This is a genomic window from Clostridium sp. 1001283B150210_160208_E6 (assembly GCF_015669365.1).
Lineage (GTDB): Bacteria > Bacillota > Clostridia > Clostridiales > Clostridiaceae > Clostridium > Clostridium paraputrificum.
Genome location: NZ_JADPAA010000011.1, coordinates 1 through 112,825, shown reverse-complemented (window position 1 = coordinate 112,825; position 112,825 = coordinate 1). Strand labels below are relative to the sequence as shown.

Annotated in this window: 111 protein-coding genes, 1 tRNA gene, 1 rRNA gene, 2 riboswitches and 1 other annotated feature; of the genes, 19 read left to right on the top strand and 94 right to left on the bottom strand. The window is 29.5% G+C overall.

Features of this window, described 5'->3' with window-relative positions; all coding sequences use genetic code 11:
* Positions 1-120 precede the first annotated feature (120 nt).
* The 10 genes from I4V16_RS12550 to hemC all read right to left on the bottom strand — a co-directional run bounded on the left by I4V16_RS12550 (position 121) and on the right by hemC (position 9,765).
* Positions 121-690: a DUF3867 domain-containing protein gene (locus tag I4V16_RS12550; protein WP_049179538.1), complete on the bottom strand. Its 570-nt coding sequence runs from the start codon at positions 688-690 to the stop codon at positions 121-123.
* Between the two features lie 103 nt (positions 691-793).
* Positions 794-1,849, bottom strand: a complete 1,056-nt coding sequence (locus tag I4V16_RS12545; protein WP_111918440.1) for a spermidine/putrescine ABC transporter substrate-binding protein — start codon at positions 1,847-1,849, stop codon at positions 794-796.
* A 163-nt stretch (positions 1,850-2,012) separates the two neighbouring features.
* On the bottom strand, positions 2,013-2,561 hold the full coding sequence (locus I4V16_RS12540; RefSeq protein ID WP_049179540.1) for a hypothetical protein: 549 nt from the start codon (positions 2,559-2,561) through the stop codon (positions 2,013-2,015).
* Between the two features lie 70 nt (positions 2,562-2,631).
* Entirely contained in the window at positions 2,632-3,174 is a 543-nt protein-coding gene (locus I4V16_RS12535; RefSeq protein WP_049179541.1) for a nitroreductase family protein, read from the bottom strand.
* A gap of 312 nt (positions 3,175-3,486) precedes the next feature.
* Positions 3,487-4,257 (bottom strand): formate/nitrite transporter family protein, encoded by a 771-nt coding sequence (locus I4V16_RS12530; protein WP_049177066.1) that lies wholly within the window; start codon positions 4,255-4,257, stop codon positions 3,487-3,489.
* A gap of 64 nt (positions 4,258-4,321) precedes the next feature.
* A complete protein-coding gene (locus tag I4V16_RS12525; protein ID WP_049177067.1) occupies positions 4,322-5,107 on the bottom strand; it encodes a sirohydrochlorin cobaltochelatase in 786 nt (261 codons plus the stop codon).
* A 1-nt stretch (position 5,108) separates the two neighbouring features.
* Complete coding sequence (hemL, locus tag I4V16_RS12520; protein ID WP_049177068.1) at positions 5,109-6,392, bottom strand: glutamate-1-semialdehyde 2,1-aminomutase; 1,284 nt, start codon at positions 6,390-6,392, stop codon at positions 5,109-5,111.
* A 48-nt stretch (positions 6,393-6,440) separates the two neighbouring features.
* Positions 6,441-7,406, bottom strand: coding sequence for a porphobilinogen synthase (hemB, locus tag I4V16_RS12515; RefSeq protein ID WP_027099382.1), 966 nt, complete (start codon positions 7,404-7,406; stop codon positions 6,441-6,443).
* A gap of 3 nt (positions 7,407-7,409) precedes the next feature.
* Positions 7,410-8,882 carry a uroporphyrinogen-III C-methyltransferase gene (gene cobA / locus I4V16_RS12510; protein ID WP_049177069.1) on the bottom strand — a complete coding sequence of 491 codons (1,473 nt, stop codon included), beginning with the start codon at positions 8,880-8,882 and terminating at the stop codon, positions 7,410-7,412.
* A gap of 4 nt (positions 8,883-8,886) precedes the next feature.
* Positions 8,887-9,765, bottom strand: a complete 879-nt coding sequence (gene hemC / locus I4V16_RS12505; RefSeq protein WP_027099380.1) for a hydroxymethylbilane synthase — start codon at positions 9,763-9,765, stop codon at positions 8,887-8,889.
* A gap of 210 nt (positions 9,766-9,975) precedes the next feature.
* Here hemC and I4V16_RS12500 point away from each other — a divergent pair, with 210 nt between their 5' ends.
* Positions 9,976-10,494: a hypothetical protein gene (locus I4V16_RS12500; protein WP_049177070.1), complete on the top strand. Its 519-nt coding sequence runs from the start codon at positions 9,976-9,978 to the stop codon at positions 10,492-10,494.
* Between the two features lie 46 nt (positions 10,495-10,540).
* Here the strand turns inward: I4V16_RS12500 and asrC are convergent, their stop codons facing one another.
* The 7 genes from asrC to I4V16_RS12465 all read right to left on the bottom strand — a co-directional run bounded on the left by asrC (position 10,541) and on the right by I4V16_RS12465 (position 16,931).
* Positions 10,541-11,509 carry a sulfite reductase subunit C gene (gene asrC / locus I4V16_RS12495; RefSeq protein ID WP_027099378.1) on the bottom strand — a complete coding sequence of 323 codons (969 nt, stop codon included), beginning with the start codon at positions 11,507-11,509 and terminating at the stop codon, positions 10,541-10,543.
* A 13-nt stretch (positions 11,510-11,522) separates the two neighbouring features.
* The gene (gene asrB / locus I4V16_RS12490; RefSeq protein ID WP_027099377.1) at positions 11,523-12,314 is read right to left on the bottom strand and encodes an anaerobic sulfite reductase subunit AsrB; all 792 of its coding nucleotides are present in this window, start codon (positions 12,312-12,314) and stop codon (positions 11,523-11,525) included.
* A 1-nt stretch (position 12,315) separates the two neighbouring features.
* Complete coding sequence (gene asrA, locus I4V16_RS12485) at positions 12,316-13,323, bottom strand: anaerobic sulfite reductase subunit AsrA (protein ID WP_195966881.1); 1,008 nt, start codon at positions 13,321-13,323, stop codon at positions 12,316-12,318.
* A gap of 92 nt (positions 13,324-13,415) precedes the next feature.
* Entirely contained in the window at positions 13,416-14,093 is a 678-nt protein-coding gene (locus tag I4V16_RS12480) for a Crp/Fnr family transcriptional regulator (RefSeq protein WP_027099375.1), read from the bottom strand.
* Positions 14,086-14,745, bottom strand: coding sequence for an NAD(P)-dependent oxidoreductase (locus tag I4V16_RS12475; RefSeq protein WP_027099374.1), 660 nt, complete (start codon positions 14,743-14,745; stop codon positions 14,086-14,088). The genes I4V16_RS12480 and I4V16_RS12475 overlap by 8 nt, the downstream gene beginning before the upstream one ends.
* Positions 14,703-15,908, bottom strand: coding sequence for a glutamyl-tRNA reductase (gene hemA, locus I4V16_RS12470; protein ID WP_049177071.1), 1,206 nt, complete (start codon positions 15,906-15,908; stop codon positions 14,703-14,705). Before hemA ends, I4V16_RS12475 begins: the two co-directional genes overlap by 43 nt.
* Positions 15,909-16,070: 162 nt before the next feature.
* On the bottom strand, positions 16,071-16,931 hold the full coding sequence (locus tag I4V16_RS12465; protein ID WP_027099372.1) for a 4Fe-4S binding protein: 861 nt from the start codon (positions 16,929-16,931) through the stop codon (positions 16,071-16,073).
* Between the two features lie 161 nt (positions 16,932-17,092).
* Here I4V16_RS12465 and I4V16_RS12460 point away from each other — a divergent pair, with 161 nt between their 5' ends.
* Entirely contained in the window at positions 17,093-17,734 is a 642-nt protein-coding gene (locus I4V16_RS12460) for an undecaprenyl diphosphate synthase family protein (RefSeq protein WP_049177073.1), read from the top strand.
* Between the two features lie 92 nt (positions 17,735-17,826).
* On the opposite strand, the gene I4V16_RS12455 is transcribed toward I4V16_RS12460, so the two are convergent.
* The 5 genes from I4V16_RS12455 to metA all read right to left on the bottom strand — a co-directional run bounded on the left by I4V16_RS12455 (position 17,827) and on the right by metA (position 23,442).
* Positions 17,827-19,125, bottom strand: coding sequence for a HAMP domain-containing sensor histidine kinase (locus I4V16_RS12455; RefSeq protein ID WP_161799068.1), 1,299 nt, complete (start codon positions 19,123-19,125; stop codon positions 17,827-17,829).
* A gap of 129 nt (positions 19,126-19,254) precedes the next feature.
* Complete coding sequence (locus I4V16_RS12450) at positions 19,255-19,950, bottom strand: response regulator transcription factor (RefSeq protein WP_049177075.1); 696 nt, start codon at positions 19,948-19,950, stop codon at positions 19,255-19,257.
* A gap of 88 nt (positions 19,951-20,038) precedes the next feature.
* Positions 20,039-21,391, bottom strand: coding sequence for a sodium-dependent transporter (locus I4V16_RS12445; protein ID WP_195963393.1), 1,353 nt, complete (start codon positions 21,389-21,391; stop codon positions 20,039-20,041).
* Positions 21,392-21,504: 113 nt separating this feature from the next.
* A complete protein-coding gene (locus I4V16_RS12440) occupies positions 21,505-22,506 on the bottom strand; it encodes a tyrosine-protein phosphatase (protein ID WP_195542156.1) in 1,002 nt (333 codons plus the stop codon).
* A 12-nt stretch (positions 22,507-22,518) separates the two neighbouring features.
* Positions 22,519-23,442 carry a homoserine O-succinyltransferase gene (metA, locus tag I4V16_RS12435; protein WP_195542155.1) on the bottom strand — a complete coding sequence of 308 codons (924 nt, stop codon included), beginning with the start codon at positions 23,440-23,442 and terminating at the stop codon, positions 22,519-22,521.
* A 131-nt stretch (positions 23,443-23,573) separates the two neighbouring features.
* Here metA and I4V16_RS12430 point away from each other — a divergent pair, with 131 nt between their 5' ends.
* From I4V16_RS12430 to I4V16_RS12415, 4 genes are all read left to right on the top strand, one after another.
* Complete coding sequence (locus I4V16_RS12430; protein WP_195542154.1) at positions 23,574-24,596, top strand: lactonase family protein; 1,023 nt, start codon at positions 23,574-23,576, stop codon at positions 24,594-24,596.
* Positions 24,597-24,633: 37 nt separating this feature from the next.
* A riboswitch (purine riboswitch) is annotated at positions 24,634-24,735 on the top strand.
* Positions 24,736-24,771: 36 nt separating this feature from the next.
* Complete coding sequence (gene ade, locus I4V16_RS12425) at positions 24,772-26,499, top strand: adenine deaminase (RefSeq protein WP_195542153.1); 1,728 nt, start codon at positions 24,772-24,774, stop codon at positions 26,497-26,499.
* 185 nt (positions 26,500-26,684) lie between these two features.
* A complete protein-coding gene (locus tag I4V16_RS12420; RefSeq protein ID WP_195542152.1) occupies positions 26,685-27,323 on the top strand; it encodes a carbohydrate-binding family 9-like protein in 639 nt (212 codons plus the stop codon).
* Positions 27,324-27,436: 113 nt separating this feature from the next.
* Positions 27,437-28,279: a patatin family protein gene (locus I4V16_RS12415; RefSeq protein ID WP_049177082.1), complete on the top strand. Its 843-nt coding sequence runs from the start codon at positions 27,437-27,439 to the stop codon at positions 28,277-28,279.
* Here the strand turns inward: I4V16_RS12415 and I4V16_RS12410 are convergent.
* The 5 genes from I4V16_RS12410 to yidA form a co-directional block, all read right to left on the bottom strand.
* On the bottom strand, positions 28,276-28,998 hold the full coding sequence (locus I4V16_RS12410; protein ID WP_049177083.1) for a hypothetical protein: 723 nt from the start codon (positions 28,996-28,998) through the stop codon (positions 28,276-28,278). The two genes, I4V16_RS12415 and I4V16_RS12410, sit on opposite strands and share 4 nt — an antisense overlap.
* Before the next feature lie 167 nt (positions 28,999-29,165).
* Positions 29,166-30,293, bottom strand: coding sequence for an AI-2E family transporter (locus I4V16_RS12405; RefSeq protein WP_195542158.1), 1,128 nt, complete (start codon positions 30,291-30,293; stop codon positions 29,166-29,168).
* 23 nt (positions 30,294-30,316) lie between these two features.
* The gene (locus I4V16_RS12400; protein WP_049177085.1) at positions 30,317-30,871 is read right to left on the bottom strand and encodes a GNAT family N-acetyltransferase; all 555 of its coding nucleotides are present in this window, start codon (positions 30,869-30,871) and stop codon (positions 30,317-30,319) included.
* A gap of 14 nt (positions 30,872-30,885) precedes the next feature.
* A complete protein-coding gene (locus I4V16_RS12395; RefSeq protein WP_049177086.1) occupies positions 30,886-31,539 on the bottom strand; it encodes a nitrite reductase in 654 nt (217 codons plus the stop codon).
* A 19-nt stretch (positions 31,540-31,558) separates the two neighbouring features.
* Entirely contained in the window at positions 31,559-32,365 is an 807-nt protein-coding gene (gene yidA, locus I4V16_RS12390; RefSeq protein WP_049177087.1) for a sugar-phosphatase, read from the bottom strand.
* Between the two features lie 117 nt (positions 32,366-32,482).
* Here yidA and I4V16_RS12385 point away from each other — a divergent pair, with 117 nt between their 5' ends.
* Together I4V16_RS12385 and ytaF are read left to right on the top strand one after the other, a co-directional pair.
* A complete protein-coding gene (locus I4V16_RS12385) occupies positions 32,483-33,394 on the top strand; it encodes a hypothetical protein (protein ID WP_053089702.1) in 912 nt (303 codons plus the stop codon).
* A 75-nt stretch (positions 33,395-33,469) separates the two neighbouring features.
* Entirely contained in the window at positions 33,470-34,093 is a 624-nt protein-coding gene (gene ytaF, locus I4V16_RS12380; protein ID WP_049177088.1) for a sporulation membrane protein YtaF, read from the top strand.
* Positions 34,094-34,147: 54 nt separating this feature from the next.
* Here ytaF and I4V16_RS12375 read toward each other — a convergent pair whose 3' ends face one another.
* The 10 genes from I4V16_RS12375 to I4V16_RS12330 form a co-directional block, all read right to left on the bottom strand.
* Entirely contained in the window at positions 34,148-34,285 is a 138-nt protein-coding gene (locus I4V16_RS12375) for a clostri-philic family protein (RefSeq protein WP_165438815.1), read from the bottom strand.
* 59 nt (positions 34,286-34,344) lie between these two features.
* Positions 34,345-34,968 carry a peptidylprolyl isomerase gene (locus I4V16_RS12370; protein WP_049177089.1) on the bottom strand — a complete coding sequence of 208 codons (624 nt, stop codon included), beginning with the start codon at positions 34,966-34,968 and terminating at the stop codon, positions 34,345-34,347.
* 10 nt (positions 34,969-34,978) lie between these two features.
* A complete protein-coding gene (locus I4V16_RS12365; RefSeq protein ID WP_049177090.1) occupies positions 34,979-35,362 on the bottom strand; it encodes a DUF3785 family protein in 384 nt (127 codons plus the stop codon).
* Positions 35,363-35,419: 57 nt separating this feature from the next.
* Positions 35,420-36,940, bottom strand: coding sequence for an FAD-dependent oxidoreductase (locus I4V16_RS12360; protein WP_195573100.1), 1,521 nt, complete (start codon positions 36,938-36,940; stop codon positions 35,420-35,422).
* Positions 36,941-36,959: 19 nt separating this feature from the next.
* Complete coding sequence (gene rbr / locus I4V16_RS12355) at positions 36,960-37,547, bottom strand: rubrerythrin (RefSeq protein ID WP_049177092.1); 588 nt, start codon at positions 37,545-37,547, stop codon at positions 36,960-36,962.
* A 94-nt stretch (positions 37,548-37,641) separates the two neighbouring features.
* The gene (locus I4V16_RS12350) at positions 37,642-38,421 is read right to left on the bottom strand and encodes an ABC transporter ATP-binding protein (protein WP_049177093.1); all 780 of its coding nucleotides are present in this window, start codon (positions 38,419-38,421) and stop codon (positions 37,642-37,644) included.
* 2 nt (positions 38,422-38,423) lie between these two features.
* Positions 38,424-39,755, bottom strand: coding sequence for an FtsX-like permease family protein (locus tag I4V16_RS12345; RefSeq protein WP_195542150.1), 1,332 nt, complete (start codon positions 39,753-39,755; stop codon positions 38,424-38,426).
* Between the two features lie 131 nt (positions 39,756-39,886).
* Positions 39,887-41,482: a hypothetical protein gene (locus I4V16_RS12340; protein WP_049177095.1), complete on the bottom strand. Its 1,596-nt coding sequence runs from the start codon at positions 41,480-41,482 to the stop codon at positions 39,887-39,889.
* On the bottom strand, positions 41,475-42,188 hold the full coding sequence (locus tag I4V16_RS12335) for an ABC transporter ATP-binding protein (RefSeq protein ID WP_049177096.1): 714 nt from the start codon (positions 42,186-42,188) through the stop codon (positions 41,475-41,477). The genes I4V16_RS12340 and I4V16_RS12335 overlap by 8 nt, the downstream gene beginning before the upstream one ends.
* 167 nt (positions 42,189-42,355) lie before the next feature.
* The gene (locus I4V16_RS12330) at positions 42,356-43,198 is read right to left on the bottom strand and encodes a DegV family protein (protein WP_049177097.1); all 843 of its coding nucleotides are present in this window, start codon (positions 43,196-43,198) and stop codon (positions 42,356-42,358) included.
* A gap of 134 nt (positions 43,199-43,332) precedes the next feature.
* On the opposite strand from I4V16_RS12330, the gene I4V16_RS12325 reads away from it, so the two are divergent.
* On the top strand, positions 43,333-44,010 hold the full coding sequence (locus tag I4V16_RS12325; RefSeq protein WP_049177098.1) for a L,D-transpeptidase family protein: 678 nt from the start codon (positions 43,333-43,335) through the stop codon (positions 44,008-44,010).
* Between the two features lie 118 nt (positions 44,011-44,128).
* On the opposite strand, the gene I4V16_RS12320 is transcribed toward I4V16_RS12325, so the two are convergent.
* Positions 44,129-44,641 carry a PaaI family thioesterase gene (locus I4V16_RS12320; RefSeq protein ID WP_049177099.1) on the bottom strand — a complete coding sequence of 171 codons (513 nt, stop codon included), beginning with the start codon at positions 44,639-44,641 and terminating at the stop codon, positions 44,129-44,131.
* 130 nt (positions 44,642-44,771) lie between these two features.
* Here I4V16_RS12320 and I4V16_RS12315 point away from each other — a divergent pair, with 130 nt between their 5' ends.
* Positions 44,772-45,425, top strand: a complete 654-nt coding sequence (locus tag I4V16_RS12315; RefSeq protein ID WP_111937749.1) for a hypothetical protein — start codon at positions 44,772-44,774, stop codon at positions 45,423-45,425.
* A 17-nt stretch (positions 45,426-45,442) separates the two neighbouring features.
* Here the strand turns inward: I4V16_RS12315 and I4V16_RS12310 are convergent, their stop codons facing one another.
* The 10 genes from I4V16_RS12310 to I4V16_RS12265 all read right to left on the bottom strand — a co-directional run bounded on the left by I4V16_RS12310 (position 45,443) and on the right by I4V16_RS12265 (position 55,723).
* Entirely contained in the window at positions 45,443-45,622 is a 180-nt protein-coding gene (locus I4V16_RS12310; RefSeq protein ID WP_195619070.1) for a hypothetical protein, read from the bottom strand.
* Between the two features lie 151 nt (positions 45,623-45,773).
* Positions 45,774-47,282, bottom strand: coding sequence for a DUF1846 domain-containing protein (locus I4V16_RS12305; RefSeq protein ID WP_049177877.1), 1,509 nt, complete (start codon positions 47,280-47,282; stop codon positions 45,774-45,776).
* A gap of 282 nt (positions 47,283-47,564) precedes the next feature.
* Positions 47,565-48,926, bottom strand: coding sequence for an MATE family efflux transporter (locus I4V16_RS12300; protein ID WP_049177874.1), 1,362 nt, complete (start codon positions 48,924-48,926; stop codon positions 47,565-47,567).
* Between the two features lie 133 nt (positions 48,927-49,059).
* Positions 49,060-49,431: an ACT domain-containing protein gene (locus I4V16_RS12295; RefSeq protein ID WP_027099302.1), complete on the bottom strand. Its 372-nt coding sequence runs from the start codon at positions 49,429-49,431 to the stop codon at positions 49,060-49,062.
* Positions 49,432-49,655: 224 nt separating this feature from the next.
* A complete protein-coding gene (locus I4V16_RS12290) occupies positions 49,656-50,225 on the bottom strand; it encodes a xanthine phosphoribosyltransferase (protein ID WP_195966880.1) in 570 nt (189 codons plus the stop codon).
* Positions 50,209-51,558 (bottom strand): nucleobase:cation symporter-2 family protein, encoded by a 1,350-nt coding sequence (locus tag I4V16_RS12285; RefSeq protein ID WP_195966879.1) that lies wholly within the window; start codon positions 51,556-51,558, stop codon positions 50,209-50,211. Before I4V16_RS12285 ends, I4V16_RS12290 begins: the two co-directional genes overlap by 17 nt.
* Before the next feature lie 133 nt (positions 51,559-51,691).
* A riboswitch (purine riboswitch) is annotated at positions 51,692-51,793 on the bottom strand.
* A gap of 181 nt (positions 51,794-51,974) precedes the next feature.
* Positions 51,975-53,255, bottom strand: a complete 1,281-nt coding sequence (locus I4V16_RS12280) for a PTS sugar transporter subunit IIC (protein ID WP_111937747.1) — start codon at positions 53,253-53,255, stop codon at positions 51,975-51,977.
* A gap of 108 nt (positions 53,256-53,363) precedes the next feature.
* Positions 53,364-54,101, bottom strand: a complete 738-nt coding sequence (locus I4V16_RS12275) for an ABC transporter permease (RefSeq protein ID WP_049177865.1) — start codon at positions 54,099-54,101, stop codon at positions 53,364-53,366.
* Complete coding sequence (locus I4V16_RS12270) at positions 54,094-54,792, bottom strand: ABC transporter ATP-binding protein (protein ID WP_195966878.1); 699 nt, start codon at positions 54,790-54,792, stop codon at positions 54,094-54,096. Before I4V16_RS12270 ends, I4V16_RS12275 begins: the two co-directional genes overlap by 8 nt.
* Position 54,793: 1 nt before the next feature.
* Positions 54,794-55,723: an ABC transporter substrate-binding protein gene (locus I4V16_RS12265; protein ID WP_195966877.1), complete on the bottom strand. Its 930-nt coding sequence runs from the start codon at positions 55,721-55,723 to the stop codon at positions 54,794-54,796.
* 151 nt (positions 55,724-55,874) lie between these two features.
* Between I4V16_RS12265 and I4V16_RS12260 the strand changes: the two genes are divergently transcribed.
* Positions 55,875-56,789, top strand: coding sequence for a prenyltransferase (locus I4V16_RS12260; RefSeq protein ID WP_195966876.1), 915 nt, complete (start codon positions 55,875-55,877; stop codon positions 56,787-56,789).
* Between the two features lie 31 nt (positions 56,790-56,820).
* On the opposite strand, the gene I4V16_RS12255 is transcribed toward I4V16_RS12260, so the two are convergent.
* The 16 genes from I4V16_RS12255 to I4V16_RS12180 all read right to left on the bottom strand — a co-directional run bounded on the left by I4V16_RS12255 (position 56,821) and on the right by I4V16_RS12180 (position 74,151).
* Positions 56,821-59,157 (bottom strand): FtsX-like permease family protein, encoded by a 2,337-nt coding sequence (locus I4V16_RS12255; RefSeq protein ID WP_195966875.1) that lies wholly within the window; start codon positions 59,155-59,157, stop codon positions 56,821-56,823.
* On the bottom strand, positions 59,157-59,822 hold the full coding sequence (locus tag I4V16_RS12250) for an ABC transporter ATP-binding protein (protein WP_049177858.1): 666 nt from the start codon (positions 59,820-59,822) through the stop codon (positions 59,157-59,159). The genes I4V16_RS12255 and I4V16_RS12250 overlap by 1 nt, the downstream gene beginning before the upstream one ends.
* Before the next feature lie 85 nt (positions 59,823-59,907).
* Complete coding sequence (locus I4V16_RS12245; RefSeq protein ID WP_049177857.1) at positions 59,908-61,179, bottom strand: HAMP domain-containing sensor histidine kinase; 1,272 nt, start codon at positions 61,177-61,179, stop codon at positions 59,908-59,910.
* Positions 61,152-61,850, bottom strand: a complete 699-nt coding sequence (locus I4V16_RS12240) for a response regulator transcription factor (RefSeq protein ID WP_242974226.1) — start codon at positions 61,848-61,850, stop codon at positions 61,152-61,154. The genes I4V16_RS12245 and I4V16_RS12240 overlap by 28 nt, the downstream gene beginning before the upstream one ends.
* 404 nt (positions 61,851-62,254) lie before the next feature.
* The gene (locus I4V16_RS12235) at positions 62,255-63,424 is read right to left on the bottom strand and encodes an aminotransferase class I/II-fold pyridoxal phosphate-dependent enzyme (RefSeq protein WP_049177853.1); all 1,170 of its coding nucleotides are present in this window, start codon (positions 63,422-63,424) and stop codon (positions 62,255-62,257) included.
* Entirely contained in the window at positions 63,421-63,903 is a 483-nt protein-coding gene (locus I4V16_RS12230; protein WP_049177851.1) for an Lrp/AsnC family transcriptional regulator, read from the bottom strand. The genes I4V16_RS12235 and I4V16_RS12230 overlap by 4 nt, the downstream gene beginning before the upstream one ends.
* Before the next feature lie 50 nt (positions 63,904-63,953).
* Positions 63,954-64,204: a binding site (T-box leader), on the bottom strand.
* 124 nt (positions 64,205-64,328) lie between these two features.
* Positions 64,329-65,513, bottom strand: a complete 1,185-nt coding sequence (locus I4V16_RS12225; RefSeq protein WP_049177850.1) for a pyridoxal phosphate-dependent aminotransferase — start codon at positions 65,511-65,513, stop codon at positions 64,329-64,331.
* A 20-nt stretch (positions 65,514-65,533) separates the two neighbouring features.
* A complete protein-coding gene (locus I4V16_RS12220) occupies positions 65,534-66,349 on the bottom strand; it encodes a helix-turn-helix domain-containing protein (protein WP_049177849.1) in 816 nt (271 codons plus the stop codon).
* Positions 66,350-66,362: 13 nt separating this feature from the next.
* Complete coding sequence (locus I4V16_RS12215; protein ID WP_027099291.1) at positions 66,363-66,668, bottom strand: AzlD domain-containing protein; 306 nt, start codon at positions 66,666-66,668, stop codon at positions 66,363-66,365.
* On the bottom strand, positions 66,661-67,383 hold the full coding sequence (locus I4V16_RS12210) for an AzlC family ABC transporter permease (RefSeq protein WP_049177847.1): 723 nt from the start codon (positions 67,381-67,383) through the stop codon (positions 66,661-66,663). Before I4V16_RS12210 ends, I4V16_RS12215 begins: the two co-directional genes overlap by 8 nt.
* A gap of 217 nt (positions 67,384-67,600) precedes the next feature.
* Positions 67,601-68,056 (bottom strand): hypothetical protein, encoded by a 456-nt coding sequence (locus tag I4V16_RS12205; RefSeq protein WP_049177845.1) that lies wholly within the window; start codon positions 68,054-68,056, stop codon positions 67,601-67,603.
* 69 nt (positions 68,057-68,125) lie between these two features.
* Positions 68,126-69,295, bottom strand: a complete 1,170-nt coding sequence (locus I4V16_RS12200) for an SAM-dependent methyltransferase (RefSeq protein WP_195573091.1) — start codon at positions 69,293-69,295, stop codon at positions 68,126-68,128.
* Positions 69,296-69,412: 117 nt separating this feature from the next.
* The gene (locus tag I4V16_RS12195; protein WP_195966874.1) at positions 69,413-71,350 is read right to left on the bottom strand and encodes an FAD-dependent oxidoreductase; all 1,938 of its coding nucleotides are present in this window, start codon (positions 71,348-71,350) and stop codon (positions 69,413-69,415) included.
* Between the two features lie 188 nt (positions 71,351-71,538).
* Positions 71,539-72,117 carry a TetR/AcrR family transcriptional regulator gene (locus I4V16_RS12190; RefSeq protein WP_195573089.1) on the bottom strand — a complete coding sequence of 193 codons (579 nt, stop codon included), beginning with the start codon at positions 72,115-72,117 and terminating at the stop codon, positions 71,539-71,541.
* 89 nt (positions 72,118-72,206) lie between these two features.
* Positions 72,207-73,265 carry a GHKL domain-containing protein gene (locus I4V16_RS12185; protein WP_161799079.1) on the bottom strand — a complete coding sequence of 353 codons (1,059 nt, stop codon included), beginning with the start codon at positions 73,263-73,265 and terminating at the stop codon, positions 72,207-72,209.
* A gap of 151 nt (positions 73,266-73,416) precedes the next feature.
* Positions 73,417-74,151 (bottom strand): LytTR family DNA-binding domain-containing protein, encoded by a 735-nt coding sequence (locus I4V16_RS12180; RefSeq protein WP_195966873.1) that lies wholly within the window; start codon positions 74,149-74,151, stop codon positions 73,417-73,419.
* Positions 74,152-74,340: 189 nt separating this feature from the next.
* Between I4V16_RS12180 and I4V16_RS12175 the strand changes: the two genes are divergently transcribed.
* The gene (locus I4V16_RS12175) at positions 74,341-74,514 is read left to right on the top strand and encodes a hypothetical protein (protein WP_153246617.1); all 174 of its coding nucleotides are present in this window, start codon (positions 74,341-74,343) and stop codon (positions 74,512-74,514) included.
* 143 nt (positions 74,515-74,657) lie between these two features.
* Here the strand turns inward: I4V16_RS12175 and I4V16_RS12170 are convergent, their stop codons facing one another.
* The 8 genes from I4V16_RS12170 to I4V16_RS12135 all read right to left on the bottom strand — a co-directional run bounded on the left by I4V16_RS12170 (position 74,658) and on the right by I4V16_RS12135 (position 83,851).
* A complete protein-coding gene (locus I4V16_RS12170) occupies positions 74,658-75,083 on the bottom strand; it encodes a GNAT family N-acetyltransferase (RefSeq protein WP_242983093.1) in 426 nt (141 codons plus the stop codon).
* 343 nt (positions 75,084-75,426) lie between these two features.
* Positions 75,427-76,566 (bottom strand): DHHW family protein, encoded by a 1,140-nt coding sequence (locus tag I4V16_RS12165; RefSeq protein ID WP_195966872.1) that lies wholly within the window; start codon positions 76,564-76,566, stop codon positions 75,427-75,429.
* Positions 76,567-76,586: 20 nt separating this feature from the next.
* Positions 76,587-77,963, bottom strand: coding sequence for an MBOAT family O-acyltransferase (locus tag I4V16_RS12160; protein WP_347708001.1), 1,377 nt, complete (start codon positions 77,961-77,963; stop codon positions 76,587-76,589).
* A 38-nt stretch (positions 77,964-78,001) separates the two neighbouring features.
* The gene (locus tag I4V16_RS12155) at positions 78,002-78,436 is read right to left on the bottom strand and encodes a DUF4358 domain-containing protein (RefSeq protein WP_207745433.1); all 435 of its coding nucleotides are present in this window, start codon (positions 78,434-78,436) and stop codon (positions 78,002-78,004) included.
* A 22-nt stretch (positions 78,437-78,458) separates the two neighbouring features.
* The gene (locus tag I4V16_RS12150; protein ID WP_161954457.1) at positions 78,459-79,250 is read right to left on the bottom strand and encodes a GDSL-type esterase/lipase family protein; all 792 of its coding nucleotides are present in this window, start codon (positions 79,248-79,250) and stop codon (positions 78,459-78,461) included.
* Positions 79,251-79,385: 135 nt separating this feature from the next.
* Complete coding sequence (locus I4V16_RS12145) at positions 79,386-80,711, bottom strand: APC family permease (RefSeq protein ID WP_099329060.1); 1,326 nt, start codon at positions 80,709-80,711, stop codon at positions 79,386-79,388.
* A 90-nt stretch (positions 80,712-80,801) separates the two neighbouring features.
* The gene (locus I4V16_RS12140) at positions 80,802-82,055 is read right to left on the bottom strand and encodes a YeeE/YedE family protein (RefSeq protein ID WP_195966869.1); all 1,254 of its coding nucleotides are present in this window, start codon (positions 82,053-82,055) and stop codon (positions 80,802-80,804) included.
* Between the two features lie 95 nt (positions 82,056-82,150).
* Positions 82,151-83,851: an FAD-dependent oxidoreductase gene (locus tag I4V16_RS12135; protein ID WP_027099278.1), complete on the bottom strand. Its 1,701-nt coding sequence runs from the start codon at positions 83,849-83,851 to the stop codon at positions 82,151-82,153.
* A gap of 226 nt (positions 83,852-84,077) precedes the next feature.
* On the opposite strand from I4V16_RS12135, the gene I4V16_RS12130 reads away from it, so the two are divergent.
* Positions 84,078-84,974 carry a LysR family transcriptional regulator gene (locus tag I4V16_RS12130; protein WP_027099277.1) on the top strand — a complete coding sequence of 299 codons (897 nt, stop codon included), beginning with the start codon at positions 84,078-84,080 and terminating at the stop codon, positions 84,972-84,974.
* 120 nt (positions 84,975-85,094) lie between these two features.
* Here I4V16_RS12130 and I4V16_RS12125 read toward each other — a convergent pair whose 3' ends face one another.
* From I4V16_RS12125 to I4V16_RS12045, 17 genes are all read right to left on the bottom strand, one after another.
* Complete coding sequence (locus tag I4V16_RS12125) at positions 85,095-86,078, bottom strand: ABC transporter permease (RefSeq protein WP_027099276.1); 984 nt, start codon at positions 86,076-86,078, stop codon at positions 85,095-85,097.
* Positions 86,079-86,091: 13 nt separating this feature from the next.
* The gene (locus tag I4V16_RS12120; RefSeq protein WP_027099275.1) at positions 86,092-86,829 is read right to left on the bottom strand and encodes an ABC transporter permease; all 738 of its coding nucleotides are present in this window, start codon (positions 86,827-86,829) and stop codon (positions 86,092-86,094) included.
* A 9-nt stretch (positions 86,830-86,838) separates the two neighbouring features.
* Positions 86,839-87,771 carry an ABC transporter ATP-binding protein gene (locus I4V16_RS12115; protein ID WP_027099274.1) on the bottom strand — a complete coding sequence of 311 codons (933 nt, stop codon included), beginning with the start codon at positions 87,769-87,771 and terminating at the stop codon, positions 86,839-86,841.
* A 119-nt stretch (positions 87,772-87,890) separates the two neighbouring features.
* A complete protein-coding gene (locus I4V16_RS12110) occupies positions 87,891-88,691 on the bottom strand; it encodes a MerR family transcriptional regulator (RefSeq protein WP_027099273.1) in 801 nt (266 codons plus the stop codon).
* 155 nt (positions 88,692-88,846) lie between these two features.
* Positions 88,847-89,572 carry a DUF421 domain-containing protein gene (locus I4V16_RS12105; RefSeq protein ID WP_027099272.1) on the bottom strand — a complete coding sequence of 242 codons (726 nt, stop codon included), beginning with the start codon at positions 89,570-89,572 and terminating at the stop codon, positions 88,847-88,849.
* Positions 89,573-89,675: 103 nt separating this feature from the next.
* Positions 89,676-90,530, bottom strand: coding sequence for a protein phosphatase 2C domain-containing protein (locus I4V16_RS12100; RefSeq protein WP_027099271.1), 855 nt, complete (start codon positions 90,528-90,530; stop codon positions 89,676-89,678).
* A gap of 279 nt (positions 90,531-90,809) precedes the next feature.
* Positions 90,810-92,225, bottom strand: coding sequence for an aminotransferase class I/II-fold pyridoxal phosphate-dependent enzyme (locus tag I4V16_RS12095; protein WP_055185119.1), 1,416 nt, complete (start codon positions 92,223-92,225; stop codon positions 90,810-90,812).
* On the bottom strand, positions 92,218-93,444 hold the full coding sequence (locus tag I4V16_RS12090) for a pitrilysin family protein (RefSeq protein WP_027099269.1): 1,227 nt from the start codon (positions 93,442-93,444) through the stop codon (positions 92,218-92,220). The genes I4V16_RS12095 and I4V16_RS12090 overlap by 8 nt, the downstream gene beginning before the upstream one ends.
* A 10-nt stretch (positions 93,445-93,454) precedes the next feature.
* On the bottom strand, positions 93,455-94,819 hold the full coding sequence (scfB, locus tag I4V16_RS12085) for a thioether cross-link-forming SCIFF peptide maturase (protein ID WP_055185122.1): 1,365 nt from the start codon (positions 94,817-94,819) through the stop codon (positions 93,455-93,457).
* Between the two features lie 67 nt (positions 94,820-94,886).
* Positions 94,887-95,024, bottom strand: coding sequence for a six-cysteine ranthipeptide SCIFF (gene scfA / locus I4V16_RS12080; protein ID WP_003371542.1), 138 nt, complete (start codon positions 95,022-95,024; stop codon positions 94,887-94,889).
* Between the two features lie 114 nt (positions 95,025-95,138).
* A complete protein-coding gene (locus tag I4V16_RS12075) occupies positions 95,139-95,900 on the bottom strand; it encodes a GNAT family N-acetyltransferase (protein WP_055185123.1) in 762 nt (253 codons plus the stop codon).
* A gap of 280 nt (positions 95,901-96,180) precedes the next feature.
* Complete coding sequence (locus I4V16_RS12070) at positions 96,181-96,990, bottom strand: DUF368 domain-containing protein (protein WP_055185125.1); 810 nt, start codon at positions 96,988-96,990, stop codon at positions 96,181-96,183.
* A 222-nt stretch (positions 96,991-97,212) separates the two neighbouring features.
* Entirely contained in the window at positions 97,213-98,436 is a 1,224-nt protein-coding gene (locus I4V16_RS12065; RefSeq protein WP_055185127.1) for a HAMP domain-containing sensor histidine kinase, read from the bottom strand.
* A 2-nt stretch (positions 98,437-98,438) separates the two neighbouring features.
* Complete coding sequence (locus tag I4V16_RS12060) at positions 98,439-99,122, bottom strand: response regulator transcription factor (protein WP_055185129.1); 684 nt, start codon at positions 99,120-99,122, stop codon at positions 98,439-98,441.
* 135 nt (positions 99,123-99,257) lie between these two features.
* Positions 99,258-100,688, bottom strand: a complete 1,431-nt coding sequence (locus tag I4V16_RS12055; RefSeq protein WP_141668644.1) for a 6-phospho-beta-glucosidase — start codon at positions 100,686-100,688, stop codon at positions 99,258-99,260.
* Positions 100,689-100,706: 18 nt separating this feature from the next.
* A complete protein-coding gene (locus I4V16_RS12050) occupies positions 100,707-102,563 on the bottom strand; it encodes a beta-glucoside-specific PTS transporter subunit IIABC (protein ID WP_055185133.1) in 1,857 nt (618 codons plus the stop codon).
* A 197-nt stretch (positions 102,564-102,760) separates the two neighbouring features.
* Positions 102,761-103,594 carry a PRD domain-containing protein gene (locus I4V16_RS12045; RefSeq protein ID WP_027099262.1) on the bottom strand — a complete coding sequence of 278 codons (834 nt, stop codon included), beginning with the start codon at positions 103,592-103,594 and terminating at the stop codon, positions 102,761-102,763.
* Between the two features lie 239 nt (positions 103,595-103,833).
* Between I4V16_RS12045 and I4V16_RS12040 the strand changes: the two genes are divergently transcribed.
* The 6 genes from I4V16_RS12040 (at position 103,834) to I4V16_RS12015 (ending at position 110,388) form a co-directional block, all read left to right on the top strand.
* Complete coding sequence (locus I4V16_RS12040; RefSeq protein WP_055185135.1) at positions 103,834-104,517, top strand: polyphosphate polymerase domain-containing protein; 684 nt, start codon at positions 103,834-103,836, stop codon at positions 104,515-104,517.
* Positions 104,518-104,531: 14 nt separating this feature from the next.
* A complete protein-coding gene (locus I4V16_RS12035; RefSeq protein ID WP_055185138.1) occupies positions 104,532-105,218 on the top strand; it encodes a DUF4956 domain-containing protein in 687 nt (228 codons plus the stop codon).
* Positions 105,219-105,239: 21 nt separating this feature from the next.
* Positions 105,240-107,087, top strand: a complete 1,848-nt coding sequence (locus tag I4V16_RS12030; RefSeq protein ID WP_207745432.1) for a CotH kinase family protein — start codon at positions 105,240-105,242, stop codon at positions 107,085-107,087.
* A gap of 238 nt (positions 107,088-107,325) precedes the next feature.
* Positions 107,326-108,816: a PTS transporter subunit EIIC gene (locus I4V16_RS12025; RefSeq protein WP_027099259.1), complete on the top strand. Its 1,491-nt coding sequence runs from the start codon at positions 107,326-107,328 to the stop codon at positions 108,814-108,816.
* Between the two features lie 19 nt (positions 108,817-108,835).
* Positions 108,836-109,480, top strand: a complete 645-nt coding sequence (locus tag I4V16_RS12020; protein WP_049177786.1) for an N-acetylmannosamine-6-phosphate 2-epimerase — start codon at positions 108,836-108,838, stop codon at positions 109,478-109,480.
* Between the two features lie 107 nt (positions 109,481-109,587).
* Positions 109,588-110,388, top strand: coding sequence for a MurR/RpiR family transcriptional regulator (locus I4V16_RS12015; RefSeq protein ID WP_195617374.1), 801 nt, complete (start codon positions 109,588-109,590; stop codon positions 110,386-110,388).
* A gap of 59 nt (positions 110,389-110,447) precedes the next feature.
* Here I4V16_RS12015 and I4V16_RS12010 read toward each other — a convergent pair whose 3' ends face one another.
* The 5 genes from I4V16_RS12010 to rrf all read right to left on the bottom strand — a co-directional run bounded on the left by I4V16_RS12010 (position 110,448) and on the right by rrf (position 112,695).
* Positions 110,448-110,834 (bottom strand): DUF3783 domain-containing protein, encoded by a 387-nt coding sequence (locus I4V16_RS12010; protein WP_049177784.1) that lies wholly within the window; start codon positions 110,832-110,834, stop codon positions 110,448-110,450.
* Between the two features lie 12 nt (positions 110,835-110,846).
* On the bottom strand, positions 110,847-111,614 hold the full coding sequence (yaaA, locus tag I4V16_RS12005) for a peroxide stress protein YaaA (protein ID WP_099330251.1): 768 nt from the start codon (positions 111,612-111,614) through the stop codon (positions 110,847-110,849).
* A gap of 8 nt (positions 111,615-111,622) precedes the next feature.
* Entirely contained in the window at positions 111,623-111,976 is a 354-nt protein-coding gene (locus tag I4V16_RS12000) for an arsenate reductase family protein (RefSeq protein ID WP_049177781.1), read from the bottom strand.
* 518 nt (positions 111,977-112,494) lie between these two features.
* Positions 112,495-112,570: transfer RNA gene (locus I4V16_RS11995), tRNA-Ala, on the bottom strand.
* 8 nt (positions 112,571-112,578) lie between these two features.
* A 5S ribosomal RNA gene (gene rrf / locus I4V16_RS11990) occupies positions 112,579-112,695 on the bottom strand.
* Between the last annotated feature and the right edge of the window lie 130 nt (positions 112,696-112,825).

Genomic DNA, 112,825 nt, shown 5'->3' with positions numbered 1-112,825 from the left:
TAAGCTATACGGTTGGCACTATCAGCCCCCGTTACGGACTTTCACCGATTAGTGTACGCCCATGCTGGGCGCACTTAAAAAAGAGAAGTTGCTATTGCAATTTCTCTTTTCAATCATTTATTAATATTGGTAGTCTTTTGTATTTTCACAAAGTTTAATTTCTAATATTCCATTATCTCTTAATTTCTTATATGAACACAGGAAGTCACTAAGTTCTAAATCAGCTAAGTCTATTTTTCCTTCGCTATAAATAAGAACTTTTTCTTCATCTAAGATTATAGTTACACTATTTTTATCATTATTTATTCTGTATCTTGATATAGCTTTAGTTTCTATTTGAGAATTATACTTTTCGTTAAAACTCATATTTTTTCTTACCTTTTCATAATCACTACTAATCTCTGATACATTTATTCCTGCTGACTTTAATTGTTCATCTATCATTGATGAATCAAAACCATATCTCTCCATAAGCTTCTTTTGTATATTAAAGAATTGCTCTTGAGTTATATTATTTTCTTCCATGTATTTATATATATTTTTAGTAAAGTCAGCCATTGTGATTTTACCTTGTGCCATATCATAATATAAAGAGTACATATAATTTTCAAGTTTATCTACAAGCTTATCTTCGTCTTTTTCTTTTGCCCTATTCTTAAGCTCGTTAAAATCAATGATTCTATCGTCCATAATATCACTCCTTTTTGTATATTATATAATAAAAGCTTACATTTAACTACAATGTTAATAAAAAAGTAAGGAAAAGCTATAATTAGCTTTCCCTTATAAATCATTAATTAACAGATTTTATTTCTGTCCAAGCATCATCATATATTTTCTTAACATCGCTTGGGAAGTCTGTATATATTTCGCATCTATCCATTATTTCTTTAGGCATATATGCATTAGGGTTATTTCTAACCTCTTCTGGTTGTTCTAGTCTTGCTTCTCTATTTGGTGTTGTATATCCAATTTCATCAGCAATTCTTAAAGCACTTTCCTTATCACTTACAAAGTTTATGAACTTTTCAGCCCCTTCAACATTTGATGCATTATGAGGTATGCATAAGCTATCAATCCAGAAATTTGCTCCTTCCTTAGGCACAACATATACTAAGTTTGGATACTCATCTTGTAAATTTAATCCTTCTCCAGACCAAATCATATTTATATCAGATTCACCTGCTGGAATCATTGTTGTTCCATTATCAACCCCATATAATGGGCTAACTAACTTTCTTTGATCTAGTAATAATTGTTTTGCCTCTTCAATTTCTTTTGGATTGGTTGTATTTAAAGAGTAATTTAACTTCTTTAAAGCAGCTCCCATTGTATCTCTATATGTATCAAACATAAAGATTTTTCCTTTGTACTTTTCATTCCAAAGTATATCCCAACTGTCAACAGGTTCTGTTACTACATCCTTATTATAAATTAACCCTACTGTTCCAAACATATAAGGAACTGAGTACTTGTTACCTTGATCAATATCAAGATTTAAATATGCCTCATCCATTTGAGAAATATTAGGAATATTATCCTTATTTAACTCTTGAACAAGATTTTCTTTAATCATTCTTGGCATTAAAGCGTCAGATACTAAAATAACATCGTATTTTACTCCTCCATCTTTAATTTTTTGATACATTGTTTCCATATCATCAAAAGTAGTTATGTTGACCTTGATACCGAACTTATCTTGGAATTCTTTTATAGTTTCTTCATCTATATTTTCTCCATAGTTAAGAAAATTAATTTCCTTTGAAGAATCTTTATTACATCCTATAAAGAAGGTACCCATTATAACCATACAAATTGATAAACTTAATAATTTAAACAATCTTTTCATTTTGTACTTCCTTTCATCATTATTTAAACTTTCAATATTCTTTTGGCATTATATCATTATTTCAAGTATATGTTCAATAGATAAGTAATATTTATTATTACTTCACAAAAATTAAAAGACTGTTACAAAGGAGTTAACCTTTTGTAACAGTCCATATAAATAACTATTTTTTCTTTTTCTTTTTGTTAGATAATACCATTCTACTTTGAACCTTTACCTTTGTAGAAGGTCCCTTTGCTGCATTCTTATATAACTTATAATGTGCATAGAATCCTATTAATAATAATGGAATGTAGAATGTTGAAAGAACTCTAATATATAATGCTACTGGAGCTAAAAACGAAGCTATAAAAAGCACTACGTTCACATTATATCTGTCACAAAGTTTATTATATAGTGTAATTGCATAAATAGACCAAGCTACAGAAACAATTGCACCAATTATAGTAAATGCTATATTATCCACTATAGCAGTTGATACCGCACCTGTAATAAAACTTACGATAGCTAGTACTATCATTATCATATTACCGCCAGCCACTTTAATTACCATATATGAATTTGCAAAAGGTATCCAAGCAAGCCATGGACATTTTACTTTTTCTACCTTTGCTATCTTATAAATTGCTAAGGATGATAAAACATAATTTACAACTCCAAATAACATATTTACTACTGCCATTAATCCCATTAACGATGTTGTTTCGTCCATTATAAACCCTCCCATACTTTTGTATAAATATAATCATATCATATTTATTTATCTGTCAACAAGTTATAAATCAATATTCATTATAATTAATTATATCCTTTACATTTTTTCTAACTTTCCTTCTTGTAACATCACTTGATGGATATCCTAAGGATATAACTAACTTAATTTCTCTGTTTTTAGGAATACTTAAAAGTTCCTTTATTAACTTTTCCTTAAACCATCCCATCATACAAGTTCCAAGACCAAGCTCAGCAGCTCCTAAACAAATATGTTCACAAGCTATACCTATATCTAAAGAGGTATAATCCATCCCCTTAATCTTTTGTCCAATTCCCGATACTAAATTTCTCTTCTCTCCTACCACCACAATAAAAACAGGTGCTTCAATGGCAAATTTATTTAGTCCTACTAATGGATCATACAATCCCTTAACTAGACTTTGTTTTTTATTCTCATCATCAACAACTATGAATTTCCAAGGTTGAGCATTACATGCAGATGGAGCAAGCCTTGCCCCTTCAATTATTTTTTCTATTAATTCCCTATCAACCTTTTTATCTAAATATCCTCTATCGCTTTGTCTTTTACTAACTAAATCAAAAAAATTCATTTACCAATCAACCCTCTTCACAAAATTCTCCAACACCTTCATTATAAAGTTGTTTTTTTATATCATCAACCAAAGGCTGTAAGGAATAAAGACTTCTTCCCCCTTACACCTCTAATATATTTATATATTGTTATATTTTTATATTTATATATTGTTATATTTATAAGAATTTTTATTTTAAAAGAATTTCTCTAAAATTTATTATTTATATTAATAATATTATTTTTATTTTTAATATAAAAGTTGGGTTGATATTAAAGTTAAGGAAATAAAAAAAGAAGAACTTCACTCAGTTCCTCTTCTCTCTAAAAATTATTTCTTCTTTCCTGTTAAGAAAATATATGATCCAGCTATTACTCCAGCTCCACCTATAAAGTTACCAATGGTAACAAATATAAGATTCTTAGCCATAGCACTTAAAGCTAGTCCACTTCCTGCTGGAATTAATTTAACTATTGCAAACAATCCCATATTAGCAATACTGTGTTCATATCCAGCTGTCATAAATGCAAATACACACCAAAGAATCATCATTATCTTTCCTGATTCACTCTTCATCTTATAAAACATCCAAGAAGCTAAGCAAACAAGAATGTTACAGAATATTCCTCTGATAATCATCTCAGGTGCAGTAAGAGATATCTTGCTCTCAACAGTTTTAACCATATAGTAAGCAGTAGATTCATTTATTAATCCACCTTCTACAAATAAAACTGCTGCAATAATTGAACCTAAGAAATTTCCAAGCCAGCTAAATCCACATATCTTAGCTACATCAATCCACTTAGTTTCTTTTTGGTTTGCACCAATTACCATTGTCATTGTATTACTTGTAAATAAATCAGCTCCAGCAAAAACTATTAAACATAATGCAATACCAAATGATAATCCCATTACTATTTTTGTCCATGGTGAATCTGCAGTACCTAAAAGTCCACCTATAACATAGGCCAACATTGTACCAAAACAAACATATAATCCACCAAGCATTGAAGATAAACCATATTTTGCAAAGCTATCTTCTAACATATCCATTTTCTTTCTCGCAGAATGCGATATTGTCTTTAGTTCATTGATATACATACGTACACTCCTTAGTAAAAATAATTCCCTTAAAATATCCTTAAAAATTTTATAATAAGACAAGCTATTTATCAAGTATCTTAATTAGGCTTTTTAGGTATATTTCTCTAAATTCATATCTTTCTCCTAAAGAGGTATCCTGCTTATTTACTTTAAATCCATTTAATTCTAATTTCGAACACCAAGACTCTTTATTCTCTCCAAATATATCCACCTTAGCATGGTACCCTGACACTATTAAAAAAGAGGTTACTGTTAAGGAGTTTACATTGTCTTTTTTAAGCTCTTCTACTATTTCATCAAAAGTTGGATTTCCTGCTAAAGTTGCAAAGTATATTCCTTTTATATTTCTCTTTTTAAGTTCCTTTCTAACTAATATAAATGGTACGTCACAAGTATTTTTAATACCATGCCCAATAAAAAGTATAGGTTCATCCTTCGGCTTTATAGATATAACTTTTTCAATAATATCATCCATTTTACTAAGACCACCATGCTCCTCTAAGGATAGCAATGGCTCTGCTATGGTCATAGATTTAAATTTATCTTTATAGCTCTCAGCAATCTCTTCAATATTATCTTGTTCCTTACCTCTAATAAGATGAAGAGGAAGTATTATTACTTCCTCCACACCCTCTTTATATATTCTTTTTAAAGCTCCCTCTAAACTATGAACTTGTATATCATGCTTTAAAAGTAACTTTTCTCTTATATGTCTAGAAGTAAAGACTTTAATTACTCTATAATCTGGAAAAGCTTTATTTATATCTCTTTCTATTGGGTCAATACTATTTTCTATCCCTTTTCTTTCAGATGTTCCAAAAGAGGTTAATAATATGACCTTTTTCATTTTACTCTACTTCCTTTTTAATAAATTCTTCAAATGCTTTTAAGAATTTAAAAACATGTGTAATATTATGTGTTGTTGATAGGAATGATGCCTCATATTGTGATGGTGCTATATTAAAGCCACTGTTTATCATATGAGTAAAGTATCTCTTAAATCTTTCTTCATCACATTCCTTAACTTGGTCATAAGATGTTACTTCCCCATCTTTGAAGAATATAGTAAACATTCCACCTGCTCTATTTATAGTAACTGGGAAACTATACTTTTCTTTAATCTTATTAATACCATCCTCAAGCTTCTTTCCTACATTTTCAATGTGATTATAGTATTCTGGATGATCGTATAGTTGTCTTAATGTTGCAAGCCCTGCTGCCATTACTATTGGATTTCCTGACATTGTTCCAGCTTGATATACTCCACCTAATGGTGAAAGATGTTCCATAATCTCTTTTCTACCACCATATGCACCACATGGAAGTCCTCCTCCCATTATTTTTGCATATGTTACTAAGTCTGGTTTTACATCAAAAAGACTTTGAGCTCCTGTAAATGATACTCTAAATCCTGACATAACTTCATCAAATATAAGTAAGGCTCCAAATCTATCACAATACATCCTTAGCTTTTTAATAAACTTTTCTTGCGCCTTAACAACACCCATATTACCTGCTACAGGCTCTATAATTACTGCTGCTATTTCTTTACCATAATTTTTGAATAATTCTCTAACTTGATTTTCATCATTATAAACACCAATTAATGTGTTCTTAACACTTTCTTCTGGTACTCCAAGAGATCCCGGGATTCCTTCAGTTAAAACCCCTGAGCCTGCTTCTACTAAAAATCCATCAAAATGTCCATGATAACATCCAGCAAATTTAATTATTTTATCTCTTTTTGTATATCCTCTTGCAAGCTTTATAGCGCTCATAGTAGCTTCTGTACCTGAGTTAACCATTCTTACCATCTCTACATTAGGCATAGTTTCACAAAGGAACTGAGCCATTTCTAGTTCTAACTTAGTAGGTGCTCCAAAGGCTAATGCATTTTCTGATGTTTCTTTAATAGCTTTTATAACTCCATCATTGCAGTGGCCTAATATTAAAGGTCCCCAAGCTAAAACGAAATCTATATATTCTTTTCCATCCTCATCAGTTATAATTACACCTTTTCCACTCTTAATTACAGGAGGATTCATTCCCATATTTCTATAAGCTCTAACTGGACTATTTACTCCACCAGGCATATATTTCTTACTTTCATTAAAAATGCTTTCATTACTCATATAAATTACTTTCCTTTCCTAACAAAAATGAAGAGTAAAAGGTTAGCATTAACCTCTTATCTTCTTTGCTGCATAAATTGCATAATAGGTTATTATTATATCAGCTCCAGCCCTCTTTATGGAAGTAAGCATTTCCATAACTATTCTTTCCTCATCAATTAGCCCTGCTTTAGCTGCTGCCTTTACCATTGCATACTCACCACTTACGCTATAAGCTGCAACTGGAACTATGGTATTATCCTTAACTTCTCTTATTATATCTAAATAAGAAAGAGCTGGCTTTACCATAACTATATCTGCTCCCTCTTCAAGGTCCATCTCTACTTCTTTTAAAGCTTCTCTTCTATTAGCTGGGTCCATTTGATAAGTCTTTCTATCACCAAACTTAGGTGCAGAATCCGCTGCTTCCCTAAATGGTCCATAGAATGCAGAACAATACTTAGCTGAATAACTCATTATTGATACGTTTTTGTACCCATTATCATCTAAGGCTTCTCTTATATAACCTACTCTACCATCCATCATGTCAGATGGTGCTACCATATCTGCTCCTGCTTCTGCATGAGATACTGCAATTTTACACAAATATTCTAATGTTTTATCATTATCTACATATTCCCCATCTAAGATACCACAATGTCCATGATCTGTATACTCGCACATACAAACATCTGTAATTACAAATATATTAGAATCAATTTCCTTAATTTTTCTAACAGCTTTTTGCACTATTCCATCCTTAGCAAAGCCCTCTGAACCACAACAATCTTTAGTTTTAGGTATACCAAAAAGAATAACTCCTCTTACTTTAGCATCTCTTACTTCTTCAATGATTTCATGAAGTCTATCTAATGAATAATGATAACATCCTGGTAAAGAGCTTATTTCCCTTTTTATATTTTCACCTTCAACAACAAAAATAGGTAAAATAAAATCATCTGGTGAAAGAGTTGTTTCCCTAACTAATGCTCTAATATTTTCATCTCTTCTAAGTCTTCTTCCTCTATTAATCATTTACTACACTTCCTTATTCACAATCTCAACAATTTCCCTTAAAAATCCATCCTCTGAATGTTGCTTACACATAAGCCCATCTATTCCACGTTCCTTTAAAGCCTTGAAAGTAATAGGACCTATTGCAATACATTTCTTTTTCTTAACTTCTTCAATTCCAACCATATCTACCATATTATTCACTGTACTTGGGCTAGTAAATAATACTATATCTACTTCATCAAAACTTCTTTTATTTTGAACCTTCCCTGGAACTGTATTATAGGTATGAACTCTATCCACTTCTAATGCTAAAGCTTCAATTTCATCCTTTAAGAAAGTTCTACTCTTTGATGAACATGGAATTAACACCTTTTCTCCAGGTTTTAAATCTTCCTTAATAGCTTCAAAAAGCCCCTCACCAACAAATTCTCTAGCCATTTTATAAGCTTGTATTCCTCTTTGTGCTAAAGCTTTCTTAGTAGCCTTTCCAACTACAGAAAATTTAGCTTTTAACCTTCTTATATCGTAATTTTTTTCTATTAAATAGTCAAAGAAAATATTAACCCCATTTACTGAAGTAAAAATTATGTGATGGTATTTATCTAACTTTTCTACATATTCATCTAGGTTTTCTAAGGTTTTCTCAATCTTAATAGAACTTATACTTGTAACCTCTGCACCTAACTTAGTTAGCTTATCCTTTAAGCTTGATGCTTGCTCTCTAGAGCGTGTTACACAAATATTCCACCCAAATAGGGGCTTTTTTTCATACCAAGATAGCTTATTGCTTAAATTAACCACATCTCCCACTACAATAATGCAAGGTGATTGTAGTCCTGCTTCTTTAACTTTATCTACAATATTATCCAAAGTTCCAACAACCTTTTTTTGCTTGGATGATGTTCCCCTCATTACTACAGCTGCAGGGGTATTAATATTCTTTCCATACTTCGTTAAATTTTCTACTATTTTTTCTAAATTACTAAGGCCCATCATAAATACAAGGGTTCCAGTTTCATTTGCTAAAGCTTCAAAGTTTATTTTTTCTTCAACAGCTGTCATTCCCGTTACTATATGAAAACTTTGTGCAATACCTCTATGAGTTATAGGAATACCCGCATAGTTTAATACAGCTATAGGTGAAGTAACTCCAGGAATAACCTCAAAGTCTATTCCCTCTTTTTCTAAAGCTAGAACCTCTTCGCCACCTCTACCAAATACATAAGGGTCTCCCCCTTTAACTCTTCCTACTAAATGACCTTCATTAGCAAGCTTTACTATCATTTCATTTATTTCGTCTTGAGTTTTATAATGAGCACCAGGTTCTTTACCACAATAATAAACTTCACAGTCCTCACTTAAATAATTTAAAACATTATTGGATACTAATCTGTCATAAAGAACTGCAGTACATTCTCCTAATGCCTTTATAGCCTTTAAAGTTAATAATTCCTCATCTCCAGGACCTGTTCCTATTATATACGCCTTACTCATTTTACTACCTTCCACAACTTAATACTTTTTCTGCTAATCTTTTTCCTAGCTCTATGTTTTCTTCTATGGAACCATCTATATCTTTCTTTATTATTTTTCCATTCACCATATAAGTTCCAATCATATATATTTTACTTCCCTCTATAATTGAATAAGCTCCTATAAGGCTATGACAATCTCCATTTAGAGCTTTCATGAAGCTTCTTTCTGCTTCTACTTCTAAACGTACCATCTTATTATCTAAAGCCTTAAAATACTCTTTATTTTTACTATTTTTTAAACACTCTATTCCAAGAGCACCTTGACCTATTGCTGGGATGAATATATTAGGGTCAAAATAGTCTGTTATTATTTCCTCCATCCCTAATCTTTTTAATCCTGCAGAGGCTAAAATTATACCATCTAACTCTTGTTCTTCCATCTTTTTAAGCCTAGTTTGAACATTACCTCTAATAGGTACAATCTCTAAGTCACTTCTTATCTCTTTTAAAAGTGCAGCTCTTCTATTACTACTTGTTCCTATCTTTGCACCTTGCCTTAATTCACTAAAATTAATACCTTTTCGTGAAATAAATGCATCTCTAACATCTTCCCTTTCAGGCATTGCAACAAGTTCAAATTCTTCAGCTAATTGAAAAGGAACATCTTTCATGCTATGTACTGCACCATCTGCTTTTCCTTCTATTAATGCTATTTCTATTTCCTTTGTAAAAAGTCCTTTTCCACCTATCTTATCTAAAGTTACATCTAATCTTTTATCACCTTCTGTAACAACTAATAACTTTTCAGAATCTATATTTTGTTGTTCTTTTAATAACTCCATAACTCTCTCAGTTTGAACCTGAGCAAGCTTACTTTTTCTTGTTGCTATAATTAAACTCATTTATTTCACCTCATTAATTTATATTGCCTCATATTTCTATATTATATTCTATCATTTACCAAGTCCAATAGGTATTTTTTATCTTTTCAAAAGGCGTTTAATTATATGTAGTTTTAAATACATTTCTTGTAATTTATTTGTAAACACTATCCTTATGTAAACTGCTACTCTTAAATTATAGAAAATAAATAAAAAGGGTGAGAAAACTTTATGAAGAATAAATTTATATCTTTTTGTCTTTTGTTAGCTTTACCAATTGCGTTAATATCCTGTAATACCTCAAAAAATGAAGTTATTCAATCTAATCCTTCTCCAAAAGAAGAAGTTACCAGTGGATTACAAGAACAACCTGAAGAAAACCTAATAGAATCTAACATTGCTACCCCATATACCAAAGAACAATCTATAAAAAATAATGATTTAGTTTATGACGCTAAAGAAGAAAAATATGTAGATAGTACTCCTCTTAAAAACTTCTTAGATAATGTAAAAAATAATAAACCTGCTAAAGTTAGATACACTCAATATTATGAAGGCTTACTAGATAAAATGAGAGATGTTGAATTTGACATTAAAGCATTTAAAGTGAAAGAATATGATACTAAATCTCCTGAATTAAAATATTATAACTATACAGTAATAGGAGGGGAATCCATTACTATTGTAAGTAACTACTATAAACTAGAAGGGGATGGAATGAAGCTATTCCCTGTAGAAAACAATAAATAAACTTTTATCAAAGAGAGGGACTGCATAGCAATCCCTCTCTTTAAAACTACTCTCTATATTTAACTCCGCTCCAATAAACATTGTCTTTTACTATAGCATCCTCCGGTAATTCTACTCCTTCAAGAACCCATTTCTTAAATTCCATAAATCCAGTTCTATCAACAATATAACCTACATGCTCTTTTCCACCTGGAGCATTTCTATCTATATATTGTTCAACATATTTGTAACAATTGTTTATAATCTTAACTATACTATCTTCATCAGCCCATATAATAAAATCTTCTCCAAGTCTTGGATTTTTCTTACCTGTCCTTCCCATGATAGTAAGTCTATAATATTTCTTCTTGCTTCTAGTCCAAGCACCTGTAGGACAATTAATTACACATTCCCCACATCCGATACATCTTCTGTGATCTCTAATAACCCTATAGTTTTCTGCATGTAAAGCTTCTGTAGACTTCTTCTTACAAGCTCTTACACAAGCACCACAAGATACACACTTTTCTGAGTCATATTGTGGCATTGTCATACCTATAATACCAAAATCATGCATTCTAGCTTTAATACAATCATTTGGACATCCTGTTAATGCTATCTTAAAATGAAGATCATTAGGGAAAATTTCTTTTTCAATTCTCTTAGCAAAATTAGTAGTATTATAGTTTGCATATGGACAAACATTATTTCCTATACATGCAGATACATTTCTTGTTCCTGCTGCTGTATATCCCTTACCTGGGATTTCTTGATTTATATCTAATCCCTCTATAATAGGTTGTAATAATTCATTAACCTTGTCTATATCTGAAAACTTAATTCCTGGTATTTCAAACCCTTGTCTAGTTGTTAAATGAACAGTACCATTTCCATAAGTATCAGCTATTTCTTGAATTAATCCAAGATACTCTGCTTTTAAGTGTCCACCTGGAACTCTTACTCTTGAAGCAGTAATTCCTCTAGTTTTTGTTATTCTAAAAGCGTTCTTTTTTAACTTTTTAGTATTTATATCCATATTAACTACACCCCTAATCTCTTAAAAGTTTGCCTTTGGAATAATTAAATACTGGTCCATCTAGACATACATATGTATCATCTATTCTACAGTGTCCGCATTTTCCAAGTCCACAACACATCTTTCTTTCATGTGATATCCAAATGTTTTCTTCCTTCATTCCAAGCTTTAAGAACTCAGCCACAGTAAACTTCATCATCATTGGAGGTCCAACTACAATAACTTGTGCAGTATCCATATCTTCAAACTTAAGTTCTGGAATATACTTTGTAACTAGTCCAACATTTCCTTCATATCCTTCTTCAGCAGAATCTACTGTTAAAGTGAAGTTTATATTCTTTTCCCACTCCTTCATGTCTTCCTTAAATAACATATCCTTAGGAGACTTAAATCCTGCTATAACTCTTGTACTTGTTGCATCTTGAGGATTCTTTGAGAAGTAATCTACTATTCCCTTTACTGGAGAAAGTCCAGTACCACCAGCAACTATAACAACTTCTCTTCCTTTATAGTTTTCTACATCGAATCCATTTCCATAAGGTCCTCTTAAAAATAACTTATCTCCCTTATATTTAGTGAAAACTTCGTTTGTTACCTTTCCTACTTTTCTAATAGTTAAGTCAACATAATCTTCTCCTATTCCACTAACTGATATTGGAGCTTCTCCAAACTTAGGAATAGAAACTTCAAAGAATTGTCCAGGCTTTACATTCCCTTTAAATGACATTCTAAATGTATATTCTATATCTGTATGTTTAATAACATCTAAAACTTCTGAAACAAATGGCAAATATTCATTATGCATACTACTTCACCTCATCCATAGCTTTTTCTAACTTATTAATACAATTTGAGAATGATATATACTCTGGACAGATATCATCACATCTACCACATCCAACACACATGTGATATCCCCATTTCTTCTTATAATCATAAACTTTGTGAAGAACCTTATATCTCATTCTTTCACCCTTAGCTCTTCTAAAGCTGTGGCCACCTGCCATATCTGTATACCCGTCAACTTGACATGATGCCCATACTCTTCTTCTTTCTCCTACCTTGCCATTATCTCTGTAAATAACATCTTGCATTGTAAAGCACGTACATGTTGGACATACAAAGTTACATCTTCCACAGGCTATACATCTTTGAGAATATTCATCCCACATCTTAGAATCCATTACTGATAAGTCTAAATTTTCAGGGATATTAACCTTTACTTCATTCTTTTCTACAAATTCAGGTATAACATTAATATCTTCTTCAGCAAATATTTTTACTAATTCTTCAATTTCTTTATCTTTAACATCTAATAAAACTTCATTTCCATCTACTTTTATGTAACAATCATATTCATCAGTTTTATTAGTTCCCATATCTACACAAAAACAATTTTCAAAGCTTTTTTCGCATCCAAACACTATAAACTTTGTCTTTTCCCTAATCTTTTTATAATAATGGTCAACAAATCCATTTCTTAGATAGATATCATCTATTCTTTTAACTCCATGTAAATCGCAGCTTCTTAGGAATACTACTAAATTCTTTTCTTCTACCTCTGCTTCTTTCACCTTATCTTCTGTAAAGAAGAATAAAACTTGTGTTATTGGTAAAAGTACTTCCTTATATGAAAAATCTGATTTTTTATCAAATTCTATTTCTTCTATTTTATTTATCTTTCCATATCTAATTCTATCTGTATCTGAAAAAGTTCCTTCTCCTTCAAAAACTTTAGGAGCATATACTTCACTATTCTTTTGTAATTGAACTATAAGCTTATTCATATTTTCTAGAGTTAATCTATATCCCATATCCACATCTCCTTACAGAAAACTTGTCTTTGTTCTTATATCGTTATTATAATAACAATATAAAAAAAACTCTGTGATAATTCTCACAAAGTTTAATTATTTTTAAAATATTTAGCTAGTTTATTTTTATCTTTTACAATGATTTTTTTACCATTTAATACTATAAGTTCTTCTTTTTGCAATACTTTTAACGCTCTAGAAATAGTTTCTCTTGGAGTTCCAAACATATCTGCAAGATAAGTAATACTTATATTAAGCCCTATCTCAACTCCATCTTCAACCTCCACTCCATGGTCTTTAGCAAGTTTCCATAGCTTTGCAGCAACTCTCTTTTCAATCTTAATAGGAGTAGCATTTTTTATCTGTCTATATAATCTTCTTACTTTTTTAGATAATGAATTAATTACTACAGTAGTTAGTTCAAAGTCCTTTGACATAATTTTTACAAATTCATCTCTATCAAAACATAAGATTTCACTATCTTCAAAAGCCTCACAACTTATCGATGCTGGTAAATCATCTAATACAACATCATTTATTATTTTTCCTTCTCCTAGTATAAAAATAATTCTTTTATGGGCTTTTTCACCTATCTTATATAATGTAACCTTTCCTTTTAAGACAATAAATATTGTGGTTACCTTATCTTTATCAAAAAATATATGTTCACCTTTTTTATACTGCTTTTCTATACATAAGGAAGTAAGAGAATCTATTGTTTCTTGCTTTAATCCAGAGAATAATTCTAAATCACTTAATTTTTTACTCATTATTAAAATCCTTTTCCTTAAAAAACATTTTTAATATTATATTAGATTTTTTTATTTTATAAAAGAAAAAGAAATCTTCTGTAGAAATAAAATCTGTTAAAACTTTTTTAATACTACTATCTTTACACCTATTTCTTAATATAGTAGTATAACCAATAAAATCATCATATTTTAATAGTTCTTCTTCTACCTTTTGCGCTATAAATCTACTTCCTTTAGGATTTCCTCTTCTTGTATTAACACCAACAACAATATTTTTCAAATCTTTTTGCATTGGTATTGACCCCATTCCTTCCATAAATTCTGTTGAATCTATGTATATCCTACTTTCTTCTTCGCAATCTCTCTTTATTTCTTCTTTTTTATTCTTATCATCTATAGCTATAATAACCAAATGCTTATTTTTTATAAAGTTTTTATCATATTCTTTTTTATATATTTGTATATTTTCTCCCTTAAACTGTTTAAATTCTTCCCCTATTTCTTTTGCTAAGACCTCCACTAAGCATCCTTGATTAAAAAAATGCTTTGCTTTAATAAAGCCACCTCGTCCTGCTCCAATAATGCCTACTCTTAGTTTTTTTGAAAATACTGATATTAAAGAAAACTCTATTCCTCTGTTAAGAATATCTTCCTCACTATTCTTAAACATTCTTCTTCACTTCCTTCAAGGGTCTCATTTTTTATGACTTCAATAGCTCTATTAATATAAGCATCTGAGGTACTTTTTAATAACATTTTTACAAGCCCTTCATCTTTTAGATCCCTACTTTTATTTTGATAAGTATTTAATCTTTTTGAGTATACCTCTTCGCCTTTCATCTTTAATTCTTTTATAATTGGCGAAATCTCTCGAAGAGCCTTCCATTCCATATATTCCTTTAAATATTCTTCATAAATATACTTATATTCTGACATTCTTTGAACTCTTAATGCTTTATTTTCGTCATCAACTTCACTTATTTCATCAATATTATATACTTTTACTTTATTTAATAATCCAACTTCTACTTCAACATCTCTTGGTACCGCCATATCAAATATAGATAATGTCTCTCTTCTTTCTACAATATCATCTTTTAAAACAACAGCATGTGGAGCATTAGTGCAGGATATTATAGAATCTACTTCTTGAATAAATTGATTTTTTTCTTTGAAATTTATAATTTTTACATTTTCCTCATGTAAATCCTTAATTTTTCCCGGCTCTCTAACTACTAAATATATATTTTCCACCTTATGTGATAAAAGATATTTAACAGCAAGTCTTCCTATTTCTCCATAACCAATAACCATAACTTTTTTACATTTTTCTTTTAACATAATAGAAATTGCAACTGAAATAGATGAAACTGGTATCTCAAACAATTTTGCTTCTGTTCTAAACTTTTTACCACAGGTTATTCCTTCTTGAAATAATCTTCCTAACTCTCCACTACATGTACCTTCTTCTAAGGATTCAATATAGACATTTTTAATTTGCCCTAAAATTTGATCCTCACCTACTATTCTTGAATGATAGCCACAAGCAAGCCTAAATAAATGTCTATATGCTTTTTCCTCTTCCACATAAAATATAAAGAGCTTTAATTCATCATTCCACCCTATTGTTTTAAAGATTACGTCTATCACTTCTTCTTTATTTAGCTTACTATCTACATATATTTCTGTTCTATTACATGTTGTTAATATTATTACTTCATCAAAATATTTCATTAATTCATTTAATATTTCATTTTTTCTCTTCTTTTTTATAGTAAAGGCTTCTCTAATTTGAATTGGTATATCTCGCCTTATTCCCATTAAACTAATCATGATTTCACTCCAAAATTTTTCAAATAATATTATTATTTTATCCTATTTTCTTTATTGTATATTAACATACAGCTATTTAAAATGATATAAAAATAAAAGATAATAAAGATGACCTCTTGTTTTTTCATCTCTATTATCCTATTTTATATATTAATGCACATTTTATATACTATGTAAAATGTCATTAATAAATTTTTCTTGTCCTATTCTATCCATAGTCTTACAGATTCTTTCTCCAGCCACACCATTTTCTTTATAATAATCCATAATATTATCAACTACGCCAACAATATCATCTTCGCTAAAAATTCTTCCTAAAGATGTTCCAAGACTCATTCCTCTTCCAAATCTTCCACCAACAAAAATTTCTGCTCCTTTTTCCCTAGCAATAAATCCACCTGTTCTACAAGCTCTTACACATCCACCACATTTCACACATAATTCCTCATTGAAGACAATTTTTTTATCCACTAATTCTAAAGCCTTTTGTCTACATGCTTTTACACAAAGTGAGCATCCGACACAATTTTCCTCTACATATTCTGGCACAGTTCTTCCCATTATTCCAATGTCATTTAAACTCGCTTTTGCACAGTTATTGGCACATCCCACAATACCAATTTTACATTTTGCGTGAGTATCAGTTCCAAAATATTTTTCTTCTAGTTCCCTACAAATTCCTTGGGTATCAATATTTCCATGTAAGCATACAGTGCCCTTACAAGAAACAAGTGGTCTAACCTTCATTCCAGTACCACCATGTCTCAATCTCAGTTTTTGAGATTCTTCAATTACATTTTCAACATCTTCATTTTTAATCCATGGAACTTCAATTTGAAGTCTAGTTGTAACACCACTATATCCTTTTCCATATTTATCTGCTATATAATTTATATTTGCTAATTCTTCAGTAGTAAAATTCCCCGCTCTACTTAAAAACCTTACAGCAAAATGTTCTTTATCATTTTGTAATAAAAATCCCAATGCTTTTAATTCTTTTTGTCTTTTTTGATTTACTGCCATACCATCTATCCCCCTTGATAAATATATAACAATATTTTAGTAGATTTTTCATAATAGTTCCAATAATAATACCTTATATATGTTATAAGCAACTAGTTATATAGGATATTTTTTTAACTAATGGAAATAATATGATTATAAATTTGTTGAGGTGATATATAATGAGAATTCCAAAACATATAGGTATTATTCCAGATGGTAATCGAAGATGGGCAGTAAAAAATGGGATGACTAAAGATAAGGGGTACGCTCTAGGCATAAACCCAGGTCTTATTCTATTTAAACAGTGTAAAAAATATGGTATAGAAGAAATAACATTCTATGGATTCACTGTTGATAATACAAAGAGACCTAATGAACAAAAGTTAGCATTTACAGAAGCATGTATAAATTCAGTACAACTTTTAACTAAAGAAGACTGTGAAATATTAGTAATGGGAAATACAAAATCTACTTCATTCCCTAAAGGCCTTATCCCTTTTACTAAACGTAGAACCTTCGGAAAAGGTGGTATGAAGGTAAACTTCTTAATTAATTATGGCTGGGAATGGGACCTAAACGAATTAAAATCTGCTGATGAAAAAAAGAAGAATATATATAATAATATTCACTCAAATGATATTTCTAGAATTGATTTAATTATACGTTGGGGCGGTAGGAGAAGATTGAGTGGGTTCCTTCCTGTTCAATCTGTGTACTCTGATTTTTATGTAGTTGATGACTTTTGGCCAGACTTTAAACCAGAACACTTGGAGGAAGCTTTAAATTGGTACAATGAACAGGATGTAACCTTAGGAGGATAAAAGTATAAAATTGTAGTTCCCCCTTTGATTTATAGCAAAGTAAAATTTTATAATTTCCTAGACGTTAAAAAGGTCCTGTAATCAGGACCTTTTTAGTATTTATTCATTCTAATATAAAATATAGTTTTATCATCATTATTTCTTTTTACTATAGAAATTTCACCATTATGGTTTTCCACTATTTTTTTAGTAATAGATAGCCCTAATCCTGAACCTCCATCACTTTTTCTGCTAGAATCTCCTCTTACAAAAGGATCAAAAAGTGAATCTTTTATTTCATCTGGTATTCCTACTCCATTATCTGAAACTTCTATAACAATAGATCTCCCCAAATCCCTAAGCTCTATTTTCAACCTAGTTCCTGGTGGGTTATATTTTAAAGAATTATCTATCAAGTTACTAATAACCCTCTTAAACAATCTCTTATCTATTTTTAATTCTATGACTATTTCTGGAATATTTACTACAAGCTCAAACTCTCTTTCACTTATTTCATCAAAGTATTCAGCAATTAACTGCCTTAAAAACTCACAAATATCTACAACTTCTAATTTTAGCTTATACTGAACACTCTCTAATTTTACAAACTCAAAAAGGTCATCTACCAATTCCCCAACCTTTTCTGATTTGTTGTATATAGTTTTATAATATCTCTTTTTTTGTTCTTCTTCTTCTATAAGATTTTCATATAATGCTGCTGAAAATCCTCTTATTGTAGTAATAGGTGTTTTAATATCATGAGATAAGTCTATTAACATTCTCGTTTTACTTTCTTCAAGTTTCTTGTTTTCTTCTCTACTTGCTTTAAGCTTATCAATTAAATAATTAATTGTATCACTTATTACTATAAACTCTTTCTCTCCATCTAAAACTAACTTTTCTTCATAATCACCTTCTATAACTTTTCCTAATGCATTATCTATTTTACTTAAAGGCTTCTTAAACTTCTTAGCCGTCCAAATACTGTAGGCTACAATACTAATTATAAAAAATACTAGTGCTATACTTATAACCTTTATATAAAGTTTAAATAATGGCTTTCCTAAACTATAAGGTACAGAAAAGATATTAATAGCTAAAGAAACTTTATCTTCTGGTACTCTAATCAATATAGTTTTAAAATCAGTATCCTCTTCTACTGTATCAACTAACACAAAGTACCTTTCATCCTCATCACACATACTAATTGTCTGTAACAGCTCGTATTCAGAATATGAATCCTTTAATGTTTTATCCTCGGGTATTTTCCCCATTCTATGAATAACATTTCTTTTACTATCTAAAACTTCAATAAAACCTTCAAGTTTTACTAATACATCTTCATTTAACTTAGAATAATCATCATATTTTCCATGAAGTAAATCTAATACTGGTGCCCCCCGATTCTCCATAGACTTGGACATTTTATATCCCAAATAGGTGTATGCTAAGAAAAATATACTAGCTAGTATTATTACAAATGTAATATAATTTTTAAATAAAGAAATTAAGAGTTTATCATTTCTTTTTTTCATAGTACTTTACCTTTTTTCAAACTTATATCCAAGACCCCTAACAGTCTTTAAATATACAGGATTTCTAGAGTCTTCCTCTATCTTATCCCTAAGTCTACTAATATGCACCATTATAGTATTATCACCACTTAAGAAGGCTTCGTTCCACACTGCTTCGAAAATTTGATTCTTTGTTAATATTCGCCCTGCGTTCTCCATTAAGTACTTTAATATTCCATACTCTATAGACGTTACTTCTACTTCTTTTCCTCTAACTATAAGTTTTACATTATATGTATCTAATTCTATATCTCCTATAACTATCTTAAGACAAGCATTCTCTTTAGCGCTTAATTTATATACCCTTCTTATCTGAGCATTAACTCTAGCTACTAATTCTAAAGGATTAAATGGTTTTGTAATATAATCATCTGCCCCTAAATCTAGGCCCAATATTTTGTCAGAATCTTGATTCTTGGCTGATAACATTATTATTGGGATATTGTATAGTTTTCTTATCTCTTTAATCACCCTATACCCATCTACACGTGGCATCATTATATCTACAATTGCCAAATCAAAATCAGTATCGTTTTTTACTTTTTCAAGGGCTTCTTGTCCATCGTTTGCTTTTACAACACTATACCCTTCTTTTCCTAGGTATAGCTCTATTAATTCTAATATTTCTTTTTCATCATCACAAATTAATATCTTATAACCCATTTTATCTCTCCTACTTCCACAATAAAGCATAAATAAAGAAAAGCCCTACTATGGACTTTTCTTTATTATACAATATCTTACACATTTGTTAAACGAAACTTTTAACAAATACTATTAATATTAGAATAGGTGTAACATACTTTATTATAAACATCAATAAACTAACTACTTTTTGATTCTTTAATGTCCCCTTATTAGTTAACTGTTCTATTATAAAGTCTTTTGATAGTCCATATCCTAAAAGAAGTATCACTAGCAATCCATTTATAGGTAATAATATATTAGAAACAAACTTGTCAAATGAATCAAATATTGTAAACCCAAAAATCTTTATATGTGCTAAAACTCCATCTGGATTAGCTGATAATGCAGCTAGTGAACCAATTAAAACAATAATTGAAATATTTATTATTATAGATTTTTTTCTTGAAATCTTTAATTCTTCAGTAAATAAAGCTATAAGAACCTCTAATAAGGATATAGTTGCCATAGTTGCCGCCATTGCTGTTAATCCAAAGAATATTATTGATAAGATACTTCCTCCTGGCATTTTTGCAAATATTAATGGTACGGTATTAAATAATAATCCTGGTCCTTCAGTTGGAGCTAGTCCAAAAGAAAAAACTGCTGGGAAAATAGCAAGTCCTGCAAGCAATGATACTCCAGTATCAGCTATAGCAACCTTTCCTGCTGTTCCTATTAAATCATTATCTTCAGTAAAATAACTACCGTATGTTACCATAGTACCTGTACCTACAGACAACTTAAAGAAAGCTAACCCTAAGGCTGATAAAATTACACCTACTGTTACCTTAGAAAAATCCGGCTTTAATAAAAATTCTATACCACTATATGCACCTGGAAGAGTTAAACTTGTTAATACACATAGTATTAATAAGCCCATTAATATTGGCATAAGTACTTTAGTTAACTTTTCTATACCACTTTTAACTCCCAAGCCTAATATAGATCCTGCAACTACTAAAACTATAAGTTGCCATATAATTGGCGAAATAGGACCTAAGCTTGTACTATTAAATATTTGTGCTGCCTCTTCTGCTGTAACTCCTTTAAGCACACCAAATAAGGCTTTAAAAACATATGAATACACCCATCCTGCAACTACTGTATAAAAAAACAGCATACAAGATGTTGATAGCACTGCTATATATCCTATTGATTTAAATCTTCTCTTATCTGTGACTTTTGATATAGCTCCACAGACATTTTTTCTTGTTCCTCTACCTACTACGAATTCGCTTATTAATGTTGGTAACCCAATCAATAATACACACCCTAAGTAAACAATTATAAAAACTGCTCCTCCATTTTGACCTACTACATATGGAAACATCCATATATTTCCCAAACCTACAGCTGAACTTAAGGTAGCAAAAAACACAGTAAGACTAGAAGAAAATTTTTCTCTCTTCTGTTCCACGTAATCCACTCCATTTTTCTTTAGTATAATTCAAAATTATATATTAAAATTCCGAGTGATTACAATATTTTTATTTAAATTTGTCAAATTTTATTTTTTATTGTAACAATATTCTAATAAAGATATCTTTTCTTTAATTCTCTTCTCTTAGTTTTACTCAACCCATATTCTACCTCTAAGTACTTATCTATGTTTTCATATTTATCCCTTATTTCTTTAAAGGATGCTTCTATATATTCTCTTCTTACTTCTAGCATCATATTTAATAACTCAAAATGTTTAGGATTATTAGATATCATTTTTATAGATTTAATTATTTCTTCATTTTTACTCTTTCTATATTCATTACTTAATAAATAATCCTTAATTACTGTTTCTTCTGGAACTCCAAGAATTAATAAGATAAGTGCAGACGCAAATCCAGTTCTATCTTTTCCGGCAGTGCAATGAAATAAAATAGGCATTCTTTCTTCATTTTCCATACAATCTATTAATTCCTTATAGGCAAGGTTATTAAAAACTGCACTTCTATACCCATCCATAAGAAATTTCTTTCCATCAAAATTCTCTAAATAATTTTGATTAAAAATAGACATCATATCAAAGTTCCCCTTATTATTATCTAACTCGGACATACCAGAAATATTTATATATTTAATACCTTCAATATTAGGATCAGGTGAAGATAGCACCTCTCCCTTAGACCTTAAGTCTAAGATTGTTTTTATACCTAAAGCTTTAAAATATTCAATATCATCTTCTGTTAAATCTGATAATTTATCTGACCTATAAAATGTGCTCCATTTAACTCTTCTACCATCTTTAGTTCTATATCCACCTATATCTCTACAATGATGTACTCCTACAAATGGGAGTATTGCTTCTCCAACTAATTCAGAATTGTATCCATCAGATTTTAAAAGAAATAATGATCTTCTTTTATTATCTGGATCTGTAAGTATAACTTCATTACTATTCTTAATTCTTTCTATTAATAGTTCCTCATCATCATTTTCTAAATATATTTTTACAAGGGAATTTTTAGGTTCGTCCCATGTTATTTTCAATTTATTATTAGCTAATCGTATGCACTTTACCTCTTGAAAATACTTCATAATTATTCCTCTTTAATCATTTCTAATATCATTAATATTAAATGGTGTGTTTTGATATACACAATAATTTAACCAATTTGCAAATACTATGTGTGCACTTCCCCTCCAAGACATAGCTGGCTCTAAAGTTGTATCATCATTTGGAAAATAATTTTCAGGAATACAAATTTCTAATCCCTTTTCTTTATCCCTAAAATATTCATCTTTTAGGGTTTCTCTATCATACTCTAAATGTCCTGTAATAAATACCTTTCTGTAGTCACTTGTAGAAACAATAAATACTCCCGCATCATCAGATTCTGAAAGTATTTCTAATTCCTTAACCTTTTCTATATCCTTGCTCTTTATTTCTGTATGCCTTGAATGAGGTGCAAAAAAGGTATCATCAAGTCCCCTTGTTAATTCAACATTTTCCTTTAACACCCTATGAGCAAAAACCCCAAACATCTTATTTCCTAATGGATACTTTGGTACTCCATAATGGTAATACAACCCTGCTTGAGCTCCCCAACATATGTGTAAAGTTGAATAAACATTACTTTTACTCCACTCCATTATTTCCTTTAATTCATCCCAATATGCAACATCTTCAAATTCCATTTGTTCAACAGGTGCACCTGTAATTATTAATCCATCAAACTTCTCATTTACAACCTCATCAAAATAGCTATAAAACTTATTTAAATGCTCTAACGGCGTATTGTGAGAAGTATAACTTTTAGTTTGTAGCAACTTAATTTCAACTTGCAATGGAGTATTTGATAAATATCTTAATAATTGATTCTCAGCTTGAATTTTCTTAGGCATTAAATTTAAAATTGCTATTTTTAAAGGTCTTATATCTTGTGTTTCTGCCCTTTCATCATTCATTACAAAGATATTTTCCCCACTTAATACCTTGTAAGCTGGTAACTCCCTATTAATTTTTAATGGCATAATGTCATCCCCCTTTTTATTTCTTTGATATAATTACTACCATCATAAAACCATTATATCTTCCAAGAAGTGGTTATACAAATTATTTCCTTTTATGATATAATAATATGGAAATATTTGGAGGTGATTGCATGGATAAAACTATTTTAAAAGGTTTTATTGGAACTTATACAAATACGGATAGTAGAGGAATCTATAACTTTGAATTTGATTGTGAAAACAAAGTCTTTAAAACACATGCTTTAGCTTATGAAATCGAAAAACCATCTTATCTAGCTATAGATAAGGAAAATAATATTTTATATTCAGTTTCTAAAGATAAGGATTTAGGAGGGGTAACTTCTTTCAGAATAAAAGAAAACCTATCTCTTGAAAGAATAAATTCTGTTCTTGAAACGGAAAATCCACCTTGCTATATTAATTTTTCTAATAAACAAGGCTTAATTTTTACTGCAAACTATCACCATAATAAAGTTAATATCTATCCAATTGAAGATGGTCACAGAATAGGTAAAACTATAAAGACATTAACTCATACCAATAATACCCCTCATATTCATTATGCTGACCTTGACCCAGAGGAAAACTTTCTTTTAACAGTGGACCTAGGGCAAGATTATATTAATCTTTATGAGGTTAAAGAAAATGATTTTATTGAAAGAGAAGATTTAAGAGTAAAATTTAGTAAGGGTTGTGGACCTAGACATTTAGCATTTCATCCAAATGGTAAATTTGTCTATGTATTAACTGAATTATCTTCTGAAATAGCCTCATTTCAATATAATAAGGGGCATTTAAAGCTAATAAATATACTTTCAACACTACCAAACAAATATACTGGGGTTAAATCTGGCGCTGCTATACATATTCATCCAAATGGCAAATTTATTTACACTTCAGATAGAGGAAATAACTCAATAGCTTGCTTTAAAATAGATAATGTAACTGGATCCTTATCATTAGTAGAGCATAAACCTACTTTTGGATCTTGCCCTAGAGATTTTGCTATAAGTGCGGACGGCAAATATATACTTATTACAAATCAAGATTCCTCTTCTTTGGTTATTTTTGAAATTTCCGAAGATACTGGTAGATTAATTAATCATGTTGGAAGCATAGAGGTACCATCCCCTGTTTGCATTAAACTAATATAAGTATAATTTTACCTTTGACATAATCCATCTCTGTAATTATAATGAGACACAATATCAACCTATAAGCTCAATAATATGGTTTGAGCGTATCTACAATACTACCGTAAATAGTATTACTAGGCTAATTAAGTATATATGCCTCATGGGTTGAATAAAATTAACAGAGGTGGATTATATGAACAAATTTAATTTTATTGAACAAATAAAGGGGGCAAATAAAAGTATCCCTTGTGATTTAGTAATAAAAAACATATCTATAATTGATGTCTTTGGACAAGAAACCTTCATTTCAGATGTAGGGATTAAAAATGGGTATATTGTTGGAATTGGAAACTACCATGGAAATGAAATTATCGATGGTACAGGAAAGTATATATGCCCTGGTTTAATAGATGCTCATGCTCATATTGAATCTTCCCTAACCACTCCAGCTGAATATTGCAAAGCTGCTCTTCTTCATGGTGTGACTTCATTAATTGCTGATCCACATGAAATAGCAAACGTTCTTGGATTAGATGGAATTAAACTTATGCTTAAATTAAGCGAAGGACTTCCATTTAACTTTTTCTTTATGCTTCCTTCTTGTGTGCCTGCAACTTCTTTTGAAAATTCAGGTGCAATTTTAACAAGTAATGATCTTTCTAATCTCTATTCTAATGCTCAAGTATTAGGATTAGCAGAAGTTATGGACTTCCCTTCTGTAATTAATTGTGAAGAAGACATGATTAATAAAATATATGATGCAAAAAATCTTAACCTTAGAATAGATGGCCATGGTGCTGGATTAAATACGGAAGCACTTAATGCTTATTGTACTGCAAATATAAGAACTGACCACGAATGTCATCTAAAAGAAGAAGTAACTGATAGAATTAGACGCGGAATGTATGTACTAATTCGCGAAGGTACTGTAGCTAAAAATTTAAAGGAATTAATAAAGGTTGCTTCAATAAAAAACAGTAGAAGACTTTGCTTCTGCACTGATGATAGACACATAGATGACTTAATATTAAATGGTTCTATTGATAGTTCTATTAGATATGCAATAAAGGCTGGTTTAAATCCAGAAACAGCTATTCAGATGGCATCATTAAATTCTGCTGAATGTTATAAACTGAATGACTTAGGTGCTATTGCTCCTGGCTATAAAGCAGATTTTATTATTCTAAACAATTTAGAAAACTTCCAAATTCAATCAGTTTACAAAGATGGACAACTTGTTGTGGATAATGGTATCCTTGTTGAAAATAATATACCTACCCCTAAAATTGAAACAACAAATAGTTTAAATATAAAGGATCTTTCAAAGGACAAGCTAGATATTACACTATATAACAAATCCATTATTAATGTAATTAAAGTAATTCCAAACAAACTAGAAACAATACATTTAAGAGAACCTATTTCTTCTCCAAGTAATAAATTTATTACTGATATAGAAAAAGACCTACTTAAAGTTGCTGTTATAGAACGTCATAAAGGAACTGGAAATGTAGGAGTTGGAATTATTAATGGAATGGAATTAAAAAGTGGAGCTATTGCAACTACTATAGCTCATGATTCTCACAACTTAATAGTAGTTGGAACAAATGATTCGGACATGCTATTTGCAACTGAGAAACTAAAGGAAATTGGTGGAGGAATTATTGTTGTTGAAGATGGTAAAGTACTTTCTTCTATAAAGTTAGAAATTGGTGGGTTAATTACTGACCGCCCTATTAATTCAATAATGAATGATTTAGAAGAACTTCATAATTCTATAAAAAAGGTAGCTCCAACAATCAACTTCAACCCATTCTTAACTCTGTCATTTTTATCTTTACCTGTAATTCCAGATATAAAGATTACTGATAAAGGAATATTTGATGTTAAGAAATTTGACTTTATAGATATAGCCCAATAAAACTTGCGTTAATAGTGAATTGTTATAAGGGTTTCAACATATTGTTCCTAAATATTGATTCAACTTTTCACTATTAACCAATTAATTAACTTAGCTTTACATAAACACTATTATTATATTTATTTTATTGGTATAATTTCCTTATAATACAATTTTATTTTGGTGATTTTAGGGGGATTGTTTTTATGTACGTTATTAAAAAGGTTAATTCAGAAAATTTTGGTCCAAGCACTTGGGATAATATTGAAGCTATCAATATTAATAACTATCCATGGGACACTACTGGATATATGCCTAAAACCAAAGTTCAACTTTGCTACACAAATGAAGAAATAAGAGTAAAATTTACCTCTTCTGAAGAAAAAGTTAGAATTGAAGTTAAAGAATTTAATGGCCCTTCTTGGTATGATAGTTGTGTAGAATTCTTTTTCTTACCTGAACCTGAAAAGGATAAAAGATATTTTAACTTTGAAATAACTGCTAGGGGAAACCTTTTACTTCAATTAGATTACAAGCCACCAGTAAGACATAATATGGACTATATAAATCCTAATTATTTTGAAATAAAAGCAGATGTTAATGATGAAAACATTAACGACTTTGATAACTTTAAACCTTGGACTATAGAATATAAAATACCTTTTGATTTTATAAAGGTCTTTTTCCCAAGTTTTGAAGCTAAATCAGGTAAAGTTATAAAAGGAAACTTTACTAAGTGTGGAGACAAAACAACTACTCCTCACTTTGGAACATGGGCAGACATCACAGTTCCAGAACCTGCATTCCATGTACCTCAATTCTTTAAAGAAATAGTTTTTGAATAATTTTACAGCTATCTAGTTTACCTAGATAGCTTTTATTTTGCTCACACATTGATTTACTGTTAAAAAAAGTATATAATTCCTGTATTGAATTTTTTTACACTTAAGGAGGAGTTATGCCAAGTTTAATTTTGGAAGGTGGTACCTTTAGACCTATATTTAGTGCAGGAGTAATGGACGCTTTACTAGATAATAATATTATGTTTCCTTATTGCATTGGAGTTTCTGCTGGTATTACAAATGGGGTATCATATATATCAAAACAAAAGAAAAGAAATCTAGATATACTTATGACATATAGGAATGATAAACGATATTTAGGACTAAGAAATTTCCTAAAATGCAAAAGCCTTTTTGGACTAGATTTTGTTTATGGCGAAATTCCAAATAAACTATCTCCTTTTGATATGGAAACTTATCAAAAATATGAAGGAAAAATATTAGTTGGGGTAACTAACGCCATAACTGGTAAGACTGAATACTTTGATGGAAAAGAATTAGATGATAATTGTTCAATTTTAAGAGCCACCTGTGCTATCCCATTATTCTTTCCTGCCATCAAAATTAATGATAGTTATTACTATGATGGGGGTATATGTGACCCTGTTCCCATAAAGAAAGCTATTGATGATGGTAATGAAAAACATTTAATAATACTTACAAGGCCAAAAGAATATAGAAAAGACCTTAGTAAGGGTAATATTATAGTTTCAAAGCTATTTAGAAAGAAATATCCAAATTTAAAAGAGCCTTTATTAACTAGACATAACCATTATAATGAAACTATTCGTTTTTGTGAGGAATTAGAAGCCCAAGGAAAAGCCGTAATCATACGACCTACCTTAGAGCAATCTATTGAAAGTTTTGAAAAGGATGTTAATAAATTAAGAGATGGATATAATAACGGCTATAAAATGGCTATAGAAAATCTTGATAAAATTAAAGAATTATTTAACTAACATTGCTTAAAAGGTATGTTCTTTAAAGCAAAACTATATAGGAATGGATATTCTTTTTCAATATATTTCATATAAACTATCCATTCCTTAGTTAAATATTTATATAACCTTAAAATATCGCTGTTTAAATGAGATATATCTTCATTTGTTAAATCCCCCTTGCTTTTTCTAAGCTTTATCTCACTATGTAAATGTACTGCTGCCTGCAATAAATCTGTAAAAATATCATGTTCATCTAAGTATGGATTCTCTATAAATCTAAATAGAATTTCTTTATTATCATTTAAATTAATATAAATATCCTCTATATCTTCTTCATTCAAATTTAATTTACAACTATACTTTTCGACTCTTTCCTTTAAACTATTAAAATCATTTACAATACTATTCCCTATCTTAGGTATAACAGAGCACAATTCATCACAGCCATTGTCTCTTTTTGCAATAGTACTCAACAATTGGTTTCCCACTTCTTCAAAGAATATTTCAATTAATAGATTTATCTTTTGTAATTTATGCTTCTTTTCCCTTTTTTCTAATGCTCTTTCAATAATTAATACAGTTACTAATACTTCAATTGGAATAAAAGCTAAATCTTCTGTGAAAAACATTCCTATATGGTGTAAATCTTTAAAAATAGCATAATTAATTAAATATAATATTAAAGATGCTCCTATTAATACTAGTATAAACTTAACCATATACCTATCTTTTTTCATACTATCCCTCCTAAAAACATTTCAATACTATTGTTTCCAGAAATAATTAATCTATATAACTAATTAAAATTTTATACTTTCCTACAGCAAAAAAAGAAACCCTGCAAAAACTGCAGAGTCTCTCTATTACTCTTCTTACCTCGTACCTTATACCTAGTACCTTTTACCTAATCTATGTCTTCCACCTTTATGTTCTTTTCCTTTAACTTACTATTAGTTATAGTTGAAAGTAAAGTATACAACACTCCAAATAAAGGAATTCCTATTAATATACCTAAAATACCAAATGTACTTCCACCTACTGTAATAGCAAGTAATACCCAAATTGCAGATAATCCAATAGAATTTCCAACAACCATAGGATAAATCAAGTTTCCTTCTATTTGTTGGATTACCACTATAAGAATTACGAACCATACTGCTGTCATTGGTTCAACCATGAAAATTATAAATGCAGCAGGTATTGTACCTATTAATGCTCCAAATATAGGCACTAATGCTGTTACACCTATTATTGTACTTACAAGTAAGGCATATGGCATACTAAAGATAGTCATTCCAATAAAACATAATCCACCTAATATAACAGCCTCAATACATTGACCTGTTATAAACTTAGAAAATTTATTATGAGATATACTAGCTACCTCCATAACTTTATCTGCCTTCCCCCTATCAAAAAATGCATAAAGCATTTTCTTTGCTTGTATTCCTAACTTCTCTTTACTTAAAAGAATATATATAGCTATTAATATTCCCATAAAGAAGTTTATTATTGTTGATGTCACACCAACAGTAATATCAACTAATTGACTAACAAGACTTCCTGTAACCTGTCCAACGACTTTTATTATATTTTCTCCCATAGATAAAACCTGATTCCAAAGTTCATCAAAAACTTCAGTTGTACTAAAATGTTCTGATATAAACATTTCTAGTGTTTTAACATAATCAGGTATGTTCTTTACTAAAGTTGCCCCACTTTCTACAAGTTGAGGAATTATAAATAGTACTAACCCAACAACAATTGCTATTATTGTAATAATAGTTAATATTATTGCCAAAGGTCTACGCTTTTTAGGTTGCTTTATAATCTTATCTAAAACCTTCTCTTCGTAAAACTTCATTGGTATATTAAGTACAAAAGCTATACATATAGCTATTAAAAATGGCTTTAACATTGCCATTGTAGAACCAAATACGTTTCCTACAGATTTAATATTTATAAATATAAAGGCTAGTACAACTACATAAGTGGCTAATAACAAATTAGATTTAAATTTTGGATCTTTCATATTACTCACTTTATCATCTCCATCTAACTAAATCTCTTCACCAATACATATCTTCTTAATCCACCATACTTAATTTTATCTTTAGCTATTTCATATCCTAAATCTAAAAATGTATTTACACTATAAGGATTATATGGCGAAGCAGTGGCACTCATAATTAAGGTGCCATTTTCTTTTGCAATATCTTCTAGTAACTCACATATTATCTTCTGTAGCTTGTTTCCTCTAAAGCTTTCTTTTACTAATGTTGATTCAATTTGCCCTACTTTTAATAGTTCCTCTCCATTAATTCCAATATCATAGCCGTAGTTATTCTCATCATAGCCTAATTTGCAATATACACCTATAGCTATAAGATCGTCATCTTCAGTAACACATCCAACTATATTTCCTTTATTAGATATAAACTCTAAGAATTCTTCCTCTTTACTTGGAAAATATAATTCTTTATTCTCTAGTCCTTCAACAATTTCATCTTGAAACTTCATAATCTTATTAATATATGATTCATCAAGCTTCTTTAATATTCCTTGTATTATCTTACCATCTTTCCTCTTTAAAGTAATTCTCTTAATCATATTTCTCTCCAGTTCTATATCAAAACACTTTTCTTAAATTCTTCTATTCCTATTCTATCAATAAAAAAGCCTAACTTCTCTCCCATTTCTGCATTTTCTATATAATAGTTAAATATATTGTCTACTATTTCTAAAGCTCTCTTTTCATCAACTTTATCTACTATTATATCCGCTATCCTAGGATTATAACCTGCTGAACCTCCAGCTGTAACTATGAATCCATCTCTATCAGCTATTACCCCTACATCTTTGCTATAGACACCTCCACAGGCATTTCTACAACCTGCTACACCTATCTTACTTCTACAAGGCATACTCATCCATTGATATTTATTTAATAGCTTCATTCCAGTTCCTATAGTATTAAACTTAGACCTTTTACAAAATCCTGCTGGACATATCTCTACATTTTTAACAGAATTCTGTTCCTTAACTGCTGGTTCCATTCCTAGTTCATTCCATATATTCTCTAAATCTTTTTCTTCAAGGTTTGTTATCAATATTCTTTGACCTGATGTTATCTTTATTACTCCATTGTATTTTTTAGCAACCCTTGCTATTTTCTCTAAAGTTTCAGGTAGAATAAATCCTCCAGGAATATGTGGTGTTATACCATATTTTCTTTTACCATTATAAATCTTTTGTAGATTACCATAATTATTAGGCACCTTGTCACCTCTTACTATTCTATTTTAGAATAAATTTCTTAACAACTTCAGCAACACCGTCTTCGTTATTGCTCTTTGTTATATAGTTTGCCGCTTCCTTTACATTACTATGCCCATTTTCCATAGCTACTCCAAGCCCTGCAAACTCAATCATATCTAAATCATTTCCCGCATCCCCTACAGCTATTATTTCATCTTTATCAACATTTAAATAATCTGCTAATGCTTTTAAACCTAACCCTTTATTAGACTCTTTATTTATTATTTCAAAGAAATACGGAGTGCTCTTTGCTAAATTATATTTTTCTCCCACTTCTTTTGGAAGTTTTGCTATTGCCTTATCTAATACATCTGGTTCATCTATAAGCATTATTTTTATAATGCTTTCATCTTCTGATATTTCATCAAAGTCACATATATTTATATCTATCTTATTAATCTCAGCTTCTACTTCAGTATACTTACTATTTTTAGGAGTTATTAACCCTCTTGTTGGAGAAAAGGCATGTATATTAACACCAAACTCCCTTGCAAAATTATAAATATAGTGAAGATCTCTTCCTTTTAATCCTTTTTCAGAAATTATTTTTTCACTCTTAGTTTCTTGAACTAAACATCCATTGTAGCTTAATACATATTCATTATCATCTACTAACCCTAATTCCTCTAAATATCTTCTTAAGCCATCTATAGGTCTTCCAGAAGCTAGTACAACCTTTACCCCTTTATCCCTTGCTGATTGAAGTGCTTTTTTAGTCACCTCTGTAATAATCTTATCATCATTTAATAAAGTTCCATCCATATCTAATGCTATAATCTTGTACATCAATTTCCATCCTCCGTTTATTCATTAACCTTAACATTCTATGTAATTATATCATAATTTTTCACATGTTATGGAATACTAACTATAGATTTTATAAATAGAAAGTGAGAAATTATTATGAAAAAATATTTAAAGATTATATCTTCAATTCTAATATTTTCTTTATTATCGCCATTATCTATTTCTGCCCTGGAAGTGGAACAAAGCTGTTTATCACTTGACTTTGAAAATACAGACTCACTTCCACATAACTTTAGAAAAACTACTGATTTATCTAATGTTGTAAAAGGTGGTGGAAACACTACAGGACTTGAAAACTTAAATATATCAGGTAGTTCTCAATTTACTTCACTCTCATTCTTAAACTTAAAAAAGAATATTAATACAAAAAATGAATTTTGGGATATAGATTTAAGACAAGAATCACATGGATTTATTAATGGTAATGCTGTAAGTTGGTATGGTCCTGGGGATAAAGCTAATGCTGGTCTTAATTATAAAGAAGTTATAACTAAGGAAGCTAAGCAATTAACTGAAATACCTTTTGGTAAATCTATTACTTTAGACAATGGGAAGCATACATTAATACCAACAGTTGTTGAAAACGAAAGTAAACTAGTTTCATCAAATAATGTAAGATATTTAAGAATAGCGGTAACTGATGGTGATAGACCTACTGATGAATCGGTAGATCAATTTGTAAAGTTCGTTACGCATTTACCTGATAATTATTGGCTTCACTTTCATTGTAAAGAAGGTATTGGAAGAACAACAACCTTTATGTCACTCTTTGATATGATGAAAAATTCAAAAAATGTAAGTTTAGATGATATTATAAAAAGACAGTGTCTATTAGGTGGATTTAATTTATTTAAACCAGGAGATGAAAGTAAAAGAGTTTTATTCCTAAGAAACTTCTATAGATATACCAAAGAAAATAATGATAATTTTAAAACAACTTGGAGCGATTGGATTAAGCAAAATAACATAACTCCATATACATTAACTACAGAACTCCCTAAAAATTAGGGAGTTCTTCTTGTAACTAAAGTAATATTTTATTCATATATATACTAATAACTAGAAATTTGTCGAGGTATATCTATGATAGAATCATTATTATTAGTTTCTTCAATTTGTATAGATGCTTTTGTTGCTAGTATGGCATATGGAAGCAATAAAATAAAAATCCCTATCCTTTCCTCTATGGTCATTAGTATTGTTGGTTCTGTAATTTTAGGAATATCATTATTTGTTGGTGGATTAATAAAAGACTTTTTACCTGGAACACTTCCTATAGCCTTAAGCTTCTCCATACTAATGATTTTAGGTATATATAGATTATTCGAAAGCTTATTTAAAACCTATATTCAAAAGCACTTAAATAAAGAAAAATCCTTTACCTTTAGATTATTTGACTTTAATTTTATATTACAAGTCTATGCTGATGAAACAAAGGCTGACCTTGATAAATCAAAAGAATTATCAGTTAAAGAATCCCTTTATCTTGCTATTGCCCTTTCATTTGATAGCTTAGCTGTTGGATTTGGTAGTAGTTTAGCAGGTAGTGGATATATACAAACCATTTTATTATGTTTCTTAATAGGTTTTCTTGCTGTTATAGTAGGTAGTTTTATTGGTAAAAAACTAGTTGAAAAATCAAATATCAATTTATCCTGGCTTTCAGGGGTAATACTTATGGTTTTAGCTATAAGTAAAATTATCTAAAACAAAGAAGCTATTGTAAAATAGTTATTTACTTTACAACAGCTTCTTTATAAATTATTTCAATTGTTCACCATTATGATTCTCAAAAAATGATGGTTCATTTTCATTTCCTACATTGTTTTGATCTTCATGTAGCCTTTGTCTTCTTTGTCCTTTTTGTAGACCATTATTTGTTCTCTTATCAGCCTTCATAAATATCACGCTCCTCATAAATATTATTTCAAATAATGATGAAATTTATGAGGGGAATATTATAACTTTTCTGGTTCTGGATAATTAGCACCTTTAGTATCAACTCTTATTTCTTCTATAACTATTTCCTTTTTAGGAGTTTCACCTGATACTTCAGCATTTTCTATTTTGTGAACTACGTCTAATCCTTCTATAACCTTACCAAAGCCTGCATAACTTCCATCTAAATTGCTAGCCTTTTTAGTCACTATAAAGAACTGACTACCTCCACTATCCTTATCTTTTGCTCTAGCCATAGATAATACACCTTCATCGTGTTCAAGTGTATTATACTTATATCCATTTCCCTTAAACTCTCCTCTTATTGAGTAACCTGGACCTCCAGTACCTTTTCCATCAGGATCTCCACCTTGTATAACAAAGTCTTTAACTATCCTATGAAAGGTAATACCATCATAAAATCCATTGTTTGCAAGAGAAATAAAATTATTTACTGTATTAGGAGCATATTGAGGATATAATTCAGCTACTATAGTACCATAATCTTTCACCTTAATTGTTGCTATTGGCAAGTCCTTTGGAGCTGCTACCTCTTCTCCCCATTCTTTGACACCGCAACCAACCAACATTAATGATATTGCCATTAATATTATTAATACTTTCCCTAATCTACTCTTTCTCATAGTTATTCTCCTATATTTCAAACTCTTCTATTTCAATATTAAAAGCTCCACACCCTGCACATACAATAATACTTACTATGTAGCTATTATCTACTAAGCCTTCTCTTTGAAGTCTATTAAAAGATTTTCCTTCTTCCTCAACAGCTAAACTATTTGTTACATATTTGCCATCTTTAGTATATATATAGAAATGATATTCTAAGAACTTATAAGCTCTTTCATTTTCAACCTTTTCGCCACCACAGCTTTCACAAGTTAAAGAATAATATGCTTTTTCAAAATCAACATTCCTATCTTTTATCATATTAATAATAGTTTCTTCATTAATATCTTTTATAGGATTATTTTCATCATTAAAAAATCCCTCTAGTTTTTCATTTTCTAAAGTAACCATATTTAACTCCCCTTTACATATTTATTCTAATATTATATCCTCTTATGGCAAATAAATCTATTTTATCTTAGGATTAATTTTGTTTTCTCCACATTTATATGGCTTTAGAGCTTCTGTTGCTGGCCCTTCTAATACTTCCCCTTTATAATTAAACCTTGATCCATGACAAGGACAATCCCATGACTTATCATTTTCATTCCAATTTAATTCACATCCTAGGTGGGTACATGTAATGTCTACTATATAAACTGCATGCTTACCTTCTTTATATGCTCCATATCTTTTTCCATTTAGATTTATTATCTTACCCTCTCCTTCTTCTAAATGAATCTCCATATCACCTACTTTTAGCTTTCCTTTTATGTAGTTATATGCTACCTCCATATTAAACTTAAAAAAATCTGAGGATAGAAAAGCTTTAGCTCTTGAAGGATTAAATGTATCTTCATACTTAGATTCCCCAGTAACTATTAAATCTGAAATAATAATTCCTGCAAGAGTACCATTTGTCATTCCCCATTTTCCAAAACCAGTTGCAACATATATATTCTGATTTTCGCTATTTAAAGGTCCTATATAAGGTATGTTATCTGGAGTCATATAGTCTTCTGCCGACCATTCATACCTATAATTCTTTATTCCAAACTTATCTCTTCCATATTCTTTTAATACCTCATAATGGTTTATTCCCTTATCAACTCCAACTTTATGGGAATCTCCAGCAATAAGTAATAAATGTTCATTTTCTTTATTAATATAATGAATGCTTCTTCCCGGCTCTTCAACATTTATATACATTCCCTCTGCAAACCCTTCTGGTGCCTCCCCTGCTACAAGGTAAGTTCTTTTAGGGTCTAACCTTGAAAAAAAGAAACCTGCTCCATCATAAAAAGGGAAATGTGATGCTAATACCAGCTGTTCACATTGAACCCATTTTCCCTCTCTGGTTTGAAATGAACACTTTTCTCCACTTTCAACTTGGGTAACAGGGCTATTTTCGAATATTTTACCACCTTGTTTTACTATTAAGTCTCCTAGTCTATCACAATACATTTTAGGATTAAAGCTTGCTACATTATTAAAAGCAATTGCCCCCTTACTCTCTACTGGAATAGGTAATTCCTCTATATAATTACAATCTATATCTATTTCTTTACATACTTCATACTCTTCTTTTAATTGTCTTAACCCTTCATCTGTCTCTGCAAAAATATAAGAAGTTCCTCTTTCAAACTCACATTCAATATTATTTTCTGTAACTATTTTTTCTATAAAATCTATAGCTTCCTTATTTCCATCATAATAACTTCTTGCCTTTTCTAAGTCATATTTATTCTTAATCTTAGAATAAATAATATCATGCTGAGTTGTTACCTTCCCAGTATTTCTACCTGTGCAACCTTCCCCAATCTTATTTGCATCTACTAATACAACAGTTTTTCCTTCTTTAGTTAACAAATAAGCTGTTGTTAATCCTGCTATTCCTCCACCTATAACCCCACATTTACAATCTTCACTACCAGCTAATGGTCCATAAATTCTTCCTTCAGATGAATCTATCCAATATGATTCTCCCATAATTCTCCTCCTATCACAATTACTCATATTGTGTCATAGTAAAATCCATATAATATCCTTGAGGATATGAACAAACAGGACATATTAGAGGAGGTTCTTTACCTTCGTAGATATAACCACAATTTGTACACATCCATTTTATTGGTTGATCTCTTTTGTAAATTGTTCCATTCTCTAATTCATTAATATATTTTGTAAATCTATCATCATGTTCCTTTTCTACGGATGCTACCATACTAAAGAGTTTAGATATTGGTTCAAATCCTTCATTTTTTGCTATTTCAGCAAAATCACTATATATATTACTCCACTCTTCTCTTTCATTATGTTGAGAATCCCTAAGTAATGATAATGTATCAGGATAATCACCTATTGGATATGCAGCATTAATATTTATATTTTCACCATTAAATTGCTTTAAGGCATCATAATATACCCTTGCATGAGCTTTCTCCTGATCTGCAGTATACTTAAACAGATCATGTATTATTTGCCATCCTTCTCTCTTAGCTACTTCTGCAGCAAATTCATATCTGTTTCTAGCTTGACTTTCTCCTGCAAAAGCTCTTAATAAATTTTCTTTTGTTCTACTATCTTTTAATTCCATAAAAAACACCTCACTTATCCTTATTGTTTCAATAATAATTAAGTATTATTCTCTTAATTACTATTTAAAACTTTTGAATAAATGAGGCTTAATATCACTTTCTACCCATTCCCATAAATAAATTCTTATTTTCTTTAGTTGTTACTTCAACTATATCATAGAAAAAATCCATCTGACTTTTGTCACCTTTTTCTATTATTTCTTCTATTTTACCATCTCTCAAAAACACCAATTTCTTTGTATAGCTTGCAATCATAGCATCATGTGTTACCATTACAATTGTCTTTCCTTCTGTTTCATTTAGGTCCTTTAAAAATTGTAATAATTCATGGGATGTTTTAGTATCTAGGTTTCCAGTAGGTTCATCTGCAATAATAACTTTAGGTTCTGTAACCAATGCCCTTGAAGCTGCTGCTCTTTGTCTTTGCCCTCCAGAACATTCTTGAGGATATTTATCCATCTGATCTTCAATACCTAACTTCCTGGATATCTTGTCCACTTTATCTTTAATTACATCTTTAGATATTCCATCTAAAACTAATGGAACAGCTATATTCTCTCTTAAAGTTAAATTATCAAGTAAATTAAATTCTTGAAATATGAATCCTATATTCTTATATCTAAATTCTGCTATCTTTCCTTCTCTTAATTCTCTTATATTCTCTCCATCCAAGTAAACCGATCCTTTACTTGGAGTATCTACTGTCCCTATCATATTTAACAGTGTTGATTTACCAGATCCTGATGGTCCCATTATGCCAACAAAATCCCCTTCCTTTACACTTAAACTTACTCCATCTAATGCTTTTATTTGCCCTTTACTGCCATATACCTTAACTAAATTTTTTACCTCTATAATCTCAGATACTAACATATTTATACCTCCCTAATAGCTTTAAAGATAATATTTTTATATCCCCAAATAGAAATTAATCCACTTAAAACAAAAACTCCGAAGTAAATCAGAATAATAAGTATTCCAAAGGATACTCCTATTCCGCCACTTAACATATTACATATTAGTACCCCTAATATTTGTGGTATAGGGATTATTAATAATAGTCCATACAAAAATATTACTTCTTCATCTACTATCCTTTTTATCTTATCTCCTGTATACCCAATTAAAAACAATTGCTTAAATATCCTTTTCCTATTTACCCCCTCAATAAAAACCTTATAATTAGTAGCTAAGGCCATTATGGATACTGTTATAATAAATGTAATTAAAGTAATAATTTTTTCATATCCCAATAAATCCTTATCAGCCATTAGGTTAATTAAAATAACACTAGAAACTATAGATACAATAATTAAAAATTTCACTTTTCTTAAAGAATATAGTAAGTTGCTTAATGATTGTAGTTGAATTTCTTTATATAGATATTTCTCCTCTTTTATGTTTTTAACTTTTTCTGGAATAAAATCTTTGAGTACAAATAATATTCCAATTATAGATAAGAATGATGTTGTTATTACAATTTGTGACTTATTATCAATATTTATTGGTAATAAAAGTGCTAACATAGGTAATATATAGATAAAAATAAAGATATAATTTTTCCTTCTTTTTCTCTTCTCATTATCCTTTTTCTTAGGGATTCCATACCAACCAGAAAAACCACCTGCAAGCTTAATACTTTCTTCTAAATCCTTTGTTCTTGTTATTGGAATGTCTATTGTATTTGACTCTCCTTTAATTAAATCTATTATTTCTTTCCTATAGGCATACCCCATATCTACTAATATCATAAATACAAATTGAATAATAATTATTAGTGATGTTAAAAGAAACCCCAAACTACTAAATGCATATGGATTTACCTCTAACCCAGCACTCTTATAAACAATTGTGTTTATAATTGGCATTATGCCCACTCCAGCTAATAATCCAAGTATTATACCTATAATGCATATAATCATATTTTGTATAGTTAATATGAATCCAACGTTGTAAACAGACCTACCACTAAGTATTGCTATTGACAGTTCCTTAGCTTTTCCTGATATAAAATACATATTAGCAAAGGCTATCAAAAATAGAGATACCAATAAAATTATTACTGTTAACAAAGAAAATGTTCCATAATGTTCTTTATTAACAAAATCACTGTTATACAACAAGTTAAAAATATTAAAAATCACCATAATTGCAAATACCATTGAAACAATATAAAAAATACATTGTTTAATACTTTTAAAAAGCATCCTTAGTGAAAACTTTATACATCCCATATTTCCCACCTCTTAACGTTGTATTCATTCCCATTTACTAAATTGTACACTACCTCATAAAGAAAAGGAATAAATTTCAATAAACTTATTCCTTACACTTTATCCTATAACTTTTTAAAATATTCCTGTCCTTTAGTATTTAAAATACGTACTACTAATGCTACCAATATACTCTCTATTACTAATGATATTATCATAAACATGATAATGTTAACTGATGGTAATAACTTATATACTCCAAATCCTATTCCTACAGGGATGATTGATAAGAATATTGTTATAGTTACACTAATAGTATTTTTAACTGCTTGTATTTCTTGTTTCCAATCAAACTTTGGATAAAGAATGTTTATGAAAAGCCCTGAAATAGCTATAAATACATTATAAACACTTGCAAATACAATTATAAAAATAGTATCTATAATTGATAAACTCAATCCAAATGAAATAATTAGAGAGCTTATTACTATAGCAGGTATGCTTAATATTAAGCTCATTGATACCTTTGCTTTAAATATATCCTTTATATCTATAGGTAAACTTTTTAATATCCAAAGATTTTTACCTTCTATTGATATAGAGGATGGAGTTGTAGATGCCATTCCAGACATTACACCAAACATTGCTGCTACTGCTAAAACTATTACTCTTCCAGCGCCCTTAGATATCATGCCTAATACTTCATCCCCTGAAAATACTGATACTACACTCATTATTACTAGCATAGCTGTTATTCCCAAAGTATTAAAAACATATGAAGTTGAAGCAAAGTATCTCTTAAACTCTTTATTTAGTAAAGTCTGATACATACCTTTTTGCTTTAATTTTGATATCTTATAATTAGATTTTTGATAACTCTCTCCTAGGTTAGAATTTATTTTCTTAAAGCTTCTACTAAATATAAATACAAATAAAATAAATGGAACTATAGAAATAGCTATAAATTTTAATAAATCACCTACATTTCCATTAATTAATGAAGATGCAAACCAAGCAGATGGAATATATGCCTTTTCAAAAATATTTTCTATACTACTTGCATTCATCATCAAATAAGACATAAAATCTTGTGCCTTTAATGAACCTATAAAAATTACTATTATTACTCCAATCATTCCTATGCTATATATAATCTTACTAAATCTAAACTTTGAAGACATAATATTAAGAATAAAAGCTACTATGGAAGCTAGTATTATAGGTATTAGAGGCAAAATGACTATTCCTACTATCATATATAAGAAGCAACTTATACTAGCTGTACTTTTTATATAATAAACAATTGTAGAAGGTATCATAACCAATGCACTTATACCAATATTCAATGATAACAACTCTATTAGTTTACTTGCTAAAATAGTTCTTAAGCTTAATGGCAATGATAATAGAAAATCTAAGTCCTTACTGCCAAATATTGTTCCATCAGCTTTGAATATTGAAAGCATAAATGTAATTATTACGGTTATTAACGAAGCTACCATTGGTAATAAATGTACTAAGTTAATTTGAGCTAAAGCCTCTCCTATTATTTCTGCATAAACTGTTGCCATAATTATTACTGATATGGCTATAACTAGCATCATTCCAAAGCTCTTAATACTTTTGCTTTTATCTTCTTTTGCTATTTTTTTATTAATTAGTGCATTTAATCCAAAGTTATTTATATAATTTATCTTTAATAATCTAAACAAACTATTCATTATCGATCAACTCCATAAACACATCTTCTAAGGAACTTGTACCCTTAACTTCCTCAACAGTACCATATGCAGCTATCTTTCCGTCTTTTATAATGGCTATTCTTCCACATAGTTTTTCTACAACTTCTAATACGTGACTTGAGAAAAATATAGATGCTCCTTCTTCACATATCTCCTTCATTATACCTTTTAAAGTATGAGAAGCCTTTGGGTCTAATCCAACAAAAGGTTCATCAAGTACTAATAGTTTAGGCTTATGAATTAATGCAGATATTATTGCTAACTTCTGCTTCATACCATGTGAGTATGATGATATTAAACTTCCTAAATTATTAGTTATCTCAAATGCATCTCCGTACTTTTTTATCAACTCTTCTCTTTGAGCTTCTGATACTCCATAAACATCCGCCACAAAATTTAAATACTGTATTGCTGTTAATGATTCATATAAATCTGGATTATCAGGTATATATGCCATAATTTTTTTACATTCAATTGGATTATCCTTTATAGACATTCCATTTATTAATATATCACCCTCATCAAATTCATTTATTCCAACAATTGATTTTATAGTTGTAGTTTTACCTGCCCCATTATGTCCAATAAACCCAAATATTTCTCCCTCTTTAACCTCTAATGAAATATTATCTACTGCTCTTTTATTTCCCTTATATACCTTAGAAAAATTATTTATATTTAACATACTTACCCCTCCTTTTATCTGTTATATATAATATATAACAACACTATCAAAAGTTCAATATAAATTATTATTAATTATATTTTTACATACTCTTTTTATAACCCCTACATATTCCTAGACAATAAAAAAGAAGGAAAATTGCAAAGCAATCTTTCCTTCTTACAATTTTATTCTTCTAATATGCAAACTCCCAGTGCTCCTGGTCCAGTATGTACTCCCATAGTGGCTCCTATCATCTCTAATGATATATGAGATATGTTTGTATGGCTTTTTACACTTTCATATAAGGCCACAGCTTCATCATATGAAGCACCATTTAATATCCAAACCTTGCATCTAGCATTTTCTAAACGCTCATGGATAATTGATCTTAGCTTAGATATTGCCTGTTTTCTACCTCTACATTTACCCCATGGATATAATTCCCCTTCTTCATTAGCAGAAATTATTGGTTTTAAATTTAATATTTCACCTACTGCTCCTGCTACCCTACCTATTCTTCCACCTTTTCTTAAAAATTCTAAGGTATTTAAAGTAACAAAGGCATGTAGTTTTATTTTTACTTCATGTAGCTTGTCTATTATTTCTTCAGGAGTTAGTCCTGCCCTTATCATTGAAGAAGCTTCCAATACCAATGCTCCAACAGGAAATCCTAATGTCTTACTGTCATATAAATGAAACTTTATTTCTTTATGATCTTCTATTAATAACTTTACGCTATTTAGAGTACCAGATAATCTACTTGAGACAGTAACTACTATAACGTCTGTATATCCTTCTTCTTTTAATCTGCGAAATAAGTTTTCTGTATATTCTAAATCCGGTAAAGAAGTTGTTGGAATTTCTTCACTTAATGATTTGTATAATTCATCCTGCGTAATATTTACTTGGTCTAAAAATTCTTTATCCTTGTAAATAATTCTAAATGGTAGCATTTCTATATTATTGTCTCTTCTTGTCTTTTCCCCTAAATCGCAACTACTATCAGTTACTAAAGCTATTTTTTGCAACGGCTAATCCTCCTTAGTTATATCTCTCTCTTAGAATAACACAATATGTTTACGTTAACAATTATTTTCCACTGTATATTTTTTTACATTTTTTCTAATCTTATATATATATATAAATATAAAAAGGTGATTATATGAAAATTAAAAGATTTTGTTGTTTTTTTATCATTTTTGTAACTTTATTTTCTCCATCTTACAGTTATGCATTTGATACTACTTTAGAAAATAAAGACTATATTATTTTTATAGATATTAATGAATTATCGCTTTCATTACTTGATAAAGAAACTAAAACATTAGTAAAGAAATATCCTATTGCTATAGGAAAAAAAGAAACTCCATCTCCAATAGGTAATTGGAGAATAACTAGTAAAGCCTTAAAGGATGGTCCTTTTGGTGGATACTGGTTAGGTCTAAATGCTCCTTGGGACACTTTTGGAATACATGGTACTAGCAATCCTGGATCAATTGGTAGCCTTGCATCTAATGGCTGCATAAGAATGTATAATGCAAATATAAAGGAAGTCTTCTATGCAGTTAATTATGATACACCTGTTATTATTTATAGCGGTCCTAGTTGGCTATTTTCACCTTATGCTAGAGATATAAAACCAAATGATAAAGGTACCGATGTTTATTATGTTCAAAGGACTTTAAAATATTTGAATTATTATTCTGGCACTGTAGACGGTATTTATGGATACCCTTTAGAATTAGCAGTAAAGAAATATAAAGAAGAGCACCAAATGGATGATACCCCAATAATAGACAGAAAGTTTCTAGACTCTATTGGGTTATATAAGTTTGAATAAAAAAGTGGTGGATATTTATTTTGCTTGTTCCGTCGCTACGCTCCAAGTCACACCAAAACAAATATCCACCCTACTTATACTTAAGGTAAAAAAAGAGAGGTATTACCCTCTCTTTAATTTATAATTCAATTTCAGTTGGATCAGTATCTTTTAAATTAGGAAACCATTCTTCACTAGTCTCCTCATTTGTATCAAAATTAGCTATTTTTTCAATAGGCATTTTTATATACCTTCCTTTTGCAGTTACTGCAACATCTCCATTAGGTAATATAATTTCTCCTGTTCCTTCAAACATTCTATTAGTTTCTTTCGTTATTCTTCCAACTATCTTAATTTCTCCTTCTAAAGGTACTGGCTTTCTATACTTTGTTGATAGTTCTATTGTTACCCCCCATAAATCAGGATTATTAATTGCAGCTGCCCTTCCTATAGTTTCATCTAATAAAGCAGCTGACACACCTCCATGCCCTCTTCCCGGGAAGCTTTGATGCCCCTCTTTAAACTTACATATACCTACCAATTCTCCATTTTCTAATTCATAAAAATCTGTTTTTAATCCTAAATCATTTTCTGTTCCACAAACAAAACACATTTTTCCTACATTTTGTTTCTTTAAAACTTTATACTTCATATGTAACCTCCCAAAAAGTAATATAATACCATTATATCATTTTTGGTTTGGCAATCAAAATACATAAGACTTTTTATATTATAGCTTTTCTGTTAAAATCTAATTAACATATTTTATTTTGGAGAATTATATGAAAAAAGATTATAATAAATCAATTATTATTAAGCCTAAGAATAAAAGAAAATATTTTATTTTATTAATTCCTATTATTTTTATTTTAGTATTTATGTTTTTTAAGTCTAAACCATTTTATAATATTTCATTCCAAGACTGGAACACAAACTATCTTAATTATATATCTGAAAATACTAGTAATAAAAATATAGAAACAAACTACTATAATTACAAAATAAAAAATAAAGATATAGTTGAAGCTTCACAAGAAGATAGGGACATAGTTTTAGTAATATCTAAAGAGATGGTGAGTCCGGAAAAATATAATATATTTTTCTCCTACCTTTGGATTCATAATCCTATAAAATTTGATAAATATCAAATTTCATTAAATAATTCTAAAGCTGTAGATACCTCTAACATTAAAAGAAAAATAATAAATAATTCTAACTTAAAGGTAATAGCAGAATGTAATTCCGCATTTTCAATAGCACCTGGAACAGATGAATTATTTTTTTCTTACTTCACTAAAGAAAATTATACTAATGGTCCTTATACCTCTGATATAATTTCCTTTCCAACTACTAACATCAAGGATTTACTTATAACTTATGAATTTAAATTAGAAGATAGAAAAAATACTTATAAAATTCAAATACCAGGTTTATAACCTGGTATTTTTAATTCTTAAATAGGTCCTGCTTTTTTATTTCCTGTTTTAGCTTTTCCTTGTATCTCTGGAACAACAGGATCTCCTTTTCCATATCTTTGTTTATGATTACTTTCTGTTCCATGAGGCTCATTAACGTCTGGTCTTCTCATACCTGCCTTAGCCATAATATCACTCTCCTCTATTATTCTTAACAACTTTACTCAATGATATTATTTGTAATACAGGCCCTCTTCTATTCATAATATTTAATTCCAAAAATATATAAATATATAAATATATAAACACATAAATATAAGAACTTATATTTTTTTATTTATAATAATAGAAGCCGCCATTGGCAGCTTCTTAGTTATTATCAAATAGATTTGCACTTGGATATTCAGCATCACATGTAACGTCTATACCTAACTTACCAAATGTTTGTTCATCACTTCTTGAAAGTATTGTTGTAGAGTGAGCTTGACAACCTCTTAATTCACCTAACTTACTCATTGCAACTTGTGCTGTAGGATTTGTTGCTGCTGATATGCTTAATGCCATAAGTACCTCTTGGCAACTTAACGCAACATTTCTTTCCTTCAAAGTATTTCCCTTTAAATTCTTAATAGGTTCTAATATAACTGGTGAAATTAAGAATATATCATCAGCAATCTTAGCTAAATGTTTAATAGCATTTATAGTTGCAGCAGCTGCTGCATCCATTAATGATGAACTCTTACCTGTTACTATAGTTCCATCGTGTAATTCTAACGCTACTGCTGGGCAAATTTCATTTTCACCCGCCATAAGCTTCAATTTAGCTGACTTTTCTCTTGCAGGAACAACTACTCTTCTATCAGTTTCCTTAAGATTAACTTCTTCCATTATAAGTTTAGCTCTATCGTAAGTTTCCTTATCAACATAACCTTTCTTATATTCACATCCAGTCTTAAAGTATCTGCTTATAATTTCTTGATTTGAAGCTTCTTTAACTACTTCATCATCAATAATACCAAAGCCAACTCTATTAACACCCATATCTGTTGGTGATTTATAAACTGATTCTTTACCTGTTATCTTTTCAATTATTCTCTTTAGTACTGGGAATGTTTCTATATCTCTATTATAGTTAACAGCTATTTCACCATATGCATCCATGTGGAATGAATCAATCATATTTACGTCTTTTAAATCAACTGTAGCAGCTTCATATGCTATGTTTAAAGGATGTTTTAATGGAACATTCCATACTGGGAATGTTTCAAATTTAGAGTATCCTGCTGTATTTCCTCTTTTAAATTCATGATATAGCTGACTTAAACATGTAGCAAGCTTTCCACTTCCTGGTCCTGGTGCCGTTACTACAACTATTGGTTTTGTAGTTTCAATATATGGATTCTTACCATATCCTTCATCACTTACTATAGTATCTACATCTGTTGGATATCCTTTAGTTGCTCTATGTTTATAAACCTTAATGCCTCTTCTCTCAAGCTTGTTTATAAATACTGTAGTTGCAGGTTGATCATTAAATCTAGTAATAACAACACTATTTACATCTAAATCATATGCTCTTAAATCATCAATAAGTCTAAGAACATCCATGTCATATGTTATACCAAAGTCGCCTCTTATCTTATTTCTTTCGATATCTCCAGCATATACACATATTACAACTTCAACTTTTTCTCTTAATTTATGTAATAACTTTATTTTTGCATTTTCATCAAAGCCTGGTAAAACTCTTGCAGCATGTTTATCAAACATAAGTTTTCCACCAAACTCTAAATAAAGCTTATCATAATTATTAACTCTCTCTAAAATATACTTTGATTGCTCTTCTAAATATTTTACATGATCAAATCCAATTTTCATACCTTACCTCACTAAAATAATTTTTTCTCAGAAATCACATTTTCATATTATTGCATAAAGTAATTACAGTGTAAATTTTACTTGAATACAATCTGAGTTTATTAGTGTTAATTCTACTCTTTTCTTTAATTATTACATTATTATACATACCTACTTAAACATTGCAATTAAACTTTATTAGTGATATTATGTTATACGTATCACCCCTTTTTTAAGGGTAGCAAAAAGAGCAGGAAATATATTTCTCTGCTCTTTTTTTATTAAATATTTTTTATAAATTTCTTATTCTGTTTTATCAACATCTTTAAATTTCTTTTTATAAAATACCATAAAACAAGTAACTGTAGTTAGTGTCGCTATTACATCTGCTATTGGCTCTGCCATAAGTACACCCTTAAGCTTATCTTGGAAGAAGCTTGGTAGTATATATATTAAAGGAACTAATAAAACTACCTTTCTTAATAAAGCTAAGAATAAAGATATCTTTGCTTGCCCTAAGGCTAAGAATGTTTGTTGACAAGCTATTTGTGCACCAAATACAAATATCCCCAAGAAATATATTCTTATTGCCCATGTAGTAATTGCTACAAGCTCTGGCTCATTGTTAAATATACCTACAAAGAGATTAGGGAACAACATTAATAATGAACACATAATTACTGTAAAACTTAAACAACTTATTAGTGTTAATTTAAAAGTTTTCTTAACCCTATCCATCTGCTTAGCTCCATAATTGTAACTTACTATAGGTTGAGCCCCTTGAGCTAATCCTTGAAGTGGCATAAGTATAATTTGCATTATACTACTCATAATAGTCATTGCACCAACTGCTATATCTCCACCAAACATAGATAATCTAGTATTTAATGATATAAGAACTAAACTTTCGGTTGATTGCATTATAAATGGTGATACTCCTAAAGCCATAGTTGATCCGACAACCTTTAAATCTGGAACCATGTATTTTTTTCTTATCTTTAAAATACTTTTCTTTCCAAACAGAAACTTTAATACCCATAAGGCAGATACCATTTGCCCTGCAACAGTTGCTAATGCAGCACCCTTAACTCCAAGATCAAATACAAATATGAATATAGGATCAAGAACAATATTTATTACTGCACCTATTACTACAGTCATCATACCAATTTTAGCAAATCCTTGTGTATTAATATATGAGTTCATACCTAAAGCAATTTGTACAAAAATTGTTCCAAGAACATAAATAGATAAGTAATCTAAGGCATATCCTATAGTGGCTTCACTAGCACCAAATGCCCATAAAATAGGTTCTTTAAATATAAGAAATCCTGTAGTCAATATAACTGCTATGATAAGAAGCATAGAAAAACTATTACTCATAATCTTTTCTGCTTCGTCATTATTTTTTTCTCCCATTTTTATAGCACAAAGTGGTGCTCCTCCCATACCAATTAAAGCACTAAATGCTGAAATAAGCATAAGTATTGGAAACGCTACCCCTACACCTGCCATAGCTAATTCTCCATTATCCATTCTACCAATGAATATTCTATCTACAATGTTATATAGAACATTAACTAGTTGGGCAACTATAGCTGGCGCAGCTAAGGATATTAGCAACTTACCAATATTACCTTTTCCTAAATCATTTGTTTTCTTCATACATATCCCTCTTTTTCTGAATTTTAATTCATATAATATTATAGTTATTTTCTTTATTATTTACAATAATTATTATTTTAATTATCTATAAACATATCCTCAAAAATAAAAATCACATTTCTGTGATCTTCATTTAAATAATATTTATATTATTATCCGATAAAACTTTTATACTCTTTTCAAAGTTTTCTTCTTTTACTAGTATATAATCTGTATCAAATGTAGATACCACAAATATACTTATTTTTTCTTTAGCTAATATACCACTTATCTCTGATAGTATACCTATTAGTGAAAAATCTAAAGGTCCTTCTACTTTTAACACCCTCCACCCTTTTTCACTCTTTATCTCATTTGGAATATTCTTATCTATACATACAATACTAAGCTCATCCTCTGTTCTTGTAATAGAAATAAAATTCTTTGTGTCTACCCATAAAGGAACCATATCCTCAGATTCTAATCTGCATATAGCATATCTGTCCTTTAATACTTTAATATTCACCTATATTACCTCCCTATAAGATTTCCAAAATATTCACTTTTATTATATCTCTTAATTTATATTATGTACAACAAGATTATGGTAACAAAAGTAATTTACATATAATTGATAATATAGTTAGGTGATACACCTTGCCTCCTATTTATATTTATAATCTTGATTACAAAAAAGAAGCTCTATCAATTAGCAGAGCTTCTATCTTATATTTATTATCTTTTTCTACCCTATAAGAATTCTATTAAGTCTTTTCCTAATTTCTTGATTCTAGCTAAAGAATACACATCATACCCTTTATCATCAAGCATTTTTCTTCCTGGTTGGAAAGACTTTTCTATTACAATACCAATTCCACCAACTTTAGCTCCCGCTTCCTCTACTAATCTTATAGCCCCTAAAGCTGCCTCACCATTAGCCAAAAAATCATCTATTATAAGGACATTATCATTTTCACTTATGTACTTCTTTGAAAGAGTTAACTCATAGTCACTCCCCTTTGTAAACGAATGTACTGTTGTTTGATAAACTTCTCCATTTAATATTTTAGATGTTTGTTTTTTTAGGGTTACCATTGGTAAATTCATTTGCAATGCAGTCATAACTGCTGGTGCAATTCCAGAGCTTTCAATAGTAAATATCTTTGTAATTCCCTTACTATTAAAATATTCTCTAAAGTATGTACCTATTTCGTACATTAATTTAGCGTCAACTCCATGATTTAAAAATGAATCAACCTTTAGTACATTTTCATTTAAAGCTCTACCTTCTGATAAAATCTTATTATGCAACTTCTCCATCTTCTATATTCTCCTCTATAACTTTTTTATCCTCTTTTAACACCTTATTTAAAACAAGCGCTACTATTGTTCCAGTAGATATTCCTGACGCAAATATCATTCTTAATCCTTCTGGTAAATTAGCTATAAAATCAGGACGGAATGTTACCCCTAATCCTAATCCAATTGCTGTAGCAATAATTAATAAATTTCTATTATTTATTTCAACTGTACTCAATGTTCTTATACCAGCAGCTGCTATTGTACCAAACATTACTATACCAACTCCCCCTAATACAGGTTGAGGCATAATATTAATTAATGCTGCAAATTTAGGGAAGAATCCTAAGCCTACTAATAGTATACCAGCCATTATTGCCACCGAGCGACTAGCATTTCTTGTAAGAGGTATAAGCCCTACATTTTGACTGAATGTTGTATTAGGGAAAGTACCTAATACACCTGCCATAGCACTTCCAATACCATCAGATAAAACTCCTCTACCAATTATCTTATCATCCGCTTTAATCTTTGATACTTGACATATAGTTGCTAAACATCCTACTGTTTCAATAGTTGTTACTATATAAGCTGGTATAAATGCAATAACATTTTTAAAGTCAAAGTTTACTCCATATTCAAATATGTTAGGAAGTGCAAACCACTTTGCTTCATTTACTAAAGAAAAATCAACCATTCCAAATGGAATACAAATAATATATCCAACAACCATACCAATAAGAACCGAAGCTGTACTTACCATTCCTTTTCCATATCTATTTAAAAGTAATGTTATTACTAAAACTGTCATTGCTATTACAACATTTCTTAAACTACCATAATCTGCAGCTCCTACTCCTCCTGCAGCCCAATCCATAGATACTGGTATTAAAGTTAAACCAATTAAACATACAACTGTTCCTGTAACTAATGGTGGAAAAAGCTTCATTAAAGGTTTAATAAAAAAGCTTAGTACTACTTCTACAATTGATCCTAAAATAGTTGCACCAATTATTCCTGGTAACCCAGCCACTGACCCTACTGTAATTGCCGGAGAAACAAATGTAAAATCTGTACCCATTATACATGGAACTCTTGCTCCTATTCTTCCTATACCTTTTGATTGTATTATTGTTGCTATACCTGATGCTAATATTGTTGCACTTAGAACAGCTGTAGATGTTGCCCCATCAAGTCCTAAAGCACTTGAAATTACAAGAGGTACTGCTATGATTCCTCCAAAAGCTGCAAATATATTTTGAAATCCTAATAAAATTTGAGTAGCTAACTTTGGCTTATCATTTATTCCATATAATAGTTCATCGCTACCAACTGCTTGTCTATCTTTTTCCATTACGTTTTATCTCCCATCTAAATGTATTTTTATCAATAGCTCGTTTATACGTATTAGTGGAAGATTAATAAAAAATAATAAGCACCTCAAATTAATAACAATTTGAGGTGCAGAAATTCCAGTTAAATATTTTTCTTAACCAATCTCACCCCGTAGTCTGCTAATTTACGGTTAGCAGGTAGAAACTTTCGGACCCTATTTCCGATGATATACGAGCATATTTATTATATGCGAACATTATAGCATAAAAATATTCACTTTATACACATTTAGATTTTTTTTGACAAATACTTAAAATTTAAATGTTTTCATATAATACTTTAAAATTTTAGTTGGATAATTTAAAAATAATGTTAATGATACACTAAAAGTAAGGAACTATACCACATTATGATATAGTTCCTAATATAAATATTTTAATATTCATCCTTCATCTTATTTGCAGCAATTACAAACGGCATATATAAGATAACTGATAATGCAATTAATAATATTGCAAGCACAGCTGCTTTCCAGTCTCCACCTGTAGCTAAGAATGCTGAAATTACTGGTGGTGTAGTCCATGGAACCATAACTACTGTCTTAGCTATAATTCCTGCTGATGTTGCTAAGTATGCAATAACTAAACAAATTACTGGAATTAATATTAATGGAAGAGTATATATAGGATTTAGTACAACTGGCAATCCAAACATTAATGGCTCATTTATGTTAAAGCATGATGGAGCAAAAGCTAATTTAGATATTGCTCTATCAGATTCTTTTTTACTGAATATTAATAATGCTATAACTAATCCTATAGTTGTACCAGTTCCACCCATATTTACAAATACATCTAAAAATGGCTTTGTAACTATGTTTGGTATAAACTGGTGAGCTTCTAAAGCCTTTATATTTTCATCAATAGCAGTAAGTAATGTTGGTTCTGTAATTGGACTTAATACGAAAGATCCATGTAAACCAAAACTCCATAATATACCTTGAAGCATAACAACTATTATTATACCCGGTAACCCTTGGAATGCTGCCTTAATAGGTGTTTGAATAACATTAGTTATAATTTCGTATACATCAATACCTGTAAACTTTATAGTTAAGAATGAAACTAATCCAAATATAGTTAATGTAAATGTAGCTGGAATTAATAAATTAAAGCTCTTAGATACTGTTGGTGGTACTGAATCTGGCATACTTATCTTTAAAGCATTAGATTTTTGGAATAATCTTAAAAGCTCAGTTGATAATATTGAAGCTATAATTGCAACAAATAATCCTGTTGGAGATGTAAATGTACTTGAGAAAGCTCCTACAGTTTCTCCACCTACTGTTATCGCTCCTGGCATTAATGCCACAGTTGATGCAACACCTACAAATCCTGTTCCTATTCCATCCATATCATAATGGTTAGCAAGTTTGTAAGCTACTCCAAATGCTAAAAATATTGATAAAAATCCTAAAGTTCCGTTATAAACACTTACCCCGATATCCTTATAAGTATCAAAGTTTCCTAAGTTACCTAATAAACCATTTGTTGAATCTAACACTACATTGTTAATTAAAACAAAGAATGAAGCTATAATTACAAGTGGCATTACAGTTATAAATCCGTCTCTAATAGCAGATAGATATCTATTTGACGAAAATTTGTTTGCTATAGGTCCTAGTATTTCTGCTAGTTTTTCTGAAAATTGTCTCATTAGTGCGTCCTCCTAGTTCGTTTAATAGTGCAAAAGTAAATAATCATTCAACCTTGTTTTTAGCTTTTATATGATAACTTCTCTCACCTATTATGTCAATGTTAATTTCTAGCTATTCCAAAGACATATTTTCTTCTCTAAATAATCAATAACTTTGAATATTATCAAAGACATAATGCTTAATGCCAACACTCCTGCAAACATTCCCCTGTAATCAACCATAGACCAGGAATTCATTATAAAATACCCTAGTCCATATCTAGTTGCATAGTTTTCACTAAAGAATAATGCAGAGATAGCTATTCCAATACTAACTCTTAAAGCTGAAAAAACCTTTGGCAATATTGCTGGTAAAATAACCTTAGTAATCATATCTATTCCATCAAAATGCATTACCTTTGCTGATATTAATATATCCTTATCTATTTCTTTTACTCCATCTTTTGTTACAATTATTATTTGAAATATTATTATGGTAATCATAAGAATAATTTTTGATTTATCCCCGATTCCAAACACTACCATAAAAATAGGAAGAAATGCTATTTTAGGTATTGGATAAAGTAAATAAGTAATAGGTGAAATTATTTTATCAATATATTTATTTACACCTAACAGAATCCCTATTGGTATTCCTATAAGTAGGGACATTGTTATGGAAGACATTATTCTATAGAAACTGTATATTATATGAAATAAGAAATCCTTTTGAAACAATTTAACAAGCTCTTTAAGTGTATCATAGGGCGTTGGAACCATATTGGAACCTATAGCAAAACTTAATAGCCACCACAATATAACAACCATAGCTATACCATATAAAGGGGTTATAATCTTTTTAATCATATAATTCCTCCCTCACCTTACTACAAATTTCTATATACTCTTTTTTACACCTTATATTTTTATCTCCAAAATATCTATTAGAAATTATTCTATGAATTTTTCCTTTTTTCATAACAACAATTTCTTCCCCTAAAAATACAGCTTCTTCAATACTATGAGTAACTAATACCATTGTACTGTTTCTAGTTTTCTTTATATCTAAAAGTAAATCTTGTATCTTTTCCTTATTTATAGAATCCAATGCAGATGTTGCTTCATCTAAAAGCAAAATTTCAGGGTTACTTATAAGAGTTCTTCCTATTGCAACTCTTTGTTTCTGGCCACCGCTTAATGCTTTTGGATATTTATTTTTATATTGATATAACCCCAATTCCTTAAGAATTCTATCAACTAACTCTTTCTTTTCTTCCTTGGCCATCTTTATATTATTTAAGCCAAGCTCTATATTTTTTTCTACTGTAAACCAATTAAAAAGACCTAAATTTTGAAGTATTAAAGATGTGTTTCCCTCTATTTCTAATTTTCCCTCATAATTAGAAACAAGCCCTGCCATAGTAAATAGCAGGGTTGTTTTTCCACATCCTGATTCTCCTATAATGGCATAAGACTTTCCTTTTTCAATAGATAAATTAATCCTATCTATTGCTACTTCTTCTTTATACCTTACTGTTAAATCAGTTATATTAATCATTCTATTTTACAAACTTTCCTTCTAATAAAGCTTCTGGTTTTACAGTTAAATCTTTATTTAAAGTCTTTGATGTCCAATCAATAATACTTTGTAAATATTCATCACTTGGAATAGCTGCCTTCTTGTATGTTGGTAATACCATAATATCCTTAACTTCTAGATTAGTATTTGGTATTTTTTCTACAAGAATATCTCTTGCTATTTGAGGGTTCTTATTTATTTCATCAACAGCCTTATTATAAGCTTCATGGAAGGCCTTTATAGCCTTCTCTTTTTCAGCTATTGCTTTTCCTGTAAACACTAAACAATCTGGTGAGAACTCATCATCCATACCATATAAGTTTTTCTTTAATCCTTTTAATTCTCCATTTGAAGCAACTGGCTCTGGGAATAACCCCATATCTAATTCACCACTTTGTATAGCTGCAAGTCTTGCTGGTATTTCATTTATAAATACTTTTTCTATGTTATAGTCCTTACCAAGCCATTTATCTATAAGATAGTTTGATACGCTTACTTCCATCATTCCAACCTTAATATCCTTTTTACCAGATACATCTCCATTAGAAAGAACAGGGAACATACCATCTGTCATAGTTGTAGCTTTTATATCAAATCCACCATCAACATTTGTAGCAACTGCAATAAAATCTGTCATAGCACCATCTATTTGATAACTTTGAAGTGCACTTTGTCTGTTTTGAGCATTAGAATAAATTTCTATCTCCACATTAATTCCAGCATCTTTGAAGTAACCATTTTTTTCTGCTATTAATATTGGTGCAGTATCTACTGCTGGCATTAATCCAATTTTTAAAGTTCTATTTTCTTCATTTTCTTTTGAAAGATCACCCTTACTTGTACACCCTATAGCAGTTAAGGAAAATACTGCCACAAGTAGCATTACTATCCACCCTTTTAAGTTTTTCATTTGTTAATCCTCCTACAAACTTTTTTAATCCATTTACCATTATATTTAAGTACATTTAATAATTCAAGGAAATTAAAACATTTACTCTTTAAATTTGTCAAATTATATGTGATAATATATTAGTTATTTTAGAGAGATAGGATGAATTATTATGAAAAATTTAACGAAAGATTACTTAAAAAAGTTTATAAAAGATAGTTGGATAGCATTCAGGCCATTATCATTAACCTTAGCTGTTGGTTCAACAACCCTTGGAATAATAGCAGCATATTTGGACGGTTCTATGAAAAATCATTCTTTAGGCTATAACATTTCCCTTATTACTATGATTACTATAGCCGGAATACTTGCTCAAGGTGGAGCTAACCTTGTTAATGATTATTTTGAAGGTGACTTTAGATATTATAGACCTTCTGGAAGAAAGAGAAAATTTTTAGGTGTAGAAAGAACTTACTTCGATATTTATGTATTCCTACTTGCTATGGCATGTTTTGCTGGTGCAGCATTAATTGGACTAGCCCTTATATATCTTACAGATATAAGAATGTTTTGGATTGGACTTGTTGGAATAATAGGAGCTTATGCCTACACAGGAGAACCTTTTGTATATAAAACTAAAGGATTAGGAGTCCCCCTTTCATTTATATTAATGGGGCCACTAATGGTTCTTGGTGCATATTTCCCATTTAGTCAAAGCTTAAATGTATATCCTATACTAATAGCTTTACCAGCATCATTAATAATACCAGCATTAATGATTAGTAATGAAATGAGAGACTTCCAAAGGGATACTAAACTAAGCCTAGGAACATTAAGCGTTAGACTTGGAAGCAGATTTAGTTCAATTTTGTATAGGTCGCTTATTTATGGAGTTTATGTATTATCCCTATTATTTGTTTTTAATGGATTATACCCTTTATCTACACTAGTTGTATTTATAACTCTCCCTCTTGCTGTTAAAGCACTTAGAGCTGTTACTACATTCCAAAAACTTGGAATTCCATATACAAACAACCTACATTGGACATTTACATTAATCCTAATAGTTTCTTTACTACTAGGATAATTTAAAGGAGCTTTTTTCAAAGCTCCTTTTTCTATTCAATATATCTTATTTGCTCAACTACTGGAATTTTTACGATACTCTTTATAGCCATTCTATATACTAGCAATGGAATTACTATAAGAAGTAACACTACAATAACATTTTGTATTATAGGAAATGAATATATAGCATATGCCGCTTGTGTTTTAAAGGCTATATATAAGTAGTAACCTAATATATTTCCTAAGATTATTCCTATACTTCCTATAATTCCAGATATAAATATACCTTCTCTTATTATCATTTTTCTTAGCTCTTTTTCTCTAATTCCCAATGCTCTTATAATTCCAAATTCTTTTCTCCTAGATAAAACACTTGTTAAAATGGTAATAATATAATTTAAAACACCTAAAATTCCAATAACACTCACAATTAAATAGCCACCAAAATTTAATTGTTTTAGAGAATTACTCTGCTCATTATTAACTCCATCATAGGTTGTAAGTTCAATATTTCCATTGGATTTATATTCCTCAAACAGCCTTTGTTTTACACTTTCTACTTTGCCACCTTTAGTTTTTATGTGGAACACAAAATAATCTACATTATCAAAAGACTTGTTTCCTTCATAAAGTAATATATTATTATTTGCTTTTACCGTAGTCATTATATCAAACCCATTGACTATTGCACCTACTTCATAACTATCAATCTCATCATTAACCTTTATTTCAACTTTATCTCCCACTTTATAAGGTATCTCACTTACATCATTTTTATATGGTATAATCACTTTATTTTTACCATCATACTCATTTTTATCTAAAGAACCTTCTATCAAATTATCATCTAGATTCTTTAAATCACTTGAATTTATAGAATATAAATCATAACTTTTATCGCCTATATATGATCCAACCTTTTTGTTGCCATAAGCATACTTTACATCACTATAATTTATAATATCCTTAGCACTTTTTTCTGTTATTCCTCCATCCATATAGTAGGACATATCATTATTTACAGCTACTTTTATATCTTCTGCTACAAAAGATGATCTTATATAATTTTGAAGGCTCATACTATTTAAAACTGTAGAAACTGCTAAAAATAAAATAGCACTTATTGATAGGGATATAATTATGGTCATTGTAGCCCTCTTATTTCTCAATATATTGCTTTTAGCTAAATCATTAAGAACATTATTACTCTCTTTAAATTTAACTTCCTTAACCATACTAAATGATGAATAATTCATAGCCTCAATAGGTGACATTTTAATATTTTTCCTAACTGGTGCTAAAATAGATACAAAAACTGTTATTAAAGTTATGAATATTATTACAGGAATAAACCACAGCTTATATACTACATGCAAAGGAACATCAAGATTGACTGGTATCCTAGGTATTATTATTTTCCCAACTCCTACCCCTACAACTATTCCTATAGGTATAGCTATTATGGATAAAATAAATACTTCCCACCACATTACCTTTGTTAGTTGTTTTCTATTCATTCCTAAAGTTGATAAAAGTCCATAGTTTTGTACCCTTTCCGTAAAGTTAATAGATACCAAGTTATAAATAATAAAAAATGAAGTTAAAACAATTAGCAATGTCAATATAAAAAAGGCTACTACAATACCTTTTTCTGGCCCTAGCATAAATTCATTTATTATAAAATCCCCGTTTTCTTCTCCAAATATAGTACAAGGGGTATACCCTAAATCTTCAGCAATTTCATATAACTTCTTTTCTATATTAAACTTTCCCTTAACAGTTAATCCAACTGAATACCTTGCATCTTTTCCATTAACCATTAATGTTTTACCTCTTAATGCTATCTCTTTTGTTACATATCCATCATAAGAATTGGGTGCTGGATTCCCTTTTACATTAACAATACCGGTAATTTTAAATTCTTCTCCCTTTTCATTTGTTATATAGTCTCCAATATTTAATTTATATTTTTCACAAAATTTATCTTCTAGTACAATATCATATTTATCATTTGGAAGTTCACCACTAAGAATCTCTGTCCTATAAAAATCTAGCCATGTTTTATCACTATAATTTAAATAAATTTTCGAACCTTTATATTCTATAATCTGACCTCCTATAATATTTTCTCCAACTTCATCTACATAAGTATGATTCTTTATCCTACTTATATCTTCTTCATCCTTTAAACTAAAATATGCATTGTCAGCTCCAAATCCGTTTACTGCAAGATCTTCCTTGAAAGCCAAATTCAAGCTATAACACAATCCAAGTATAGTCATAAGAAAAGCGGATACTAAAGTAATTGAAAATCCAAGAACAATATTATTCTTTTTAGAAGTTAAGAGATTTTTAAACCCTAGCTCTCTATAAATACCGTTTCTCATCACTCAATCACCTTCCCATCTTCAACTCTTAATATTCTATCTCCTTGCATTGCTATCTTTGCTTCATGAGTTATTAAAAGAATTGTTTGATGGTACTTTTTTGAACACGCCTTAAGCATGGAAACTACCTCATCGCTATTTTTTGAATCTAAGTTTCCTGTTGGTTCATCTGCTAATATTATTGATGGTCTTGAAGCCAAAGCTCTTGCAATGGCAACCCTTTGTTGTTGTCCTCCTGATAATTTACTAGGTATTACATCTTTCTTTTGCCATATACCTAATGTTTTCATGATTTCCTCTACATATTCCCTATCCACCTTTTGATTATCTATTCTTATAGGTAATATAATATTTTCATATGCTGATAATATTGGTAGTAAGTTATAGGACTGAAAAACAAATCCTATATTCCTTCTTCTAAATAAACATAAGTCATCATACTTTAATTTACTTATATTTTTTCCTTCTATTATAATTTCTCCACTAGTAGGGTTATCTAGGCCACCTAAAAGATTCAGTAATGTACTTTTCCCAGATCCAGATGGTCCTATCAAGGTAACAAATTCCCCTTTTTGTATTGATATATTAATACCATCTACAGCTTTTACCTCTCCTGTACCTTGTCCATAATATTTCTTTAACTCTATAGTTCTTAATATCTCCATATATACTTCCCCCTTTATACCTCTACCTTTATTGTAAATCACCATAATAACAATTCATTAACAAAGTGAATAACATTTTTGTTATTTACTCTAAAAGTCCTTTATAAAAGGTAATTGTAAATATACTTCCCTTACCAACTTCTGAATTTAAGCCTATAGTTCCTCCCTCTTCTTCTATTATTCTTCTCGATAAATATAGTCCAAGTCCGGACCCCTCTTGCCTCTGAACATTAATATCTCTTCCTCTATAAAATCTCTTAAAGACCTTAAAAATTTCATCTTCTCCAATTCCAATTCCACTATCTTCAATAACTATTTTTATTAAGTCCTTCTCTTCTTGCAGGGATACCTTTACTCCTCCCCCCGATTCTGTATATTTTATAGCATTATCCAAAATATTTATTATAGCTTCCTTTGTCCACCTATAGTCATGTCTAAAAACAATATTTAGAAATTCGTTAAATTCTAAATTTACACCCTTCTTTAAAGCTTTTTTATAAACTCCATTTATTCCATCTATTAATGTATCTTTTAAATTATTAGGTTTTATATCAAGTTTCACTATTCCAGCCTCTAATCTAGAAACTTGCATTAATCCTTCACTAAGCCACTCTAATCTCTCAATGTCCTTACAGGATGTATTTATGAACTCTTCCCTTTCTTCTTCTGTTAAGTCATTTCCCTTAAGAAAGTTATTTGAAAGCTTCAATGAAGTAATTGGAGTTTTTATTTGATGGGATAAATCATTTATTAACTCTTTCATCATATTCCTATCTTTATCAATGTCATTAATGCTCTTATCTATGTTTTCATTTAATTTATTAAGTCTTGTATTTAAAAGAGCTATTTCACCTTCACCAATATCATTTCTATATTTATATCCACTTTTAAATGTTATTCTCTGTATATCATTGCTTAGTTCAAGAATCCAACTAGCACCTTTTTTAAAGATAAAAAATAATACTAAAAAGCAAAGAAATAATGATAAAAAAATAATGTTTATGATTAACAAATATAAATTTGTAGGTTCATTATAAAAAAGTTCATTATCTAAAGCACCCATATTTGTCCCATATCCTAGCTTATAAAAAAACTCTTCACCTATTCTTAACTTTTCCTCATCATTTTCAGAAAATAATATTTCATTCAATTCCCTATCATTTAATATGTTCTTCTCTTTTAATCCCCCAACTATATTTTGATATTTAATCATTTGCTTCTCTTCCAAACTTTTTAAATATCCACCTATAACAATACCTTGAACAAAGAAAATAAATATAAAAGCACTAAAAGAAATTATCAATCCTCTCTTTATTGTATAATTTCCATCTATCTCCTTATGCATTCCTGTGCCCATATGTACCCTACCCCTCTTATATTTTGGATATATTCTGGATTACTTGGAATCTCTTCTACTTTATTTCTTAATCTTCCTATGTTAACTGCAACAACATTCTCATCTACAAAGTCTCCATCACAATCCCATACACTCTCTAGTATCTTTTCTTTAGATAATATAATTTGAGGGTTATTCATAAAAAAGTGTATTAGCTTCATTTCTCTTTTTGTTAATTCAATATCTTTATCCTTCTTCTTAACCCTCATCTCCCTTTCATAAAACTTAATATCCTTTGACTCAATTATCCACTTATCTTTAATTTTATTTACTCTTCTTAATAGTGCATTCACTCTAGATATCAATACACATACACTAAAAGGCTTAGTGATATAGTCATCTCCTCCAATATCTAAACCATTCATTACATCTAGTTCAGATTGGGATGCTGTTAAAAATATAATAGGTATATTAGAATATGTTCTTACTTTTTCACACAAATCAAATCCCAGCCCATCTGGAAGATTAATATCTAATAGTATTAAATCAAACTTTTTACTATCTATTAACTTCTTTGCACTGCTTATAGTATCAGCTGTTTCTATTTCAAATCCTTCTTTTTTTAAGGCAAAAGATATTCCTCTAATTAAGGCTATATCATCCTCAACCAATAATAACTTCAAAACTATCACCCATTTCTTTACTATCGTGTATATACTAACATATTCTTCTTAAATAACCATTTTCCTCTACTCTATTTTACAGATAAAAATATTTATGCAAAAAATAGACACTATTTATGATAAGAATTAAGGCTATCATAATTGAAAAAATAACATATAATAAAATTAGCTAAATTAATTCATAAATTAAAACCTTATTTAAGACAAGTTCCCCCCAGGATCTTGTCTCTTTTTTTTCAGCCATACCACAGGTTCCAAAACTTACTTTTGGAGTTCTGCGGTGGCATTATAATTTTTATTTTTAATGTCTTAACATATTTTCACCACTCAATCTATGTATCAATAAGGGCACTTTCCTAGACGTTTAAAAAGGCTATATTAAAATAAATCTTATTTTAATATAGCCTGTGCATTTATTTTTTTTGTTTTTCTAAAAATCTTTCTATTCTCTTTAATGCTTCAATAATATTATCCATAGAGGAAGCATAGCATGTCCTAATAAATCCTTCACCACAATCTCCAAATGCATTACCTGGAACTGCTAATACTTTTTCACTCATAAGTAGTTTTTCACAGAATTCATCAGAAGTCATTCCTGTAGATTTAATACAAGGGAACATATAGAATGCACCATGTGGTTCAAAACATTCTAATCCAAGCTTCCTAAATCCATCTAATAATACTCTTCTTCTTCTATTATATTCCCTTACCATCTTTCCTACGCTTTCATCCCCATTTTTCAAGGCTTCAATTGCAGCGTATTGTGCAGTAGTAGGAGAACACATTAATGCATATTGATGAATCTTCTTCATAGCATCTATTAAAATAGGATGTCCACAAACATAACCCAATCTCCATCCAGTCATTGCATATGCCTTAGAAAATCCACTTATAACTATAGTTTTATCTCTAACTTCTGGAAAACTTGCTATAGAAACATGATTTTCTCCATAAGTTAATTCTGCATAAATTTCATCTGAAAGGATTATTATATCCTTATCCTTTAAGACATCAACTATAGGTTGCAAATCCTCTCTAGTCATTATTGCTCCAGTTGGATTATTAGGAAATGGAATTATAACGACTTTGGTTTTATCTGTAATTGCTTCTTCAAGCTCCTCAGCTGTAAGTTTAAAATTATTTTCTGCTTTTAAATTTATAACCTTAGAAGTAGCACCAGTAAAAGCAGTGCACCCTTTATAAGCAACAAAGCTTGGTTCTGGCACAATAACTTCATCTCCAGTTTCAACTAATGCTCTTAAAGCTATATCAATACCTTCACTACCACCAACAGTTACTATAATTTCATTTTTAGGGTCATAAGTTAAGTCAAATCTTCTATTTAAATAGTTTGCTATTTCTTCTCTTAGTTCTATAAAACCTGCATTAGAAGAATAGTGAGTATGGCCTTGCTCTAAAGAGTATATCCCTGCCTCTCTCACATTCCAAGGTGTTATAAAATCAGGCTCCCCAACTCCCAATGAAATAACATCTTCCATTTCATTTATCAAATCAAAATATTTTCTAATGCCAGATGGTGGCATATTCTTTACATCATCTCTAATCATATTTTCTAACATTATACAAATATAGCCTCCCTATCTTGAATCTTCTTCTCTTTAAATATTGTTCCATGATCTTTGTACTTCTTTAAAACAAAGTGTGTTGCAGTACCTGTGACAGCTTCTTGGCATGCAAGCTTTTCTGAAACAAATAATGCTACCTCTTTCATTGTTTTTCCTTCCACTATTACTGTTAAATCAAAGCCTCCTGAGGACATTAAATAACATGCCTTAACTTGATCAAACTTATATATTCTTTCAGCCACCTTATCAAATCCAACATCTCTTTGAGGTGTTATTTTTACTTCAATAAGAGCTGTTACTGTTTCCTTTCCTGTATTTTCCCAATTTATAAGAGTTGTATACCCAGCTATTATATTCTTTTCTTCATAATCTCTAATGGCTTCTCTAACCTCTTCTACTGTTTTTCCAACCATTAACGCTATCTGCTCATCAGTATATCTACTATTTTGTTCTAATATCTCTAAAATTTCTTCCACTACTTATACCTCCTATAATTTTTTTAGAATAAAAAAAGCTCCAATCCCAAATAAGGGACGAAGCTAAAATTCGCGGTACCACCCTAATAAGTAAAATATTTTTTTACTCACTCAGTAAGGATAATTTCTTATCCTCTCCTCTATAACGTAAGGGACACGTCTGTATCTACATTAAGAATTAATCTTAGTTCTCAATACGCGATTCAAAGGCTGCTTTCTATAAAGTAATCTACTAGGTTCCACCTCCCCCTAGCTCTCTAAAAGACTTAACTTATATACTATTCCTTATCACTATCTTTATCCTATAATTTTATTATATTAATTATCTAATATATGGAGAATTTAGTCAAGTAGATTCGATAAGTAATAAAAAAAGAAACTGCGAAAGCAGTTTCCTCAAAAATTATTCATTAAATTACTATTCATCAAGCAAACTGCTTTGCCAGTTTACTAAAAGCCTCCAAAGATTTTTCAATCTTTTCATATCCAATACAATAAGAAAGCCTAAAATATCCTGGGCATCCAAAGGATGACCCTGGGACTATAAGCAAGTTAAATTTCTTTGCTTCTTCTGCAAACTTCTTATCATCTTGAATTAATGCCTTAGGGAATAAATAAAATGCTCCCTCTGGCTTTATGCATTCAAACCCTAAACTTATTAAATGATTATATAATAGATCTCTATTCTTCTTATATATATTAACATCTACTTCTGCACCTAGTGTTTTTCCTATTACTCTTTGAAATAGGGATGGTGCATTAACAAATCCTAGTATTCTATTTGCTACATTTAATGATGCAATTACATCATTAAAATCATCCATTACACTATTTACTACAATATATCCTATTCTCTCCCCTGGAAGAGATAATGACTTACTATAAGAATAGCCTATGAAGGAATTTTTATAATACTTAAGTACATAGGGTACCTCTACCCCATCATATACTATTTCTTTGTATGGTTCATCAGAAATAAGATAAATACTAATTCCAAATTCCTTTTCCTTTTCTTCTAAAACCTTAGCCATCCTCTTTAATGATTCATCTGAATAAACAACTCCTGTTGGATTATTAGGAGTATTTATTATTACCGCCTTAGTTTTAGGAGATATAGCTTCTTTCAAGCCTTCAATATTAGGCTGAAATGTCTTAGTTTCAGCTGGTACAACAACAAGTTTACCATCAAAATTAGCTACATAATTTCCATACTCCCCAAAGTATGGTGCAAGAACTACAACTTCATCACCTGGATTTAATAATGTTTTTAATATAACATTTAAGCCACCAGCTGCACCACAAGTCATAACTATGTTTTCACAAGATAAATTCATATTATTTTTCTTGTTTATGAATTGAGCAATTTCCTCTCGTACATCTTCATAACCTGAGTTATTCATATATCCATGTACAAGGTTAGGTGATTCTTCATTTAGTATCTGAACAATTGCATCCTTTATTTCTTGTGGTGGTTCTACATTAGGATTACCAATGCTATAATCAAAAACATTTTCTTCCCCATATATAGCTGATAACCTTTTGCCTTCTTCAAACATTGCTCTTATTACAGAACTATTTTTTACAAGTTCATTCATCTTTTTTGATATCATTTTTTGCCCCCTTTTTATATTTAGATATCACTATATCCAAAATAATCTTTTCTAACTTCATTCATGAAGTTCTCATACCCATCTTGTTTTTTTTCATTAAGCTGATAGAAATATTCATTAACCATAAGATCATGACATATGTAATCTTCGCTTACATCAATTAAACTTTCATCTTGAGTCCAAGTAACTCTACTATCTTCCCCTCTTGAGATTACGCCATACAAAGCGTGTTCTCCATCAATAGTAACAGTCATATATCTTTCTTTTTTTTCTTGCAAATAAGTTTCTATATCTCTATGAGGAGTAAGTTCATTAAAAGCATTACTTGTTCCAAAGTATATCCCCTTAATAATTACTCCTCTTTCTTTTGCTTTAATTAACTCTTCTTCAATTTCTTTTACTTCTTCTTCCCATATTGAAAGAGCTATTCTCTTTTGAGCATGAGAAATAAGTAGATTTAATGCCTCAATAATCTTTTCTCTTCCCTCTAAAATAGTAAGAGTATTTTTTTGCTCCTTCTTGTTATAAATACTGTTTACGTATTTATCAACACTACTTAAGGTTTGAGTAAAGTTCTTTTCAAGTTTTGAAATTAAAAGCTTTGGCTCTAATGGATAATAAATTGTAGTCTTTTCATCACTTTGTTCAAATACCATTCCTTTAGTTTTTAGCATATCTAAAACTTCATAAATTCTTGATCTTGGTATTCCTGATTCCTTGCTTAAGCTATACCCATTTAGAGGATTCTTTTCTAAAAGACTTAAATAAGCCTTAACTTCATACTCACTTAACCCTAAAGACTTCATTTCTTGAATTACTGATGAATTATCTCCCATGTTCCCTCCTACGTTAAAACGCCACTAATACAATAAAAGTAGATAATATTGCTCCTATTACTGGTAATATTATACCACCTTTGTACCATGAATATCCAATAGCAAATAAAATTCCTACTATTCCTGCTATTGGTTTATCTGGTGTAGCGTTAAAAACTCCTGGTAAAATTAATGCACCAAGAGCTGTTGCTGGAATATATGACAAAAACTTATTAAACTTTTCTGGAAGTTCCTTTTGATTTCCCATTAAAAATGGAATAAGTCTTGGTAGATAAGTTACTATCATCATTCCCAGTATTAAAATAATAACTTTACTCATTAACTTGAACCTCCTCTTTCATAAATGCTCCTAAAGCTGATATTGATATTATTGAAATAATAACACTCCATCCTGCTGGTAAAAAAGAAATGGAAGATAATATTGTATTTAAAATTCCAGCTAAAATAGCTAGTCCTAATAATTTTCTACTCTTTTTTCCTTCTGGTATTAATATGCCTATAAACATAGCATATAAAGCTATTCCCATACTGTCTTGAACCACTGGCGGTAAAACTTCACCTAATAAAAATCCTCCAGCTGTAGCTAAAACCCATACTAAATATGTTGATCCTTCAAACCCCAACATAAATTTAGGAGTTAGTTCTTCTTTCTTAAAAGAGGCAATTGAAAATATTTCATCTGTCATTGCAAAAGCCACAAAAGGTGTCCATTTTTGAAGCTTATCATTAACCTTTCTTGAAAGAGATGCACTCATTAAAAAATGTCTAGAGTTCACCAAGAACGTAGTTAATATAATTTGTAGTATCCCTGCTCCTGCCATAAATAGGTTTAACGCCATAAATTGACTTGCACCTGCTGATACAAAGGCTGAAAACATTACTGTCTCACTAAATGTTATTCCTGCAGTTTTTCCTAAAATACCAAAGGCCATGGCTATTGGTATATATCCTATAATTAATGGAGCTGCCGCCCTTAACCCCTCTTTTATTCCTTCTTCTCGTTCCTCACGTAAGACTAATTTTTCTGCTAACACTTTTTAACCCCCTAACTAGTAACTACTTTAGTAACCACTTACAAGTAGTTATTATAGTAGTCACTAATTAGAAAGTCAATGAAAACTCCTAGTGAACCTAGGAGTTTTCACACTATCACTCTCCCTACTTTCTTTAAATTACAAAAAGAACTATGGCAATAGAAAAAATTAATTTCCTATTGCCATAGCCTATAATAATCTAAAATTTAATATTCCATTAGTTTCTTTTCTTTCCAAATAACCCTTTTAAGGTTAGGCCAATACCTGCTGCTGTAGTTACAAACATTATTATTCCTTGGAACATAGTTATTCTATTAAAATGTATTCTTAATCCCATAATTATTCCAACTATAATAATTAACAGTCCAACAACTACCAAAAACCATCCAAATATAGAATCTTCATTAAAAAATAATATTACGACTCCCACTAGTAGTGGAAAAATTATCAATCCTGTAGGCACATCAAAACCTATTAATCTAGAAAGTCCGAACCCTGTTGATATAGTAGTATTTTGAAAAATCATGAAGGCCCCTATACAGAATAATATTATACCTCCAAAAAAAGTTAGAATACTTCCCCCTTCTTTTCCATCGTAATAATCATATTTTCTTAACTCTTCTTCTCTTGCTTCTTCTTCCCTTTTACTATCCTTTTCCCTCTTCTTTACCATTATTACCCCCCCTAATATATATAACATCATTATATACATTTTATGTAATAACAGTAAACATTTATGATATTATTTTAAGTTTTTTAAGTCGCTTTCCAACAACTTATATAATGTTGGATTAAAATTAAATTCTTTATTTAATCTATTGATCTCATCTAAAGCCTCTTTCTTCTTATCAAGAGATATTTTCCCCTTAGATGCTCTAATTAATATATTTTTAGGAGAATGAGCTATATCAATAAACTCTAACAACTGTGTTTTATATCCCATTGCTTCTAAAAGGTTTGCTCTAACAGAATCTGTCATAAGGGCTGCCATTCTTTCTTGAATTATTCCATATTTAGTTAATATAGAAAACTCATCTGATTTCATTTGTTTATTAAATTCATGTTGGCAACACGGAACAGAAAATATCATCTTACTATTCCACTTTATTGCATTATACAAAGCATAATCTGTTGCAGTATCACACGCATGCAATGTTATAACCATATCCACCTTATTGTTATACTTAAAGCCATTTATATCTCCAAGCTCAAAATGTAAATTATCATATTTGTATCTTTTAGCTATATCATTACACTTCTTAATTACATCTTCCTTTAAATCTAATCCAATCATCTTTACATCGATTTTCTTTATTTCTACAAAGTAATAATAAAGTACAAAAGTTAAATAAGATTTTCCACATCCAAAGTCCAATATAGTAAGTTCTTTATAATCATTTTTCTTTATTTCATCATCTATTATCTCTACAAATCTATTTATTTGCTTATATTTATCATACTTAGAGTTAACTATTTTCCCTTCTTTAGTAAATACACCTAAATCTATAAGAGGCTCAATTATCATACCTTCCTTTAAGATATAATTTTTCTCTCTGTTGTGACTTTTATTAGCTAGCTTTTCATTACTACTTTTCTTTTTGCCTAGAAATATCTTACCTTTTTTAGATATCTTCATATCAAATGTTGTGTCATTTGACCATGCAGAAACTTGCTTATATTTTCCTTCAATACACTCTAAAAGTTTTGAAGATATTTCATCAAACTTTATGTTTTCATGAAATACTTGTTTATCTGTGTATTGCTCTATTTGATAATACTTTTCTTTTTTATTTTCTTTTAGCAGAAAAGTAATCTTATTATATTTAACATCTTTATTAAGTTTATTGCTTATAACTATTTTAATTAATTCTTCTTTTATCATTTCTTCAATTGATTTTTTTAAATCTTCCATAACTACACACCTTATCCATGTATTTTCTAATAGCATATTATATCATATATAAAATAAAAAGAAACCCAAGCGCAAAACTTGGGTTTCTATACATCATAAAATTAACTACTAATTTTACTATATTTCTCTAGCTACATCTACTGCTTCTTTAATACAATTTAATGCTCTACGAGCTTTAACTGCATCTCCTATTGTATGGCAAGGTATATTATTCTTACCACAGTAAACTGATATTTCATCATAGTCACGGGCTCTTGAGCCTATTGAAACAACTACAGAATCACAAGGAATTTCTTCTAAAGCTCCTTCTTTATCAATAACAACTGCTTTATCTTTTATCTCTACACATTTAGCATTAGTTATAGTAGTTATTCCTTCTTTATATAAATTTTCCATTACGCATATTTTACGAAGTTGTCCTAAATCCTTAGCAACCTCATTTAACATTTCAACAACAGTAATCTTTCCAACTTTACCTGAAAGATATTCAGCCACCTCAAGACCTACCAATCCTCCACCTACTACTACAACATCTCCATCTACCTTAACCTTACCAGCTAATACATCATGAGAATTTGTAACATTAGCTAATTTTGAACCAGGTATATTTAATTCCATTGGAGAAGATCCTACTGCTACTATAACTTCATCTGGATTTACGTCTTTAATAACTTCAGGAGTTACCTTTGTAGAAAGCCTTATTTCAATTCCAGCCTTTTCACATACTTCTCCCATATGAATAGCTGCTAATTTCATTTCTTCTTTTCTTGGTGCGGCACCAGCTAGTACAAATTGTCCCCCTAAAGAATCACTTGCTTCACATACTACTGGAATATGTCCTCTTTCCTTTAAAGTAGTTGCTGCCTGTAAACCAGAAACTCCTCCCCCAATAATTAATACCTTTTTAGGTGCTTCAGTTTTTCTTAACTCATATTCCTTCTCTCTTCCTAAGGCTGGGTTTCTTAAACAAGTTATAAAAGGAACATCCTTATCAGAAAAGCCATCATAACACCCTTGGTTACAACCTACACAACGTATAATGCTATCTGCTTCCCCTCTCATAGCTTTATTACAGAACTCTGGATCTGCAAGTTGTGCTCTTCCCATTACAACCATGTCTGCTTTACAATCTTTAATTATTTCATCAGCTTGCCCTGGATCATTTATTCTTCCTACAGCAATTGTAACTAATCCTGTCTCATTCTTTATTCTTGTTGCATTATCAACATTAAAGCCTCTTGGTAAATCTACTGGTGGCACTTCATATTTAATAGCTGCACTTGAGAAATTTCCTCTTGAAACGTCAACTACATCAACTCCTGCATTTTTAGCTGATTTACAAAATTCAATTACCTCTTCAATAGTTAAACCATCTTCAACATAATCATCAAAGGCATCTATTCTCATGAATAGAGGCATATCTTCTGGAATATTATTACGTATGGCTTCTATACATTCTAGCAAAAATCTTGAACGATTTTCTAAAGATCCACCATACTCATCTGTTCTTTTATTAAATGCCTTACTTAAGAATGAGTGTGGAGTATAATTGTGTCCTGCATGAAATTCAATAGTATCAAATCCTGCTTCTACTGCTCGCTTTGCTGCTGTTCCAAAAGCTTCAACAGCTTCCTTAATTGTTTCTACGCTTGCTCCAGGTATTACATAATTAGGAGCTGCTTGAAAATCACTAGGTACTACAACCATTGCAATTGGATCCCCAAATAGTACTGCTGATCCACCTAACCATAATTGTACTCCAGCTAATCCTCCAGCTTCATGAATTGCATCAACTAACTTCTTCATTCCTGGTATATACTTATCATCAGATATTGCCAGAAAATTCTTTGGCGATGATTTGCTATATACAGAGCAAACTTCTGTAAAGTTTAAGCCATTTCCACCTTTTGCTCTAGCTACATGGTAATCAATAAGTTGATCAGTTACATAGCTATCTCCATTAAGCATCTTCGTACCCATAGCAGGGAAAACTACCCTATTTTTAATTTCTAACCCTCTTACCTTTATAGGGCTAAATACATGATTGTAATACATAATATACCTCCTAAAATTTATATAGTTAACTAATTAACAATCTTTCCTTAATGCAATTATATTTCATTCCGGAAATTTAATCAATACGTTTTAAACATTTTGTTTTAATTTTATACTTTCTTAGACAGCAAATAAGCCAGGAATATATTTATCTTTTCATAAATATATTCCTGGCTTATTTGCTTATTCTATCTTAATATACTTAATATATATTTTATATACTTAATTCGTCCCTCTTTATTAGTTATAAGTTCATTATTTAAGTCTGTTGCACTAAAATCGGTAGTTGGATAAATAAGTGATGATAAAAATATCATTTTTATATATGAAAATTCATTCTTTGATGATTTAACAACTCTTTTCAAAATCTCATCTAACTTTTTATTCATAGATTCTGTAACGTCTATGATTTTTTTTGCAATCTCATCATCTTCATATGAAGTTGCTGCTTCCTTTTGCATTACAAAAATTCCTGGATATCTTAGTGCATATTCCATTATTTCGTTAGCACATAGAATTAACTTTTCTTCATCACTAAGTTCTTCATTATCAAGCTCAGAATAAGCTGAAACTATATTTTCTATATAAAACGCCTGTACATTTTTCACCATTTCATCCTTACTACCAAAATAATAATTTATAGCACTTACATTAACTCCAGCTTCTTTTGAAATAGCTCTAATGGGAACGCTTGATGACCCATTCTTTCCAAAAAGATATAATGCTCTATCTAAAATTCTTTCTTCTATACCTTTAAGTTCTCTCACTTTTTCACCTCTTATAATAGATATATAAATTCATCCAATTAATATTAGAATTATATCAAACTAGACTAATTATGTATACCTTATGAAATTTAAATATTTATTTCCATAGTAAAGATATTTTCATCAATATCTACTAATATTTCTCCTCCATTATTGTAAACTATAGTCTTAACATTATATAGTCCAATTCCCCTTTCATCGCCTTTGTTAGAATACCCATAGTTAAACATTTCTAAAACATTTATAACATCCTCATTATTAACTGAATTTTTAACCACTATATTATATTTATTATCTTTTTTACTCAAAGTTAGTTCTACATACTTATCATAACTTTCAGAGCTTGCCTCTATTGCATTATTTAAAATGTTTGACATAATAATTACAAGTTCTGAATCAGAAATACTTATATCTTTCAAACTACTTTTTATGTAATATTTAAAATTGATTCCTATCGAAGTTGCATAAGATATTTTACTGTAAATTAAGGCCCTTATTAGTTGATTATTTATCTTCGATAATTCTATTAAATGATCCTCATTTGATACATTTTGAATATACCCCTTAACTAAATCTTTTATCTGATCATAATCACCAACCTGCAATACACCATATATAGCATTAAGATGATTTTTATACTCATGTGAATCTGCCCTCATTTTTTCAAAATACTCTTCAAGAACCTCGTTATATCTTGACTTCAATTTATCCTCTTCTGTTTTCTTAAATTGTCTAAATATATCAACAAATAAAAATATTCCCACTAAAATAAAGCTTAATATAGAAAGCAATATTAACACTTTTTCAATACTACTTAACCATGTTGTTGTATTTATATATTGAAACAAAAAGAAAATCATAAAGCACTGTAAAATAACCATAATAAATATTTTTATATTCTTCTTTACTATATCTATAAAATTAATAGTCATTTTTTTGTTAAAGGAATATATAAGCAGTATTACTGAGGTATTGATAATACTTTGCGATATTATCATATTACTAGCTGTAATATTAATCTTTAAAAATTGATACATTATTGTTAATATACTTTCTGCAACTGCTAAGCTTATAAAGGCCATAAATAGCTTTATTTGATTATCAAGTATTTTTTCCTTATTAATTAATGATAAAACTAGTCCATACATAAAATTAATAAAAAAAATCCATATATTCATGTTGCTGCCTATAGTTGAAAAAAGCAAAGATATAATTACTATTACAATATAATCTCTAATACTCTTTCTTTTAGATACTATATTATAAATAATCCCCAAAGAGATGCATTGTATAAATAAATTAATCCACATTATACTCTCCTAATAATTCCATTAAATTATTCTTATAATTTAGCGATAGCAATGCTATATCATCTATACTATCAAAATGAATTTTCCAAAGCTTATAATACTCTTTTTCTATTTTTTGAATATAAGTGCAATTAACTAAGAAAGACTTATGAGTTTGAACTATATTTTCACAGCTAATTAAAGTACTAATTTTATTTAAAGTATATTCTCTTGTAGTAAGAACACCCTTTGTTGTATGTATTACACATCTTCTTGATAAATACTCTATAAAAATAATATCTTTAATTCTCAATTTATATTTCACCTTATTCTCTAAGGTAATAAGCAGAAATTCATCTACTTTCTTATTATCCATTTTTTTATTTTCATTAAAGATATTTATTATATCTACAACCTCCTTACTTTCATAAGGCTTCACAATAAATTCATAACAATGTGTTTTTTTAAAGGCATCTAATATTAATTGTTTTTCTGTAGTTAAAAATATAATTCCTGTTAACTCATATCCTTTAATTTTTCTTATTTCTTCTGCAAGCTCTATACCAGATCCATCCTTAAGTTTTATATCTAACATGAATAAATCAATTTTTCTTTCTTTTAATAAAAAGAGACTCTCTTTTACAGAATCAGAATATAAAACTTGTACATCTTTAAATCTACTTTCTACTATTTTTATTAAATTATTTCTCTGAACAACATCATCTTCTACTATTAAAATCCTCATACTCTCACCCTAACACTATTATATTTAATTTTCACTCTTTTTACAAATTATTGTAAAAAATATGTCAAATTTAGTTTGTCTAGAATTTTGTGCTCTATTTTTATACTTTTATACTAAAAGCATTGTGTTCTTATCTCCTGTAAACTAAAATTTATTAATGTAAATATATGTTATCAAGGGGGCTTATATATGAACTTAGATCTTAAAAAGGCATCTAGAATTCTTTCTTCCATTGGAATATTCGCAATACTACTTAATTATGTTGCTTACTTTCTAAACTTTGTTCAAATAAGCATGACCTTAAATATTATTTTTATTATTTTAATTATAGTTTTTGTATATATACTTGTGCTTTCAAGGTAAAACTTATGATGTTAATTTTGATTGTTTTAAGTATAATTAATCCAAGTGTTTTTATCCCCTTATTATTCAATATATAAAAAGGGGATCTATCCCTTTATCACAAAAAAAGTTGTACTTGCCTTAATAACAAGTACAACTTTCTTTTAAAAACATTTAACCATTTTTATTATTCTCTCACCAAAAAGAACCTTATCAAAAACTTTATTGTAATCTAGCTTTTCGTAGAACTTAGTTACATTTTCATCCTTTGCTAAAAGTGATATACCTTCATACTCTTCCTTCTTTGCAACCTGTTCTGCATATTTCATCAATTTCTTTCCAATCCCAAGGCCTCTAGCTTCTTTGGAAGTAGCTATGTTTGCTATATAAAGGTCCCCTCTTCTACATTCCCTTAAGAATATATATTTTATATCATTAAATATAAAATATAGTTTATCTAATAAACCATCTACTCTCTTAAATTGCTTAAACTCAGTTTCAAGACTTAATCTATCTAATTCATCATAAGGTATTAAAACCATTGCTCCTAATACTTTTTCATCCACTTCTGCAACCATAATATAATCCAAACTATATCTTGATTCTTCATCTTTTACAAGTTCTTTTAAATTTTCTAAACACTCCTGTTTAGACTCTCCCCCTCATACATCATGAGGTTTCACTTCTGTATAGTATATCAGGTGAGCCACCGTGTCTACATCCTGTTTTTTTGCTTTTCTAATTTTAACCTTTTTCACAAATATTACCTCCTATACAGAAATTTGTTTTCTGTATAGTATTATTATATAAACTTAACGCATCTATTTTAATTGCTATTTATGTTATGTTTTACGTACAGTTATGCTAAGTGAAAAAAGCATGATTTAACAGAAATCATACTTTAAGTTTATATTTTTATACTATTTGTACTTTTTAATAATTTTCTAACACTCCATATAATGAATTATCTTGAAAAAAAGTATTTGCATTATATAAAAATAAAATTTCACTGAACTTCTCTTCTTTAATTAATTCTTCAATATCTCCATAATAATATCTTGGATCTACCATTACGATTTCTTCAAAATAAGGCGTTAAAAACTGAACTATACTATTTGCATAAGAATCTTTAATTAAAAGTAATTTGTTATTATATTTAGCTGTAGTTTGAATTTTAATTATAGGCTTATTGCCTCCAAGAAATACTCCATATTTATCATTGGTGCCAAGCTTTAAACTATCATATAATGATGGAATTACTTTCTTTTCTTCTAACTGATTAACTATAACTTCATCATCTTCATTTTTAGGAATATATACTTTTATCTCATCCTCTTTATTAATATCAAACAAACTGCGTGAATATAAAGTGCCTTTAAAATCATCTGATACTAGTTCAATATCGTAATAACTCTCTTCATTCTTCTTTAAGTTCATCTTGTCACAAAGAGCTAGGTATCCATAGTAAGCCCCCTTAGTTGTCCAATGATGATCTGTTCTATAAAAAATTTCTTCTTCCTTATTTTCTATAAAATAATTGTATGGATTTATAAATGAAATATTTCTATCTAACTTATTAGAAAAGTTATTTATATACTCTACCTGCTTAGATTCAGATACATATCTAGGTAGTTTTTCACTATATATACTAATAGCATTAGGAACCATCATAAAATTTATCTTTATTTCTGAATGCTTATTAGAGAATTCATTTATAGCCTTAATATTCTTCTCTAAACTTTCTTTATTAGGTTCTAGAAATTTCTCAATTAAAGAACCATCTGAACACAGATATATATTGTTATTCTCCTTTTTCCCTAATAAAACATCAATCTCACTCTTCAATTTTATAAATGTATCTCTCATAAAAAACTGATCATTTTTATACTTCTCGTAATTTTTTGTATATCTACCTTCAATTAGCCTATCTATTTTAAAAGTAGGCATTTTAGCCAATGACCTATTTTCTAAGTTAGAAAACTCCATATTTTTATTAAATATATTAATAATAAAGAATCCAAAAATAAATATTACAAAAACTATAGCTAAGACATTTCTATATTTCTTTCTCATTAATTTCACTCCAAGCATATTTAAAATCTAAAGTATATAAATGGATTGTATGTTGAGCTTAATAAATATGCAGTAGCTATTATAAGAATAAGTATATTTACAGCTCCTATCATTGTATAGCACGTTATAGAATTATAAGATTTTACCTTTTTTACTATATATGCTGGCATTGGTGTTGAAGCTATTATTAATATAATGAATAAAATTATATTAGTACTTAAATAATATAAAGCTGTATTATCAATTATTGTATTACCTGATATAAAAAACATAACTTTTAAATAATTTAGAGCTTCATATAATGTATTCATACCAAAGAATACCCATCCAACCATAACTATAACAAGTGTATATATTCTTCTAAATATAGTTGGTAAGTTTTTAATATATCTTCCTATAATGAACTTTTCTATAATCAAAATTACACCATAATACATTCCCCAAATAATAAAGTTATAACTTGCTCCATGCCATAATCCAGTCAATGTCCAAACTATCATTAAATTTCTACACTGTTTTTTTACTCCTTCTCTATTTCCTCCCAAGGGAATATATACATATTCTTTAAACCATGTACTTAATGATATATGCCACCTTCTCCAAAACTCAGTAACACTTTTTGATATATATGGATATTTAAAATTCTCTTTAAATGTAAACCCAAACATATGCCCCAAACCAATGGCCATGTCTGAATAACCACTAAAATCAAAATATATTTGAAATGTATACGCAGCTATACCTATCCATGATGTAGCTACAGAAATATTATTAATATCCAGTACACTAATTACGCTCCATAAATATCCTATATTATTGGCTAACAGAACTTTTTTCCCAAGTCCTGCAATGAATCTCTCAACCCCATATCCAAATTCATCTATTGATTCTTTTCTTTTTTCAAGCTTACCATTTATATCAGTATATTTTACTATAGGACCTGCTACTAACTGAGGAAACATTGAAATATATGTAGCAAATGATATTATGTTTTTCTGAACTTCTACTTTATTCAAATAAACATCTACTATGTATGATATAGTTTGAAATGTATAAAAGGATATACCAATAGGTAATGATAGATTGTTATATTGTATATTTAAAGAAAAAATACTATTTATATTTCCTACTATAAAATCATAATACTTGAAGAATCCAAGCATCCCAACATTAAGAGCTAAAGTTAATACAAATATAATCTTTTTTCTTCTCCCTTTTTGATTTTTAATTAATAAAGCTAAAACATAATTAATAATTATTGTTAATATCATTAAAATTATATATATTGGTTCTCCCCATGCATAAAAAACTAAACTTCCTAATAATAAAATAAAGTTTCTTAATTTTCTAGGAGACAGATAATATGTAACTAGGATAATAGGCAAAAATGTAAACATAAAAATAATACTACTAAATACCATCTTGTCCCCTCTTTCTACACTTTTATACTTTCTATAAATATTTGTTTATTATTTTCTGCATTTTCTCCAATACATAAAAATACAAATTTACCTCTTGCTATTAATTCATAATCTTCTATGATTTTTGTCTGCTCTGGAGCATATCCACCAAAATTATTTAATTGATTACTAACTCTTTGTTCCATTGCACACTCTATGGATTCTATTTGATTTTTATCCTTTACTTTTACAATCAACACTTCATTAACTTCCATTGTAGATTTAGAAATATATAATGAAACTTCCTCATAATCATCACTATTTAAACCATAAAGTCTTTTTAACATCTTTTTATCTGACTTTTGTAAATTTTCATCTTTCTGTAAAATATTATTAGATATTTCATCTGTGGTAATATTCTTATAACTCTTAGCACATCCACTCATAGTGAAAATAGCTAATATAATCATAAGAAAAGATAACTTCCTCAATTTATTCACCCTCTAAGTTATATTTAATCAATTCATTAAGCCACTTTGGATAAAATGAGCTTTTTACATGAATTCCATCTGGTTCATACAACATTTTATTTTCTTCAATTATGTACCTTATATCAACGAATGTAGCTCCTTCATTAATAGCTAGTTCATTTAATCTTTTATTCGCTTCTATAATTCTCTCTTTTTTATACAAAGGATTTTTAGAACTAACCTTGTCCATTACAGGCAAGATAGAATTTATATATATTTTTGTATTAGGACTTCCTTCTTTTACTCTATCAATAAGCACTTTATAATTATCAATAAATGAACTTAAGTCTTCAAAAACTAACAAATCATTCATTCCTAAAAGAATAAATAATCTTTCTGGAGATAATTTTATTATGGTATTTATATCTTCTCTAGCTTTTAAAACATCCTTCCCTTTCTTTGCTACTACTGAATAATTATTTAGATATTCATATTCCGATAATGCTTCAACAATAGAATCTCCCCAAAAAATATCTCCTTTAAAAATAATTTTATAGTCTATTTTCTTATCTCGTACCATTTTTTTAATTTCTTCTCTTCTCTTTTTTAGTTCCTCTTCTCTATGCATATTATCAATTTTTGTTTGTATCTTTGAAATGTCCTTCTCCTCTAATTCTTTTAATATATGTACTCCATGCTCTAAATCACCACTTACAGATTCTCTACTGGATACATATGAACTTTTTACAAATCTACTAATTAACAATACGAAAATTGTACATAATATGACCTCTCTTTTGTACTTTTTTATCATTTTCCTCACCCACATATCTTATTAGTTCTCTCACTAACTTAGTATATATAATAAAATTTAATATATAGTTTTAAAAAAATTACAATCATGTATCAATTTAACTTCAATTTGATACACAATTGTAATAATTTAAGTTTATATATTCTTTTTTCCTATTTTTACTCTATAAAATATAATACCTAAACAAGACCACATTATTAAAGCAACTATAGGCTCAATTCCTAATGCAGCTGGAGATATTGGTACTAATAAAAGTAGCATAAACAAAATACTAATTGCTACCCCAATACATCCTATTAATTTACCACCTTTAGTTTTAACTTTTTTAATTGAAATATATGATACATAAAAATATGCAATAGCAGCTCCTAAAGATGACATATCTACTATCCATATTATTACCTCTCTACCAAACCAAGGGGCAACCAAGCTAACAATGGTTACAAATTTAATAGAATTATTAAATACCCCACTATTATTTATATTTCCTATAGAAGAAGGAACTAATCCATATTTAGCTATAGACCCTAAAAGCTTAGAACTACAAATCATAAATCCATTTATTCCGCTCCATACTGCTGCACATAAAGCTATTATAAGTAAAAGGAAAGCCCACTTACCTAGAACTTGTATAACAGCGCTTCCAGCTGCCCAATCTAATGCAACTGCTTCTGAGGGTGAAAAAGCTAATGCTGTAATGATATTTAAAAGATTATATATTAATGTTCCAATTAATAATGATACTATAGCCACAAATGAAGCCTTCTTTTTAGAAAACTTAAATTCTTTTGATAGCTGTGGTATAGCATCAAATCCTATAAAAGCAAAAGGTGTTATTGAAAATACCTTGGCTATTCCCCCTAAATCAAATTTATAATTAGAGATATAGTTATTCATAAAAGTTGTCTTATCACCTTTGAATACCATGCCAATAAATACTATAGAAACACTTGATATCAGTGCCATTATTATTATATTTTGAATTTTACTAGTTCCACTTATACCTTTTATATTTACATAAGCAAATAAACAAATAATAAATGTAGATAATATAATTTCTCCTAAATATACATCATATCCAGCAATAGTATATAAATACCCTACTTCAAATACCGGACCTATTAACTTTTTGACTACTAAGGGAAATGCAGTAGCGTTTAATGGAATCATACTAAGATAAGCTAATATTAAAAACCATCCTACTATAAAACCATGCTTCTTTCCCATATTATTATATGTGTAAGAAAATTCTCCTCCCTCTTCATCTTGAGAATTTATCATAACAGCATAATTTTTTTCAATTAATATTATACATATGGCTCCTAGAATAAGCCCTAAAGCTGTATTAATTACTCCAGCCTCTTTTAAAAACTTTGTTCCAGGCAGCATAAAGGATCCCCATCCAATAATTGCTCCAAGTACAATTGCAAAAATATCAAATTTCCCAAGACTTCTCTTCACTTACTCTTCCTCCAACACTGAATTATCTTATGTTCTATAGCACTAAAAGGCAGGAACAAGTTTCCTTGCTCTGCCTTATTAATTTAAATATTAAGCTGGTATATCAAATTTCTTAACTATTTGTATACCTATTAATCCTCCAATTACTAACATAACAAGGAATACCCATCCTGATAATGACATGTTAGCAATACCTGAGAATAATGCTCCAACGTTACATCCACCTGCTAATTTAGCTCCATATCCCATTAAGATACCTGCTAAAGCATAGAATACTGTATCTTTAGCTTTAAAGTTTATATAGAACTTCCACTTTCCAGCTAATAGCATGCAGATTAATGCTCCTAATATAATACCTATATTTCTAACTGAAACTGGATCATTTAATATTCCACCATTAACAACCTTAACACTTCCTACAAATCCATCAATAGCAGAGAAATCAATTCCTAACTTACTAAATAACGCAACTCCCCAATGAGTGTAAGGACCTGATGCTCCCCAACTTGAACCTGTTGTATTTATTATGAATAAGAATAATATTCCAATTAATACTGCTGAAACATAGAATGACCATCTTTCTACAAAGAATTTGTGATAAGTTTCTTTACTGAAGAACTTATATTCTTTAGTTTCTTCCATTGGTCTTTCATCTTCTGGAACTACTTCTAAAACTTGAGTTCCAGCATTTTTTCTCTTATTTTCATAAGTTTTAACAATTGCGTATAATACAGTTAATAAAAGTAATGAAACAACTACTGCTCCTATGTATCCAAACTTATCTGGTAAATAAAGTGTATATCCATTTTCAAAAAGGAAAGTCTTCTTTAACTTTGGTAAATGCCATGTTCCAAGCATACCACCTATACAGAAGAAGAACAATACTATAATACCTCTTCCAGAACCTTCACCTGTATCAGATAATGTACCAGATGCACATCCTCCACCTATAATCATACCAATACCAAATAGTAAACCACCAATTATGAATGCTAAGTTAATTGCAGATACGCTTCCTGTACCTGGAATTGTTGCAACTCCTTCAGCTGCTCTAAATGCTGCTTCTGCACCTTTTGAAAAAGCTCCATAATGTATACCAGCAGCTCCTATTGTTGTTATAGCAAATAAGAATAATAATGCCTTTGATAATTTTCCATCACCAGTCATAGCAATCTTTCTAACTCCACCGGCAAATCCGAATCTACTTCTTTGTAAAACATAACCTAGTAATAAACCTGTTAATAAGAATAAAGCTAATTTACTGTTTTCCTTATACTGTATTGCACCAAATGCAGTAACTGCTGCTAATACACCTAGACCAATAAAAACTTGTCCTTTTTTCATTTTCTTCCCCCTAAAATCATTAGTTTTTGTTTGTTAATTATCAATCATTGTTTTTATCTTTCAAAGGATAGTAATAACTATCCTTTGTAATAAACTTAGTCAAAATTATAATCTGTAACTATCTTTTCTCTATCTGTTACTTGGTCATGGAAATATTCATAGAAGCTTATTCCCATAAATCCACCTGAAACATTATATATGTTGTCGAATCCTAAATGTCCTAATGCTAAACAAGCATTATAGCTTCTTTGAGCACTTCTGCAATGTAAATAAACCTTTTTATCCTTTGGAATTTCATCTAATCTATCTCTTATTTCACTTAAAGGAATATTTTTAGCTCCAACAATATGACTTAATTCATACTCATCTTTTTCTCTAACATCAACTATGAATGCACCAGATTCTACTAACTCTCTTACATTTTGAACATATACTTGTTTAAAAGTTCCTTGTAGAATGTTTGATGCTACTAAAGCTGCATGATTAACTACATCCTTGGCAGTTCCAAAAGGTGGTGCATAGCAAAGTTCTAAATCAGCTAAATCTTCAACTGTACCATTGAACTTAATTAAAGTTGCTATAATATCAACTCTCTTATCTACATTTCCCTTACCTATTGCTTGTGCTCCTAAAATTCTACCTGTTGGCACTTCAAATATAAGCTTGAAGTGAAGCGGTTCACTTTCTGGCATTAACCCGACCTTATCTTGAGGTATAACTCTCACTATGTCATAATTAATATCTAATTTTTGAGCTTTAATTTGACCTTCTGTTAAACCAGTTGAAGCTCCGTTATAATCAAATACTTTAATACATGATGACCCAATAAATCCTGTATTTTTAACTGGTATACCATGAATATGATTTGCTACTGCTCTTGCTTGCTTTTGCGCTGGGCCTGCAAGTGGAAGCTTTGTAGCTGTTCTAGTTAATGCACTAAATACCTCTATTGCATCCCCAACAGCATATATGTCCTTATCATTAGTCATGTAGTTTTGATTTACTTTTATTGCTCCTGTAACTCCAACTTCTAATCCTGCTTCTCTAGCTAAATCAGTTTCTGGAACTACCCCAATAGCCATAACTATAGCATCAGATTCAATTCTCTTTCCTGAAGCTAAAACAACATTATTTCCTTCAAAGGCCTCAACCTTATCCCCTAAAATTAAATTAATTCCCTTATCATAAATTTCTTTATGTAAAACTTGTACCATATCGACATCAAATGGCTTCATTATTTGATCCATAGCTTCTATAAGAGATACACTATAACCAGCTTCTTTTAAATTCTCAGCTACTTCAACTCCAATGAACCCTCCACCGATTACAGAAACATTCTTGCACTTCTTTTCCTTTATAAAAGTATTAAGCTTAGCTATATCAACAACATTTCTTACAGTAAAGATATCAGCATTATTTATACCTGGAATAGGTGGAACTATAGGCTTAGCCCCTGGAGATAAGATCAACTTATCATAGCTTTCCTTATATTCTTTTCCTGTAACAACGTTTCTAACTGTTACTTCTTTATTTTCTCTGTCTATAAATACTACTTCTGTGAAAACTCTCGCATCAATTCTATATTGATTAAAGAATTGTTCAGGCTTCATTAACACTAAATCTTCATGATCTTCTACTTTTCCACTTAAATGATATGGTAAACAACAATTTGAAAAAGAAACGTGAGGTCCTCTTTCAAACATTACTATTTCATTACTTTCATCTAGTCTTCTGGATCTAGCTGCAACAGATGCTCCTCCAGCTACTCCACCAACTATAACAATTTTCTTCCCCATTTCTTATCATCCCTCTAACTTTATTTATAGTTTGTTATTTTTTTATCTTTCAAGAGTATATTTGTCTTTTCTTGTCTTCTTGTCTCTATATTACCATCCAAGTTTCCCCTTGCATAATAAGAATCCCTTATGTACAATAATAATTTATTATATATAATAAATTTAATTAAAATTAATGATATAATTATGTTGATAAATACTAAAGGAAAAGGGTGGAGGAGTATATATGAACTTATCCTATATGCAATCGTTCTATACAACGGTTAAATGTAATAGTATTTCAAAAGCAGCAAAAGAACTACATTTAACACAACCTGGATTAAGTATGCAATTACAAAACTTTGAGAATGAAATTGGAGAAAAACTATTAATAAGAAGTAATAAGGGTGTTTCTCTTACGGAGGAAGGACAAGTTGTCTTTGAATTTGCAGAATCAATGCTTTCATTGCAACATAATTTGGATAAAAAACTTAAAAGCCTAAAGGAAAAGAAATCTAGACTATTTCTTTCAGCTTGTAGTAGCCTTGGAGAACAAATACTTCCTTGCAGTATTTATACCTTCAAAGAAATTTACTTTAATATAAATGTTTCAATGGATATAGATAACTCTGAAAATATATTAAAAAAGCTACTTAACCATGATACAAATTTAGGTATAATACATGAATTAGACAATATTCCTGACAATGTAGTTACAGAAAAGATAATATCAGACAAACTTATTTTAGTAGGAAGTAACAAGTCCGAGCTTAAGAATATTACTATAGATGAACTAACAACACTACCTATAATTTTAAGAGAAGATGGCTCTGGAACATTATCAATATTAAAAAAATCATTAGGTGAGAAAAACATTTCAACTAATAACTTAAATGTATTACTTTCATTAAATTCATCGGAAGCTATAAAATCATCAGTTATATCAGGAAGAGGATTTGCTTTTATGCCTGAACTATCAATTACTCATGAGCTTAGAACAGGATCTTTAAAGAAGATTAATATAAAAGAATTTAATACAGACTTTAACTATAACATTGTGGTAAGAAAAAATTATTGTTTATCTGATGCAGAAGAGAAGTTCTTATCTTTCCTTACCTCAAAAAAGAGATGTTTTTGTTATTAATTTATATTACATATAACATAAGCCAATGATACTAGCATCATTGGCTTAATTCTTTATTTTGATAAATCATACTTCTTTTAATTAAACTAACAATACATATTATTATATAGATTCCCTTATTTATACTAAAAAATCACCATTTTTATATTGTCTTTCTCCTAAAATTACACTTATCAAACCGAAAACTAAAATAGAAAAAATTACAAAGATTAAATCAGTATTATTAAAGTTATTAGATAAATCAATTAATCTTTTTTGTGGAAGTATATTTCTAATAAATCCAATAACTTTATTACTATCTGCAATGTTTATTAAACATCCCCCCAAAAGACAAGTTATCATAACAACTATAGAACCTCCCATTGATGCTGATGCCCTATCTTTAAAAATTGTTGATATAAACATTCCAAAACTACTACTTAATACTCCTACTAACAATAATAAAAAAGTAAATAGTGAATAACTTATCTCTAAATTAACATTTAGCACTTTTAAAATGAAAACTGACCACATTGTGCTTGGAATAGTTAAAATAACTGTTGAATATAGCATTTGACCTGTAATATATTGAAAGTAAGATATTTTCCCACTTAATACTCTGGTATAAGTTCCGTTTTCTCTATCAACCAAAAAGAAATCCATAACCATTGTAGTTGCTCCAAAGAATAGGAACATTATTAAAAATCCAATTATTTTCCCTTGTACCGTAGCATTATTGTCATCTCCTACATAAACTTCACCCTTTAAGTTAGCTTCCAAAGTCTTTTTTATATCATCTTTTCCATATGAAATCACACTAGGTTCATTCCCCTGAAAATTTATTTCTGCTAAGTAAACTCCCTTTATAAGCTCAGTTTTGCTTGGCGATTCTTCTAAAAATTCCACCTTGACCTTTTCATTATCCATCATAGAACCTTCAATCATTTCTTTTTCTTCTATTCTTGCCCCTACAACAGCTATCTTACCCTTTATGCTATCCATACCATTAAAGTATACTCCTAAGCAAATTATAATTGGCATTACTCCAACTACCATTGTCATCATTACTTTCTCTTTTGTAAATCTATATAAATTATTTTTCATTACTAATAATATATTTCTCATATATTTTACCCCTTTATAAATACTTCTCAGTTTTAAATGTTTTAGAAGTTAATCCAATAAGCATTACTGCTATAATAATATTAATTCCTATTATTACAAATAGAATAAAATTATTATTATCATACATACTGTTTAAAAGTCCATCCATAAGCCACTTTACTGGTGATATCTTGGATATCATTGCAGGTATTTCACCTAAAGCTTCCAAAGAAAAGAAAGCTCCTCCAAGTATACATAAAACTGTTTGTACTATATTAAAAACCATATTTACTGCTCCAATATTATTTATTGTTGCACATAAAAGCATTCCCAAGGAGTTTGACATGAAAGAAAGTATTACGAATGAAACACAAATTAAAATTCCATTGCCGTTATAATTAACTCCAAATAAAAGGCTAAAAATTAGCATTGTTATTGCGATAGCAACAGAAGAATAAATTGTTCCACTTATTATTTCAGAAAGATATATTCCTAAGTTCTTAACTGGAGTAAACATAGTTCTTACGTTTCCCTGCTTTACATTCTCATCAAGGAAATTATATGAACTAATAAGTCCTGAACTTGTAAATATAAAAATCATCATTCCTATTGAATAATACTCATAAGAGGATACCCCTCCACCAAAACTACTTTGGGTTAAATACCCTATTATTGCTGTTAATAGTACTGGATAAACAAAAAACATCATGAACATTATTGGTGTTTTGCACATTAATTTAAGTTGAAACTTTATCATATTTACTATATTCATTCCGCTCACCTAATTCCTTAAATTTCTTCCTGTTAAATTTAAGAATATAGTTTCTAAATTTTGCTCTTCAGTTACTATATTTTTTATTTTTACCTTCTCATTAATAAGTTTTAAAATTATTTTATCTAGATTGTTAGAATCTTTTCTTGTACTCACTATTAATGAATCCTTCACTTCCACATTATTTACTCCTTCAATTGAATCAAAAAAAGTTTTTTCTATATTTTCAATTCCCTCTCCAGAAATATTGTAAACTGTGCTCTCTTCCATGCTCTCTTTTAATTCCTTTAAAGTTCCCTCTGCTATAACTAATCCCCTATCCATGATAAGAACTCTATCACATATAGCTTCAACTTCCTCCATATAATGGGTTGTATATATAATAGTTGCTCCTCTTTTCCTTAACGTCTTAATAGATTCTAAAATATGATTTCTTGATTGTGGATCAATTCCAACAGTAGGTTCATCTAAAATTAAAAGCTTTGGACCATGTGCTAATGCACAAGCTATATTTAATCTTCTTTTCATACCACCAGAATAAGTCTTTGGTAAATCCTTAGCTCTATCTAGAAGTCCCACCATGTCTAAAGCTTCTTCTGATTTCCTTTTTAGTTCTTCTCCCTTTATTCCATAAAAACTTGCAAAATATTTTACATTTTCAATGGCAGGTATATTTTCAAATATGGCTAAGCTTTGAGGTACTATTCCAAGTGAAGATTTATACTCAGATTTATTCTCTGAAATATATTTACCCATGAACTTTATCTTTCCTTCAGTAGCTCTTAGTGCTGTTGAAAGAATATTTATAGTTGTACTTTTTCCTGCTCCATTAGGACCTAAAAAACCTAATATTTCACCTTTATTTACTTCAAAGGAAATTCCATTAACTACATAGTTAGTAGTGTATTTTTTCTTTAAACCATTAACCTCTAATATATTCATCTTTAAACCCTCTCCTTACATTAATTAGCTTTTCTCTCTACATCACTTAGTTTAAAGGTGTGACTAACTCCTAGGTCAATAGCTTTTAGCAAAAAAATAAAAGTGAAATAAATTCACTTTTATTTTACTGGTGTATATATCTCTAAATATTCAATATTTTCCTCATCTTTATATCCATTAAACAATAGATTTACAAAAGCTATTCCCATAGTCTCATAACCTAATTCATTAGCTTTCCTTAAAATTGACGTAACCATACTTTCATCAACGTTGTCACATTGTTTATCAACAGGTACTGCTATTACTATATATATACATTTAGGATAAGATATAACTTCTCTTTTTTCACAACCACTTTTCCCCAGCTTATCATATAAAACATATCTCTCTTCTATCACAGTTTTGCTATTAAAATAAACTATTCTCGAAATTCCCGATAAATTTACAGCTTTTTTTAATCTAGTGGAGTAATCATACTTTTCTAATATTTCACTATAAGTTTCAATAACATTACCTTTCATATTTATTTCATTTGTTATTACTATTGGCTTCATTTTCCTAATAGTAAACTTATTTAAACTTTCTTTTATTGATTTACAATCTTCCTTGATGTCTTTAATGCGTTTTAAAAGTAATTTTTTATACTCTATTTCTTCTTCAATCTTTCTTTGCTTTTCATTTAATATAGATTCTATTGTATTTAAATCATCACTCTTTTTAATTTCTTGTATCTTCTTAATTTCTATATCTATATCCCTATAAAAATTAACTGTTACTATTTCATAAATATCTTTAAAATTGTATTTTCTATAACCATTTTCTTCATCCTGTTTAGGATTAATTAAATTTTTCTCCTCATAGAACTTTAATGTATCTCTTGATATCCCTAAAATTTTTGCCACTTGCCCCACTGTATACATCTCAACACCCCAATTAAAATATAATTTATAAAAAACTTAGTAATAATAATTTATACACAAAGTAATATTATTTTATATACTAATTAATTGAAAAATAAATATCAGCAAAAATTAATGCTTTAATTTATTAATACATAGTATTAGAATATTTTCCCCTACTCTATCCCATACTTTTTCTCTGGATTAAAGTTATCAGGATATCTTTCTGAAATAGTAAGTTTTTTATTTTGATCTACACCTGCATAAAAAACATCTTCAATAGCATTTATATTTTTCTTTTTAAGTTCAGATTTTAGCCACTTTTCATCTACCCCTACTATTTGAAGATTTTTATCCACTATTTTTCCATCAATTATAATATCATTTATCAAAGAAAGATTCTTTACCTTTATATTCATATCATATGGGGTTATTGGCTTTTTATCTGCTTTAATCAAAACTGATAACTGGCCATTGCTTTCCATTATTGCAAATTGTACATCTTCTATATTGAAAACATCCTTCTCCCTTAACTTCATCATAAGCTCATTTATTGTAATTCTAAGTTTTTTTATATTCTTATCAATAATACGCCCATTTTCTATTAATATTAGAGTCTTTGCATTTACTATGCTTCTAGCTATATAGCTTTTTAAATTTAAGTAGCTAGTTGATATAGTTAACAATGAAAAAACTATTAATGCTATAACTCCTGAAAAAACCACATGATCTTTATCAATTATAATTTTTGCAATCATTGATCCTATAGATACTCCCATTACGAAATCAAAGAAATTCATTTGTGAAATAATTTTGATACCAATTAACTTACTAAGAACTAATGCTAATATATACACTAAAATACCTTTAATTATTGTACTAAATAATATGCTACTATACATAAAATTACCCTCCTATCCTAAGATACAATTATATTTTTAGCAAGAAAAGTAATTTTATCCCTATCTAATCATATCATCTCTCCAATATTATTAAACTTAAGTGTTAACATTCATAATTATTTAAAAAAACTATAGAGGAATCATCCCCTTTTTTTAATCTAGGATACTTTAATATATCCTTATCTTCTTCTTCAATTTCTCTTATTAACTCATAAGTATTCTCAGCACCTAAATCAATTAATCTTTCTATTAATTCAGCTTCATTAAAATGCTTATAAGTATCAACTATTGCAGCAAAGCCATCACTCATTAGAGCTAAATTCTTAATTTCCTTATCTAAGAACTTTCCTTCAATACAATGATTAACAGCCTCTTCATTAAACTCTAATATCCAATATCCATCTTGAGTATTTTTCAACAATCTATTTTCTATTAAAATTGGATTAATAATCTTCCTTGCTTCTACCCAACTTATATTATTTTCATCTCTTACCTTAAGCATTTCACTTATAGCCCTATTATCAAACTTCTCTAATGATGTATCTTTAATTTTAGCTACATTATTATCTATATCCTTTATTAGAAGTGTACAGTCTCCAAGCATAAAGTATTCAATTATATCTTCATTTTTTCTAACTATTGATATAGATGCTGATGGCCTTTTTATTTCTTCTATATAATTTAAACCACACTCTTTATAAAATCTATCTCTAATTATTACTATCCCTTCTAAAACTATATCTCTTATAGTTTTACATTTATCATTTAAATTATCTTTTAAATATTTATCCCATTTATTCACAAACCATCTTGCATCGCTTTCAAATGAAGTTAATTTTTTATCTGTTAATCCTGTAGCTCCATCTAGTACCCATGCCATATTTTCATCTGCATAAGTAATATCTTCATTGACCTTCTTAATTGACTCGTTGATTATCTCCCATTGAAATTTACTCATATAACTCCTCCTATATTTTTATCCCTTTGTATTATTCCACACTATTTTACAGATTAATTTTCTACACATCTCCTACATAGCTACGTGTTAAATTCAGCATTATAAGCTGTCCTTTATCGCTATATTTTTCATAAATCTTTTTTAATTCATTAATATAGTCATTATACTGTTCATTATTACTTTCTAGCTCATATGAGGATAATCTCTTTCTGTATTTAGTATAATTCTCTATACTTTTCTTTTAAACTCCTATTCGTCTGTTACCTAATATTATTTACTTTATTTCTTAACAACTAAAACTTTATCCCCATGAACTCCTAAAATACTTATTCCTTCATTCAAATATCCCTTTATTTCTTCAATTATTTCCTGGGTAATCTTCTCCCCACTAGAAACTAGCGGTATCCCAGGTGGGTAAGGTACAATAGCTTCCTTAACAACTCTCCCTTTTGCATAATCAAGCTTAACCAATTCTCCTTTATGATTAAACACCTCATAAGGTTCCATTTCCTTTTCAGGGATAACAGAATTAAACTTTATAGACTTTTCCTCATTCATAAGTAAATCCATATCTAATTCTTCTAAAGCTTTGTAAAGTTTTTCCAAACCGTTATCAACATTAGCAGGTGATAAAAGTAATACAACTCCAGAGAAAAAGCTCATTTCGCATTGTATTTTCTTACTTCTTAAATAATCCTGAAGTTTACCACCACTACATCCTTTAGGTAAAACTAATACGTATCTACTTAAATCTATATCATACCCTTTAGGTAATTCTTCCTTTGAAAGAACTCTTACCTTACCTAATTCATTAACTTTCTTCTTTTCTTTTTCAGCTTTCTTAATTAAATTTCTATAATCCTCTTCTCCATATTTGCTCAAGTAAAATCTTGCATAGTCTAAAGATGCCATTATTAAATAAGATGGTGATGTAGTCATAAATGAACTTATATAGAAATCTATATTCTCATTCTCCTCATTAACTAATAGGTAAGCTCCTCCTGTCAATGCTGGTAAAGTCTTATGAGCACTTACTACAGTATAATCTGCAAGGGGTGCAATATTTTTAGGTAAGTTTTCACATAATCCATAATGTGCTCCATGAGCTTCATCAATAATTACCTTTAAACCTCTTTTCTTTAGGTCTTTAATTATCTCTTCCATATCATAAGATATTCCAAAATAATTAGGATAAGTTAATATAATTCCCTTAGGATTGTCACACTTTTGAAGAACAGAATATATATTATTCTTATCTGGAGGTAAGAACAATCCCCCATCACCAAAAACCACCGGTTCAATATATCTTACCTTCAGTTTTCTTAATATCAGTCCGTTATAAACTGATTTATGGCAGTTTCTTTCTACCAATACCTCATCACCTTCATTAAAGGCAGAAAATATTGAAGATAGGTTTCCACTTGAACTTCCATTTACTAAAAAATATGCTTTTTTAACCCCATAGTACTTTGCTAACAGTTCTTGTGACTCTTTAATTACTCCTTCTGGATGATGAAGATTATCTAATGGATCTACTTCTGTTATATCTAGGCTTCCTAAATTTTCTCTTAAGTAATTTCCTATTTCATCTCTAGAAAAAGCAAGACCACACTTATTTCCTGGCATAGAAAAAATAGTGTTTTTTTCTTTATGATAATCTATTAATGCTTGTAATAATGGTAATTCTTTATTCATAAAGCCCCCTTGGCATAATAATTTCTATAGAAGGATTTTTTAAAACCTTTTTCGCTACATGAATTATGTCTTTGGATGTTAATTTTTCTATTCCTTCTAACATATCTGTGAAAATATTAGTATCTTTAAACATTATGGCATAAGTAGTCATGCTGTTTGCTAATCTAATGCTTTGTTCTTCTTTAAATAATTTCTTTAACTTTATACTCTTATAAAGTTCCTCTATTTTCTCCTTAGTGAAATCTTTCTCATATTTCTCAACATTATTAAAAGCCTCTTTTACTAAAGTTAGTGATTTATCTAACTTTTCTTTAGATGTACTAAACTCTATTTTATAAAGTCCTATATGCTTTTCATTTGATATTGTTGTTATAACATCATAAACTAGCCCATTTTTAGTTCTTAAGGTATCAAAAAGTATAGAGTTCATTCCTTCTCCAAAGAATTCATTAAATATTCTAAAAGACTTAATTTCTTCATGAGTTAAATTGCTTATAGTAAAAATCATCTCTACTCTACAGGAGTTTATCCCTTCTCTAAAGTCTATATATTCTCCTAGTCTAGGAATTTCAATAGAATCTTGCACTTCTACCTCTTCCCCCTTCCATCCCCCAAAGTATCTTTCAACCTTTTCTTTTACTTCTTCAAACGTTAGATCTGATACTATACTTATTACAGCATTTTTAGGAGAATAATATCTTTTGTAGAAATCTTTAATATCCTCTAAAGTAATTCTATTTAAATCTTCTATTCTTCCTATTATAGGGTACTTCAATCTATTTTTATTAAAAGAATGGATGAGAAGCTTATCCTCACAAAATTGTTGTAGCTCCTCATCCCATTCATTTAATTCTTCCTTGATTGAATCCATCTCTTCCTTAAATCCCTCTATTGGAAAACTTGGGTTTAATAAAATATCACTAAAAATATCTAACCCCTTATATAAATCTTCTCCTAATAAAGTTCCATAATAAATTACATAAGGAAAATTTGTCATAGCATTAGAAAATCCAAATATTTTACTTAACTCTTCATTTATTGTTTTTTCACTTCTAGTTTCAGTGCCTTTAAATATCATATGTTCTGTAGCATGTGCTAAACCTAAAAGCCAATCTTCAACAGAAGCCCCAGCTTCTAAACCAATAGAAACTGAGGTTAACATTGAAGGCCTATTCTCGTAAATTAATTTCATTCCATTATCTAAGATGAATTCCTTCATAACTTTTCTCCTAAGATTGTAATTCTTCAGCTTTTAAAGCTATTGCACATTCAATTCTCTTCTTTTGCATTTTACAACCTATTTCATATGGAATATTCATATCTCCATTAAAGTTTACATTGTTAGCTTGGCATCCACCACTACAGTAGAATCTAGCCCAACAATCCTTACATTTTGGTTTGTTGTAGATATGAGCCTTCTTAAACTTCTTACCTAATTCAGCATCATAAGTATCATCCCAAATGCTTCCTAGCTTATACTCTTCCTTACCTACAAACTGGTGACATGGGTAAACTTCACCTTGTGGTGTTATTGCAACATATTCAAATCCTGCTCCACAACCTGAAATTCTCTTATAAACACATGGTCCACCTTGTAGGTCTATATTAAAGTGGTAGAATTTAAACTCGTCTCCCTCTACCTTTCTTCTTCTCATTTCTTCATATAACTTATCATAGTTATCAAATATAGTTGGAAGGTCTTCTTCTCTTAAAGCCAAAGGATGTCCATTTTCAAGAACAACTGGTTCTATTGATATTTCTCTAAAGCCTTCATTTACCATAGCTTTAACATCTTCATAAAAATCAGTATTTGCTCTAGTAAATGTTCCTCTTACAAAGTACATCTTTCCTTCTGTTCTCTTATCAATCATCTTCTTTATGTTAGGAAGTATATCATCATAAGAACCGCTTCCATCAACCTTAATTCTTACATTATCATTTACTTCTTTTCTTCCATCTAAAGAAAGGATTATATTACCCATTTCCTTATCCATGAATTCCATCATTTCATCATTTAAAAGAGTAGCATTAGTAGTCATAGTAAATCTAATGTTCTTCTTCCACTCCTTTTCATGCTCTCTAGCATAAGCAATGATTTCTTTTATAGTATCCATAATCATAGTTGGCTCCCCACCAAATAGATCTATTTCAATATTCCTTCTTGGACCACTTCTCTTAACAACATAATCTATCGCCTTCTTTGCTGTATCTATATCCATAACACCCTTGTGTCCATGGTATTCCCCCTCATCAGCAAAACAATACTTACATCTTAAGTTACATCCATGAATTATGTTTAAACAAACAGCCTTTATGTAGTCTCTATCATCCATTGATCCATGAGCTATTTCTTCATATTGATCTCCAGAATAAAGGATTCCTTCTTTAACTAGTTCCTCTATTTCATCGTATGCTTCCCCAATAACACTTTCTTCGTACTTTCCTTTTAGATTAGTTAATACTTCTTCCTTTGATTTTAAACTTGAATCATCTAATATGTCATAAACAAGCTCGTCCACCACATGAACAGCACCTGTATTAACATCTAGTATAAAATAGTTTCCACCTTGTTCAAATTTATGAATTAATGACATTTATTTCTCCTCCAAACTCTTAGTAAAGAAGCAGTAACTTCTTTACTAAAGTTACTGCTTCTGATAATTAGTTTTCGCACTCTAAGTTTGCAACTGTGCAAGAAGTCTTACAAGCAGATTGACATGAGTTAGCACACTCTTTACAACCTGGTTTGCATAAGCTGTTTTTGATGTTAGTCTTGTTAATAGTCTTAATATGTTTCATTAGCTTATCCCCCGCTTTCCTTAATTAACGTGAATATTATACCATAACTACCATTGGTACAAAACACTTTTCTAAGTTTTCCATATTATTAATAAAATATATATTCTTTTATTCTTATTTATTACTAATCTTTCTTTTTCTAGCTTTAAGTTCAGAAAAAGCTGGGTAAAATCCTGATTTAATTGCTATATTTTGAGATATAACATGAGATTGACCAGTTCCATAGAAAGGTACTTTTTCAAGACTTAGTATCTTTTGCTTTATGAGATAAACAAGGTTTGTCCCAATTCCTTTTCCTTCCCATCCTTTAAAAACATTAATTCCTATTTGCCACATGTTTTCTGAATCCATACTAGCTCCTGCCATCCCAATTATATTATCATCTTCATCTAGCGCCGCAACACCTAAAACATCTGGGTAGTTCTCATCAAAAACAAAAGCTTCATCAAATCTCCCATCATCTTCAAACTGTTTTATTTCTTCTTGATTATACCACTTTATTTTTGTCATCGGATTAGCCTCTTCTACATTTTCCTTTGGCAAATAATACTGATGGGTATCATCAACCTCATCTCCAATATCATTTAGCTTCTTTTCTAATGCTCCTAACACTCTAAAAGAAAATATCCATTCACCAGAAAAGTTTAATAACTTTTCCACACACCATTCTCTTAATTCTTCACATACACATATTATAGCTTTCTTACCAAATACAAGTATTTTTATCGGACTGTACTCATCCCCATAATTTCTTCTTCCCTCTCTTAACTTATAGTCTGTTATTAAATTCTCTTCCTTATTAAAATCCTCTATGCTACAATTATAATCTCTTGATAATTGTTCCTTAACCTTCTCTAACATTTCGTTTCTATTCATAAACTTCTCCCCAAATTATTTTTATCTAAATTAATTATATCTCATATACAGCTCATGACCCAATTTTCCTATATATTTATATATTTTTAAGTTCATATAAATATATAAATAATCTAATAAAGTATTAATAAAATTCGCTTTTCTTATTTATTAGAGCTTATCAAGTTTCATATAACTCAACTGAAATTTTAATATTCGTCCATAAAATTAAAGAAGAAACACCAACTTTAGTAATGTTTCTCCTTCATCATTATTATCTTTATTAATTCTATTACCCTTACTATTCTTCTATATCTTCTTTAGATATATAACTTGTTACAATAAATCCAACTATCCCAAGGACAATTCCTATTAAACTATTTATTCCATCAAAGCCTGGAAATACTCCAAAGACAGACCCTAAAATAAATCCAAAAATTATCATATAAGTTTGTTCAGGATATTTATTTAATAACATCTCTATTAATCTTGCACTTAAAACTGTTCCAACTATTCCTCCTAATGCTATAGGAATAAGTATTGGAATATTAAAATCAGTTATTGCTGTTATTACCGTATTATATAAGCCTAAAATTAATAACATAAATGACCCGCTTATTCCCGGTAGTATTAGTGCTATAGCTATAACTACTCCTCCAACAAACAACCACATAAATATAAATGGTGTTAAACTAACTATAGCATCTGAATATCCATTGTAATCTCCTGACATAAGTAACACAGTTACAAATCCAATAACTAAATACACTAAAGACCTTTGACTAAATGACCTCTTTGAAGTAGCTTTTTTAAACATTAATGGAGCTCCACCTAAAATAATTCCTATAAACATATATCCCAAAGGAATGGGATATTTCTCCAATAAAGTTTTAAATATATTACTAAATAGAATTATTCCTACTATTGCTCCAAGTCCTACTCTAAATAAAATCTTATATTGATTTTTAAAGTCCTTAACTATATTATTTACCGCATGTATTAACTTATCGTATATACCTAAGATCATCGCAATAGACCCACCGCTAATACCTGGAACTATTTGAGATATACTTATTATCACTCCATAAATAAACTCCTTAAAAAAAACCATGACTCCCTCCAAAATATTATTTTTTAACAATTATATCACTATTTTTAACATAACTTATATATATTAACCTACATTTAACAATATCAACCTATCATAAAGAAAAAATGTGGGGTGGATATTTATTTTGCTTGTTCAGCCGCAACCTCCAAGTCAAATTAAAATTTTATATTTCCCTAGACATAAAAAAAGAACTACCCTTAGAAAGTAATTCTTTTAAATTGGTTATTCTTTTTCCTTATTGCTTAATTCAATATTAAAAGTTGTAATATTATTTTCACTTGTTACTCCAACTTTTCCTTTATATTTCTCCACAATAGACTTAGCAATAGAAAGACCTAATCCATATCCACCCTTTTCTCTTGCTCTTGCTTTATCTACCCTATAAAATCTATCAAATATTTTATCTATATCCTCTTTAGGAATTGTATCTCCTTTATTGGTTACTGATAATAATATTTTTTGTTTTCTTTCTTTTAACTCTACATTTATAGAACTTTTTTCATAGGAATGTTTTATGGCGTTGTCCATTAGTATTCCTATTACTTGATTTATGCTCTCCTTATCTCCAGTAAACTCTATATCATTTTGAATATCTGAATCTAACATTAAGTTATTTTCATACATTATTGCTTCAAAGCTTAATAATTGACTCATAATTGCATCACTTAAATTAAACTTAGATATTACTCCAAGAACTTCATTATTATCAGCTTTTGCAAGATAAAGTAGATTATTAACTAGGTTTGACATTCTTTCAGTTTGAAAGGATATATAATTAATCCATTTCTTCTGATTCTTTATGGTGTCCTCTTCATTACTATTAATTAGCTCTATATTAGTATTAATTATGGCTAATGGTGTTTTAAGTTCGTGTGATGCATCTGCTATGAACCTTTTTTGTGAATTATAGGCTGCTTCAACTGGTTTTATTGATTTATTAGCTATAAATATGCTTACTATAAATAAAAAAATCAAACTAATTGGTCCAACTATAAATGACGTAATTACTAATCTCTTTATAGTATTTAGGTGAATAGTACTATCTTGAAATACCATCTCAATCGCTCTTGGTCCATTTCTATATAGATAAGCAAAATTATAATTATTATATTTTATAAATCCTTTTTCTTTCTTATTATTTATTGCTTTTTGAACTATATTTACCAAGGTATCTTCATCCATATTATAAGCATCATTATAAAGTAATCTTGAATTCTTAGAATCATAGATAATAAAGGTTGTATTATTAAAAGGCTTGCCCCTCCCATCTATCTCTCCGTTAGGAGACATCTTCATCCCATTTAAAGTATCACTTAATTGAGTAAATATCATGTATTCTCCATTTTTGCTTGTTCCAATATATATAGCAGAAAATATAGCTATTACTATTGCTATAAAAAGAATCATTAAAGTAGTTACAAATTTAACCCTTAACTTTTTAAACATCATTATTCTCCATCTTTATATTCTAAAATATAACCTAGATTTCTTATAGCTTTAATAGCTACCTTAGATTTTAAATAGGATAGTTTCCTTCTTAAAAATGATACATATACTTCAACATTATTATGTTCTGCTTCTGATTCATATCCCCAAAGCTTACTTATAATATCATCTTTATTTGAAATCATATCCTTCCTATTAATTAGTAATTCTAAAAGTCCAGATTCCTTTGCAGTAAGCTTAATACTATTTTCTTTTGATCCTAATTCTAAATTACCTATATTTAAAGTAATATCTCCATAAGACAATAGGTTATCACTTTGTACCTCACCTTTTCTTCTAGTTAAGGCTCTAATTCTTGCCATAAGCTCCTCAACATAAAATGGCTTAGGCAAATAATCATCTGCACCACAATCTAACCCAATAATCCTATCCTCCACTTCCCCCTTAGCTGTTAAAAGGATAATTGGTGTTGATATTCTTTCTTTCCTTGCCTTCTTTAATACTTCTATTCCATTTAATTTAGGTAGCATTATATCTAAAATAACTCCATCATATATATCCGATAAAATATAGTCTAATCCACTTTCTCCATCAAAAACTCTATCAACTATGTAATTATTCTTTTCTAAAATTGCACCAAGCGCCTCTGATAATTGTACCTCATCTTCAACTATTAAAATTCTCATTTTTTCACCTTCTTTATTAATAATATTACCATAGAAAACTTAAATGAAACTAAAAAATGTGGGGTAGATATTTATCCCCTTGTACTTAATGTAAAAAAAATAGGCTTACAAATGTAAACCTATTTCTATTATTTATTACTCAAGATTCTCTCCGTTAGTTGATATAACCTTTTTGTACCAATCAAAACTCTTTTTCTTTGTTCTTTCTAATGTACCATTTCCATTATCATCTTTATCAACATATATGAAACCATATCTTTTGCTCATTTCACCAGTAGATGCACTTACTAAATCTATACATCCCCAAGGAGTATACCCTATAAGCTCAACTCCATCCTTGATTCCTTCTTTCATTTGCTCAATATGCTTTCTTAAATATTCAATACGATAGTCATCATTTATTGAACCATCTTCTTCAACTTTATCCACAGCGCCTAGTCCATTTTCAACAATAAATAATGGTTTTTGATATCTATCATATAATTCATTCATTGTAATTCTTAATCCAACTGGATCTATTGTCCATCCCCATTCTGATTGCTTTAAGTATGGGTTTGGTAAGCTCTTAAAGGCATTTCCAGTAAGCTTTTGGCTCATAACAACTGGATCTGCGCTTCTTAATCTACTTGAGTAATAACTAAAAGCTACATAATCAACTGTATTCTCAGCTAATATCTTCTTTTCTTCTTCAGTAATTTCTATATTGAATCCCATTTCTTCAAACATTCTATTTGCATAAGATGGATATTTACCTCTTGCTTGTACATCGATAAAGAAATAGTTATCTCTATTTCTAGCTTGAGCTTCTAGAATATCTTCAGGATTACAAGTATATGGATATATTTGTCCTGCTGCAAGCATACATCCTATTTTATTTTCTGGATCTATTTCATGACCTAGCTTAGTTGCTAAAGCACTTGCTACTAATTGATGATGTGCTCCTTGATACTTAATTTGATTTATATTTTCTCCTTCTTCAAATATCAGTCCTCCACCAAATGAAGGTATATGAAGAATCATGTTTATTTCATTGAATGTCATCCAATACTTAACTTTACCTTTATAACGGTTAAATATAACATTACAGTAATTTAAGTAGAAATCAATTAGCTTTCTATTCTTCCACCCACCATATTTCTTTGTTAATTCTAATGGTGTATCAAAGTGATTAATGGTAATAACTGGTTCAATGTCATTAGCTATTAACTCATCTATTAATGAATCATAGAACTTTAATCCTTCTTCATTTGGAGCTTGATCATCTCCATTTGGAAATATTCTAGCCCAAGATATTGAAGTTCTTAAACACTTAAACCCCATCTCCTTAAATAGCTTTATATCCCCTTTATATCTGTGATAAAAATCTATTGATACATGGGATGGATAATATCCATACTCCTTCTCCATAGCTTTTTTAGCATCTGCTAAAGCCTCTTTTCTTAAGGCACCTCCCGGTAGAATATCTACCGGTGACATCCCCTTTCCGTCTTCAAGATAAGCTCCTTCACATTGGTTAGCTGCTATAGCTCCACCCCATAAGAAATTTTCTGGAATTATATTTTTCATAATTAATCTCCTTACTGCTTATAGAACTGTGATTACTGTTTCTCCTACTTTAGCCTTTTCATCACATTTCCCTACTATGTCTAAATATTGATCTGAATTTGTTATTATAACTGGAGTTACTGTCTCATATCCTTTTGCTCTTACAGCTTCTAAATCTACATCTACTAATGGGTCTCCAACCTTTACTCTATCTCCATCTTTAATGTGAGCTGTGAAATGTTCTCCATTTAATTGAACTGTATCCATACCTATATGAATTAATACTTCTACACCTTCATCTGATAATAATCCAATTGCATGCTTAGTTTTAAATATTGTTTGAACTGTTCCGTTTATTGGTGAAACTACTTTTCCATCAACAGGTATAATTGCAACACCCTTACCCATAATTCCTGATGCAAATGTTTCATCTTCTACTTTATCTAAAGCAATAACTTCTCCATTAACTGGACATGCTATTTCAACTTTTTCTACTAATCTATCTACAGTTTCTGTTGCTGATATCTCTTCTTTCCCTTCTTCTACTGGATCATCAAATCCTATAATCCAAGCAGCTATAAATGAAACTACAAATGCTATTACTGCACCTATACATGCATTTATTATATTAGCTGATCCATTTCCTCCAATATATCCTGGTAATGCTAGTAATCCTGGAGAACCTGATACAAATCTACCTACTCCTGTAATTCCAAGGTATAACCCTGAAACACCTCCACCAATCATAGCAGCATATAAAGGTTTCTTTAATGCTAAGTTAACACCATACATTGCTGGTTCTGTAATACCACAAACTGCTGTAAGTCCTGATGATCCTGCTAATTGTTTTAAGTCTTTGTTCTTTGATTTTAATGCAACACATAATGCTGCTCCACCTTGAGCTATGTTAGAAGCTAACATACCAGGTCCTACTACTGTATCAAATCCTGCTGTAGCAACATTATTTATTCCTATTGGAATTAATCCATAATGCATTCCTGTCATAACTAATAATGGTGAGAATGTACCAACGACAAATGGAACTAACCAACTTGCATATGAATCTAAGAATGCTATTGCACTTGCTATACCATCACCTAGAATAGTTCCTAAAGGTCCTAAAACTATAAGTAATACTGGTGCTGTAACTAAAATTGTAATAAGTGGCTTTGTAAAGAATTTAACTACCTTTGGTGATACTTTATCAGCTATTGGTTCTACAAATGACATAAACCATACTCCAAGAATTATTGGAATAACTGATGAAGAATATCCTGCTAAAGTTACTGGTAATCCTAAGAATGAAACTGGATCACCAGCTGTTTTTAATGCTGCAAAGTTAGGGTGTAATAATACCCCTGCTATTGTCATTGCTAAATATGCATTACACTTAAACTTCTTAGCTGCTGAGTTTGCAAGTAAGAATGGTAAGAAGTAGAATGCTGCATCTCCCATAAAGTTTAAAATGTAATATGTTTGTGATGATGTATCTATTAAATTAAATGATACTAATAGTGCTAATACACATTTAATCATACCTGCACCAGTGATTGCTGGTATAATTGGTGTAAATATACCTGCTATTGTATCAAACACTTGTACTAATTTACCTTTCTTTTCCCCATCATTTTTATTATCATTTCCATCTGCGAAGTTCCCTAGCTCAGTAAGTGGCTTATAAACACTTGCTACGTCACTTCCTATGATAACTTGGAATTGTCCACCCTTATTTACAACTCCCATAACACCTTTTGTTTTCTTTAAAGCATCCATATCTGCTTTAGTTTCATCTTTTAAGGTAAATCTTAATCTTGTTGCACAGTGAGTTAAGAATGCAACGTTTTCTTTTCCTCCAACTTTCTCTAGAATTTGTTTTGCTAATTCTGCGTAATTCATAATTTTCTTTCCTCCATTTATTTAAATTATTAATAATGAAGGTTTTGCCTGCTTTACCAGTAACAATCCTAAAAATATATATTGTCTGTACTTGGCTAAAAGAAAAAACCTAAACTAATCCTAGAGCAAAAAGGGTGAAGTATATGCTCTAAGAATAATCTAGGTTTTGCCTGCCGTTCCAGTAACAATCCTGTTAATTATTTATTTTCTGTCACACGTTGTATGTGAATCATTAGATATAATTTTTCTTCTTTTGTTAAATCATATGTATACTTTTCTTTTATAAATTTTTCTACTTTCTTTACACATTCATGTGCAATAGGATATTTAATCTTGATCATATCATAGATTTCATCATCCTTATCAGTATAGGTCTTGCCATTAAATAATCTTTGTGCAAAGAATTTTAAGTGAGTTATGAATCTGTAATAACTTAATGATTCTTCATCAAAATCTATTTTATAATGATATTTGACTATGTTTAAAATTTCTTGCATAACCTTAGTCATATTCATAAGGTTCGGCATTTCTTCATTTAATTCTGCATTAACTATGTGAAGAGCTATAAATGCCGCCTCATCTTCAGGAAGCTCTATATTTAAATCTTCCTTTATCATCTTTAATGCTTCAACACCAATACAAAACTCATCCTTATAAAGTCTTTTTATATCCCATAATAAAGCATTTTTTAATTGGATACCATTTTTATATCTATCAATTGTACTATTTATATGGTCAGTTAATGAAATAAATATACTTTCATTTAACTTCTTACCTAGTTCTGTCTTAGCATAAGTAATTATTTTTTCAGATAACAACATATACTCACTTGGAATCTCTTGTAGTAATTGCTGGAACTTATCAGTAATATCCTTATTGGTTATTGTAAATATCTTTTCGATATTATCTTCATTTATTTCTGCTCCAATCTTCTTTTGAAAAGCAAGGCCTCGTCCCATGACAATTACTTCTTGTCCTTTGTCATTAATTGAGACTACAACATTATTATTAAGTATTTTTTCAATCTTCATTATCTAACCTCCACTCTTCAAAAATATAAAAAGACAAAACCATCCCATAACAAAAAAATATTATGAAATAGGTTTTGCCTGCATTACCAGTAACAATCCGTGTATACGTTTTATATATATTATATTATCATCTCATTTATAGCCTGTCAACATTATTCTACAAAATTTTCAGAAATATTTTAAGTTTTATTTAAGCTTTAAACTATATAATTCCTTCATAAGAAAAGGAGGTGAATTAAATGAATACTCCAAAATATAGACATGAAATTAAACATTTCATTAATTATTCTGACTACTTGCAAATAAGAAATAGATTAAAACATATTGCATCGATAGATACATCTAGCACTTCTAATGGTAGATATAAAATAAGAAGTTTATATTTTGATAACCTTTATGACAAAGTTTTAATGGAAAATATCAACGGATTCAATAAGCGTGAAAAATTTAGAATACGTTTCTATAATAATGATACATCCTTTATAAGACTAGAAAAGAAAAGTAAAAATAATGGACTTTGTTTAAAGGAAAGTACTATTTTAACAAAAGAACAATGTAAAGACATTATAAATAATAATCTTAATTGGATAAAAGATTCTAATGATAATTTACTTTTTGAATTTTATAGTAAATGTAAATATCAATTATTAAAGCCTAAAATAATAGTAGATTATGTTAGAGAGGCTTTTGTATATGAACCAGGTAACGTAAGGATAACCTTTGATATGGATGTTAGAACAGGAATATACTCAAACAATATCTTTAATCCTTCACTTCCTGTTGCTCCAACTAATACAAACTTAATTATATTAGAAGTTAAATATGATGAATTTTTGCCTGAAATTATTAATAATGTCATTCAAACTAACAGCAGAGAAGTCACAACTATATCTAAATATGCTTCAAGTAGAATTTATGGATAAAAAGGAGAATTAAAATGGATAAATCACTAACATTTAATGATATTTTTAAATCAAGTTTCTTAGAAAAAGCTTCAAGTTTTTCAATATTAGATACATTTATTGCTCTTACTTTAGCTTTAGCAATTGGTATGTTTATTTTTATAATATATAAAAAGACTTTTAATGGAGTTATGTATTCTGCAAATTTTGGAACATCCTTAATTGCAATTACATTAGTTACTACATTAATAATACTTGCTGTTACATCTAATGTAGTTTTATCACTTGGTATGGTAGGCGCTCTATCAATAGTTAGATTCCGTAGCGCCATTAAAGAACCTATGGATATAGTTTATATCTTTTGGTCAATTAGCGTTGGTATAGTACTTGGTGCCGGATTAATTCCCCTAGCTGTTATAGGCTCTCTTTTCATAGGTTTATTTATGATTATATTTGTAAATAGAAAAACTTCAGATAATCCTTATATCTTAGTTTTAAATTGCTATGATAATGAAAGTGAAAAAAAAGCTGTTGATTATGTAAAACAACACGTAAAAAAGCATGTTATTAAATCCAAAACTATTTCTTCTGACTTTAAAATCGAGCTAACGCTTGAAATAAGATTAAAAGATATGAGCACAGATTTTATAAATAAGTTAGCTTCTATTGATGGTATTAATAACGCTGTATTAGTAAGCTATAATGGAGACTACATGGGCTAGTCCCCTTGTTTTATAAAACCTTTGATTAAAAGTAATAAATTTAAGGTAATTGCTTGTGTTTTCATGGTATGTGCTCTACTATTTACATCCTTTATATTGATTTATCCAAAGGAAATGTCAAATGCAAGTTCTGACCAATATTCAACCTTACTTTTCGATAACACAAAAGTTGCTGATATTAAAATTAATATATCTGACGAGGACTGGCAAGACATGTTATCTAATCCACTAAAAGAGGAATATCACAGAGCTGATATAACAATTAATGGAGAAGCTTTTTATAATGTTGGTATTAGAACAAAAGGAAATACAAGTTTATCTCAAGTTGCCTCTTCTGATTCAGAAAGATATAGCTTTAAAGTTAAATTTGATAAATACGTAAATGGACAAAACTACTATGGTCTAGACATGTTAAACCTAAATAATATTTATGCAGATGCAACATATTTAAAAGAATACCTATCCTATGACTTGTTTGAGTTTATGGGAGTTACTACACCAAAAAACTCTTTCTCCAATATAGCTATTAATGATAATAATTATGGTCTATATCTAGCTATTGAAGGATTACAAGAGTCTTATCTAGAAAGAAATTATGGCTATGACCATGGAAATTTATACAAAGCTGAAGGTACAGGAACAAATTTGAAATACACTGGAGAAACTCAAAGTAATTATTCTGGACTTAAAGATAATGCAATAACGGCTATAACAGATGATGATTTTCAAAAAATTATAGATATGATTAAAAACTTAAACAATGGAACTAACTTAGAAAAATATATTGATATAGATGCCACATTAAGGTATTTTGCAGTAAGTACAACACTTGTTAATTTAGATAGCTATCAATCTAATCTATTTCATAATTACTATATATATGAGAAAGATGGGATTTGCACCATTCTCCCTTGGGATTTAAACCTATCCTTTGGTGGATTTTCTGCTGAAATGGGTGGTGGAAACAGAGGTGAAATGAATAATTCAAAAAGAACAAGTAGCGATTTATCTACCATACATTTTCCTATTGATGAACCTACAAGCACCAACTTGTCAGATAGCCCATTATTAGAAAAATTATTAGAAGTTAATGAGTATAAAGATTTATATCATAAATATCTTAATGATATTGTTTCAACTTATTTTGATAGTGGCATATTTAAAAATAAATTATATTCTACAGCTTCTCTTATAGATGAATATGTAAAAAATGATTCTACAGCCTTCTATAGCTATAGTCAATTTAAAAATTCTTTAGACGAACTATATAAACTTGGAAATTATAGATCAAAAAGTATATCTCTTCAACTTACAGGAGTTATACCATCTACTAAAGAAGCACAAAATCAAGTTAACCTTGATGAATATCTTGGATCCAACCTAGTAAATATGAGTCTTCTTGGATCTATGGGTGGTGGAAAAGGAGATGAAAATAAGATAAATGATATAAATCAAAATACTGATTCTAATATTCCTTCTAATGTACCACCACAAATAAATAATTCTACAAATGGCAATATGAATCCTCCTGATATGGATATAAATCAAGAAGGAATTAATGGTGATATACATTCTCCTAACAATAATAGTCAGAACGGTATGACTGCTCCACCTAGTGGTAATGATATGATGATGCAGCAAACTGAAAGTGGTAACAGTAAATTACCCAAGCCAGAAGACAATCAGCAACAAATACCAGTTCCAAATGACAAAACAAAGCCAGCTATGGGTAATATGAATAGAACCAATCTTAATTCCAATAAAAGTATATCAACTCTAGAAATAGCTATTGTATTATCATCTATTGTAGTAATGAGTATAGCATGTATATTAGCTAATAAATTTAAAAGAAAAAAATATATGATATAATTAAAAACTTGGTTTCTTATAAAGAGACCAAGTTTTTAATATTAAATATATTTGTATATTTATCAAAAATATAGCTAATAATAAGAAATATTTTTCAATAAAATTTTTATAAAATTATTTTCACTTTTTCTATTGCAATGAAAATAATTTCATGGTATATTGTAAACATATTCAGTGAAAAATATTTTTACTGATATTGCAATTATGAAAATAATTTTATAGAATGAAGGAGGATGTTATGTTTAAACAACTTCAAAAAATCGGAAAATCATTTATGTTACCAATTGCAATATTACCTGCAGCTGGTTTATTACTTGGAATTGGTGGTGCGCTATCAAATCCTAACACTGTACAAGCTTATCCGTTCTTAGATATTCCTTGGTTACAAGGTATATTTAAAATAATGTCATCTGCTGGAGACGTAGTATTCGGTAACTTAGCACTTATAATGTGTATCGGTCTTTCAGTTGGACTTGCCAAGAAAGATAAAGGTACTGCCGCACTAGCTGGTGCTGTTGCATTCCTTGTAATGAATGCATCTATTAAAGGAATGATTGGTGCTTTCAACCCTGCTGTTGAATCAATCGATACAGGGGTTGTTGGTTCCATAGTTATAGGTTCATTAGTTGCATATCTACATAATAGATATCACAACATTCAATTACCTGCAGTATTAGGATTCTTTGGTGGATCAAGATTTGTTCCAATAGTGTCTTCATTTGCAGCCATTGGTGTTGGTGCAATCTTCTTCCTAATCTGGCCTACTTTCCAAGGTTGGTTAGTTAGCGCTGGAAATGGTATTGCCAACTTAGGTCCTATAGGAACTTTCCTTTATGGATTCTTATTAAGATTAACTGGTGCTGTTGGATTACATCACATGATTTACCCATTATTCTGGTATACAGAATTAGGTGGAGTTGCTCAAGTTGCTGGACAAACTGTAACTGGTGCACAAAACATATTCTTTGCTGAGTTAGCTGATCCAAATCACGTAGGTTTATTTACTGAAGGTACTAGATTCTTTGCTGGACGTTTTGCAACAATGATGTTTGGTCTACCAGCTGCTTGTTTAGCAATGTATCATTGTGTTCCAAAGAATAAGAGAAAGGCTGTTGCTGGTTTATTCTTAGGTGCTGCAATCACATCATTTGTAACTGGTATTACAGAACCAATTGAATTCATGTTCTTATTCGTAGCTCCTTGGCTATATGTAGTACATGCTTTCTTCGATGGATTATCATTCTTCTTAGCAGATATATTAAATGTATCAATTGGTAATACATTCTCTGGTGGATTAATTGACTTCTCACTATTTGGTGTATTACAAGGTAACGAAAAAACAAACTGGATTTATGTAATATTAATAGGTATTGCATGGGCCGTATTATACTATGTAACATTTAGATTCTTAATAACTAAATTCAATGTTCCTACTCCAGGTAGAGAATCCGACGGTGAGGAAGTTAAAGTTATTACTAAAGATTCTATGAGCGAAACTGCTGCTGAAATCTTAGCTGCACTAGGTGGAAAAGAAAACTTAGATGATGTTGATGCTTGTATTACAAGATTAAGAGTAGCCGTTAAAGATGTAAGTAAAGTAGATAAAGATAAGATAAAAGCTCTAGGGGCTACTGCTGTCCTTGAAGTTAAAGGCGGAATCCAAGCTATATTTGGAGCAAAAGCAGATCCTCTAAAACAAAAAATTAATGAAATAATCGATAAAGAATAATTTATAAGGAGTGAAAGTAATGAATAAAGGATTAATCGTATCATGTCAAGCACTACCAAATGAACCACTACATAGCTCCTTCATAATGGGTAGAATGGCTTTAGCAGCTAAAGAAGGTGGAGCAATTGGTATACGTGCTAACACTATAGCTGATATTCAAGCAATAAAAGCAGAAGTTGATCTACCTATCATCGGAATAATAAAACAGGATTATGATAATATGATTCCATATATTACTCCTACAATGAAGGAAGTTGATGCGTTAGTTAAAGAAGGTATAGATGTAGTAGCTTTAGATGCAACTATAAACCAAGATGAAAACTTCCTTAAAGAAGTTATAGCTAAGTATCCAAGCCAAAAATTTATGGCTGACATTTCAACTGTTGAAGAAGGTTTAAGAGCCGAAAAATTAGGCTTCCATTTTGTAGGAACAACATTAATTGGATATACTGAACAATCTAAGGGTATGAATAACTTCCAAGTTCTTTCTACACTAATTGAGAACTGTAAGGTTCCAGTTATAGCTGAAGGTAATTTTGATACTCCTGAAAAAGCTAGAAAAGCTTTAGAAATGGGTGCCTATTCAGTAGTTGTTGGTGGAGCTATTACTAGACCACAACTTATAACAAAGAAATTTAGTGAAGAAGTTCAAAAAGCAATATAGAATACTCTTACCAAAGAGATAGAGGCTATTAAGTCCCTATCTCTTATTTTATAAAAAAAAGAATTATGGTATCATTAAATATATCACTGTATTATGGAGGGTTTTAATTGAACATTATATGCGAGATACAACAAAAATATAATAACTTTTCAGATAAAGAAAAAGCTATCGCTGATTATATTTTAAATCAGCCTGATATGATTAAAAATATAAATATAACAGAATTAGCTAAAATAATAGGCACTTCTGGTGCTACTATTACTAGATTTTCAAAAAAAATTGGCTGCGATAGCTTTGTTGAAATGAAAATGAAGATCAACTTAAGTAGTAATGATAGCGATCCTATTGATAGCGATGATATTTTTTCAAGTGTCTATAGTCATTACAATGAAGTAATTGAAAGAACAAATTCAATTATAGATAAATCCGCTATATTTAATATAGTTGAAGAAATAAAAAAGGCTAATAAAATATATCTTTATGGAGTTGGTAGTTCTGGTTTAACAGCTACTGAAATGATGCAAAGATTAATAAGAATGGGATTTAATATACATTGTATCTCAGACTCTCATATGATGATTATTAATAGTTCAATAGCATCCTCTAAAGACCTTGTTATAGGATTATCTATATCAGGTGAAACAAAAGAGGTTGTAAATGCTTTAAAGGTTTCTAAAAGAAATGGTGCTAAAACTGCTTGTATAACAAGCTTTGATGAAAGTTCAATAACAGTCTATTCGGATATAATATTAAAAGTTTATAATACTCGTTTCATAGGTAGACATAAGTTTATAAACTCTCAGTTTTCTACTATGTATCTTTTAGATTTAATATCTACTGTATTACTAGAAGATAAAAACTTAGAGGAAAAAATGCAAATAACTATAGATGCCATAATAAATTCATAATGCGAAGAAAAAGGGCTAGTTGAAAATTATTATAATTTCAAACTAGCCCTATATCTTTGTTATTCCTCTACGTGTTTTGCTTCTCTTCCTTGCCTTTCAGCTTTTCTTTCTTCTATAAGGTTCTTTAATAAATGAGATAAAGTCCAATTTATAGATGTTTCTGTTACAATAGCCTTCATAGCTGGAGCAATTCTCATCTTTTTCATATTATCTATAAACATACTCACCTTCATATTAGGTAAATCATTAAAGATAATTGCTCTATCTCTTATCTCTTCTTCACATTCTGAAGAAATATTATCTTCTAAAATATCTTTTACCAAAGTATTTCCATTAGTCCAGTTAACTCTTATCTGATCCTTAAGTCCCATCATACTTCCATAAGTTTTTAAAAGTTTTGCTTCTTTATCATTAAAGTTACAAATAATTATACAAGGTCTGCTCATATCTTCACCTCTCTATCTAGTAAATACTAATTCATTTTCTTTAGATAAAACCTCATTATAAGTATATCCATCTAAATCAAAATCTTTAACTTCTTCTACTGTATTAATTTTATTTTGAATAACATATCTGGCCATCATTCCTCTTGCTTTTTTTGCATACATGCTAACCATCTTATGTTTTCCATCTTTATATTCTAAAAAATTCACATCTACTATTCTATATTTTTCATTTATCATAGGCATATTCAAGACACTACTATATTCTTTTGAAGCTAAGTTTACTAGTACCTTTTCACCTGGTGATGCATCTATTGCTTCCATAATCTTACCTGTAACCTTATCTCCCCAGAATTCATAAAGATCATTGCCCCTATTATTTTTAAGCTTTGTACCCATTTCTAATCTATATTCTTTAATTCTATCTAATGGTTCAATAACCCCATATAATCCTGATAATATTCTTAGTACACTATTAGAATGAAGAAAATCTTCTTCTGAGAAATCTTCTGCACCTATACCTCTATAGGCTTCCCCCTTAAAGGCAAGAATAGCTGTATATTCTTTAGTATCTTCATTATAAAAATTTCTATATCTATCATAATTCAATATTCCTAATTTATCTGATATTTTCATTAATGAACATAATTCATCTAATGAAAATTCCTTTAGTATAGAAACTAACTCTTTAGTATCCCCTTCAAAAGCCCATTTCTTATCAGGAGTTTCTATATTATTAATCTTTGTATTTATAGTTTTGGCTGGAGATAAAATCATTAACATACTTTCACCTATAGCATTTCCCTATATAAATCTTCCTTAAAACCAACAAGCACCTTATCATCCTTTATAAGAATAGGTCTCTTTACTAACATACCATTTGTTGATAATAACTCTGCAGCTTCTTCCTTTGTAATGTTCTTAACCCTATCTTTTAAGTTCATTTCTTTATATAGTTTTCCTGAAGTATTAAAAAACTTTTTAGTTTCTAAACCACTCATATCCATCCACTTTAATAACTCTTCTTTGCTAGGATTCTCTTCTACTATATGTCTATCAATGAATTCTACATTGTTTTCTTTTAAGAATTTTTTTGCCTTTATACATGTTGTACACTTTGGATATTCTATAAAAATCATACTCATATTTCAATCTCCTTTATTATTTAATAATTATTATCTATTTTATCATATAAGATTTAATTTGCCTATATATAGGTAAATATAATTTTATTAACTAATAATAATTATTTTTCGCACAAAATAAAAAAGGACTACATTCGTAGTCCTTATGGTGGAGATAAAGAGATTCGAACTCTTGCCCCCCCGTCTGGCTAGTTTTTTTACGCATAAATTAATTTATGCTAAACTAGCCGCAAAAGCCATAACATGGCTTTTGCCATGCCAGGCAGCTGCCTTGCACTTTATTCTCTTACTTTTCTGTACAAAATAAAAAAGGACTACATTCGTAGTCCTTTATGGTGGAGATAAAGAGATTCGAACTCTTGACCCCCGTCTGGCTAGTTTTTTACGCATAAATTAATTTATGCTAAACTAGCCGCAAAAGCCATAACATGGCTTTTGCCATGCTAGGCAGCTGCCTTGCACTTTATTCTCTTACTTTTCTGTACAAAATAAAAAAGGACTACATTCGTAGTCCTTTATGGTGGAGATAAAGAGATTCGAACTCTTGACCCCCTGCGTGCAAGGCAGGTGCTCTCCCAACTGAGCTATACCCCCAAAATATTACCTGGCAACGTCCTACTCTCCCACACAGTCTCCCATGCAGTACCATCGGCGCTATAGAGCTTAACTTTCCTGTTCGGTATGGGAAGGAGTGTTTCCTCTATGCCATCATCACCAGATGCCTCAGATTCAAAATCTTTAATTTTGTTCTCTGAAAATTGCACATAATCATTTGAAATATCTTTAACTTGGTCAAGCCCTCGACCTATTAGTATCAGTCAGCTACATACATTACTGCACTTACACCTC

Bases quoted from the DNA above. Each gene is read 5' to 3' on its own strand.
- I4V16_RS12550 (WP_049179538.1), bottom strand. From the start codon at position 690: ATGGACGATAGAATCATTGATTTTAACGAGCTTAAGAATAGGGCAAAA.
- I4V16_RS12545 (WP_111918440.1), bottom strand. From the start codon at position 1,849: ATGAAAAGATTGTTTAAATTATTAAGTTTATCAATTTGTATGGTTATA.
- I4V16_RS12540 (WP_049179540.1), bottom strand. From the start codon at position 2,561: ATGGACGAAACAACATCGTTAATGGGATTAATGGCAGTAGTAAATATG.
- I4V16_RS12535 (WP_049179541.1), bottom strand. From the start codon at position 3,174: ATGAATTTTTTTGATTTAGTTAGTAAAAGACAAAGCGATAGAGGATAT.
- I4V16_RS12530 (WP_049177066.1), bottom strand. From the start codon at position 4,257: ATGTATATCAATGAACTAAAGACAATATCGCATTCTGCGAGAAAGAAA.
- I4V16_RS12525 (WP_049177067.1), bottom strand. From the start codon at position 5,107: ATGAAAAAGGTCATATTATTAACCTCTTTTGGAACATCTGAAAGAAAA.
- hemL (WP_049177068.1), bottom strand. From the start codon at position 6,392: ATGAGTAATGAAAGCATTTTTAATGAAAGTAAGAAATATATGCCTGGT.
- hemB (WP_027099382.1), bottom strand. From the start codon at position 7,406: ATGATTAATAGAGGAAGAAGACTTAGAAGAGATGAAAATATTAGAGCA.
- cobA (WP_049177069.1), bottom strand. From the start codon at position 8,882: ATGAGTAAGGCGTATATAATAGGAACAGGTCCTGGAGATGAGGAATTA.
- hemC (WP_027099380.1), bottom strand. From the start codon at position 9,765: ATGAGTTTAATTATAGCAACAAGAAAAAGTAAGCTTGCTCAGGTTCAA.
- I4V16_RS12500 (WP_049177070.1), top strand. From the start codon at position 9,976: ATGAAGAATAAATTTATATCTTTTTGTCTTTTGTTAGCTTTACCAATT.
- asrC (WP_027099378.1), bottom strand. From the start codon at position 11,509: ATGGATATAAATACTAAAAAGTTAAAAAAGAACGCTTTTAGAATAACA.
- asrB (WP_027099377.1), bottom strand. From the start codon at position 12,314: ATGCATAATGAATATTTGCCATTTGTTTCAGAAGTTTTAGATGTTATT.
- asrA (WP_195966881.1), bottom strand. From the start codon at position 13,323: ATGGGATATAGATTAACTCTAGAAAATATGAATAAGCTTATAGTTCAA.
- I4V16_RS12480 (WP_027099375.1), bottom strand. From the start codon at position 14,093: ATGAGTAAAAAATTAAGTGATTTAGAATTATTCTCTGGATTAAAGCAA.
- I4V16_RS12475 (WP_027099374.1), bottom strand. From the start codon at position 14,745: ATGTTTAAGAATAGTGAGGAAGATATTCTTAACAGAGGAATAGAGTTT.
- hemA (WP_049177071.1), bottom strand. From the start codon at position 15,908: ATGATTAGTTTAATGGGAATAAGGCGAGATATACCAATTCAAATTAGA.
- I4V16_RS12465 (WP_027099372.1), bottom strand. From the start codon at position 16,931: ATGGCAGTAAATCAAAAAAGACAAAAAGAATTAAAAGCATTGGGATTT.
- I4V16_RS12460 (WP_049177073.1), top strand. From the start codon at position 17,093: ATGAGAATTCCAAAACATATAGGTATTATTCCAGATGGTAATCGAAGA.
- I4V16_RS12455 (WP_161799068.1), bottom strand. From the start codon at position 19,125: ATGGAGAATCGGGGGGCACCAGTATTAGATTTACTTCATGGAAAATAT.
- I4V16_RS12450 (WP_049177075.1), bottom strand. From the start codon at position 19,950: ATGGGTTATAAGATATTAATTTGTGATGATGAAAAAGAAATATTAGAA.
- I4V16_RS12440 (WP_195542156.1), bottom strand. From the start codon at position 22,506: ATGAAGTATTTTCAAGAGGTAAAGTGCATACGATTAGCTAATAATAAA.
- metA (WP_195542155.1), bottom strand. From the start codon at position 23,442: ATGCCATTAAAAATTAATAGGGAGTTACCAGCTTACAAGGTATTAAGT.
- I4V16_RS12430 (WP_195542154.1), top strand. From the start codon at position 23,574: ATGGATAAAACTATTTTAAAAGGTTTTATTGGAACTTATACAAATACG.
- ade (WP_195542153.1), top strand. From the start codon at position 24,772: ATGAACAAATTTAATTTTATTGAACAAATAAAGGGGGCAAATAAAAGT.
- I4V16_RS12420 (WP_195542152.1), top strand. From the start codon at position 26,685: ATGTACGTTATTAAAAAGGTTAATTCAGAAAATTTTGGTCCAAGCACT.
- I4V16_RS12415 (WP_049177082.1), top strand. From the start codon at position 27,437: ATGCCAAGTTTAATTTTGGAAGGTGGTACCTTTAGACCTATATTTAGT.
- I4V16_RS12410 (WP_049177083.1), bottom strand. From the start codon at position 28,998: ATGAAAAAAGATAGGTATATGGTTAAGTTTATACTAGTATTAATAGGA.
- I4V16_RS12405 (WP_195542158.1), bottom strand. From the start codon at position 30,293: ATGAAAGATCCAAAATTTAAATCTAATTTGTTATTAGCCACTTATGTA.
- I4V16_RS12400 (WP_049177085.1), bottom strand. From the start codon at position 30,871: ATGATTAAGAGAATTACTTTAAAGAGGAAAGATGGTAAGATAATACAA.
- yidA (WP_049177087.1), bottom strand. From the start codon at position 32,365: ATGTACAAGATTATAGCATTAGATATGGATGGAACTTTATTAAATGAT.
- I4V16_RS12385 (WP_053089702.1), top strand. From the start codon at position 32,483: ATGAAAAAATATTTAAAGATTATATCTTCAATTCTAATATTTTCTTTA.
- ytaF (WP_049177088.1), top strand. From the start codon at position 33,470: ATGATAGAATCATTATTATTAGTTTCTTCAATTTGTATAGATGCTTTT.
- I4V16_RS12375 (WP_165438815.1), bottom strand. From the start codon at position 34,285: ATGAAGGCTGATAAGAGAACAAATAATGGTCTACAAAAAGGACAAAGA.
- I4V16_RS12370 (WP_049177089.1), bottom strand. From the start codon at position 34,968: ATGAGAAAGAGTAGATTAGGGAAAGTATTAATAATATTAATGGCAATA.
- I4V16_RS12365 (WP_049177090.1), bottom strand. From the start codon at position 35,362: ATGGTTACTTTAGAAAATGAAAAACTAGAGGGATTTTTTAATGATGAA.
- I4V16_RS12360 (WP_195573100.1), bottom strand. From the start codon at position 36,940: ATGGGAGAATCATATTGGATAGATTCATCTGAAGGAAGAATTTATGGA.
- rbr (WP_049177092.1), bottom strand. From the start codon at position 37,547: ATGGAATTAAAAGATAGTAGAACAAAAGAAAATTTATTAAGAGCTTTT.
- I4V16_RS12350 (WP_049177093.1), bottom strand. From the start codon at position 38,421: ATGTTAGTATCTGAGATTATAGAGGTAAAAAATTTAGTTAAGGTATAT.
- I4V16_RS12345 (WP_195542150.1), bottom strand. From the start codon at position 39,755: ATGCTTTTTAAAAGTATTAAACAATGTATTTTTTATATTGTTTCAATG.
- I4V16_RS12340 (WP_049177095.1), bottom strand. From the start codon at position 41,482: ATGAATAGTTTGTTTAGATTATTAAAGATAAATTATATAAATAACTTT.
- I4V16_RS12335 (WP_049177096.1), bottom strand. From the start codon at position 42,188: ATGTTAAATATAAATAATTTTTCTAAGGTATATAAGGGAAATAAAAGA.
- I4V16_RS12325 (WP_049177098.1), top strand. From the start codon at position 43,333: ATGAAAATTAAAAGATTTTGTTGTTTTTTTATCATTTTTGTAACTTTA.
- I4V16_RS12320 (WP_049177099.1), bottom strand. From the start codon at position 44,641: ATGAAGTATAAAGTTTTAAAGAAACAAAATGTAGGAAAAATGTGTTTT.
- I4V16_RS12315 (WP_111937749.1), top strand. From the start codon at position 44,772: ATGAAAAAAGATTATAATAAATCAATTATTATTAAGCCTAAGAATAAA.
- I4V16_RS12305 (WP_049177877.1), bottom strand. From the start codon at position 47,282: ATGAAAATTGGATTTGATCATGTAAAATATTTAGAAGAGCAATCAAAG.
- I4V16_RS12300 (WP_049177874.1), bottom strand. From the start codon at position 48,926: ATGAAGAAAACAAATGATTTAGGAAAAGGTAATATTGGTAAGTTGCTA.
- I4V16_RS12290 (WP_195966880.1), bottom strand. From the start codon at position 50,225: ATGGAGAAGTTGCATAATAAGATTTTATCAGAAGGTAGAGCTTTAAAT.
- I4V16_RS12285 (WP_195966879.1), bottom strand. From the start codon at position 51,558: ATGGAAAAAGATAGACAAGCAGTTGGTAGCGATGAACTATTATATGGA.
- I4V16_RS12280 (WP_111937747.1), bottom strand. From the start codon at position 53,255: ATGAGACAATTTTCAGAAAAACTAGCAGAAATACTAGGACCTATAGCA.
- I4V16_RS12275 (WP_049177865.1), bottom strand. From the start codon at position 54,101: ATGATTAAAAAGATTATAACCCCTTTATATGGTATAGCTATGGTTGTT.
- I4V16_RS12270 (WP_195966878.1), bottom strand. From the start codon at position 54,792: ATGATTAATATAACTGATTTAACAGTAAGGTATAAAGAAGAAGTAGCA.
- I4V16_RS12265 (WP_195966877.1), bottom strand. From the start codon at position 55,723: ATGAAAAACTTAAAAGGGTGGATAGTAATGCTACTTGTGGCAGTATTT.
- I4V16_RS12260 (WP_195966876.1), top strand. From the start codon at position 55,875: ATGAAAAATTTAACGAAAGATTACTTAAAAAAGTTTATAAAAGATAGT.
- I4V16_RS12255 (WP_195966875.1), bottom strand. From the start codon at position 59,157: ATGAGAAACGGTATTTATAGAGAGCTAGGGTTTAAAAATCTCTTAACT.
- I4V16_RS12250 (WP_049177858.1), bottom strand. From the start codon at position 59,822: ATGGAGATATTAAGAACTATAGAGTTAAAGAAATATTATGGACAAGGT.
- I4V16_RS12245 (WP_049177857.1), bottom strand. From the start codon at position 61,179: ATGGGCACAGGAATGCATAAGGAGATAGATGGAAATTATACAATAAAG.
- I4V16_RS12225 (WP_049177850.1), bottom strand. From the start codon at position 65,513: ATGATATCAAAAAAGATGAATGAACTTGTAAAAAATAGTTCTGTAATA.
- I4V16_RS12220 (WP_049177849.1), bottom strand. From the start codon at position 66,349: ATGGGAGATAATTCATCAGTAATTCAAGAAATGAAGTCTTTAGGGTTA.
- I4V16_RS12215 (WP_027099291.1), bottom strand. From the start codon at position 66,668: ATGAGTAAAGTTATTATTTTAATACTGGGAATGATGATAGTAACTTAT.
- I4V16_RS12205 (WP_049177845.1), bottom strand. From the start codon at position 68,056: ATGGTAAAGAAGAGGGAAAAGGATAGTAAAAGGGAAGAAGAAGCAAGA.
- I4V16_RS12200 (WP_195573091.1), bottom strand. From the start codon at position 69,295: ATGGAAGATTTAAAAAAATCAATTGAAGAAATGATAAAAGAAGAATTA.
- I4V16_RS12195 (WP_195966874.1), bottom strand. From the start codon at position 71,350: ATGTATTACAATCATGTATTTAGCCCTATAAAGGTAAGAGGGTTAGAA.
- I4V16_RS12185 (WP_161799079.1), bottom strand. From the start codon at position 73,265: ATGTATGGACTAGTTTTATCATTAATTAATAAGGAAAAAATACTTGAT.
- I4V16_RS12180 (WP_195966873.1), bottom strand. From the start codon at position 74,151: ATGAGGATTTTAATAGTAGAAGATGATGTTGTTCAGAGAAATAATTTA.
- I4V16_RS12175 (WP_153246617.1), top strand. From the start codon at position 74,341: ATGAACTTAGATCTTAAAAAGGCATCTAGAATTCTTTCTTCCATTGGA.
- I4V16_RS12165 (WP_195966872.1), bottom strand. From the start codon at position 76,566: ATGAGAAAGAAATATAGAAATGTCTTAGCTATAGTTTTTGTAATATTT.
- I4V16_RS12160 (WP_347708001.1), bottom strand. From the start codon at position 77,963: ATGTTTACATTTTTGCCTATTATCCTAGTTACATATTATCTGTCTCCT.
- I4V16_RS12155 (WP_207745433.1), bottom strand. From the start codon at position 78,436: ATGATTATATTAGCTATTTTCACTATGAGTGGATGTGCTAAGAGTTAT.
- I4V16_RS12150 (WP_161954457.1), bottom strand. From the start codon at position 79,250: ATGATAAAAAAGTACAAAAGAGAGGTCATATTATGTACAATTTTCGTA.
- I4V16_RS12140 (WP_195966869.1), bottom strand. From the start codon at position 82,055: ATGAAAAAAGGACAAGTTTTTATTGGTCTAGGTGTATTAGCAGCAGTT.
- I4V16_RS12135 (WP_027099278.1), bottom strand. From the start codon at position 83,851: ATGGGGAAGAAAATTGTTATAGTTGGTGGAGTAGCTGGAGGAGCATCT.
- I4V16_RS12130 (WP_027099277.1), top strand. From the start codon at position 84,078: ATGAACTTATCCTATATGCAATCGTTCTATACAACGGTTAAATGTAAT.
- I4V16_RS12125 (WP_027099276.1), bottom strand. From the start codon at position 86,078: ATGAGAAATATATTATTAGTAATGAAAAATAATTTATATAGATTTACA.
- I4V16_RS12120 (WP_027099275.1), bottom strand. From the start codon at position 86,829: ATGAATATAGTAAATATGATAAAGTTTCAACTTAAATTAATGTGCAAA.
- I4V16_RS12115 (WP_027099274.1), bottom strand. From the start codon at position 87,771: ATGAATATATTAGAGGTTAATGGTTTAAAGAAAAAATACACTACTAAC.
- I4V16_RS12110 (WP_027099273.1), bottom strand. From the start codon at position 88,691: ATGTATACAGTGGGGCAAGTGGCAAAAATTTTAGGGATATCAAGAGAT.
- I4V16_RS12105 (WP_027099272.1), bottom strand. From the start codon at position 89,572: ATGTATAGTAGCATATTATTTAGTACAATAATTAAAGGTATTTTAGTG.
- I4V16_RS12100 (WP_027099271.1), bottom strand. From the start codon at position 90,530: ATGAGTAAATTTCAATGGGAGATAATCAACGAGTCAATTAAGAAGGTC.
- I4V16_RS12095 (WP_055185119.1), bottom strand. From the start codon at position 92,225: ATGAATAAAGAATTACCATTATTACAAGCATTAATAGATTATCATAAA.
- I4V16_RS12090 (WP_027099269.1), bottom strand. From the start codon at position 93,444: ATGAAGGAATTCATCTTAGATAATGGAATGAAATTAATTTACGAGAAT.
- scfB (WP_055185122.1), bottom strand. From the start codon at position 94,819: ATGTCATTAATTCATAAATTTGAACAAGGTGGAAACTATTTTATACTA.
- scfA (WP_003371542.1), bottom strand. From the start codon at position 95,024: ATGAAACATATTAAGACTATTAACAAGACTAACATCAAAAACAGCTTA.
- I4V16_RS12075 (WP_055185123.1), bottom strand. From the start codon at position 95,900: ATGAATAGAAACGAAATGTTAGAGAAGGTTAAGGAACAATTATCAAGA.
- I4V16_RS12070 (WP_055185125.1), bottom strand. From the start codon at position 96,990: ATGGTTTTTTTTAAGGAGTTTATTTATGGAGTGATAATAAGTATATCT.
- I4V16_RS12065 (WP_055185127.1), bottom strand. From the start codon at position 98,436: ATGTTTAAAAAGTTAAGGGTTAAATTTGTAACTACTTTAATGATTCTT.
- I4V16_RS12060 (WP_055185129.1), bottom strand. From the start codon at position 99,122: ATGAGAATTTTAATAGTTGAAGATGAGGTACAATTATCAGAGGCGCTT.
- I4V16_RS12055 (WP_141668644.1), bottom strand. From the start codon at position 100,688: ATGAAAAATATAATTCCAGAAAATTTCTTATGGGGTGGAGCTATAGCA.
- I4V16_RS12050 (WP_055185133.1), bottom strand. From the start codon at position 102,563: ATGAATTACGCAGAATTAGCAAAACAAATTCTAGAGAAAGTTGGAGGA.
- I4V16_RS12045 (WP_027099262.1), bottom strand. From the start codon at position 103,594: ATGAAGATTGAAAAAATACTTAATAATAATGTTGTAGTCTCAATTAAT.
- I4V16_RS12040 (WP_055185135.1), top strand. From the start codon at position 103,834: ATGAATACTCCAAAATATAGACATGAAATTAAACATTTCATTAATTAT.
- I4V16_RS12035 (WP_055185138.1), top strand. From the start codon at position 104,532: ATGGATAAATCACTAACATTTAATGATATTTTTAAATCAAGTTTCTTA.
- I4V16_RS12025 (WP_027099259.1), top strand. From the start codon at position 107,326: ATGTTTAAACAACTTCAAAAAATCGGAAAATCATTTATGTTACCAATT.
- I4V16_RS12020 (WP_049177786.1), top strand. From the start codon at position 108,836: ATGAATAAAGGATTAATCGTATCATGTCAAGCACTACCAAATGAACCA.
- I4V16_RS12010 (WP_049177784.1), bottom strand. From the start codon at position 110,834: ATGAGCAGACCTTGTATAATTATTTGTAACTTTAATGATAAAGAAGCA.
- yaaA (WP_099330251.1), bottom strand. From the start codon at position 111,614: ATGTTAATGATTTTATCTCCAGCCAAAACTATAAATACAAAGATTAAT.
- I4V16_RS12000 (WP_049177781.1), bottom strand. From the start codon at position 111,976: ATGAGTATGATTTTTATAGAATATCCAAAGTGTACAACATGTATAAAG.